This is a genomic window from Actinomadura nitritigenes, assembly GCF_017573545.1.
Classification (GTDB): domain Bacteria; phylum Actinomycetota; class Actinomycetes; order Streptosporangiales; family Streptosporangiaceae; genus Spirillospora; species Spirillospora nitritigenes.
In genome coordinates this window covers 1-112,885 of record NZ_JAGEOK010000026.1, presented here as the reverse complement: position 1 = coordinate 112,885, position 112,885 = coordinate 1, and the positions used below count along the sequence as shown (strand labels likewise).

Sequence of the window (112,885 nt, the reverse complement as noted above, 5' to 3'; positions counted from 1 at the left end):
GGCGCGAGCGCAGCGCCAGCGCGCTGAGCCCGGCGGAGCTGCGGCAGCCGGTGGCCGCGCCGAGCGCGGCGGCCCGCATCAGGGCGCCGCGGGACGGGCGGTCGGGCGCCGGCTGCCGGAGGGCCATGCGCTCCTCGTCGGCGCGGAACATCGCACGGAGCGCGGAGTGCGTCGTGATCCCGTACACGAGGTGCGGGATCGCGTCGGACGCCCAGTCCGTCCCGGTCCAGGCGCGCGGATCGGAGATCCCCAGCCGGGCGATCGGCAGGTCGGAGGCCGCCATCGCCGCCGCGCCCAGCAGCGGCCCGCCGATGACGGCGGGCAGCCGGATCCCGGCGGCGCGCAGCGCTCCGGCCACCGCGCCGACCGCCATCCCGGTGAAGGTGCCGCTGAGCGCGCCGAGGCCCTCCAGCCGGTTCGCTTGCTCCAGCTCGCCGCCGGGCAGGCGCACTCCGGCGCGGTCGGTCAGCGCGCCGGCGACGGCGGTCGGCGTCCCGCTCGCCGGGCGGCCCCGTATCGCCATGTCCGCTTCGGTCGTCGCGTTGAGCGCGGTCGTCCCCGCGGCGCCGGCCGCCATGCCGCGCAGGACGCCCTTCATTAGTGAGGTCACGCCCCGGCACTACCCGCGCTGTTGGCGATTACCCGCGCGCCCGTGCGCTCAGCCGAGATGCACCGGCAGCGAGTTGACGCCGTAGACGATCGACAGCTTGCGGTAGCTCAGCTTGTCCGGCTCCGCCGCGAGCCGCAGGTCCGGGAAGCGGCGGACGAGCGCGGGGTAGGCGGCGCGCAGCTCCATCTTGGCCAGCTCCGCGCCGATGCAGCGGTGCGCGCCCCAGCCGAACGCCAGGTGCGGCGGGGTCTTGCGGCCGGCGTCGAAGCGGTCCATGTCGGGGCCGAGCGCGGGGTCGCGGTTGGCCGCCGACAGCGAGATCAGCACCACGTCCCCTTCGGCGATGCGCACCCCGTCGACCTCGGTGTCCTTGCGCGCGAACCGCGGGAACGCCAGCTGCACCACCGTCAGGTACCGCAGCAGCTCGTCGACGAACGGGACGATCGCCTCGTCGTCGTCGTGCACCCGCTGGAACTGCTCCCGGTCGCGCAGCAGCACGATCGAGCCGAGCGCGAGCATGCTCGCCGTCGTCTCCAGGCCGCCGGTGAGCACGCCGTCGGAGAGCCCGGCGATCTCCAGGTCGTCGAGCTCGTCGCCGTGCTCGCGGATCAGCATGCCGATCAGGCCGGGGCCCGGCTCGACCCGCTGCCGGCGGACGACCTCGAGCAGGTAGTCCATCGACTCGGAGATCGCGCCCACCGACGCGCTCGCGCCGCCGAACAGGTCGAACCGGGCGCTGCTCAGCCGCTGGAAGTCGCTGCGGTCGTGGTGGGAGACGCCGAGCAGCTCGCAGATCGTCAGCAGCGGGACGGGCAGCGCGAACGACTCCATCAGGTCGACGGGGCCGGTCATGTCCGCCATCGCGTCGAGCCGCTCCTCCACGATCGTGTGGATCAGCGGGGTGAGCCGGCTCAGCCGGCGCATGGTGAACTCCGGCGTCAGCAGCTTGCGCCGCCGGGTGTGCACGGGCGGGTCGGAGAACCCCAGCCCGCCGGGCGTGAACCCGGCCGGGACGTCCACCTTGCCGACGAGGTTGGACAGGTCGTTGCTGAACGAGTCCGCGTCCGCGAGGACGGCCTTGGCCTCCTCGTAGCCGGTCACCAGCCAGACGCCGAAACCGAACGGGAGCGGCAGCTTGCTGACGCGCCGCGCCTCCCGGATCTCGGTGAGGTCGCTCACCGGGTCCAGGCCGTCGCGGCGCAACGGCGCCAGCGTGGAGTTGGGCAGGAACCGGATCGACTCGAGATTGAAGCCGGCACGCTGCTTCCTGGCGATGTATCCCCGTACAAGCCACTTGGCCGCGCGTGCCCCGACATTCGCCATGATCGCAGGTTATTGATCAGAAGCGCACATCGCACCTCCGTGCAGGATCTAAAACATCACATCTTTGAGTCGGCGGCTGCCAGATCCTGCCTTGTGTCCGGTTCATGCCGGTTTGCGACCCTTGGGGTGTTGCGGTCGAATGGCGCCGGGACGGGGCGGGTAGGACGGTGACCGCAAGCCGGAGACAGGGGGGAAGCCATGGCCGGCAAGAAGATGGAAGGGAACGTGGAGCAGCGCCGGAAGGCCGCCCGCGAGGCCAGGGAGCAGGGGAAGGCCCCGAGCGCCCGGAACGTCACCACCGGCGCGTCCAAGCAGCCGCATTCGGCGCCGAAGCACCAGCCGCACCACCACGCCGAGCGGCTCGACCGCATTCACCGGGGCAAGCAGCAGGACACCTCGCCCGCCCCGAAGCCGGGCTACGGCGAGCCGGCGTCCAAGAGGCGCCGCCAGGGCTGAGGCCGCACCGGAGCGCGCCCGGCCACGGCCGGCGGTCCCGGCCGGCCGTGGCGGCGCGGGTCAGAGGCCGGCGCCGCGGCCGATGATCCTCTTCATGATCTCGTTGGAGCCGGCCCGGATCCGGGTGACGCGGGCGTCCGTCCAGGCGCGGGCCACGGGTCTGCCGCTGGTACCGCCCTGAGGGGCCGCGCTCGCCAGAGGAGATCGGCGCGCTGACCGCCCACCCGCCGCTGCGGATGCTCGGCGCTAGTCCCACCAGAACGACCAGTGCGTCTTGCCCCGGATCTCCTCGGCGTAGCCGGCGAGGGTGCCGGGGCCCTGGAAGAGGATGTCGGGGCAGAACGCCCAGTGCTCCGCCGCGACGTGCACCGCGTGGCGGGTGGTCACGGGCGGGGCGGCGACGCTCAGCTCCAGCGTGTTGAACCCGAGCCCGACGACGCGCGCGCCGAACCGCTCCTCCCAGCCGCGCAGGACGGCGGCGAGCGGCGCGGTCCACTCGTTGTGGTTCAGCGCGCCCTGCCAGCCGACCGCGGCGATCGCGTCGGCGCCGCGCTCGACCGCGACCAGCCCGAGGGACGGCTCGCGCGCGCCGAGGGCGCGGGCGTACCGGTCGGCGACGGCGTCCGGGTCGTCCAGCAGGGTGCCGGCGGGGGCGGGGCCGGGGCAGTGCCGCCCGAACGGGGCGAGTTCGTCGTGGTCGTCGTCGGCGGCCTGCTCCGCCCAGTCGGCCCACACCTCGTACAGGAACGCGTCGGGCGAGTAGTTGCCGATCTCCGCCACCGGCTCCGGCGCGATCTGGCCGGACGCCCACGGCTGGTCGGTCTCGTCGAGGAGCAGCGGCCACAGGCCGGACCGGGAGTGCTCGGCGCGAAGCCGGCCCCACAGCTCGCCGTGCACGGGCTCGTCGCTCAGCCAGAAGGCGGGCCGCATCAGCAGCTGCCGCTGCGGGTAGCCGGGGTCCGGCCACACCACGTCCCCTTCGGGGAGCGGCACCGACAGCGTCCGCCCGGCGGCGCCGTCCGCGCCCGGGCCGGCGCCGTCCGCGCCGTCGGCGAACAGCTGCGGGAGGTTGCCCGGCAGGTGCCGCCGGATCTCGACATCATCCATTTCACGCCGTTCCGGTACAGAGCATGCCAACGGGATCTTGGCACTCCGAGATGGTAACGGCGGTGCGGGCCGCCCGGGGGACGAGCGGAGGGTTCGGCCGGCCGGGGGCGGCCCGCGCGCCGGGGGGTCAGCGTTCCCGGCGGCGGCCGCGCAGGAGGTGGTCGAGGACGACGGCGACGACGCCGAGACCGGTGAGGACGCTGACCGGGATCTCCAGCCAGGTGCCCTTCAGCGTGAGGTTGGAGACCACGTTCACGGCCAGGAGGAGGCCGAACAGGGTCCAGCGGGCGGTAGTGCCGGTGCCGTTCATGGTGTGCGCCTTTCAGTGGATTCTCGGGGAGGTGCGCCGGCGGAGCATCGCCCGGGCCGGCAGGAGGACGGCGGCGGCGCCGGAGCCCGCCACGGTCGCGAGGATCGCCGCGCAGGTCACCGGGGACACCGCGGGCAGCGGCAGTCCGGTGACCGCCGTCGCGAACGCCGGGACGACCACGGCGACGATGAGGGAGCCGGCGGCGGCGCCGGTGCCGAGCACGATGAGGGCCTCCAGCCGCAGCATCCGCAGCACCTGGCGGCGGGTCGCGCCGACGAGCCGCAGCAGCGCGAACTCGCGGCGCCGCGCCCCGGTCGCCAGCGCCAGCGTCGTGACGAGCCCGATGACGATGAACCCGGCGATCGCGCCGACGACGACGTAGTTGATGAAGCCCTGCAGCCTGGTCTCGTCCGACAGCCGCGCGCCGAAGGCGTCGCGGCCGACGGCCTGCGCGCCCAGGTACGCCGCCGTGACGGACCGGAGGTCGGCGTGCCCGCGGACGAGGACGTGGTCGTCGAGCGACGTGGACGAGTGCGCGGCGACCAGGTCGTAAGGGAGGAGGACGTCGCCGAAGCCGAGCCCCCGCTCGTACACCGCGACGACCCGCGCGTCGATCCGCGTGCCGTCGCCCAGCCACAGCGGCGCGGTGGAGCCGACGTGGAGGCCCGCCGCGACGTCGCGGCTGAGCGCCACCGCGTTGCCGCGCAGCGCGCCGAGCCTGCCCGAGGCGACCTTCGGGTCCATGGTGGCGGCGGCGTCCGCGCCGACGCCCTGGGCGGTCAGCGACCGCAGGTTCTTCTCGCCCAGTTCCTTGACGGCCATGACGACCGTGGTGCGCTTGACGGGCGTCGCGGCGGTGACGCCCGGGACGCGCCGCGCGGCTTCCGCCGCGCTCTGCGGCAGTCCCGGCCCGCTTGCCACGATGACCTGGTCGGCCCGGTTCCCGGCGGCGAACTGCGCGGTGGTCGCGTGGGCGATCGTCGACTGGGCGAAGAGCTGGACCCCGGCGAACGCGACGGCCAGCGTGACCGGCGTCATGATCGAGCCGGCGCGCAGCGCGGCGGCGCTCGCGGCGTGCCGGGCGAGCCGCCCCGCGACCGGGGACAGCGCGGCGGCGGCGCGTCCGAGGACCCGCTCGCCGGCCCGGGCCAGCAGCGGCCCGAGCAGCGCGACGGAGACGACCAGCGCCATGACCAGCCCGCCGAGCGAGGCGCTCGCGGTCGGCCCGGTCGTGACCGCCGCGACCCCGAGCGCGTTCGCGCCGGCGACGAGGAGGACGATGCCGGTGACGACGCGCCAGCGGGGCAGCCGGGGCGGCTCGGCGGCCGACTCGCCGAGGGCCTGCACCGGACGGATCCGGGAGACGCGCAGCGAGGCGAGCAGCGCGGACGCGGTCGCGGCGAGGACCGTGACGGCGAGGGCGGCCAGCGCCGGCAGCGGGGTGAGCGAGAGCCCGAACCCGTCCGGGAGCACGCCCTCGCGGACCATCGCGGCGTGCATGGCCGCGCCCGCGCCGAGCGACAGGACGCCGCCGATCAGCCCGGCCGGAACGGCGGCGCGCGCCGTCTCGCGGACGAGCCGCCCCCGCACCTGCCAGGGCGTGGCGCCGACCGCGCGCAGCAGCGCGAACTCCCGCCCCCGTTCCCGCACCGACAGCACGATCAGCCCGCCGACGACGACCAGCGCGGTCATGACGGCGACGCCGCCGAACGACCCCGCGATCTCCACGATGTCGGGCCTCGCGGCGGCGACGGCGCGGTCCTCGGCGTCGCCGCGCGCCGCGCCGGTCGCGACGGTCAGGCCGGGCGCCGCCTTGCGCAGCTCGCCCGCGTCCGGTTTCCCGCGGGTGAGCACCGCCAGGGCGTCCGCCTGCCCGGGGTGCCCGTTCAGCGCCGCTGCGGTCGCGGTGGTGAAGAACGCCGCCGCGGGTCCGGACGACACCAGTCCGGTGACCCGGTACGCGCGGGGCGCGCCGCCGGCCTGCAAGCGGACGGTCGAACCCGCCCGCACACCGGCCGAACGGCTCAGCACGACCTCGTCCGGCCCCTGCGGCGCCCGGCCCTCGCTCAGCTTGAAGGGGCGCAGCGCGGCGGACTCCCAACCGTGGCCCGTCACCGCGCGCCCGGTGGACGTCAGGACGGGGAACGACACGTCCGCGACCACCGCCCGGACGCCCGGCACCGACCGCAGTGCCCCGGCCGCCGCGACCGGGACCCGCGCGCGCTCGGCGAGGGGCCTGCTCTGCGTCTCCGGATCGTCGCCGACCCGCTTCATCCGCTGGGTGACGTTCTGCGGGCCCGTCACGACCGCGTCCGCCGCGGCGTACCGGTCCACCGGCGCGTGCGCCCGCAGTGCCGACTCCAGCAGCACCCCGCACGCCCCGACCAGGACCGCCGCGAACAGCAGTGCCGCGAAGACGCCCGCGAACGCGCCCTTCCCCTCCAGCCTCCTCACAGCGACTCCCACCGGTTCATCACGGCCGCGACGGACGGCGCGAACAGCTCGTCGACGATCCGGCCGCCGTTGAGGAACAGCACCGAGTCGGCGTTCGCCGCGGCCAGCGGATCGTGGGTGACCAGCACGACCGTCTGCCCGGTCAGGTCGGCGGCCTCGCGCAGCAGCCGCAGCACGTCGCGCGCCGACCGCGGGTCGAGCGCGCCGGTCGGCTCGTCGGCGAACACCACCTCGGGACGGGTGATCAGCGCCCGGGCGACCGCGGCGCGCTGCTGCTGCCCGCCCGACAGCTCCGCCGGGCGGTGCCGCAGCCGGTCCGCCAGCCCGACCCGGCGCACCACCTCGTCCAGCCACGCCGGGTCGGGCTCGGTGCCGCCGAGCCGCAGCGGGAGCGTGATGTTCTGCTCCACGTCCATGGACGGGATCAGGTTGAACGCCTGGAACACGAACCCGATCCGCTCGCGGCGCAGCCGGGTCAGCTTCGCCTCGCCGAGCCGGCCGAGGTCGGTTCCGGCGATCCGCACCGTCCCGGCGGTCGGCCTGTCCAGGCCGGACGCGCAGTGCAGGAACGTGCTCTTGCCCGAGCCCGACGGGCCCATCACCGCCGTGAACCCGCCGCGCGGGAACGTCCAGGTGACGTCGTCCAGCGCCCGCACCGCGCCGTAGGTCCTGGTGACCGACTCCAGGCGCACCGCCACCGCGGTCGCTTCGGCCGTCATCGTCGTCATGCTCGCCCTCCGTGGGAAACCCGCTCTCACCAGGACGAACCTAGGTTCCAGGGCGGTCCGGCCACATCGGTGCGCACTCCCCGATCGATGGTGTAGCGGGCTACACCATCGGCAGGGGACCTGGCCCGGGTGCGCCTCGCTGCGCGCTCGCATAGCGTGGGCCGAGAGGCGACATGACAAGGGCACAGATGAGCGTGACGGCGGCGCTGCGGCGCAGCGCGGAGGCGACGGGCCGCCTGGTGGGCGCGCTGCGCATCACCGTGCCCGCGCTGTTCGGCGTGGCGCCCCTGCTCGTGTTCCTCGCCCTGCTGGTCGTCACGCTGCCGTGGCTGCCGGACGCGGTGAAGCCGCTGCGCGCGCTCGCGAACGCCGAGCGCCGCCGGGCCGGCCGGGTGCTCGGCCGCGAGATCCCCGAGCCGTACCCGTCCCGCGAGGACGCGGGCTTGGGGGAGGCGCGCCGGATCGTGCGGTCGCCGGCGCTGTGGCGGGACATCGCGTGGATGGCGGCGCACGGCTACACCGGCCTCGTGATGGCGGTGATGGCGGTCGGCCTTTGGCCGGCGATCCCGTACGCGGCGTCCATACCGCTGTGGTGGTGGGCCGCGCCGCAGGGCTCGGTGTCGGCCTTCGTGGACCTGTACACCTGGCCGCAGGCGCTCACGCTGCCGTTCCTCCAAGCGGGCCTGGACCTGGCGGCGCTGCTGTGGCTGGTGCCGCGGTTCGTGCGCTGGCAGGCCCGGCTGGCCGAGGTGCTGCTGCGCCCCACCCGGCGCACCAGCCTCACCGAGCGGGTGGAGGAGCTCACCGAGACCCGCGCCGAGGCGCTCGAGGCGCACGGCGCCGAGCTGCGCCGCATCGAGCGCGACCTGCACGACGGGACGCAGGCGCAGCTGGTCGCGGCCGCGCTGCGGCTCGGCCTCGCCGACCGCCGCTTCGACGCCGACCCGGCCGCCGCCCGCACGCTGTTCCTGGAGGCCAGGGACGGCGTGGAGGAGGCGCTGGCGCAGCTGCGGACCGTCATCCGCGGGGTGTACCCGCCGATCCTGTCCGACCGGGGCCTCGCCGGCGCCGTGCGCGCGCTCGCCGCCGGGCAGCACATCCCGGTCGAGATGGACCTCGACGAGGCGGGCCGCGCGCCCGCCGCCGTCGAGGCCGCCGCCTACTTCGTCGTCGCCGAGGCGCTCACCAACATCGCCAAGCACAGCGGCGCCCGCACCGCGTCCGTCACCGTCCGCCGCGAAGGGGCCCGGCTGCTCATCAGAGTGCGCGATGATGGCAAGGGCGGGGCCGACGCGGGCCGCGGCAGCGGCCTGGCCGGCATCCGCCGCCGGGTGGCCGCGCTCGACGGGACCACCCGCATCGACAGCCCCGACGGGGGAGGGACGACGCTGGAAGCGGACCTGCCGTGCGGATCGTGATCGCCGAGGACAACGTGCTCCTGCGCGAGGGCCTGGTGCTGCTGCTGACCTCCGACGGGCACGAGGTCGCCGCCGTCGCTGGCAGCGGCCCCGAGGTGCTGCCCGCGCTGCTGGAGCACCGGCCCGACGCCGCCGTCCTGGACGTCCGGCTCCCGCCCGGGTTCCGGGACGAGGGGCTGCGCGCCGCCGTCGAGGCCCGCAAGCGGATCCCCGGGCTCCCGGTGCTGGTGCTGTCGCAGTACGTGGAGGAGACCTACGCCGCCGAGCTGCTGTCCGGGGGCGCGGAGGGCGTCGGCTACCTGCTCAAGGACCGGGTCAGCCGGGTGGACGAGTTCCTCGACGCGCTCGCCCGGGTCGCCGCCGGCGGCACCGCGCTGGACCCCGAGGTCGTCTCCCAGCTGATGACCGCCCGCAGCGACCCGCTGCGGGCCCTCACGCCCCGCGAGCGGGAGGTGCTCGGGCTGATGGCGCAGGGCCTCGACAACGCGACGATCGCGACCACCCTCGTCATCACCGAGCGGTCGGTCAGCAAGCACATCGGCGCGGTGTTCGCCAAGCTCGGCCTGCCGCCCACCGACAGCGGCCACCGCCGCGTCCTGGCCGTCCTCGCCTACCTCAACTCATGACCGCCGCACCCGGACCCGCGCCCGCGCCCCGCGTCCGGCGGGCCGTCCGCGCGCTCCTGCTCGACGGCGGCGACCTGGTCCTGCTGCGCCGCACCGTGCCCGGCCGCGCCGTCTACTGGACGACCCCGGGCGGGAAGATCGAGCCGACCGACGCCGGTCCGGAGGCGGCGCTGCGCCGGGAGCTGGACGAGGAGCTCGGCGCGACCGCCGGTCCCGTCCGGCAGGTGTTCGCGTGCGCCGAGCAGCTCCCGGAACTGCACCGCCTCAACGTCTTCTACGTCTGCCGGCTCGTCACGATGGACCTGTCGCGCCGCCACGGCCCCGAGTTCGACGACCCGTCCAACGGACGGTACGACGTCGACCGCTTCCCCTGCACGCCGGCGGGCCTGGCGTCGGTCGACCTCATCCCGGAGACCCTGGCCGCCTATCTCCAGATGCACGCCGAGGACCTGCCGGGCCTCGTCCCCGGCGCCGCTCCGGTCAGTGCGGACGCGCCGCCAGCGCCACGAGGTCGGCCAGCTCCGCGACGCTGAGCGGGGCGCCGGGGAGGCGGCCGGTCGCGATCCGGACGTGGGCGTCCGCCGGGACGACCTGGTAGCGGCTGCCGGGGACGGCCGCGACCCCGTGCGCCGCGAGCGTGACCAGGGCCGCGGACTCGTCGGCGACCGGAACCCACAGCATCAGCCCGTCCCGGTTGCCGGTCCGGACGCCGCGTTCGGCGAGCGCGGACGCGAGGCCCTCGCGGCGTTCGGCGTAGGCGGCGCGGGCCCGGCCGACGGCCGCGACGGCCGCCGGGTCGGTCAGCAGGTGCGCCAGCGCGTCCTGCAGGATGCGGCTCGTCCAGCCGGTGCCGAAGCTGCGCAGGACGCGGACGCGCTCCACCGGCTCCGCCGCGCCGCCGATCACGGCGAGGCGCAGGTCCGGCCCGTGGGACTTGGAGTAGGAGCGGACGAGCACGGTGCGCTCGGGCAGGTGCGCGCCGACGCTGACCGCCGGCGAGGACGACACCTCGCCGGTGCCGTCGTCCTCGATGGCGAGGGTGTTGGTCGGGGCGAGCAGCTCGGCGAGGGCCGCCGCGCGGGCCGGGGTCAGCGCGTGCCCGCGCGGGGTGTGGGCGCGTGGCTGGTAGACGAACGCGGCGGGCCCGGTGGCGAGCGCCTCGGCGAGCGCGCCCGGCTCGGGGCCCTCGTCGTCGCAGGCGACCGGCACGACCTCCGCGCCCTGCGCCTCCAGGATGTCGAGCAGGCGGGCGCCGGTCGGGTCCTCGACGGCGACGCGGTCGCCCGGCACGGCGACGGTCTGGCAGACGAGCTGGACGCCCTCGTAGCCGCCGCCGACGGCGAGCATCCCCGCCGGCGGGAACGGCCAGGCGGGTTCGACGGCCGCGCGCAGCGCCGGCGTGATCGTCTCCCGGGTGTAGTCGTTGAGCCGCGCGGTGCGGGCGCCCGCGGCGAGCGCGGCGTCCAGCGGCGGCAGCAGCGCCGGGTCGGGCGCGGCGATCGCGAGGTCGACGGCCAGCCGGTTGCCGAACTTGCCGATCCGCTCGTAGCGGGCGGGGTGCGGGATGTCCGGCGGGCCGATCACGATCGTGCCGCGGCGCCGCTGCGCGCTGACGGCGCGGTGCCGGCGCAGCGTCGACCAGGCGTCGGCGACCGTGCCCGGGCTGACCCCGAGCTCGGCGGCCAGCCCCCGGACGGTCGGCAGCCGCGTCCCGGCGGGGAGCTCCCCGCTGCGGATCAGGGTGGTCATCGAGGCGGCGATGCCCCGGGCCGTGCGGTCCCCGATGCGCTCGGCCAGCCATGCCGCGTCGATCACGTGCCCTCCGCGCGAAACTTTGTGTAGTAACAAAACACCCATTGTACGCGGTACAAACGCGCCCTAAAGTCGGGACCCATCGCGCCCCGAGCGCGACAAAACCCCTGTTACATGCGGAAATGGAGCGTTGTGCCGATTCCACGTATTCGCCTGGCGCTGCGGGACTGGGACCATCTCGTCCCGCTGCTCACCGGCCGGGTGCGCGCCCGCGGCGTGGCGCTGGAGATCGAGACCCGGGAGATCACCCCGGACGTCCTCGCCGAGCCCGGGCTCGACGGCGGCGAGACGTCCTTCAGCCGCTACGCCCTCGGGCGCGGCGACGGCGACGAGCGGCTCGCAGGGCTGCCGGTGTTCGTGATGCGCGGTTTCCGGCAGCGCTGCGTGCTCGTCCGGAACGACAGCGCCCTCGCCGCGCCGCGCGACCTGGCCGGGGCGACGATCGGGCTGACCGGCTGGCCCGACTCCGGCAACACCTGGACCCGGGCCCTGCTGCGCGCCGAGGGCGTCGACCTGTCGGCGATCCGGTGGCGCGTCGGACCGCTCGCCGCCGGCGAGACCGGCAAGGACCGGCTCGGCGCGCGCCCGCTGCCCGCCAACGTGCGGGTCGCGGACCGCTCGCTGATCGACGGGCTCGCCGACGGCACCTTCGACGCGGTGTTCACCCCGTTCATGCCGCCGGAGATGTTCACCGGGCACAGCCGGTTCCGGCACCTGTACGAGGACCACCGCCGGGCCGAGAAGGAGTACTTCGCCTGCACCGGCTTCGTCCCCGGCATCCACATCCTCGCGCTCAAGCGCGAGGTCGCCGACGAGCACCCGTGGCTCCCCGAGGCGCTGCAGGACGCCTTCGAGGAGTCCAAGCGGGTGTGGCTCCAGCGCCGCCGGCTGCTCACCGACACCACGCCCTGGCTGCTGGACGAGCTGGAGACCCAGGCGCGCCTCTTCGGCGACGACTGGATGCCGTACGGCGCCGGCGCCAACGCCGCGATGGTCGCGGCGTTCTGCGAGGAACTGCACGAGCAGGGCATCGCGCCCCGCCCCATCAAGGCCGAGGAGGTCTTCGCGTGAGGATCGCCGTGGGCCAGTTCGCCTCCACCGAGGACTGGCAGACCAATCTCAAGACCTGCATGACGCTCATCGACGGCGCGGTGGAGGGCGGCGCCGACCTGCTGGTGCTGCCCGAGGACTCCCTCGCCCTGTTCATCGACGAGCCGGACCGGATCGCCGAGGCCGCGCAGCCGCTCGACGGCCCGTTCGTCACGGGCCTGCTGGAGCACACCGTCGGCTCGCGCACCACCGTCGTCGTCGGCGTCCACGAGCCCGCCGGGGACGGCAAGGTGCACAACACCCTCGCCGCGATCCGCGACGGCGGGATCGTCGCCGTCTACCGGAAGGTCCACCTGTACGACGCGTTCGGCGCGCGGGAGTCCGACCGGGTCCGCCCCGGCGACGGCGAGCCGGTCGTGTTCGACTGCGCCGGCTGGCGGGTGGGGCTCATGACCTGCTACGACGTAAGATTCCCGGAAACGGCCAGGCTGCTGGTCGACGCGGGTGCCCAGGTGCTCGCCCTGCCGGCGGCCTGGGTTCGCGGCCCCGCCAAGGAGCGGCACTGGGAGGTCATGGTCACCGCCCGGGCGCTGGAGAACACCTGCTACGTGGCGGCCTCCGGCGAATGCGGCCGCCGCAACATCGGCGCGAGCATGGTCGTCGACCCGCTCGGCACCGTCCGCGACCGGCTCGCCGACCGGCCCGGGCTGCTGTGGGCGGTCGCCGACCGCGAGGAGCTCGACGAGGCCCGGCGCAGGCTCCCGGTGCTCGCGAACCGGCGCTTCCGCGTCGACCCGTCCATCCGGCCCAGGAAGGAGACGGCATGAGGCGCCGCACGGCGATCTCCACCGCTCTCGCGGGCGCGCTGCTCGCCGCGACGGCCGCGTGCGGCGCGAACCCGCCCGAGGCCGAGGGGATCCTCGGCGGCGGCAAGTCCGCGCGGGGCGTCAAGGAGGCCGACCTCCGGCAGACCGTCGACCACGGGCTGCACGACGCGCTGCCCGCCAAGAACAAGGCGTCCGGCAAGCTGATCTCGGTCAACAACGGCTCGTTCCCGCCGTACGAGATCGCCGGGTCGGACGGCCGGTCGCTGTCGGGGGCGTCCGCCGACCTCGCCACCGCGCTCAGCCAACTGCTCGGTGTGAAGATCGAGCACGTCACCGTGGACGGGCTGCCGAGCGAGCTGACCGGCATCAAGGCCGGCCGGTACGACTTCGCGCTCGGCCCGATCGGCGACTTCCCCGAGCGGGAGGGCGACAACGTCTTCGTCGACTGGGTGCGCGAGTTCGTCGTGTTCGCCGTCCCGAAGGGCAACCCGAAGCACATCGGGTCCATCGCCGACACCTGCGGGCTGAAGATCTCGGTGATGGCGGGCGGCTCGGCGGAGGACGTCGTCAAGAAGCAGTCGGGGACGTGCGTCCAGCAGGGCAGGCCGGCCGTGCAGGTCCAGTCGTACAAGGACCAGCCGACCGCGACCCTCGCCGTCCGCTCGCACCGCGCCGACGCCTTCTTCTCCTCGCAGGCGCCGCTCGGCTACTTCGTCAAGCAGTCCGGCGACGACCTGCAGCTCGCGGGCACCGGCAAGGCCAACGGCTTCGGCGACCTGTACCAGGGCGCCGTCGTGGCCAAGGACTCTCCGCTGAAGGACGTCCTGCTGCGGGCGCTGCGCAAGCTCGTGGAGAACGGCACCTACAAGAAGGTCATGACCGAATGGGGCCTGACCGCGAACATGCTCGACGCGCCGGGCGTGAACCTGGCGCCCAGGGAGGGGTGAACCGGCGGTGACCATGACCGAGAAGCGCTCCGGCGACACCGTCGCCGACGTCGACGTGGCGGGCGCCGCGCACGTCCGGCACCCGCTGCGGTGGGTGGCCTCGCTGGTCGTGCTGGTCCTCGCGGCCCAGTTCGCGCACCTGCTGTGGACCAACGACAACTTCCAGTGGGACGTGGTCGGCCGCTACGTCAACGCCTCCCTCATCGGGGACGGCATCGCGATCACCCTCGAACTCACGGTCATCGCGATGGCGGTCGGCATCGCCGGCGGGATCCTGCTCGCGGTCGGCCGGCTGTCGGACAACCCGCTGCTGCGCGTGGCGTGCGGCCTCTACGTGTGGTTCTTCCGCGGCATCCCCGTGCTGGTGCAGCTGGTGATCTGGTACAACCTGTCGGCGCTGCTGCCGCGCATCTCGGTCGGGATCCCGTTCGGGCCGGAGTTCGCGCACGGCAGCACCAACCAGCTCATCACGCCGCTGGTCGCGGCCATCCTCGGGCTCGGCCTGAACGAGGCCGCCTACATGGCCGAGATCATCCGCGGCGGGCTGCTCGCCGTCGACCCGGGCCAGGCCGAGGCCGCGCAGGCGCTCGGGATGGGCGGCGTGCGCACGTTCCGCCGGATCGTCCTGCCGCAGGCGATGCGGTTCATCGTGCCGCCCACCGGCAGCCAGGTGATCAACATGCTGAAGGCGACCTCGCTGGTCAGCGTGATCGCGCTCGCCGACCTGCTCTACACCGTCCAGTCCGTCTACAACCGGACGTTCCAGACCATCCCGCTGCTGCTCGTCGCCTGCCTCTGGTACCTGGTGATCACCTCGATCCTGTACGTCGGGCAGTCGTTCATCGAGCACCGCTACGCGCGCGGCGCCACCCGCGACGCCCGGCAGGGCTTCTGGGACTTCGTCCTGATGCGGCGCCGCCGTCCCGTCCCGCCCCCGGAGGTGATCGCTTGAGCACGCTGGAGAAGGACGCGCCGCGAAAGGAGGGCGCGCCGCGCACCGGCGTCCCGATGGTCCGCGCCCGCGGCGTCCGCAAGAGGTTCGGGCACCTGGAGGTGCTGAAGGGCGTCGACCTGGACGTGGACCCCGGCGAGGTCGTGGTGGTCCTCGGCCCCTCCGGGTCCGGCAAGTCGACGTTCCTGCGGTGCGTCAACCACCTGGAGACCATCGACGGCGGCTCGGTGCACGTGGACGGCGAGCTGATCGGGTTCAGCGCGTCCGGCGGGAAGGTGCGGCACCTGCGCAAGCGGGACGTCACCCGGCAGCGCCGCGAGATCGGCATGGTGTTCCAGCAGTTCAACCTGTTCCCGCACCTGACCGTCCTGCAGAACGTCATCGAGGCGCCCACCGGGGTTCGCGGGGAACCGCGCGCCGAGGCGCGCGAGCGGGCCCGCGAACTGCTCGCCAAGGTCGGCCTCGCCGACAAGGCGGACGGCTACCCGCGGCAGCTGTCCGGCGGCCAGCAGCAGCGCGTCGCGATCGCCCGCGCGCTGGCGATGCGGCCGAAGCTGATGCTGTTCGACGAGCCGACGAGCGCGCTGGACCCCGAGCTGGTCGGCGACGTGCTGGAGACGATGAAGACCCTCGCCGAGGAGGGCCTCACCATGATCGTCGTCACGCACGAGATCGGCTTCGCGCGCGAGGTGGCCGACCGGGTGGTGTTCATGGACGGCGGCGTCGTCGTCGAGTCCGGGCGGCCCGCCGACGTGCTCGACCACCCGTCCAACGAGCGCACGAAGGCGTTCCTCAGCAAGGTCCTCTGAGAACCCCCGCCCGCGCCCGGCCCCGCCTCTCCGGGGCCGGGCGCCACGCGTTCCCCGCAGACGCGGAACCGCCGGATCGAAGGCGGTGGGCGATCCCGTCCAGAAGGCGGTCGAGTCGGGCAGGCTTCCTCGGCCCTGTCCGGTCGATCGGTGTCAGATGACGAGGGCGGCTGCGGTGACGGTGCCGAGGAAGACGTAGCCGCGCTCGTCGTCACACAGTCCGCCACGGCTTGCGCTGCCTGGGCGGCGAACGGTGCCGGCAGTTCATCCGCCGTCCACGGTGACCAGCCGTCCCACTTCTGCTCGGCGATCTCTTCCACCCGGGCGGCGGCCTCGGACGGACTCACTCCGGGAAGTCGCAGCGCCGCCGTCGTCCAGCCGATCAGCTCGTTCGCCTCGAGGTACTGGTACCACTCGGCGTCGTCCCAGCCGCTCATGTCGCGCCGGGCCCACGACCACCGCAGGGCCTCGGCGGTGGCATCGGCAGCCCGCTGCCGGGGGGTTCCCGTCGTCGTCCGGGCGGCGTACTTCACCAACTCCAGCGTGGGCCAGAACGCGAATCTGGCGAAGAAGCAGGCCGGGGCCACGGCGAACGGCACGCCCACAAAGCCGACGTTCCTGTGCCTGCTCGCCGGAGCGGACGTGCCTCACCGCGGCGAGGCGCGGCTCGGCGCGCGGGTCGTCGCCGGTCACTTCGTCCAGACGCACGCGCGGCCGGACCTGCGCGGCCGGACGAGGCGCTGCAGGACGGGCTCGCGTCCTGCTCCGCGGCCGTCCTGGCCGTCACGCACGACCGCTGGTTCGCCGCCGACTTCGATCGGTACCTGGTGTTCGGCGCCGACGGTCGGGTCGCCGAGTCCGGCGAGCCGGTGTGGGCATAGCGCGTTGGTGATAGCGGCGGACGAGACCGGTATTTGATCGATCCGGTCCCGTGGGGGGAGGCTGAAGCGGACCGGGAGGGGTGGGTGGTCGTGGTCGACCTGGACGACTGGCCGGGCAGCGAGCTGAGCGACGAGGAACTGGACGTCGCCTACAACGTGCGTCGCAAGGCCGGGCCGGAGCTGTTCGAGCGGCACATGGCCCGGTACCGGGCCGAGTCGGAGGCGGCCGTGGACGGGCTGCCCGGCCACCCGGGGATCGTCTACGACGAGCCGAGCGGCGAGCGGCTGGACGTGTGGGGCATCGGCGACGACGGCCTGCGCCCGGCGTTCGTGTTCCTCCACGGCGGCTACTGGATGGCGCTGTCACGCGCCGAGTCCTCGTTCATGGCGCGCGCGCTCTACGAGCAGGGGATCGCCACCGTGGTCCCGGACTACACGCTCGCGCCGAAGGCGACGCTGGAGGAGATCGTCCGGCAGGTGCGGGCGTCCGTCGCCTGGGTCCACCGGCACGGCCGGGAGCACGGCCTCGACCCCGAGCGGATCGTGGTCGGCGGCAGCTCCGCCGGCGGGCACCTCACGGGCATGACGATGGTCGGCGGATGGCAGGAGGAGTTCGGGCTGCCCGCCGACGTGGTGAAGGCGGCCATGCCGTTCAGCGGGCTGTTCGACATCCGCCCGATCACCCGGATCTATGTCAACGAGTACGTGAAGCTGGACGTGGAGCGGGCCGCGGCGCTCAGCCCGGCGCTGCTGCCGCGCGAGCGGCGCTGCCCGGCGGTCGTCGCGGTCGCCGAGCACGACGGCACCGGGTTCGTGGAGCAGTCGCGGAGGTTCGCGCCGCTGTGGGGCACGGGCGAGGCGATGGTGGTGCCGGACCGCGACCACTTCGACGTCGTGCTCGACCTCGGCGACCCGGCGTCGGCGCCCTTCGAGGCGCTGCTCGGCCTGGTCCGCTCGCTGTGATCAGTCCTCCGCGATCTTCGTGGCCTCGCGGCGCAGGTGGTCGAGCATCAGCCGGGCCGACGGCGTCGGCGCGCGGTGCGCGGGCAGCGTGACCCCGACCTGCCGGCGGACGGTCTCCAGCGGCACCGGCAGCGGCGCGATGTCGTCGTCGGTCCGCGCGACCAGCTGCGGCAGCGCGGCGATCATGTCGGTGTCGCGGACCAGCGTCCGGACGGTCAGCACCGACGTGCACTCCACCAGGTCGCCGGGCGGCTCCAGGCCCTCGGCGCGGAACACCTGCTCCAGCTCGGCGCGCAGCGCGGTCTGCTCCAGCGGCAGCACCCACGGGTAGTCGAGCAGGTCGGCGAGCGTGAGGCCGGCGCGGGACCGGGCCGGATGGCCGTGCCGCGCCACCAGCCGTACCGGCTCGCCGTACAGGGTGATCTGGCGCAGCCCGCGCAGGTCGCCGATCGGGTTGAGGCGGCCGAGGATCAGGTCGATCTCGCCGTCCAGCAGCCGCGGCACCTGCGCGTCGAACGTGGCCTCCTGGACGATCACGGTGACGCCGGGGCGGTCCTTCTTCAGCGCCGCGATCGCGCGCGGCAGCAGCACGTTCGAGCCGGCCAGCAGGGTGCCGATGGTGACGGTGCCGACCTCGCCGTCGGCCAGCCCGCTGATCCGCTCGCCGGCGCGGCGCAGCTCGGCCAGCACGGTCCGGGCGTGCTCGACGAACGCGTCCCCGAACATCGTCGGGGTCACGCCCCGCGGGCCGCGGGTGAACAGCTCGACGCCGAGGATGTGCTCGACCTCGCGGAGGCTGCGCGTCACGGCGGGCTGCGCCAGCCGCAGGTGCTCGGCGGCGCGCAGCACGCTGCCCTGGTCGGCGATGGCGACGACGAGGACCAGGTGCCGCAGCTTCAGCCGCCCGTTGAGCAGGTCGATCGCGCGCATACCGCTTTGATATCACAGCATCGTGATACCTCTCCGAATCTTTGGTATTTGCACGGCATAGCTCCGCGGGCAGAGGATCAGACCGTCAGGGCAGATCGTGTCGTGGAGGAGCGGAATGAAGGCTGAGCACTACGTCGGCGGGGCGTTCCGTTCGGACGGACCGGCCTTCCCGCTGATCTCGCCCTCGGACGGCGCGGAGGTCGGCGCCGTCCCGGAGGCGACGCGCGAGGTCGTCGACGACGCGGTCGCGGCGGCGCGCGGGGCGCTGCGCGGCCCGTGGGGCGCGAGCGGCGCCGAGGAGCGGGCCGCGGCGATGCGGCGCGTCGCCGACGGGATCGAGGCGCGGTTCGCCGAGTTCGTGGACGCCGAGGTCGCCGACACCGGCCGCCCCCGCGCGTTCGCCGAGACGGTCGACGTGCCCCGCGCCATCGGCAACTTCCGCGCCTACGCCGACCTGCTGTACGGGCGCCCCGAGCGCGCCTACACCACGCGGGTCCCCGGCTGGAGCGCCGGCGCCGGGGAGGCCCTGAACTACACGGTGCGGCGCCCGCTCGGCGTCGTCGCGATCGTCTCGCCCTGGAACCTGCCCCTGCTGCTGATGACCTGGAAGGTCGCGCCGGCGCTCGCCGCAGGGAACGCGGTCGTCGTCAAGCCGTCGGAGGAGACGCCGTCCACCGCGACGCTGCTCGCCCGGGTCATCGACCAGGCGGGGCTGCCGTCCGGCGCGTTCAACCTGGTGCACGGGCACGGCCCCGGCGCGGCCGGGGAGTTCCTCACGGGGCACCCGGGCGTCGACGCCATCGCCTTCACCGGCGAGTCCGCGACCGGCTCGGCGATCATGCGCAGCGCCGCCGACCACGTCACGCCGGTCTCGTTCGAGCTGGGCGGCAAGAACCCGGCGCTGGTGTTCGCCGACGCCGACCTCGACGCGGCCGTCGACGGCACGGTCCGCTCGTCCTTCACCCACTCCGGGCAGATCTGCCTGTGCACCGAGCGCGTCTACGTCGAGCGCCCCGTCTTCGACGAGTTCGTCGAACGGCTCGGCGCGCGCGCGAGGGAACTGTCGGACTACGGGCCGATGATCTCCGCCGCGCACCGCGACAAGGTGCTGTCGTACTACCGGCTCGCCCGCGAGGAGGGCGCCACCGTCGTCGCGGGCGGCGGCGCGCCGTCGTTCGGCGACGAGCGCGACGGCGGCTTCCACGTCGAGCCCACCGTGCTCACCGGGCTTCCCGAGACGGCCCGGACCGTCCGCGAGGAGATCTTCGGGCCGGTCTGCCACGTCGCGCCGTTCGACACCGAGGACGAGGCGCTCCGGCTCGCCAACGACAGCCCCTACGGCCTCGCCTCCACCGTGTGGACCCGCGACCTGTCCAGGGCGCACCGCGTCGCGCCGAAGGTGGAGACCGGCATCGTGTGGGTGAACTGCTGGAACCTGCGCGACCTCCGCACCCCCTTCGGCGGCGTCAAGGCGTCGGGGATCGGCCGCGAAGGGGGAGAGTACTCACTGGACTTCTTCTCCGAGCCCGTCAACGTGTGCATCCAGATCTGAGAGCGAGCCAGTGACCGAACCGACCAGCGAGAACACGGCGGACGCCGCGGCGATCGGCGCGGCGGCCGAGAGGCTGCTCGGCGCCTACGCCTCCGGCGTCCCGTGCCCGCCCGTCCGCGACCTCATCACCACGGCCGACGACGCCTACGCCGTCCAGGACCGGATGACCGAGAGGTGGCTGGGGGAGGGGCGGCGGCTGTCCGGCCGCAAGATCGGCCTGACGTCCCGCGCCGTGCAGGAGCAGATGCGCGTCGACAGCCCCGACTTCGGGATGCTGTACGCCGACATGGCCGTCCCGGACGGCGACGAGATCCCCGCGGGCGCCGTCCTGCAGCCGCGCGTCGAGGCGGAGGTCGCGCTCGTCCTGGAGCACGACCTGACCCACGAGCGGCACACCGCCGCCGACCTCGTCCGCGCGACCGCGTTCGCGCTCCCGGCCATCGAGATCGTCGGCAGCCGCATCCGCGACTGGGACATCACGCTCGCCGACACCGTCGCCGACAACGCCTCGTCCGGCATGTACGCGCTCGGCAACCGGCCCGTGCGGCTGGAGGACGTCGACCTGCGGCTGTGCGGGATGGTGCTGGAGCGGCGCGGCGAGCAGCTGTCCAGCGGCACCGGCGCCGCGTGCCTCGGCCATCCGCTGAACGCCGCGCTGTGGCTCGCCGACACGCTGGTCCGCGTCGGGCGCCCGCTGCGCGCCGGCGACACGGTGCTGACCGGCGCGCTCGGCCCGGTCGTGCCCGCCGCGCCCGGCGACGTGTTCGAGGCCCGCATCGACGGCCTCGGCGACGTCCGCGTCGCCTTCGGCCGTGCCGACGAGGACGGGGAGGACTCCTGATGGTGGACGTGCACGCGCTCGCCGCGACGCTGGACGACGCCGCCCGCGGCGCCCGCGCTATCCCGAGGCTCACCGACGCCGCGCCGTTCGACGTCCCGACCGCGTACGCGGTGCAGCGGGAGCTGATCGGGCGCCGCACCGGCCGCGGGGAGCGGATCTCCGGCGTGAAGATGGGCTTCACCAGCCGCGCGAAGATGGTCCAGATGGGCGTCGACGACGTCATCTGGGGCCTGCTCACCGACCGGATGCAGGCCGGCGCGTCGGCGGACCTGTCGGGCCTCATCCACCCGCGGATCGAACCGGAGATCGTGTACCTGATCGGCCGCGAGGTCCGCTCCGTCGCCGAGGTCGAGTCGGCCGTCGCGGGCGTCGCCGTCGGGTTCGAGATCCTCGACTCCCGCTACGAGGACTTCAGGTTCACCCTCCCGGACGTGATCGCCGACAACGCCTCCGCCGCCCTCTACGGGGTCGGCGCCTGGCACGAGCCGCGCGACCTGTCCAACGTCGGGCTGCTCATGGAGATCGACGGGCGGCCGGTGCAGACGGGGTCGTCCGCCGCGATCCTCGGCGACCCGGCCCGGTCGCTGCGCGCCGCCGCGCGGCTCGCGCTCGGCGCCGGGATGGCCCTCGAACCCGGCTGGGTGGTGCTGGCGGGCGCCGCGACGGCCGCCGTCCCGCTGCCGAAGGACGCCCACGTCCGCGTCACCGGCGCCGGCCTCGGCAGCGCGGAGGTGACGACCCGGTGAGCGATGCGATCCTCGTCGAGGGCAAGGCGAAGCCGCGCGGGCGGTTCCCGCACGTGAAGCGGGCCGGGGACTTCGTGTTCGTGTCCGGCACCAGCTCGCGGCGGCCCGACGGCACCTTCGCCGGCGCGAGCGCCGACCCGATGGGCGTCACCGACCTCGACATCCGCGCGCAGACCCGCGCCGTCATCGAGAACATCGCCGACCTGCTGGCGGCCGCCGGGGCAGGGCTGTCCGACGTCGTCAGCGTCACCACCTACCTGGTGAGCATGAACGACTTCGGCGGCTACAACGAGGTCTACGGCGAGTACTTCGACGAGACCGGCCCGGCCCGCACCACCGTCGCGGTCCACCAGCTCCCCCACCCGCACCTGCTCATCGAGATCTCGTGCATCGCCCACATCCCGGGCGCGGCCGCCTCCGGCGCGTCCCCGACCGGCGAGGAGGCCGGAACATGACCCTGCCGCAGCTGTCCTTCGGGCGCCCGTTCAACTTCCAGGCGTGGATCGACGAGCACCGCGACCTGCTGAAGCCGCCTGTCGGGAACGTCCAGGTGTTCGACGACGCCGGGCTGATCGTCATGGTGGTCGGCGGCCCCAACCAGCGCACCGACTTCCACGACGACCCGACCGAGGAGTTCTTCTACCAGCTCAGGGGCAACATGGTCCTGCGCGTCATGGAGGAGGAGGGCAAGCCGCCCACCGACCTGCAGATCAACGAGGGCGACGTGTTCCTGCTGCCGCCGCACGTGCGGCACTCCCCGCAGCGGCCCGAGGAGGGCTCGATCGGCCTCGTGGTGGAGATCCCGCGGCCGGAGGGGCTCACGGAGGCGTTCGAGTGGTACTGCACCGAGTGCCACCACCTCGTGCACCGCGCCGAGCTCCAGGTCCGCTCGATCGTGGACGACCTTCCGCCCGCCTTCGAGGGCTTCTACGGCGGCGACCGCGAGTGCCCGAACTGCGGCGCCGTCCACCCGGGCCGGCAGTGGCCCGCGCACATGGTCCCCACGACGGCGCCCCGCGCCTGACCCCCTCGCGTCCGACGGAGCTCCAGTGACAGTCATCGACGTCCACGCCCATGCTTTCCCCCGGCTCGGCCGCGCCGAGGGCCGCACGCTCGCCGACCGGGACGAGCCGTGGCTGCGCGTCCACGGCGACGGCACCGGCATGATGATGAGCGGCGACCGGGAGTACCGCCCGGTCGAGGAGGGGCTGTGGGACCCCGGGCGGCGGGTGGCCGACATGGACGCCGCCGGCGTCGACGTCCAGGCCGTCTCGTCCACCCCGCTGATGTTCGGGTACGCGGCCGAGCCGTCCCGCGCCGCCGACTGGTGCGATCTGGTCAACGACCGCATCCTCGCCTTCTGCGCGGACGCGCCGGACCGGCTGCTGCCGCTGTGCCAGGTCCCGCTGCAGGACCCGGCGCTCGCCTGCGAGGTCGCGACGCGGGCGGCTGCGGCCGGGCACCGCGGCGTGCACGTCGGCAACCACGTCGGCGACCGGAACCTGGACGACCCCGGCATCACCGGTTTCCTCGCGCACTGCGCGCGGATCGGCCTGCCCGTGCTCGTCCACCCGTGGGACATGCTCGGCGCCGACCGGATGCGGGGCCACATGCTGCCGTGGCTGTCCGGAATGCCCGCCGAGACGCAGCTGAGCATCCTCGGGCTGATGCTGTCCGGCGCGTTCGAGCGGATCCCGGCGTCGCTGCGGCTGTGCTTCTGCCACGGCGGCGGCAGCCTCGCGTTCACGCTCGGCCGCGCCGACAACGCCTGGCACCGGCGCGACATCGTCCGCGCCGACTCGCCGCGCCCGCCCTCGGAGTACACGGACCGCTTCTTCGTCGACTCCGCGGTGTTCGACCCGCGCGCGCTCCGGCTGCTGGTCGAGGTGATGGGCGCCGACCGCGTCATGCTCGGCACCGACTATCCGTTCCCGCTGGGGGAGCAGGAGCCCGGCGCGACGATCCGGGCGTGCCCCGGCATCGACGACGCCGACCGCGCCAAGCTGCTCGGAGGCAACGCGCAGGCGTTCTTCGCGACCGCCGCCCCGCCCGAGGCCGCCGTTCCCGCCGCCTCCGTCGAGGCCACGGACGTCACCGGCACCGCCGTCGCCGGGAGCGCGTCGTGAGCGCCGCACGGGAGGCCGCGGAGCGCGAGGCGCTGCGGCTCGACGAGACCGACCCGGTGCCCTCGCTGCGCGAGGAGTTCCTCGTCCCGCCCGCGCCCGGCGGGGCGTACCCGGAGGCGGCCTACTTCGCCGGCAACTCGCTCGGCCTCCAGCCGAAGGCCGTCGCGGGCCGCCTGCGCGAGGAGCTCGACGACTGGGCCCGGCTCGCCGTCGAGGGCCACACCCAGGCGCGCCGCCCGTGGGTCGACTACCACGAGCTGCTCCGCGAGCCCGCCGCCCGCCTCGTCGGCGCCCTGCCGCACGAGGTCGTCGCGATGAACTCGCTGACGGTCAACCTCCACCTGATGATGGCGAGCTTCTACCGGCCGTCCGGGGACCGCACCCGCATCGTCATCGAGGACTCGGCGTTCCCGTCAGACTCGTACGCGGTCGCCAGCCAGGCGGTCCACCACGGCCTCGACCCGGCGGACACCGTCGTGCGGCTGACCCCCCGGCCCGGCGAGGCCACCCTGCGCACCGAGGACGTCCTGGCGTTCCTCGAACGCGAGGGCGGCACGGTCGCGCTGCTGATGCTCGGCGGCGTCAACTACCTGACCGGCCAGCTCATGGACATGGCCGCGATCACCAAGGCGGGTCGCGCCGCCGGCGCCGTCGTCGGCTGGGACCTGGCGCACGCCGCCGGGAACGTCCCGCTGCGGCTGCACGACTGGGACGTCGACTTCGCCGCCTGGTGCACCTACAAGTACCTCAACAGCGGGCCGGGCGCGGTCGCCGGCTGCTTCGTCCACGAGCGGCACGTCGCCGACCCGTCGGTGCCGAAGCTGTCGGGCTGGTGGGGGACCGAGCCGTCCGTCCGGTTCCGGATGGACCCCGCCATCGCGCCGCCCGCCTCCGCCGACGCCTGGCAGCTGTCCAACCCGCCGATCCTGGCGCTGGCGCCCGTGCTGGCCTCCCTGGAGATCTTCGACCGGGTCGGGATGGACGCGCTGCGCGCCCGCAGCGAGCGGCTCACCGGCTACCTCGCGGCGCGGCTCGCCCCGCTGCCCGGCGTCCAGGTGATCACCCCGGACGACCCGGCGGCGCGCGGCAGCCAGCTGTCGCTGCGGGTGGCCGACGCCGGGGGACTGGTCCGGCGGCTCGCGGAGGCCCACGGCGTGGTCGCCGACGCCCGCGAACCGGACATCGTGCGGTTCGCGCCCGTCCCGCTCTACTGCACGTTCCACGACTGCCATCGCGCGGCCGCGGCACTGGATGATCTGACTTAGGTGTGTCGGGGTTCGGGGCGGGCCCGCATGGGGTAGGTTCGATGCTGTCGCCGCGACCGGCCAGGCGCGGCGGCCAGTCAGGCAGTCTCGAACGTTTGCTCTACGAAACGCCCGTAGAAGTTCAAGACGACGGGCGTTCTCCGTTTCTCCGGGTGACCGGCGGACGTGAGATGAGTCCGCTTGCAGCCCGGTCCGCCGCCCGGCGGCCCGGTGGTCACACCCAGAGGAGAGAGACCATGGCCGAAGGCACCGTGAAGTGGTTCAACGCCGAAAAGGGCTTCGGGTTCATCGCCCCCGACGGCGGCGGCCCGGACGTGTTCGTCCACTACTCGGCGATCACGACCAACGGCTACCGCAGCCTCGACGAGAACCAGCGCGTCGGCTTCGAGATCACCCAGGGCCAGAAGGGCCCGCAGGCCGAGGGCGTCTACCCGCTCTAAGGCCCGCGCTCACCGCGTGAACAGGCCGGGGACGTTCGCCGTCCCCGGCCTTTCGCATGCCTATCCGCGGTAGGTCGCGGCGTTGATGCCGACCGTCCGCAGGAGCAGCCGGTCCCTCGTGTGGTCGGGCAGCCTGGCGAGGGTCGCCATCATCCGGGCGTCGCGGCCGACCAGGTAGCGCGCCTTCGGGCGGCGCGCCGTCAGCGCCTTGACGATCGCCTTCACGGCGGAGTCGACCGGTCCCGGTTTCGCGCGGGCGTTGAACTCGCCCATCTTCGCGTTGACCCCCGCGTAGAGCCGCTGGGCGTCCGCGTCGCCGCGCCAGCCGATCGCCCGCCGCGAGGCGCCGGACTTGTCGAAGATCTCGGTGTCCAGCAGGCCGGGCTCGATCACGGAGACCTTCACCCCCAGCGGGCGCATCTCCACCCGCAGCGCCTCGGTGACCGACGCCAGCGCCGCCTTCGAGGCGGCGATCGGCCCGAACGCGGGCCCGCTCATCCGGGAGCTCACGGCGCCGATGTTGACGACCCGGCCCTTCGCGGCGCGCAGCATCGGCAGCACCGCCTGGGCCATCGAGATCTGGCCGACCACGTTGACGTCGAACTGCCGCCTCCAGTCCTCCAGCGGCACCAGCTCGACCGGGCCCTCGACGATGACGCCGGCGTTGTTGACCAGCGCGTCCAGCCGCCCGCCGGTGCGGGCGGCGATCTCCTTGGCGGCCGCCTCGACGGTCTCCTCGTCGATCAGGTCGATGGTCAGGGCGTGGACCCCGGCGGGCAGCCGGTCGGCGTCGGACGGCCGGCGGATCCCGGCGTAGACGTCCCAGCCGAGCCCGGCGAGCCTGCGGACGGCCGCGCCGCCGACGCCGCCGGCCGCGCCGGTGATCAGTACGGTTCGAGTGCTCATGGGGCCGATGCTGGGCCACCCGGCGGGGCCGGACAAGACTACTGTTAACGCTATTAACGCGGCTAACAGCCCTACGCGAAGCGAGGTGACCGCCCGTGTCCGCACCGACCGCCGACGCGCGCCGCCGGGAACTCGGCGACTTCCTGCGGTCCCGGCGCGGCCGGGTGACGCCGCGGGAGGCGGGCATCGTGCCGGGGCCGCGGCGCCGGACGCCGGGGCTGCGGCGGGAGGAGGTCGCGGCGGCGGCCGGCGTCAGCCTCACCTGGTACACGTGGCTGGAGCAGGGCCGCGTCAACGGGGTGTCGCGGCAGGTCCTCGACAGCCTCGCCCGCGCGCTGCGGCTCGGCGACGCCGAGCACCGGCACCTGCTGGAGCTGGCCGGCGAGCCCGCCGCCGAGCCGCCGGCTCCGGCGACGGTGACGCGCGAGGTCCGCGACCTGCTGGCGATGGTGGAGCCGAACCTCGCCCACGTGGTGACGCGCCGCTTCGACCTCGTGGCCTGGAACGCTCCGGTGGACGCGCTGCTGCGCACCATGCCCGAGCGGCCGTCCGGCGAGGACCTCAACGTCGTCTGGCTGATGTTCCACAGCACCTGGATGCGCGAGCGGTTCGTCGACTGGGAGGCCGAGGCCCGCTGGCTGACCGCGCTGCTGCGCAACGAGGCCGGACGGCAGGTCGGCAACCCCGGCTTCGAGCGGCTCGTGGCGCGGCTGACCGCGACCAGCCCGCAGTTCCGGGCGTTCTGGGAGTCGCACGACATCACGCCCTTCACCCCGTCCGAGCGGCGGTTCCGGCACCCGGACCTCGGCGAGGTCACGCTCCGCTACATGAAGATCAACATTGAGAACGATCCGGACCAGAGCGTCCTCGTGCACTACGCGCCGCCCGGGTCGCCGGCCGCCGAGGCCCTCGCCCGGCTCTCACGCGCGTAGCTCCCGGACGGGCGGCTCGGCGGCCTCGGGCGGCCGGGCGGGACGCGGGCGCAGCGCGCCGGCCAGCAGGACCGTCGGCGCGCAGATGCAGGTGATGAGCGCGAACGCGGCCGGGTAGGACAGCGCGCCCGCCGTCCAGCCGGTCACCGCCGGCGCGGTCAGCCCGGACAGGTAGGTGATCGTCGCGACGCCCGCGACGCCCTCGCCGGGCGTGCTCCCGGTGTCCCCGGCCGCCGCGAACACCAGCGGCACGACGGTCGCGACGCCGGCGCCGATCAGCGCGAACCCGGCGATGCCCGGCACCGCGTCCCGCGCCGCCACGACCAGGACGCCGCCGAGCACCGCGACGGCGCCGCCGCAGCGGACGACCGCCGCGGGGCCGAACCGGCGGACGAGGCGGTCGCCCGCGAGCCGCGTTCCCGCCATGCACGACATGAACACCGTGTAGCTGGCGGCGGCGAGCCCGGGACCGGCGCCGGCGACCTTGGTGAGGTAGACGGCCGACCAGTCGGCGCTCGCCCCCTCGGCGAACGTCGCGCAGAACCCGACGACGCCGATCGCCGCGACCGCCCGGTTCGGCAGCGCGAACCGGCGCGGCGGCGGGGCGTCCGCGTCCGCCCGGTCGGGCAGGAGGCCGCGGCCCGCCGCGGCGCCCGCGGCGAGCAGGACGAGCGCGACCGCCCCGAGGTGCACCCGGGCGTCCACCCCGGCGTGCGCGGCGAGGATGCCGGCGCCGCCGGCGGCGAGGCTCCCGACGGCCCACAGCCCGTGCAGCCCCGACATGATCGGCTTCTTCAGGTGCCGTTCCACCGACACGGCGTGCCCGTTCATCACCACGTCCGACATCCCGGCGCCCATGCCGTACAGGAGCATCGCGGCGAAGAGCCAGCCCGGCGCGGGCGACAGGGCGGGCAGCGCGAGGACCCCCGCCCAGTACGCGATCAGCAGGCGGGTGGCGGTGCGCTCCCCGATGCGGTGGGCGATCCGGCTCGCGGTCGGCATCGTCGCGAACGCGCCGATGGACGGGCAGAGCAGGGCGAGCCCGAGGACGGTGGCGCCGAGGCCGAGGCGGTCCTGGATCCAGGGGATACGGGTCGCCAGGGTGCCCGCGACGGCGCCGTGCACGGCGAAGACGGCGCCGATGGCGCGATGGGGGCGGCTCATGCCGATAAACTAACAGGCAGCCTTCCTGATGAAAAGCGGCCATCGGCGGCCTCGCTCGCTCCCACGCTCACTACCATGGGCCTCGTGAAGACCGCCGACCCGACGATGGCCCGCGCGATCAACGACCGGCTCGCCCTGGACCTGCTGCTGGAACGCGGCCCGCTGACCGCCCCGCAGCTGCGCGCGCTGACCGGGCTGTCCCGGCCGACGGTGTCCGACCTGGTCGAGCGGCTCCGCGCGGACGGGCTGATCGAGGTGGCCGGGGAGACCGGCGCCGACCGGCGCGGGCCGAACGCCCGGCTCTACGGCCTGGTCGCCGGCCGCGCCCACGTCGCCGGGGTCGACCTGCGGCGCGACGCCGTGCACGTCACCGTCGCGGACCTCGCCGAGAACCCGGCCGGCTCGTCGTCGCGTCCAATGCCGGACGCCCCGGACCTGCCCGAGCTGATCGCGGAGGCGGTCGCCGAGGCCGCCGGCGGCACCGCCCTGCACGCCGTCGTCGTCGGCACGCCCGGCCTGATCCATCCGGGCACCGGGCTGGTGACCGACGGCGACATGCCGGGGTGGCGCCCCGACCTTCGCCGGGCCCTCCAGGACCGGACGGCCGCGCGCGTCGTCGTGGAGAACGAGGTCAACCTCGCGGCCGTCGCCGAGCACCGCGACGGCGCCGCCGCCGGCCACGACGATTTCGCGCTGCTGTGGCTGGACGACGGCGTCGGCGCCGCGATCGTGCTGGACGGGCGGCTGCGGCGCGGCGCGTCCGGCGGCGCGGGCGAGGTGGGGATGCTGCGCTTCGGCGGGAGCGACCTCTGCCACGCGGTCGAGGTCGCGTCCGCCGGGCGCCTGGACGCCGAGGCGCTCGCGGACGGCGTCACCGAGGGCGCGTTCGCCCTCGTCGCGGTCCTGGACCCCGGCCTGGTCGTGCTCGGCGGCGCGCTCGGGCGCGGCGGCGGCGACCGCCTCGCCGGCCTGGTCGCCGACCGGCTCGCCGAGCTGAGCCCGGCCGCCACGGTGGTGCGCCCGGCCGCCGTGCACGAGGGGGACGCGGTGCTGCGCGGCGCCGTCCTCACCGCGCTGGACCTCGCCCGCGACGACGTCTTCGGCCGCCCGGTCGCCGCGGGCTGAGCCGTCCCCGGCCGGCCCGCCGCGGGGGACCGGCCATCACTCCCGGGGCAGCCGCTCGCCGGTGCGCAGCCGGTCCAGGCCGAGCCAGATGAACTCGAGCGCCATCTGCTCGGCGCGTTCGCGCGGAGTGTCGGGATGCTCCAGCCACCACGACACCATCGACAGCATCGACCCGTACATCAGCGGGACGAGCAGCCGCGCCCGCCGCTCGTTCACCGCGAGGGCGGCGGGCGACAGCTTCGGGTCGGCGCGGCGGCGGCGCAGCAGCAGGTCGGCGAACGCGGTGCCGAGCCGGTCGCGCAGCTCCCGCAACTCCAGCCCGACCTCCGGCTTGTCCAGGTGCCGGACCACCAGCGACCACGCGTCCGGCTCCTCGGTGGCGTAGTCGAACAGCACCCGGATCATCGCCCGGATGCCGCCCGCCGTGCCGTGCGCGGCGGGCACCGCATCGTTGAGCCGCGCCGTCAGCTCGCCGACGATCGCCTCCGTGACCTCGGCGAACAGCTCCTCCTTGGACGCGAAGTGCTGGTACAGCAGCGCCTTGGACACCTGCGCCGCCGCGGCGACGTGCTCCATCTGCGTGAGGTGGTAGCCGCGCCGGCCGAACTCGGCCAGCGCCACCTGCAGCAGCTGCTCGCGCCGCCGGGCGTACGGCATCCGCCGCCGCACGACCGGTCTGGTGTCCGGCGGCTCCGCACTCGCCGTCCCGGTGTTCGCCGGGTCGGTGTTCGCCGGTCGCGTGCCGGCGGGAACCGACCCGCGCGTTCCCGCGTCCCCCGTGCCTCCGGTCATTTCCCGAGGTACTTGCCCAGTTCGGCGCGCGCGACCGAGCGCACGTGGACCTCGTCGGGCCCGTCGGCGAGGCGCAGCGTGCGCAGCCCCGCCCACATGGCGGCGAGCGGGGTGTCGTCGCTGACGCCGGCGCCGCCGTGCACCTGGATCGCCCTGTCGACGACCTCCAGCGCGACCCGCGGCGCGATCACCTTGATCGCCGCGACCTCGGACCGCGCGGACTGCACGCCGTGCTCGTCGATCAGCCACGCGGTCTTCAGCGTGAGCAGCCGGGCCTGCTCGATCGCCATCCGCGACTCGGCGATCTGCTGGCGCACCACGCCCTGCTTGGCGAGCGGCCCGCCGAACGCCACGCGGGACGCCGCGCGCTCGCACATCAGCTCCAGCGCCCGCTCGGCCATCCCGATCGCGCGCATGCAGTGGTGGATGCGGCCGGGGCCGAGGCGGGCCTGCGCGATCGCGAAGCCGCCGCCCTCCTCGCCGACGAGGTTCTCCACCGGGACGCGGACGTCGGTGAAGGTGATCTCGCAGTGGCCGTGCTGGTCCTGGTAGCCGAACACGGGCAGCGGCCGCACGACCTCGACGCCCGGGGCGTCGAGCGGCACCAGCACCATCGACTGCTGCCGGTACGGGTGGCCCTCGGGGTCGGTCTTGCCCATCACGATCATGATCTTGCAGCGCGGGTCGGCGGTGCCGCTGATCCACCACTTGCGGCCGTTGATCACGTAGTGGTCGCCGTCGCGCTCGATGCGGGTCGAGATGTTGGTGGCGTCCGAGCTCGCCACGTCGGGCTCCGTCATCGCGAACGCGCTGCGCATCTCGCCGTCCAGCAGCGGCTTCAGCCAGCGCTCCTTCTGCTCGGGCGTGCCGAACAGGTGCAGGACCTCCATGTTGCCGGTGTCGGGCGCCGCGCAGTTGGTCGCCTCGGGGGCGAGGCTGGGGGAGCGGCCCGTGACCTCGGCGAGCGAGGCGTAGTCGGTGACGCTCAGGCCGTGTGCGGGGTCCTCGCTGTCGGGTAGGAACAGGTTCCAGAGGCCGCGCTTGCGCGCCTCGACCTTGAGGTCCTCGACGATCTGCGGGACGTGGTGCTCGCGGCCCTGCTCGCGCAGCTCCGCCCGCTGGGCCGCGTACACCGGCTCCGCGGGGTAGACGTGGGAGTCCATGAATTCCTGCAGGCGGCCGAGGTGCTCCTGGGCCCGCTCGCTCAAACCGAAGTCCATTCCGCTAGAGTAACTGACGAGTCAGTTACTTGGGAGGGGAGTCCCCATGGCAGCCTTCGACGGCACGGGCAAGGTCGCGCTGATCACGGGCGGATCCAACGGCATCGGCGCGGCGGTCGCGCGCCGGCTGGCCCGCGAGGGCGCCCGGGTCGTGCTCGCCGACGTCGACGCCGAGGCCGGCGACGCGCTCGCCAAGGAGCTCGACGGCGCCTTCGTCCGCTGCGACGTCCGCGAGCCCGCCGACAGCGAGGCCGCCGTCGCCGCCGCCGTCGAGCGCTTCGGCGGCCTGGACGTCGCGTTCCTCAACGCGGGCATCGCCGGCGGCGGCGACCTCGGCGAGGACTTCGACCCCGCCGTGTACCGCCGCGCCATGGGCATCAACCTCGACGGCGTCGTCTACGGCGTGCACGCGGCGCTGCCCGCGATCCGCGCCCGCGGCGGCGGGAACATCATCGCGACCGCCAGCATGGCCGCGCTCACCGCGACGCCCTTCGACCCCGTCTACGGCGCGAACAAGGCGGCGGTCGTCGGCCTCGTCCGCGCGCTCGGCCCCACCTACCTGCCCGAGGGCATCCGGGTGAACGCGCTGTGCCCGTCGTTCGCCGACACCGCGATCCTCGGCGAGATGAAGGGGCGGCTCCAGGAGAGCGGGTTCCCGATCCTCGAGGTGAACGACGTCGTCGAGGCGTTCATGCGGATCCTGGAGGCCGACGGCGCCGGCGAGGCGTGGTACGTCGTCCCGGGCCGCCCGTCCGAGCCGTTCACGTTCCGCGGCGTCCCCGGCCCGCGCTGAGCCCGCGCCCCACGCACCGAACAGGAGAGTCATGCGCGCGATCCAGATCACCGAGTTCGGCGGCCCCGAGGTGCTGACCGTCACCGAGCTTCCCGACCCGGTCGCCGGGCCCGGGCACCTGCTCGTGGACGTCTCCCGGGCCGGCATCAACTACGCCGACACCCACCAGGCCGAGAACAGCTACCTGTCGGAGTCGACGCTGCCGATGGTGCCGGGCGGCGAGGTCGTCGGCACCGCCCCGGACGGCCGCCGCGTCGTCGCACTCGTCGGCACCGGCGGGTACGCCGAGAAGGCCGTCGCGCCGGAGGCACTGGCCTGGGACGTCCCGGACGCCGTCGACGACGTCACCGCGCTCGGCATGATCGTGCAGGGCGCGTCGGCGTGGGTGCTGCTGCGGCGCAGCGTGCACCTGGCGCCGGGGGAGTCGGTCGTCGTGCACGCCGCGGCCGGCGGCGTCGGCACCCTCGCCGTCCAGCTCGCCAAGGCCTGGGGCGCCGGGCGCGTCATCGCGACCGCCTCGTCCAAGGACAAGCGCGACCTCGCCCTGGAGCTCGGCGCGGACGTCGCGATCGACGCCAACGAGCCCGACCTGAAGGACGCGCTCATCGAGGCCAACGGCGGCCGCCGCGTCGACACCGTGCTGGAGATGACCGGCGGCACCGTCACCGACCAGAGCCTGAAGGCGCTCGCGCCGTTCGGCCGGCTCGCCTTCTACGGCATGGCCTCCCGCAAGGAGCCGTCGCCGGTGCGGCCCGCCTCGCTGATGTCGCACTCCACGACGATCGCCGGCATGTGGCTGGCGCACGTCTTCCAGCTGCCCGGCGACGTCATGCGCACCGCGCTGGACGAGCTGTTCGGCCTGGCCGCCGACGGCCGGCTGCGGGTGGTCGGCGGCGGCGAGTACGGCCTGTCGGAGGTCCGCCGCGCCCACGAGGACCTCCGCGCGCGCCGCACGACCGGCAAGCTCGTCCTGGACCCGTCCCGCTGAGCCTCGCCGGGACCGGGCCCGGCCGCGGGCTAGCCGACGAGGCCGTTCTCGTAGGCGAACACCACGGCCTGGGTCCGGTCCCGCAGCGCCAGCTTGGTCAGCACGTGCCCGACGTGCGTCTTGATCGTCTGCTCGGCGAGCACCAGCTCGGCGGCGATCTCGGCGTTGGACAGCCCCCGCGCGATGAGCCGCAGCACGTCCATCTCGCGCGGGGTGAGCCCCGCCGTCGCCGTCGGGCTCGGCCGCTGGTGGCGGCGCCGGCGCGCGAAGTCGCCGATCAGCCGCCGCGTGATCGACGGCGCGAGCAGCGCGTCGCCCGCCGCCACCACCCGCACCCCGGTCACCAGGTCGGCCGCCGAGGCGTCCTTCAGCAGGAACCCGCTGGCCCCCGCGCCGAGCGCCTCGTAGACGTACTCGTCCAGGTCGAACGTGGTGAGCATCAGGACCTTCGGCCGGACGTCGGCGGGGTCCGCGATGTCGGTCCCGGCGGGCGCGCCGATCAGCTCGGCGGTCGCGGCCAGGCCGTCCATCTCCGGCATCCGGATGTCCATCACGACCACGTCCGGATCCAGCGCGCGGGCCATGTCCACGGCCTCGCGCCCGTTCCCCGCCTGCCCGATCACCTCGATCTCCGGATCGGAGGACAGCAGCGCCGCGAGCCCGTCGCGGATCATCACCTGGTCGTCGGCGATCAGCACCCGAATCGTCACGACGCCACCCTACGGCGAACGATCAGTCCCCGTACGGCAGCTCGGCCGCGACCGACCAGCCGGCCGGCGCGCGCGGGCCGGCCGACAGCGTCCCGCCGAGCATGGTGACGCGCTCGCGCATCCCGACCAGGCCGTGCCCGCCGCCCTGCGACCCGTCCGGGACGCCGCGCGGGCCGTCGTCGTCGACGGTCACCGCGAGCGCCTCCGGGCCGTACTTGATCTCCACGTGGACGCGCGAGCCCGGCGCGTACCGGGCGGCGTTGCTGAGCGACTCCTGGACGATCCGGAAGGCCGACAGGTCCACCCCGGCGTCCAGCTGGCGCGGCATCCCGACGACCACGGTGGCGACCGACAGCCCGGAGTTGCGGGCCGCCGCGGCCAGCTCGTCGAGCCGGTCCAGGCCCGGGCTCGGGGCGCGCTCGGCGCCCTCGTCGTCCGAGCGCAGCAGCCCGACCACGCGCCGGGTCTCGGTGAGGGCCTCGCGGGCCGCGTCCCGCACGACCCCGAACGTCTCGCGGGCGGCGTCCGGCAGGTCGGGGATCTTGAACGGGGCGGCCTCGGCCTGCATGGCGATCACCGACATGTGGTGGGCGACGACGTCGTGCAGCTCGCGGGCGATGCGGGCGCGCTCCTCCAGCACCGCCTGCCGGGCCAGGTCCTGCCGGTGCTGCTCCTCGCGGCGGCGCAGTTCCTCCTCCGCGGACCTGCGGCCGCCGACCGCGTCGCCGAAGGTCAGCGCGAGCGCGGTGATCCCGGCGAGGATGATGCCGAACCAGCCCGGCATGCCGAGCAGCACGGCGGGCAGCAGCACCGCCACGATCGTGACGGCGCCGACGCCGACGGTCGTCTGCCGGTCGCAGCCGATCCCGGCGAAGAACAGGATGACGACCAGCGCGAGGATCGCGGTGACCGGCCACGGCATGAAGCCGGTGCCGTGCCGGACGAACACGGTGGCCAGCAGCCCGATGGCCGCGATGCGCCAGGCGGCGAGCGGCCAGCGGACCGCGAAGATCAGCGGGGTCGCCATCAGCACCCCGAGCGGCCAGGCCGCCCCCGCGTCCACGTGGTACACCGCGATGGAGATCGCGATGGACCCGGCCGTGAAGCCGATCGTCATGGCGAGCATGACGGCGAGGATCGGCAGGCGCAGCACGAGCCGGCCGGGGAGCAGGGGGACGGCGGGGTCGTCGTGGCCGGGCACGACGGCGGAGGCGACCCCGGCGAGGAGCCGGTGCCGCCCGCCGGCGTCGGGGCGGTGTGGTTCGTTCATCTCGCTGCGAGCCTAGAGCGCCCGGCGCCGCGGCCGCCTGCCTCCGGGGAGGGAGATCGGGTCGCCCCCGCTGGTATCACCCCTGCCCAGGGCCGGGTCGGGCGCTTTCAGGGTTTCCCGATTGACTTTATAGGGATTGTGTTCCATCCTCGTGGGGTGACGATCTCCGCCGCACTGCACGAACGCCTGCACGTCGATCTGCGCCTCCAGGCCAGCGCGCTGTGTCGCCGGACGCCCCGCTAGCGGACACCCGCCCGCGGACGCGTTCCAGCACGGTTCACAGCACAGCCGAGGAGAGCGACAGATGACCGTCACCGCCACCGAGTCCGGCGCGCCCGAGTCCGGCGCGCCCGCCCGGACCGCCCCGAGCGAGGCGGGCTCGCCGTTCGCGCCGGCGCTGCTCGCGGAGCGCGCCCGCGCGCTGGCCGACCACCCGGAGGAATGGGTCCACCGGGTGCGGCTCGACCCGCAGGGCCGCTGGTACGAGCGCGTCCACCAGGACGCCGACCACGAGATCTGGCTGATCAGCTGGCTGCCCGGCCAGTCCACCGGCTTCCACGACCACGGCGGCTCCGCCGGCGCCTTCGCCGTCGCCCTCGGCACGCTGGAGGAGCACCGCGTGCACGACCGGCGCGAGGTCGGCGCCGGGCAGGTGCGCTCGTTCGGGCCCGACCATGTCCACGACGTCCGCAACACCTCGGACGCGCCCGCGGTCAGCGTGCACGTGTACTCGCCGCCGCTGTCGACCATGCGCCGCTACGACCTCGACGCCGGCGGCGAACTCGTCCGCCTCGCCGCGGAGTCCGCCGACGACTGGTGACGCCTTGTCCATCACGGGGCCCACCACGGGACCCGCCGCGGAGCGCGCCGCGGAACCGATGCCCAACTCCGTCCCAGCGCACGGTCGTGGAAGCGCCATTCGCGGGTGGGGCATGGGCAAGGCAGCCGCATAAGGTCCTTCCTACGGGGAAGATCCGGCTCCATGAGCACACCGGGAAGCGGATCGAAGACCACGGCAGGCGAGGAGCACGACGGCCCTTCCCACTCGGCCGCCACCGCCGCGCTCCTGGCGGGGGCCGCGGCGCTCGGCGGTTTCCTGTTCGGTTACGACTCCTCGGTCATCAACGGCACCGTCGACGCGCTCAAGAACACCTTCCACCTGAGCGGCTTCGTCGTCGGCTTCGTGGTCTCCGCCGCGCTGCTCGGCTGCGCCGCGGGCGCCTGGTTCGCCGGCCCGCTCGGCGACCGGATCGGCCGGGTGAAGGTGATGCTGGCCGCGTCCGCGCTGTTCGTGATCAGCTCGCTCGGCTCGGCGTTCGCGTTCAGCGCCGCCGACCTGACCGCGTGGCGGCTGGTCGGCGGGCTGGCGATCGGCGCCGCGTCCGTCATCGCGCCCGCCTACATCGCCGAGATCGCGCCCGCCGAGCTGCGCGGCCGGCTCGGCTCGCTCCAGCAGATGGCGATCGTCCTCGGCATCTTCGCGGCGCTGGTCGTCGACTACGTCATCGCCCAGGTGTCCAAGGGCGGCGCGACCGGGACCTTCCCCTGGGGCGGCGGCGCCTGGCGCTGGATGTTCGCCAGCGCGGCCGTGCCCGCGGTGATCTGGGGCGTCATCGCCACGACGATCCCCGAGTCGCCCCGCTACCTGGTGAAGAAGCGCAGGATGACCGACGCGAAGCGGGTGCTCGCGCGGGTCATGGGCCGCGGCGACGTGGACGGCAAGATCAAGGACATCGTCCGGTCGATCGCCGAGGACCGGGCCGTGCACCTGCGCGACCTGCGCGGCTCCCGGCTCGGGCTGCTGCCGATCGTGTGGGTCGGCATCCTGCTGTCGGTCTTCCAGCAGTTCGTCGGCATCAACGTGATCTTCTACTACTCGTCCTCGCTGTGGCAGGCGGTCGGGTTCTCCGAGAGCAACGCGATGCTCACCTCCGTGATCAACTCGGTGGTCAACGTGGCGTTCACGCTGGTCGCGATCGCGCTCGTCGACCGGGTCGGGCGGCGCCCGCTGCTGCTCGGCGGCGCGGCGGGCATGGCGCTGTCGCTCGGCACGCTGGCGGCCTGCTTCTCGACCGCCCACGTGGTGGGCGGCAAGCCGGAGCTGAGCGGCGCCGCCGGGCCGATCGCGCTCGTCGCCGCCAACGTCTTCGTCGCCGCGTTCGCCGCGACCTGGGGCCCGGTCGTGTGGGTGATGCTCGGCGAGATGTTCAACAACTTCATCCGGGCGTCGGCGCTGGCCGTCGCCGCCGCCGCGCAGTGGCTCGCCAACTGGCTGGTCACGACGACGTTCCCCGGCATCTCGGGCTTCTCGCTCAGCCTGGCCTACGGCCTGTACACGGCGTTCTCCGTGCTGGCGTTCATCTTCGTGATCCGGGCCGTCCCGGAGACGCGGGGACGCGAGCTGGAGGACATGGACCGGCTCGAACGGCCGAGACGGGAGGCCCGCGCGTGACCGCGGAAACCGCCCTGCCGGAGGCGGCCCGCGTCGGTTACCATGGCCTCATGCAGGCCGTATCGATCGTGCTCGAGACGACGACGCCGGGTCGCCCCCGGCGCCACGGCCGCATGCACTGACATCGCACGCTGTGAAGGCCCCGGGAGCGATCCCGGGGCCTTCACCGCTTTCCGGGGTCGTTCCGGGGCCTCCCAGAGGAGGAACAGGAGCAGTCCGATGGAGCCGGATGCGTCCGGGGCACACCCCGAGTCGATAGCATCGGAACCCGTTGATCCCCACCCACCATCCCGAGGAGTACCCGTGTCCACCGTGTCTGAGCTGCGCATCACCCTCGACGGGAGCGAGCGGGCGGTGCCGGCGGGCACCACCGCGGGGCAGGCACTGGACGCCGACGGCCGCACCGTGATCGCCGCCCGGGTCAACGGCGAGCTGCGCGACCTGGCCGGGGAACTGCACGACGGCGACGCCGTCGAGCCGGTCGAGATCGGCTCCGACGACGGCCGTGCGATCATGCGGCACTCCGCCGCGCACGTCATGGCGCAGGCCGTGCAGGAGCTGTTCCCCGAGGCCAAGCTCGGCATCGGCCCGCCGGTCGAGAACGGCTTCTACTACGACTTCGACGTCGCCGAGCCGTTCGCCCCCGACGACCTCAAGCGCATCGAGAAGCGGATGCGCGAGATCGTCAAGCAGGGCCAGCGGTTCTCCCGCCGTCCCGTCTCCGACGACGACGCGCGCGCCGAGCTGGCCTCCGAGCCCTACAAGCTGGAGCTCATCGGCCTCAAGGGCTCGGGACCGGTCGAGGACGCGGCGGACGGCGCGAACGTGGAGGTCGGCGGCGCCGAGCTGACCATCTACGACAACCTCGACGCCAAGTCCGGCGAGCTGCGCTGGAAGGACCTGTGCCGCGGCCCGCACCTGCCGTCCACCCGCGTCATCCCCGCGTTCAAGCTGATGCGGTCCGGCGGCGCGTACTGGCGCGGCAGCGAGAAGAACCCGCAGCTGCAGCGCATCTACGGCACCGCGTGGGAGTCCCGGGAGAAGCAGGACGAGTACCTGGAGTTCCTGGCGGAGGCCGAGAAGCGCGACCACCGCAGGCTCGGCGCCGAGCTCGACCTGTTCTCCTTCCCGCCGGAGCTCGGCAGCGGACTGCCCGTCTTCCATCCCAAGGGCGGGATCATCCGCAAGGAGATGGAGGACTACATGCGGCGGCGGCAGCAGGAGGCGGGCTACGAGTTCGTCAACACCCCGCACATCACCAAGTCGTCGCTGTTCGAGATCTCCGGCCACCTGCCCTACTACGGCGACGACATGTTCCCGCCGTTCGAGGTGGACGAGGTCGAGTACCGCGTCAAGCCGATGAACTGCCCGATGCACAACCTGATCTTCCGGGCGCGCGGGCGGTCGTACCGCGAGCTGCCGCTGCGGATGTGCGAGTTCGGGTCGGTGTACCGGTACGAGAAGTCGGGCGTGGTCCACGGCCTCACCCGCGTGCGCGGCATGACCCAGGACGACTCGCACATCTACACCACCAAGGAGCAGATGGGCGACGAGATCAAGTCGCTGCTGTCCTTCGTGCTGAGCGTCCTGCGCGACTTCGGGCTCTCGGAGTTCTACCTGGAGCTGTCCACCCGGGACGACTCCGACAAGTTCATCGGCGACGAGGCCGACTGGGCGGAGGCGACCGAGGCGCTGCGCCAGGCCGCCGAGGAGTCCGGCCTCGACCTGGTGGACGACCCGGGCGGCGCCGCGTTCTACGGTCCGAAGATCTCCGTGCAGGCCAAGGACGCGATCGGGCGGACCTGGCAGCTGTCGACCATCCAGCTGGACTTCAACCAGCCCAAGCGGTTCGGGCTGGAGTACCAGGCGGCCGACGGGAGCCGGCAGACCCCGGCGATGATCCACCGGGCCCTGTTCGGGTCGGTCGAGCGGTTCATGGGCGTGCTGATCGAGCACTACGCGGGCGCGATGCCGCCGTGGCTGTCGCCGGTCCAGGCCGTCGGCATCCCGATCGGCGACGGGCACGTCCCGCACCTGGACAAGGTGGCCGCGCGGCTGCGCGAGCGCGGCGTCCGGGTGGAGGTCGACTCCTCCTCCGACCGGATGCAGAAGAAGATCCGCAACGCGCAGAAGCAGAAGATCCCCTACATGCTGCTCGCGGGCGACGACGACGTCGCGAAGGACGCGGTGTCGTTCCGGTACCGCAACGGTGAGCAGAAGAACGGCGTGCCGATCGACGAGGCCGTCGAGGAGATCGTGAAGGCCGTCGAGGCCCGCGTCCAGATCTGACGCCCGCCCGTCCCGGGCCGCGCCCGCCCCCGCGCGGGCGCGGCCCGGGACGGCCCGGTCAGCCCGTGGAGATCACGTAGGGCTTGCCGGCGAGGGCGCCGACCGCCCACAGCGTCCGGGTGCCCGGGACGCGCGTGAGGCCGCTGACGACCGCGGGCGTCTCGACCTCCGCCCGCCACGCGCCGTCGGTGTAGTGGAGCAGGACCGAGCCCTCCGGTGCGTTCCGCCGCGCACCGGTCGCCCAGACGCCGCCCGCGCCGTCGTCGGCGAGGGCGCCGGTGAACCGGACGCCGTCGGGCTCGGGCGCGCGCTCCCAGGCGGACCCGTCCCAGTGGTGGGCGCCGGCGTCGCCGACGACCCAGACGTCGTCGGCCGCGAGGGGAAGGACACCCGAGAGCGCCCCGTACGCACCCGCCGTCTGCGGGGGCGTCATGTCATGCCACACCGAGCCGTCGTAGCGGGTGGCGTAGACGCGCTCCTCCCCGTAGAGGTCGGCCTTCGCGCCGACGGCCCAGACGTCGTCCGGCGTCCGCTGCCTGATGGCGCGGACGTCCGTCGCGTCGGCGGCCTGCGGCGTCCATGCTCCACCGGACGTGCGGTAGACGGCCGAGCCGCCGTTCGCGCGGTCGGCGTACCCGGCGGCCCACGTGCCTGCTTCGTCCGCGTCGAGCGCGTAGACGCAGGTGAGGGGCGGCGGGGAGACCTCGCTCCAGGTGCCGCCGCTCAGGTGCGCCAGGTAGGGGGCGCCGCAGCCCCACCCGTCCAGCCGATCGTGCGGACCGCCGGCCCACACGTCGGTCGCGGAGACGGCGTCGAGCGCGGTGATCTGCCCGCTCCCCGTCATGCCGGGCGTGCCGATCCAGGACCAGGACGCGCCGTCGCCGCTCTGCAGGACGGGGTTCTGGTGCCGGTGCGGGGGGCACTGACTGCCGATCTCCCAGCAGAACGGGTCCTGGTAGGAGCTCTGCCACTGGTAGCCGCCGGTCCAGATCGCGCCCGGCGCGGCCGCGGTGACGGCGGTCAGCCCGCTGGTGCCGACCGTGAAGGGGGCCTTGCGGACCGCGGGGACTGGGGCGCGCTGCGCCTCGCCCGGGTCGCGCGGGCCGCCGGGGTCAGCCGGCAGACCGCCTACAACGAGTTCGGGTCCAAGGTGGGGCTCGGCCGCGCGCTCGTCGAACGGGAGGTCGACGCCTTCCTCGGCGGTGTGCAGGAGCGGAGGGAGTGGAACGCCGACGACGTCCCGGCTGCGGTCGAGGCGGCCGTGCTGTTCGCGCTCACCGAGGCGGAGCGGCGGTCCCTGCTGAAGAACATCTTCGGGGCCGGGCGGTCCCGCGACGACGAGCTGATCGCGCTGGCCACTCGCGGCCGCGACCCGGTGGTCGGGCACGTGGTCGCGGCCTTCCGCGGCTACGCCGACGCGACCTGGCCGGACGTCCCCGCCGACGTCAAGGACCTGCTGGTCGAGACGTTGATGCGGGTCACCGTCAGCCACGCGGTCGCGCCGCTGCACGCGCCCGCCGAGGTGGCGCGCAGCCTGGCGGAGCTGACCCGGCGGCTGCTGGCCTGACCGCGGCGTGCGGCCGCCCGCGAGCGGACGTGGGGGATCCGCGGAGTTGGTAGCCTCAACGGTCACGTTCACGGACCGGGGAGACGAGCGAGATGAAGTCCACGAGGCCGCCCCGGCGCGGGCCGCGGCGGGCGCGCTCGGTCTGGGGCCGGATCGCCGGCTACGGGGGCGCCGCGCTGCTCGTGGCCGCCGCCATCGTGGTGCTCCTGGTCCCGCTGCTCGACAAGCACGAGGACGGCACCGGTGCCGCTGGGACGACGAGTCCCGGCACGTCGCCCACGGCGGGCGTGGGCGTCGCCCCGGGCGCCTCCGGCGGGCCGGTGAACCCGACCAACCCCGTCCCGCAGAACAGCGGCGGCTCGCCCTACACGGGCGGCGGCCAGGGGGGCGGGCAGGGCGGCGGCATGCAGATCCCCGACCAGAACGGCGCCGGCGGCATCGGCTGGTGCCCGCAGGGGACGGCGTTCTACCGCGCCGCCGGCGGAGGCGTCGACGTCACCATCACCGTCTCCGCCAGCGGACTGGTCCGCGTCGAGATGTCGGTCAAGGGGCACGCCACGCAGACGCGGCAGGGCAGCGTCTCGGGCGGCAGTCCGCACACGTTCCGGTTCAAGGACGTGCCCGCGCAGCTGGTACGGCGGGTGAAGGTGACGACCGTCTCGGTCGGCGTGGCGATGCAGAACTGCTACGCGCGGCCCGCCTGACACCGAAACCGCTTGGTATGCGGGAGGGGTGCGCCTAGAGTGCGTGTCCTGCGCCCGGGCCCGTTCCCATGGGCGGGAGGGGAGCGGACCCGGCGGCGCCCCCCTCGCCGGAGCCCGGCCCCGGCGAGCGGCGGACGTCCTCGACCGTCACGTTGACCGCGGCGACCCGGGCGCCCAGCATCAGCCCGGCCATCCGCGCGACGCCGGCCTGCACCGCCGCCGCCACATCCATGATCACGTGGCCGTACTCGACGGCGATGCCGACGTCGACCGTCACCGCGTCGCCGGCGGACCGCACCCGCACCCCCGACCCGAGCGCGCAGACCCCGCCGACCTCCAGCGCGGCGAGCACGGCGACCTTCTCGGCCACCTCGTCCCCGACCGTGATCCGCCCCTCCACCCGGGGCGGCGCGGCGGGCTGCGCCGCATGCGCGCCCCCGGGCGGGCCCGCGGCGGGAGGAGCGGGCAGCGGGCCGCTCGGCGGCGGCACCGGGCCCGGCAGTCCGGGCGCTCCCGGGAAGAACGGCGTCGGACCCGCTCCCGGGCGCGGCTCGGCGCCGCCGTCTCCGGCGCGGCCCTTGTCGAGCTCGGTCATGATCGCTCCCACTGGTTCGGCTGGACGACCCATGGTGTCGGAGAGCCGGGCGGGACGTCACGCAGGCCCCCTCCCGCGGGCGCGCCCGGCGGTCCGCGGGGGCATCCCGGCTACGTGCCGGCGCGCGGGTCTCTCTATGCTGCTGGTCAGGCCGTGAACAAAAGGAGACCGCCGCCTTGACCACAGAGCCGGAGAAGCCCGTGGAGCAGCAGGGGCGCGACGAGGCGTCCGGCGCGGGCGCCGCGGAGCACCAGTCCCGCCTCGAGGAGGAGAGGGGCGGCGCGGGCGTGCCCGACAACTTCCAGCGGCTGTGGACTCCGCACCGGATGGCCTACATCAAGGGCGAGAACAAGCCCACCGGGCCGGGAGCCGGGGAGGGCTGCCCGTTCTGCGAGATCCCGGCGATGAGCGACGAGGACGGCCTCGTCGTCGCCCGCGGCCGGTCGGTGTACTCCGTGCTCAACCTCTACCCGTACAACTCCGGGCACCTCATGGTCGTCCCGTACCGGCACGTCGCCGACTACGGCGAGCTCGACGAGGCGGAGTACACCGAGCTGGCCGTGTTCACCCGCCGCTCGATCGCCGCGCTGCGCAAGGCCAGCGGCGCGCAGGGCTTCAACGTCGGCATGAACCTCGGCCTGGTCGCCGGCGCCGGCATCGCCGCCCACCTGCACCAGCATGTGGTGCCGCGCTGGGGCGGCGACACCAACTTCATGCCCGTCGTCGGGCACACGCGGGTGCTGCCGCAGCTGCTGCGCGACACCCGGCAGATCCTCGCCGACGCCTGGCCGCAGGACTGACGGTCCCTCGCGCGCGAGCGGTCGCGGGCCACGGCATGATGGACGCCATGACGCGACGCGAGCGGCCGGTGCTGGTCTACGACGGCGACTGCGGGTTCTGCACCACCTCGGTGCGGTTTCTGGAACGCCACGTCCCCGTGGACGCCGAGGTCGTCGCGTTCCAGTTCACCGATCTCGCCGCGCTCGGCACCACTCAGGAGCGCGCCGAGCACGAGGTGCTGTGGGTCGACCGGGCGGGACGGGTCAGCGGCGGCGCGGAGGCGATCGGTCAGCTGCTCACGGCCGCCGGCGGGATCTGGCGCGTCCCGGGCGTGGCCCTGCGGACGCCGCCGGTGAGCTGGCTCGCGCACGCCGTGTACCGGCTCGTCGCGAACAACCGGCAGCGGATGCCGGGCGGTACGGCCGCCTGCATGCTGCCGGCCGCGCAGCGCCCCGGCGCCCGGGGCTGACGCCCGCGCACGGCGCGGGCCTTCAGGCCGCCTCGGGCGCGGCCGCTCCCGACCGGCCGCCGAGCATCCGGCGGAGCCGCACCGGCAGGTGTCCGGTGAGCCGCTCCAGCGGCAGGAACGCCGCCAGCCAGATCGCGTGCGGCAGGAAGTGGATGCTCATCAGCGCGTAGGTGACGGCGTGGAACCCGGCGAAGAACAGCACGAACAGGTACAGCGGCCGCCCGCGCAGGAACAGCAGCGCCGGTGAGATCGCCTCCGCCGTGAACATGAACCACTGGCTCGCCTTCAGCAGCACCGGGTAGCCGATGAGGCTGCGCCCGAACGGCGTCCCGCGGCGGCTCAGCGCCCACTGGACCGTCGCCCCGTTCGGCCACTCGGGGAACCCGCCGATCTTCACCTTCGCGCACATGGACAGGAAGTAGGCGGCCACCACCGAGATCTGGATCCCGCGCACCGCCCACGCGGACGCCTCGCACCCGCGCTCGTCGTCGATCCGGGCCCGTCCCACGCTCGGCAGGACGAACAGCGCCACCACGAGCGCGAGGTGGTCGTGGTCGACCTTCCCGTACGACATGCTGATCGTGACCCACCACAGGTACCCGCAGGCGCAGACGTAGCCCGTCAGGCGCGGCAGGAACCGGCCCGTGGCCGCCACGAACCCGGCCGCGAGCGTCACGGCAAGCAGCGCGTACATCGCGGCGGGCGTCGGCGCGGGCAGATGCAGCAGCCGGCCGAGCAGCACCGGCTGGTACAGGTCGGCGGGCAGCCGGGCGTGCGCCAGCGAGCTGCTGGTCAGCAGCAGCATGTCGAACGGCAGGAACAGGTACCCGAGGATGCGCAGCCAGGCGATCCGGGCGCGGGGGACGGGCGTGAACCACCACCGGCCCCACGGCGAGCGGGCGGGACCGGGCTCCGGGGCGGGCGGCGAGACGGGGCGAGGCGCCTCCGGCGTCGCGGCGGCGGTCACCGCACGTCCCAGACGACGCGGTTGACGCGCCTGGTCGACGCGACCTTGCCGTGCTCCAACCTCTTGATCTCCTCCACGACGTAGATCCGGGTGAGCCGCGGGGCGCCGGGGTGCAGCCGGTGCTGCCCGTCGGCGATGCCCTGCAGCAGCGACGGGTCGCGGACGATCCGGCCCATCTGCCCCTCGATCTCGGCGCGCTTCATGCCCGTCCCGACGGCGTCCCGGGACAGCTCGACGTGCCGGCCCTCGGCGGTGTCGGCCTCCAGCCAGAACGAGCCGATCGTCCCGCCGTCGTTCTTCACCGAGAACGCGAACTGCGTCATCGGCCCGATGGGGAAGTCGTCGTTGCTTCCGAACGCGCTGGTGAACAGCAGCGCGGCGACGAACACCGCGGCCGCGAGCGAGCGCCAGAGGCGCGCGCGGGCGCCCAGGCGGAGTGGGGGGAGGCTCACCGGGCAAGCCTAGATCGCTGCCCGTCGCAGCTGCGACACGGTGACGAAGTCGAAACCGCGGCCGCGCAGCCCGCGGATCATCGCGGGCAGTTGCGCGATCGCGGTCCCGCGGCTGGCGGCGCCGACGTCGTGGCCGAGGACGATGGTGCCGGGCCGGGCGTTGTCGACGACCGCGGCGACCATCTCCGCCGGGTCGCGGCCGAGCCGCCGGTCCTGGACCAGCAGCGACCACAGCACCAGGTCGTAGCCGTGCTCCGCGGCGACGTGCAGGGTGGTGCCGCCGAGCCGGCCCCACGGCGGCCGCAGCAGTGTCGGGGCCCGCCCGGTGACCTCCTTGATCGTCTCGTGCGTGCGGTGGATGGAGCGGCGGGCGTGCGCGAGGCTCAGCCTGGACAGGTCGTCGTGCTTCCAGGTGTGGTTGCCGACCTCGTGCCGGTCGAGCCGGCCCTCGACGAGGCGTGCGTTGCGGGCGAGCCGGCTGCCGACCATGAAGAACGTCGCCGGCACCTTCGCCTCGTCGAGCGCGTCGAGGGCCTGCGGGGTCCACCGCTCCATCGGCCCGTCGTCGAAGGTCAGCGCGACCAGCCGGCGGCGGGTGTTCACCGCCCACACGACGTCGACCTGCCGGTCGGGCGGCTGCCAGGAGTCGACGGACGCCGCGGACGCGGGGGTCGGCGGGTCCTCCCGGCGCCACGCCTGCTCGGTGGCGAACCCGGCACCGCCGGCGAGCAGCCCGCCGGCCGCGAGGCCGAGGCCCCGGATGATGTTGCGGCGCCCGGGCCGGGCGGGCCGCCGGTCTTCCCCCGTGTCGTTCATGGCGCAGTCAGAGTTTCATGCCGCGAACCGCCCGCCATCGCCCCAGATGCCGAAATCGGAGTCACCCTCAGGGATGAGTCCGCGCCGCCATTTGGACGACTCCGGAAGGATCAACGGAGGTGTCCGAGGGGGACCAAGGGGCGGGAGCGGGAACCGGGCCCGCCCCCGCCCGCCGGCGCCCTAGTCGTGCACCGCCTCGGCCTTGGCGACCTTCTCCGCCAGATGCGAGGGGAGCGGCTCGTACCGCAGGAACGACCGGTCGAACGTGCCGGTGCCCTGCGACATCGACCGCAGGTCGATCGCGTACCGGACGATCTCCAGCTGCGGTACCTCGGCCTTGATCATCGTGCGGCCGCCCGGCACCGCCTGCGACCCGAGCACCCGGCCGCGCCGCGAGGTCAGGTCGGACATCACCGCGCCGACGTACTCGTCGGCGATCAGCACGCTCACCTCGTCCACCGGCTCCAGCAGCAGCACCGGCACCTGCCCGGCGGCGTCCTTCAGCGCGAGCGCGCCGGCGGCCTGGAAGGCCATGTCGGAGGAGTCCACCGAGTGCGCCTTGCCGTCGTGCAGCGTGACCTTGATGTCGACCAGCGGGTACCCGGCGGAGACGCCGCGCTCCATCTGCTGCCGCACGCCCTTCTCGACCGACGGGATGAACTGCCGCGGCACCACCCCGCCGACGATCCTGTCGACGAACTCGAAGCCCTCGCCCGACGGCAGCGGCTCCACCTCGATGTGGCAGATGCCGTACTGCCCGTGGCCGCCGCTCTGCTTGACGTGCCGGCCGAGGCCCTTCGCGGACCCGCCGAACGTCTCGCGCAGCGGCACCCGCAGCTCGATCCGCTCGACCTCGACGCCGTACCGCGCGCTGAGCCGGTCGATCAGCACGTCGGCGTGCGCCTCGCCCATGCACCACAGGACCAGCTGCCGCGTCTCGGGGTTGTTCTCCAGCCGCAGCGTCGGGTCCTCGGCGACGAGCCGGCCGAGCGCCTGGCTGAGCTTGTCCTCGTCGGCCTTGGACCGGGCGCGGATCGCGACGGGCAGCAGCGGGTCAGGCATCGTCCAGGGTGCCATCACCATCGGCGACGACGGGTCGGACAGGGTGTCGCCGGTCTCGGCGCGCGACAGCTTCGCCACGGCGCAGATGTCCCCGGCGCCGCACGAGGCGACCGTCCGCTGGGACTTGCCGAGCGGGGAGGTGAGGGCGCCCACCCGTTCGTCGACGTCGTGGTCCTCGTGCCCGCGCTCCTCCATGCCGTGCCCGGAGACGTGCACGGTGGTGTCGGGACGCAGCGTCCCGGAGAACACCCGGACCAGGGAGATCCGCCCGACGTACGGGTCGGACGTGGTCTTGACCACCTCGGCGACCAGCGGCCCGTCGGGATCGCAGCCGATCTCCTTCGGCGGCCCGCCCTTGACGGGCGTCACCGGGGGGATGCCGTGTTCGAGGGGCGAGGGGAACGCCTGGGTGATGACCTCCAGCAGCTCCAGCATCCCGACGACCGGACCGGGGTGGTCGCCGTGCGGCACCGACGTGGCGAGGACCGGGTAGAAGCTGCCGCGCGCCACCGCGGTCTCCAGGTCCTCGATGAGCGCCTTGACGTCGATCTCCTCGCCGGACAGGTACCGGTCCATGAGGGTCTCGTCCTCGCTCTCCTGGATGATCCCCTCGATCAGCGACGCGCGCTGCTCGGAGATCTGCTCCAGGTACCGCGGATCGGGCGCGCACTCGGTGCGCTTCCCGGTGGAGTAGTCCAGGCAGCGCTGCGTGAGCAGCCCGACCAGCCCCTTGAGCCCGTCGCCGTCCGCCGCCGGGAAGTACAGCGGGAGCACGCCCTCGCCGAAGGCGTCCTGGCAGCTCAGCACCACGTCGTCGAAATCGCCGCGCTGCTGGTCGATCTTGGTGATGACGACCGCGCGGGGCATCCCGACCCGCGCGCACTCGTCCCAGATCATCCGGGTGAGGCCGTCGATCCCGTCCACCGCCGAGATCACGAACAGCGCCGCGTCGGCGGCGCGCAGCCCCGCCCGCAGGTCGCCGACGAAGTCGGCGTAGCCGGGGGTGTCGATCAGGTTGACCTTGATGTCGCCGTGCATGAGCGGGGCGAGCGCGAGGTTGACCGAGCGCTGCTGGCGGACCTCGACGTCGTCGAAGTCGCTGACGGTGGTGCCCTCCTCGACACGGCCGGCCCGCTGCAGCGTGCCCGCCGCGGTCAGCAGCGCCTCCACGAGCGTGGTCTTTCCCGCCCCCGAATGGCCGACCAGCGCGACGTTGCGCACCCTGTCGCACCCGCCGGCCTCCGGTGCCCTGCCGGGGGCTCCCGGATGTCCTCCCTTGTCCGCCATGACTACCTCCTCGGACGGGCCTCCTCGCGGGGGCCCGCGTTCGGCTGGGGCCCGGCCCGGAGGGGCCCGGCCCTGACGTCCGAGTGCGGCGTCCTCGTCCAACGTGCGTGACCGACGTCACACCCGTGACAACACCCTTTCCCGTGAGCGGCGGGATCACAAGGGGTGAACGGCAAACAACCTGCTTCTGTCCGCCGCGCGGAACCGCAAACTCCGGCCTGACCGCGTCCGGTCGGCGGCGGCACTACGATTGGGCGCGCCAACGGCGGCCCCCTGGCCGATGCCGGCGGCCCCACTTCCGGCAGCAGGAGAACGGACGGCGATGCTCAACAGAATCAGGCCCGCGCTGGGGCGCGTCCTGACGCCCATCGGACGGACGGTCGCGCGGACCGGGGTGTCGCCCAACGCCATCACCGTCATCGGCACCGCCGGCGTCGCCGCGGGCGCGCTCGTGCTGTTCCCGCGCGGGGAGTTCTTCTGGGGCACCATGGTGATCACCGCGTTCGTGCTGTTCGACATGCTCGACGGCGCGGTCGCCCGGGTCACCGGCAAGATCTCCAAGTTCGGCGCGTTCCTGGACTCCACCATGGACCGGGTCGCGGACGCCGCGATCTTCTCCGGGCTGATGATCGGGCTGTACCGGGACGGGCAGCACGGCCTCGCCGGCGTCGCCCTGTACTGCCTCGTCGCCGGGGTCGTGGTGTCGTACGCCAAGGCCCGCGCCGAGGGCCTCGGGTACACCTGCAACGTGGGCATCGCCGAGCGCGCCGAGCGCCTGATCGTCGCCCTCGTGGCGGCCGGGTTCGACGGCCTCGGCGTGCCCTTCATCCTGGCGATCGCGCTGTGGGTGCTGGCGGTGCTCAGCACCGTCACGGTCGGGCAGCGGTTCGCGACGGTCTACGCCCAGGCGAAGGGCGACCCGGCGCCGAAGCCCGCCGCCTCCGGCCCCGCACCGGGGTCCGGCGCGTCCGCCGCCGGGAACGAAGAGGACGAGGAGAACGGCGAGAGGGCGCACGCGAAGGCGGGCCCGCAGCCGCGCCGGTGATCCCGCCGCGCCGAACGCCGTACCCGTGACCGGGCCGCGCCGCCGACCAGGCCGCGCCCAGGAGGGAGCCGTGCCCGTGACCGCGCCCGCCGGCGGCTCCGCGGCCGCGTCGCTCCGCGACGAGGTGATGGACGCCGCCTACGCGCTGGGTTGGACGGTCGTCCGCAAGATGCCCGAGGGCGCCGCCCGGCTCGTGTTCACCGCGGTCGCCGACCGCGCCTGGCAGGCGCACGGGGGCGGCGTCCGGCAGCTGGAGCGCAACCTGTGCCGCGTCCTCGGCAAGGACGCCGTGGACGACGAGGTCCGCGTCCTCAGCAAGCGCGTGCTGCGCTCCTACGCCCGCTACTGGCTGGAGGTGTTCCGGCTCCCCGAGTACGGGCGGGAGCGGATCGTCGGCCGGATGCGGGTCACCGGCGAGAAGAAGATCTTCGCGAACCTGGAGGCCGGCCGCGGCGTGATCCTCGCGCTGCCGCACATGGGCAACTACGAGCACGCCGGCGCCTGGCTCGCCGCCTGCGGGCACCCGTTCACCACGGTCGCCGAGCGGCTCCGGCCCGAGTCGCTGTTCGACCGGTTCGTGGAGTTCCGCGAGAGCCTCGGCATGGAGGTCCTCGCGCACACCGGCGCGTCCGCGTTCGGCCGGATGGCGCAGCGGCTGCGCGCCGGGCGGCCCGTCTGCCTGGTCGTCGACCGCGATCTCACCGCGACCGGCGTCGACGTGGAGTTCTTCGGCGCCACCGCGCGGATGCCCTCCGTTTCCGCCGCGCTGGCGCTCCAGACGGGCGCCGCCCTCATTCCCGTGACACTCTGGTACGAGGGGAAGTACTGGGCGGCGCGCGTCCACGAGGAGGTCCGGGTCCCGGACGAGGGCGCCAGGCGGGAGAAGATCCAGACCATGACGCAGGAGATCGCGCGGGTCTTCGAGGCGGGCATCGCCGCCCACCCGGAGGACTGGCACATGCTGCAGAAGGTCTGGGTGGACGACCTGGACCCGCCCGGGCCGGGAGGGGCGCCCCGGTGAACGTCGGCATCGTCTGCCCCTACACATGGAACGTCCCGGGCGGCGTCCAGCAGCACGTCCGCGACCTCGCCGAGGCGCTGATCGCGCTCGGGCACCGGGTGTCGGTGATGACGCCGGCCGACGACGACGCCGACCTGCCGCCCTACGCCGTGTCGGCGGGGCGCGCCGTCCCCGTCCCCTACAACGGGTCGGTGGCGCGGCTGTCGTTCGGGTTCCTGTCCTCCGCGCGGGTGCGCCGCTGGATCAACGAGGGCCGCTTCGACGTCCTGCACGTCCACGAGCCCGCCGCGCCGTCGCTCGGCCTGCTGGCCTGCTGGGCGGCGGACGGGCCGATCGTCGGCACCTTCCACGCCTCCTACGAGCGGTCCCGCGCGCTGTCGGTGACCGCGCCGATCCTGCGCAGCGCGCTGGAGAAGATCAACGGCCGGATCGCGGTGTCCGAGGCGGCCCGCACCAGCCTGGTCGAGCACCTCGGCGGCGACGCGGTGCTGATCCCGAACGGGGTCGCCACCGAGCGGTACGCGATGGCCGAGCCGCTGCCGGGCTGGCGGGGCCGGGAGGGCGACGGGCGCGGCCGGGACGGCGGCGAGGCGCTCGGCTTCCTCGGCCGGATGGACGAGCCCCGCAAGGGCCTGCCGGTGCTGCTGCGCGCCTTCGAGATCCTCGGGCGCCGCCGCCCGGGCCTCCGGCTGCTCCTCGCCGGGCCCGGCGACGCCGACGACGTGGCCGCCCGCGTCTCGCCGGAGCTGCGCGACCGGGTGGTCGTGCTCGGCATGGTCAGCGAGGAGGACAAGATCCGCGCCTACCACTCGGTGGACGCCTTCGTCGCGCCCAACCTCGGCGGCGAGAGCTTCGGCATCGTGCTCGCCGAGGCGATGTCGGCGGGCGCCCCGATCCTCGCCAGCGACATCGAGGCGTTCGACCGGGTGCTGCTCGGCGGCCGCGCCGGGGTGCTGTTCCCCGCCGGCGACCACGAGGCCCTCGCCGCCGCTGCCGCCGCCCTGCTGGCCGACCCGCCCCGGCGCAAGCAGCTGTCCGCGGAGGCCCGCGCCGCCGTCCGCGCCTACGACTGGTCGTCGGTGGCCCGGGACGTGCTGCGGGTCTACGAGACGGTCGCCTACGCGGGCGCGGGCGTCGTCGAGTCCGGCTCCGGCGCCTGAGGAACGGTCCGATGCTCTACCACTGGATCGTCGACGTGCTGTTCTGGATCGCCGTCGTGTTCCTCGTCGGGGTGTACGTGTCGTGGCGCGCCACCCGGCTGGACCGGCTGCACGTCCGCGTCGAGACGGCCCGCGCCGCGCTGGACGCCGCGCTGGTCCGGCGCGCCGCGGCCGCGCTGGAGCTCGCCGCGTCCCGGCTGCTGGACCCGGCCTCGAGCCTGGTGCTGGCCACCGCCGCGCACGAGGCCCGGACGGCGGACGCCGACAACCGCGAGTTCGCCGAGAGCGATCTGTCCCGGGCGCTCCGGGCGGTCGCGGACCAGCCCGACTTCGCGGGGACGGTCGCGGGGGAGGGCGGCGACGGCGGCGACGTCCTGGAGGAGCTGTCCTCGGCGGCGGTGAAGGTCGCCTACGCCCGCCGCTTCTACAACGACGCCGTCGCGCAGGCGCGGGCCGCGCGCCGCAAGCCGCTGATCCGCGTGCTGCCGCTGGCCGGCCGCGCGCCGCTGCCGGACTTCTTCGAGATCGACGACGACCCGCCGGGGATCTGACGCCCGGCGCCGAGTCCGGCGCGTAGTCCGGCGGCGAGTCCGGCGCGGAGCCGGCCGCGCCCTCGCCGCCGAGTTGATCGCCCGGAGGCCGCCCTCCCGTACAGCGGACCGGGCGAACGCATCATTTCCGTTCGCTACCCTCGGGCAGATCGCCGCAAAGGGAGGGTTATGCGACACGCGTGGCACAGGACGGCACGAGGCCGGGCGGCCGCGGGGCTCGGCGCCGCCGTGCTCGGCACCGCGCTCGCGGCCTGCTCCGACTCGCACGGACCGGGCACGGCGGCGCCGCCGAGCGCGCACGGCGGCACGGCGTCGGGGACCCCGGCGCCGACGACGCACCCGTTCAACGGCGGCACCGCGGGGCTGGACGACCCCGTCCTCGCCGTGAAGATCGAGAACACCAAGCCCGCGCTGCCGCAGTCCGGGGTGTCGGCCGCCGACATCGTCTACGTCGAGCAGGTGGAGGGCGGCGAGACCCGGCTGATGGCGGTCTACTCGTCCAGGCTGCCCAAGCGCGTCGGGCCGGTCCGCAGCGCCCGCATCTCCGACCTGCACATCCTTCCGCAGTTCGGGCATCCCGCGTTCGCGTTCTCCGGCGTGCAGAGCAAGATGAAGAAGTACATCCGCAAGGCGCCGGTGTACGACATCTCCCAGGAGAACGCGGGTTCCGCCTACTCCCGCTCCAGCGCACGGCGGATTCCGTACAACCTCTACGGCGACCCCAAGGCCCTGCTCAAGCGGGCGCCCAAGGCGTCCGCGCCGCACGACATCGGCTTCCGCTTCGGCCCGGCGCCCGACGGCGGCAAGCCGACGGCGTCGTTCACCGCGAAATGGCCGGCGGCGACCATGGGGTTCACGTGGTCGGCCAAGCAGAAGCGCTGGCTCGCGAGCTGGGGCGGCAGGCCCGACACCGCGGCCGAAGGCGGACGGCTCGGCGGTGCCACGGTCGTCGTCCAGTACGCCAGGACGACCCGTTCCCGGTTCCACGACTTCCTCGGGAGCTACACCCCCCTCATCCAGACGACCGGCACCGGCCGCGCCGTCGTGCTGCGCGACGGCAAGTCCTACGACGCCAAGTGGTCGCGCCCCTCGGAGACCGCCGGGACGACCTACACGACCGCCGACGGCAAGCCGATGACCTTCGCGCGCGGACAGGTCTGGGTCGTCCTGCTGAACGACGGCAAGCCCCACATTCCATAGCGCCGCGGGCGGCGGGTCAACGGCCAATTCCCGCCCATTGGCCTGGCCCCGAGGGGCGTCGAAAAGCCCCGCTAGCAGGCAATATCATGGAGAGCGACCTGTCGTCCGCGCACGTGAGGAATGCCCGTGTCCACTTTGAATTCCGCCCCGGAGAACGCGCCCGAGACCGGCACCGCCCGCGTCAAGCGCGGCATGGCGGAGATGCTCAAGGGCGGCGTGATCATGGACGTCGTCACCCCCGAGCAGGCGAAGATCGCCGAGGACGCCGGCGCCGTCGCGGTGATGGCGCTGGAGCGGGTGCCCGCCGACATCCGCGCCGAGGGCGGCATCTCCCGGATGAGCGACCCCGACATGATCGACGGCATCATCTCCGCCGTGTCCATCCCGGTGATGGCCAAGGCCCGCATCGGCCACTTCGTCGAGGCCCAGGTGCTGCAGGCCCTCGGCGTCGACTACGTCGACGAGTCCGAGGTGCTCACCCCGGCCGACTACGAGAACCACATCGACAAGTGGGCGTTCACCGTCCCGTTCGTCTGCGGCGCCACCAACCTCGGCGAGGCGCTGCGCCGCATCACCGAGGGCGCGGCGATGATCCGCTCCAAGGGTGAGGCCGGCACCGGCGACGTCTCCAACGCCACCACGCACATGCGGCAGATCCGGCAGGAGATCCGCCGGCTCCAGTCGCTGCCCGAGGACGAGCTGTACGTCGCCGCCAAGGAGCTCCAGGCCCCGTACGAGCTGGTCAAGGAGGTCGCGCAGGCCGGAAAGCTGCCCGTGGTGCTGTTCACCGCCGGCGGCATCGCCACGCCCGCCGACGCCGCGATGATGATGCAGCTCGGCGCCGAGGGCGTGTTCGTCGGCTCCGGGATCTTCAAGTCCGGCAACCCGGCGCAGCGCGCCGAGGCGATCGTCAAGGCCACCACCTTCCACGACGACCCCGGCGTGATCGCGAAGGTGTCCCGGGGCCTCGGCGACGCGATGGTCGGCATCAGCGTCGCCTCCCTCGGCGAGGACCAGAAGTTCGCCCACCGCGGCTGGTGAAACGCCCCGGCGGGCGCCGGCCTCGGGTCCGGCCGCCCGGTCTGATGACCGGGCGGTCAGCCGGGTGGCCCCCTCCCCGCCGCGGCGCCGGAGGGATTACGCTTGCGGCGCGGCCGGTGAGGGACCGGGTCTCCGGGGCGGGCCCCCCGGAGACCGGGCGCCCCTGCGCGGTGCCCGGCCGCGGGAGGGGAGAGCATGGCTTGGTCCGTCGCGCTGGCGTGCGCGAGCGCGGGTGAACCCACCGAGGTGTTCCGGCCGGGCCTCGTACCCGACCCCGACGAGGCCGCGCGGATCGCGCGCGGCCTCTACCCGGCGGACACCCTCACCGAGACCGGCGACACGGTCCTGGACTTCGCGCTCTGGCCGTACGAGGACGAGCTGTTCGTCGGCGCGTTCGAGCGGGCGCTGCTGCTGTGCGACCGGCGGCTGTTCTGCCTGGACGACGACGCCCGCCGGATCGCCGACACCGCCGCCGCGGCGCTGCCCGGCGCGTCCTGCGGCGTGCTGGTCCTGCACACGGTCATCCGCGGCTGCTGGTTCCGCTGGTACACCGCCGGCGAGCTGCGCCGCGACGTGTTCGTCACCGCCGAGGACGGCGTGGTCGTCGACCAGGGCGAGCGGCTCCCCGCGGAGCGCCCGTTCTGGCGGGCCATCGACGCGGGCGCCCCGGACGTCCCGCTCCCGTTCGACCACGAGGAGTTCGGGCTGGCCCTCGCCGCGGCCCACATGTTCGGCCGCGGCATCGCCGACCGCGGCAAGGACGGCTTCCTGCCGCTGGAGCTCCCGCTCCGCCGCTTCAAGCACGCGTAGTCGTCGCAAGGCCGGTCAGGGTCCGAGCCGCCAGGCGAGGACCCTGACCGGCCTTGGGCGAGCGCGGCATCGCTTCGCGATCTTCCCGGGGAGGCTCGCCTCCGGCTTCGCCTCCCCGGTCAGGTCACGCGCTCGCGCGACGGCTCAGGCGCTTGTGGCGGGTGCGGGTACACGCCGACCCCTGGGGAAGATCCCCCGCGTCCCGCCGCGTTGTAAGGAATGTCTACGGTTTCGCCCATAACTTCGTCCGCGCGACCCCTGAGAGGTTCACCCACGTGACTGCTGCCGTACCGACGATCGGCGTCCTCGCCCTCCAGGGCGACGTGCGCGAGCACGCCCGCGCCCTCGAGCAGGCCGGCGCCCGCACCCTGAACGTGCGGCGCGCCGAGGAGCTCGACCGGATCGACGGGCTCGTCCTGCCCGGCGGGGAGTCCACCACCATGTGGCGGCTGGCGCGCGCGTTCGAGCTGCTGGAGCCGCTGCGCAAGCGCGTCGAGGCGGGCCTGCCCGCCTACGGCTCCTGCGCCGGCATGATCATGCTGGCGGACCGGATCAGGGACGGCGTGGCGGGCCAGGAGACGGTCGGCGGCATCGACATGACCGTGCGGCGCAACGCCTTCGGACGGCAGGTCGACTCCTTCGAGTCCGACGTCCCGCTGACCGGTATGGGGGACACGCCGTACCACGCCGTTTTCATCCGCGCGCCCTGGGTGGAGTCCGTCGGCGACGCCGTCGAGGTCCTCGGACGCGCCGAGAGCGGGCCGAACGCCGGTAGGATCGTCGCCGTCCGCCAGGGTCGTCTCATGGCGACCTCCTTCCACCCGGAGCTGACGGGCGACTTCCGCGTGCACCACTACTTCGCCGATCTGGTGCGCCGGGCGATGCGCAAGGAGGATTGACTGAATGTCCGGCCATTCCAAATGGGCGACGACCAAGCACAAGAAGGCGGCCCTCGACGCCAAGCGGGGCAAGCTCTTCGCCAAGCTGATCAAGAACATCGAGGTGGCGGCCCGCACGGGCGGCGGCGATCCCGACGCCAACCCCACCCTCTATGACGCCATCTACAAGGCGAAGAAGAACTCCGTCCCCAACGACAACATCGAGCGCGCGCGCAAGCGCGGCGCCGGTGAGGAGGCCGGGGGCGCCGACTGGCAGAACATCACCTACGAGGGCTACGCCCCCGGCGGTGTCGCCGTGCTGATCGAGTGCCTGACCGACAACCGCAACCGCGCCGCCTCCGAGGTCCGGGTGGCCCTCACCCGCAACGGCGGCTCCCTCGCCGACCCCGGCTCGGTGTCCTACATGTTCAACCGCAAGGGCGTCGTGATCGTCCCGAAGGCGGGCACCAGCGAGGACGACCTGATGATGGCCGTCCTGGACGCGGGTGCCGAGGAGGTCGGCGAGCTCGACGACGAGAACTTCGAGGTCGTGAGCGAGGCCGGCGACCTCGTCGCGGTCCGCAAGGCCCTGCAGGACGCCGGCATCGACTACGAGTCGGCCGAGAGCAAGTTCCTGCCGAGCGTGACCGTCCCGCTGGACGAGGACAACGCCAGGAAGGTCTTCCGGCTGCTGGACGCCCTGGAGGACTCCGACGACGTCCAGGACGTCTACGCCAACTTCGACGTCACGGACGAAGTGATGGAGAAGATCGACGCCTGAGCCGCGCCGCATGCCGCGAACGCCGCCGCCGCCCGGAAGGGCGCGGCGGCGTTCGGCTTCCCGGGCGGTCCGCGCGATGGTCTACGGTCGGGGATCATGGAGATCCGCGTGCTCACCGCCGCCGAGGAGATGGCCGCCACCCGCGACATCCGCGCCCGCGCCTTCGGGCGGCTGTCGGACGCCGAATGGGAGGCCACGCTGCGCCGCACCGCGCCGGTGCTGGCGGCGGGGCGGCAGTTCGCGGGCTTCGACGGCGACCGGATCGTGGCGACGGGCCGCATCCATGACATGACCCAGTGGTGGCACGGCCGGGCCGTCTCCACGGGCGGCATCGGCGGGATCACGGTCGCGCCGGAGGAGCGCGGGCGCGGCCTCGGACGCCGCCTGATGACCGAGATCCTCGAACGCTGCGCGGGTTTCGGGCACGCCCTGGCGATGCTCTACCCGGCGACGACGCGGATCTACCGGTCGCTCGGCTGGGAGCACGCCGGCGCCCAGCACACGATCGAGCTCCCGGCGGAGGCGCTGCGCGGCATCGCCGCCGACCGGGTGCCGGTGCGCCGCGCCGGGCCCGGCGACGCGGCCGAGGTCGCGGCGGTGATCGGCCGCGTCCACGCGTCCGCCGGGGACTGCGGGCCGATCGGCTGGGACGAGTCCATGTGGCCGGCGTTCCTCGACACCCCCGACGAGTACTGCTACCTGGCCGAGGACGGGTTCCTCGCCTACCGCTGGGCCGAGGGGAACGCGGCGCTGGAGGTGGTCCGGGCCGTGGCCGCCTCAGAGCGGACGCTGCGCGCGCTCTGGGCCATCGTCGGCTCCGGCTCCTCGACGGCCCCCACGGTGAAGGCCTGCGTCTCGCCCATGGACCCGGTCCTCTGGCTGCCGGGCGAGCGCGAGAAGGAGACCGTCCGGCGCAGCCAGTGGATGCTGCGGGTGGTGGACGCGCCCGCCGCGATCGAGGCGCGCGGGTACCCGGAGGGCGTCGCCGCCGCGGTCCCGCTGGAGATCGACGACCCGCAGCGGCCGGGGAACTCCGGCCACTGGCGCCTGGAGATCAAGGACGGCGCGGGGCGTCTGGAGCGCTCCAGCGAGGACGCCGCCGCCGTCCGCCTGGACGTGCGGGGCCTGTCCGCCCTCTACGCCGGCGTGCCGGTGACGACCCTGCGCCGCGCCGGCCTGCTCGGCGGCGGGGACGCGGGAGCGCTCTCCGCCGCGTTCGCGGCCACGCCGTTCTCCCTCGACTACTTCTGACGGGACACGCCCGCCGCAGGTGAACGATGTCATCCCGACTTGGTAGCGTGTTCGGCCGAACAGATGATCGAAGGAGCGGCCGTGCGGGTGATGGGGGTGGACCCCGGGCTCACCCGGTGCGGGGTCGGGGTCGTCGAGGGCGCGCCCGGCAAGCGGCTGCACCTGGTGCACGTGACGGTGGTGCGGACCGGCGCCGACGAGGACCACGCGCTGCGCCTCCTCGGCGTCGAGCGGGGGATCGAGGCGCTGATGGACGAGCTGCGCCCCGACGCCGTCGCCGTCGAGCGGGTGTTCTCCCAGCACAACGTCCGCACCGTGATGGGCACCGCGCAGGCCGCCGGGATCGCGATGCTGGCCGCCGCCCGCCGCGGCCTGCCGGTCGCGCTGCACACCCCGAGCGAGGCCAAGGCCGCCGTCACCGGCAACGGCCGCGCCGACAAGGCGCAGGTGACCGCGATGGTGACCCGCCTGCTGCACCTCGACACGGCGCCGAAGCCCGCGGACGCGGCCGACGCGCTCGCCCTCGCGATCTGCCACGTGTGGCGCGGGAGCGCGCAGCGGCGGCTCGCGCACGAGCGCGTCTCGCGGATCGAGGAGCTGGCGCGGGCCGAGCGCGAGCGGCTGGCCGCCCGGAACGGCACCGCCCCTTCGGGCGGCCCCCCGGCCCCCCGGGGCTCCCGCCCGAAGGACCCGAGCAGAGGAGGAAGTGCCCAGTGATCGCCTTCGTCAGCGGCCAGGTGGCCGCCGCCGGGCCGGACGGCGCGGTGATCGACGTGCACGGCGTCGGCCTGGCCGTGCAGTGCACGCCCGCCACCCTCGCCGGGCTGCGGGTCGGCGACCAGGCGAAGGTGCCGACCTCGCTGGTCGTCCGGGAGGACTCGCTGACCCTGTTCGGGTTCGCCGACGACGACGAGCGGACGGTCTTCGAGCTGCTGCAGACCGCCAGCGGCGTCGGCCCCCGCCTCGCGCTGGCGATGCTCGCCGTGCACACCCCGAACGCGCTGCGGCGCGCCGTCGCCGCGGAGGACCTGACCGCGCTGACCAAGGTGCCCGGGATCGGAAAGAAGGGCGCCCAGCGGATCGTCCTGGAGCTGAAGGACCGCCTCGGCGGCCCGGTCGGCGACGGCGCCGCGGAGGTGCGGGCGCCCGCCGCGTCCGAGGCGTGGCGCACGCAGGTCCAGATGGGCCTGATCAACCTCGGCTGGTCCGCCAAGGACGCCGACGCGGCCGTCGACGCCGTCGCCGCCGACCTCGACGGCGCCGAGGCGCCCCCGGTCGCGGCGCTGCTGAAGTCCGCCCTCAAGAAGCTCGCCAAGTGATGCGCGCGAACGGCCGCGTCGTCGCTGGACTGAGGAGCGCAGGGAGCTTGCGACCGGAGCGACGAGGGAAGCGGCGGCGTGGAAGGGCCGTTCGCCGCCGAGCGGAGGCGAGGCAATGAGCGGCGAGGCGGACCGGCTGGTCTCGGCGGACGCGGACGGCGCCGAGGAGCAGGTCATCGAGGCGGCGCTGCGGCCGAAGAGGCTCGACGACTTCGTCGGGCAGGAGCGGGTCCGCGAGCAGCTGTCGCTGGTGCTGCACGGGGCGCTGCGGCGCGGCCGCACGCCCGACCACGTGCTGCTGTCCGGCGGCCCGGGGCTCGGCAAGACGACCCTCGCCATGATCATCGCGGCGGAGCTGGGGCAGCCGCTGCGGATCTCCTCGGGGCCCGCGATCGAGCGCGCCGGGGACCTGGCGGCGGTGCTGTCCACCCTCGCCGAGGGCGAGGTGCTGTTCCTGGACGAGATCCACCGGCTGGCGCGGCCCGCCGAGGAGATGCTCTACATGGCGATGGAGGACTTCCGGGTCGACGTCGTCGTGGGCAAGGGGCCGGGCGCGACCGCGATCCCGCTGGACATCGCACCGTTCACGCTGGTCGGCGCGACGACCCGGGCGGGGATGCTGCCGGGGCCCCTGCGCGACCGGTTCGGGTTCGTCGCGCACATGGACTTCTACGAGCCCGCCGAGCTGGAGGTGATCGTCCGGCGGTCGGCGCGGCTGCTGGACGTGGAGATCACCGACGACGGTGCCGCCGAGGTCGCCGGGAGGTCGCGCGGGACGCCCCGGATCGCCAACCGGCTGCTGCGCCGCGTCCGCGACTACGCCGAGGTCCGCGCGGACGGCGTGATCACGCGGGAGCTGGCCGAGGCCGCCCTCCGACTCTACGAGGTGGACGAGCGTGGTCTGGACAGGCTCGACCGCGCCGTCCTGGGGTCCCTGTTGCGCAAGTTCGGTGGGGGGCCGGTGGGGCTGTCGACGCTCGCGGTGTCGGTGGGGGAGGAGCCCGAGACGGTCGAGGTCGTCGCCGAGCCGTTCCTCGTCCGGCAGGGCCTGCTGGCCAGGACGCCCCGCGGGCGCATCGCGACGCCCGCCGCGTGGGCGCATCTCGGCGTCGCGCAGCCGCCCTCGTCGCCGATGGCCGGTACGCTGTTCGAGGTGGACGACGACGCCGATCGGCCCGAATAGTGATCATGTTGTAACGGGATGGGAACTTCCCGGCGTCGCGGATCGTCACGTCGTTGCCGGGGTCTCGCGTACTCTCTAGACTCCGGGACTTGGTTCCACCGTCTCCAGCCCTCGTTCCCCATGGGGTGGCCGATCCGGTCACAGGCTGGGCAAACCACATCGGAAGGATGCCCCAGTAATGGGCAGCGACATGATTTTGGCGGCTTCGTCCGGCGGCAGCGGGGGCTTCAACCTGCTGCTGCTCCTCGCCGTCCCCGTGGTCTTCTACTTCCTGCTCATCCGGCCGCAGAGCAAGCGGCGCAAGGAGCAGATGCAGATGCAGAGCGCCACGGAACCGGGAGCCCGGGTGCTGACGACCAGCGGCATCCGCGCCACCGTGGTCTCCGTCGACGACGACGGTCTCCTGCTGGAGATCGCGCCGGGCGTCGAGGTCCACTTCGTCAAGCAGGCCGTCATGCAGGTCCTCAAGGACGACGAGCCGGAGGAGCTGGACGACGAGGCCGACGACGACGAGCTCGAGGCGGACGAGGACGCCGAGCGCGTCGACCTGTCCAAGGACGAGCCGTCCGAGGTCGACCTGTCCAAGGACGCCGCCCGCGTCGAGGAGGCTGACCTCGACGACGAGGACGAGGCCGAGGAGTCCAAGCCCAAGGCGAAGGCTCAGGCCGGGGAGAAGCCCTCGGCCTGACACGCCTCCGGCAACGACTCAAGGACGGGAAGAAAACGACCAGTGGCCTCGCCTAGCAACGTTCCCAAGCCCGGGCGCACGCTCTTCGCGCTCTTCGCGGTCATCGCGATCCTGGCCGGCGTCGCGCTCCTGCAGGGGCAGACCAAGCCGAAACTCGGCCTGGACCTGGCGGGCGGGACGACCGTCACGCTCACCGCCAAGACGGAGAAGGGCAAGAACCCGCCGGCGGACCTGATGGACCAGGCCGTCAAGATCATGACGCAGCGGGTCAACGGTCTGGGCGTGTCCGACGCCGAGGTCGCCAAGCAGGGCAGCAACAACATCGTGGTGAACGTGCCCGGCGAGGGGCAGGGCCGCGTCGTGGGGCTGATCGGCACGACCGCGAAGCTCCAGTTCCGGCAGGTGTTCGCCTACGCGGACGGCAAGCCCACGGCGGGCGGGGCCGCGCCCTCCCCGTCCGCGAGCCCGTCCGGCACGGCGAACCCGTCCGGCAAGCCGACCGCGAAGCCGTCGGGGTCGGCGTCGCCGTCCGCGTCCGCCACGCCGCGCAAGCGCGCGGTGTCGGACGCGCTGGCGGCGCCGACGCCGAACCCGTCCGGCTCGGGCTCGCCGTCTCCCACGGCGTCCCCGTCGGCATCGGCGTCGCCGTCGTCGCCGCTGGTGTCGCCGGCGCCGTCCACCGGCGCCCAGACCTACCCGGGCGTCACCGACAAGGCGGTCATCCAGCAGTTCGAGTCGCTGGACTGCTACAACGGCGACCGCCACGCCCCGGGCGCGAACGACCCGAACCGCAAGTTCGTCGCGGCGTGCGCGCAGAAGGTCGAGAACGGCCAGGCCGGCAAGTACATCCTCGGCCCGGTCCGGGTGCTCGGCGAGAACGTCAAGAGCGCGACCGCGATGCCGCCGAACTCCCAGCAGGGCCAGGCGAGCTGGTCGGTGGCGCTGAAGTTCGACGGCAAGGGCGCCCGCCAGTTCGGCGACGTCACCACCGACGCGTCCAAGGCCTACCAGAGCGACTCGTCCTCGCCGCAGGCGCAGGTCGCGATCGTCCTGGACGGCCAGGTCGTGTCCGCGCCGCAGATCAACCAGGGCGCGATCACCGGCGGCAGCGCCAGCATCGACGGCCCCGCCGACAGCTTCACCCAGCAGTACGCGACCGACCTCGCCAACGTGCTGAAGTACGGGGCCCTGCCGCTGGAGTTCAAGCAGAGCTCCATCGACGAGGTGTCGTCCACGCTGGGCTCCGACCAGCTGACCGGCGGCCTGATCGCCGGCGCGATCGGCCTCGGCCTGGTCGTCCTCTACTGCCTGCTGTACTACCGGGGCCTCGGCCTCGTCGCGGTGTCCAGCCTGATCGTCGCGTCCGTGATCACCTATGAGGCGGTGGTGATCCTCGGCGAGGGGATGGGCTTCCGGCTCTCGCTGCCGCACATCATCGGCCTGATCGTGTCGATCGGCATCACCGCCGACTCGTTCATCGTCTACTTCGAGCGGCTGCGGGACGAGCTGAGAGCGGGCCGCAGGCTGCGCTCCTCGGTGGAGAACGCCTGGAAGCGAGCGCGGCGCACCATCCTCGTCGCCGACGCCGTGACGTTCCTGGCCGCCGTGGTGCTGTACTTCCTCGCGGTCGGCGGCGTCGCCGGGTTCGCGTTCGCGATGGGCCTGACCACGCTGATCGACATCGTGGTGGTGTTCTTCTTCACCAAGCCGATGGTGGCCCTGCTGTCGCGGACGAACTTCTTCGGCCGCGGGCATCCGATGTCCGGGCTGGACCCCAAGCGGCTGCGCCGCGACCCGCAGGACGCCGGCGGCGTCACCACCGCCCGCAAGACGAGCCAGGAGGCCTGAGCCATGGGGCTGCGCGCGGTCATCTCCCGGATCTACCGCGGTGAGATCAGCGCCGACATCGTCGGCAAGCCGAAGATCTGGTACTCGCTGTCCGGGGCGCTGCTGATCCTGTCGATCGCCGGGCTGCTGATCCAGGGCCTCAACTTCGGCGTGGAGTTCAAGGGCGGCTCGGTCTTCACCTTCCAGGCGCCGAGATCCTCGATCGAGCAGGTGCGCGGCGCCGCGACCGACGGCGGCGCGCACGACCCGATCGTGCAGAAGGCCGGCGAGGACTGGCGGATCACCACCCAGACCCTGTCCTCGGACCAGGTCACCCAGGTCAAGGCGACCATCACCAAGGAGCTGAACGTCCCCGCCAGCAAGGTCAGCACCCAGGTGGTCGGCGCCTCGTGGGGCGGGGAGATCCAGAAGAAGGCGTGGCAGGCGCTCGTCGTCTTCATGATCCTGATCATCGGCTACCTGTCGGTGGCGTTCGAGTGGCGGATGGCGGTCGCCGCCGTGGTCGCCCTCGTGCACGACCTGATCATCACGGCGGGCGTGTACGCCTGGTCCGGGTTCGAGGTCACGCCCGCGACGCTGCTGGGGTTCCTGACGATCCTCGGGTACTCGCTGTACGACGCGGTGGTCGTCTTCGACATGATCAAGGAGGTCACCAAGCCGCTGAGCCCGACCTCCAGGACGACCTACAGCGAGGCGGCGAACCAGGCGCTGAGCAGCACCCTGGTCCGGTCGCTGAACACCTCGCTGGTCGCGATCCTGCCGGTCGGCGCGATCCTGTTCATCGGCACCACGCTGTTCGGCGCGGGCACGCTGAAGGACCTGTCGCTCGCGCTGTTCGTCGGCATGATCATCGGTACGTACTCCTCGCTGTGCGTGGCGACGCCTCTGCTGGTGCAGCTCAAGGAGCGCGAGCCGAAGTACAAGCAGATCCGCGCCAACATCGCCCGCCGCGAGCAGAGCGCCAAGCGGCAGGCCAGGAGCGCGAAGGTCAAGGCCGCGACCGGGGCGTCCGGCGACGCGCCGCCGGACGACGGTCCGGACGGCGGCGACCCGGACGACGACGAACCGGCCTCCGAGGACCTGCCGTCCGGTGTGACGGTCCGGAAGGTCGTGCAGACGGGGCAGCGGCAGCAGCCGCGCCGCGGCAGCCGCCAGCAGCGCCGCGGCGGCAAGTAGAGCAGGACGCGCCGTGCCCGCGCCGGTCACCCATCGTGGTGACGGGCGCGGGCACGGCGCGGTCATGAGCGGCATCACGTGGGATTCGTCACAGGGAGTGAAACGGTGGACCTCGGCAAGCTGATCCAGGAGCGGATCCGCGACGTGGACGACTACCCGAAGCCGGGCGTGCTGTTCAAGGACATCACCCCGCTGCTGGCCGACCACGTCGCGTTCGCCGGGGTCGTCGACACGATCGTCAACCACCACGGCCGCGGCACCGTCGACAAGATCGTCGGGATCGAGGCGCGCGGGTTCATCCTCGCCGCGCCGGTCGCCTACCACTTCGGCGCCGGCTTCGTCCCGGTGCGCAAAAAGGGGAAGCTGCCGTCGCGGACGCACGAGGAGACCTATGATCTCGAGTACGGGACGGAGACGATCGAGATCCACGTCGACGCCTTCGAGCCCGGCGACCGGGTGCTGATCGTCGACGACGTGCTGGCCACCGGCGGGACGGCCCGGGCCGCCGCCGAGCTGGTCCGCCGCGGCGGCGGCGAGGTCGTCGGCCTGTCGGTGCTGCTGGAGCTGACGTTCCTGCACGGACGCGACAAGCTGGGGAATCTGGACGTCCACTCATTGGTTACGGTCTAGGACGAAATGCCCGGCGGATACACTGGCCACCAGGATCCGCCGGAGACGGGCGCGTGCCGCCGGCGCGGAGACGGCGCCCGCGAGGGCTGAGGAGGCTGGGTGCGCGGTGAGGTGGTATCGACCGGAGCGGTGACCGACGCCGCCGCGGACGCCGCGGACGAGGCCCGCCGGGAGCGGGACGCCGCGGAGCCCGCCGAGCGGACCGGTGCGCCCGCCGCCGGCCTGCGGCGCGCCCCCGACGAGCCCGCCGCCCGCCCGCCCGCCGACGGCCAGGAGCCCTCCACCGCCCAGGAGCCCTCCGCAGCCCAGGAGTCTTCCGCAGCCCAGGAGCCCTCTGACGCCGGCTCGCCGCCCGCCCAGACCTCCGCCGCCCAGACCTCCGCCGCCCAGACCTCCGCCGCCCAGACCTCCGCCGCCGGACCGGCGCCCGCCGCCGAGCCCGGCGCCGCGTCGCCGCCCGGACCGTCCGCGGCGAAACCGTCCGCACCGAAACAGGCGGCGACGAGACCGTCCGCCGCGAAACCGTCCTCGCCGCGAACGGCCGCGGGCAAGCCGCGGGCCACGGCGTCCCCCGCCGACGGAGCCGCCGACGCGGCGGCCGCGGCGGCCCGTCCCGTCCAAGGGCCGGCGACGCCGCCGGCGCCCGCCGCTCCGGGAGCCACGCCCTCCGATGTCCAGTCCAGGCCGACGCCGGCCGCGATCCCACCGTCCGCCGCCCGGGTCCGCCGCAGGCTCGCCAGGCTGGGCGCCCAGCGGGGTCCCGCTATGAACCCGGTACTCGAACCGCTCATCAAGACCGTCCGCAACACCCACCCCAAAGCGGACCTGCGGATGATCGAGCGCGCCTACGACGTCGCCGCGCACTACCACCGCGACCAGAAGCGCAAGAGCGGCGACCCCTACATCACCCACCCGCTCGCCGTCGCGACCATCCTCGCCGAGCTCGGCATGAACACCGAGACGCTGTGCGCCGCGCTGCTGCACGACACCGTCGAGGACACCGAGTACACCCTCGACGAGCTGCGCACCGACTTCGGCGACGAGATCGCCGCGCTCGTCGACGGCGTCACCAAGCTCGACAAGGTCAAGTACGGCGAGGCCGCCGAGGCCGAGACCGTCCGCAAGATGGTCGTCGCGATGTCCCGCGACATCCGCGTCCTGGTGATCAAGCTCGGCGACCGGCTGCACAACATGCGGACGCTGCGCTACATGCCGCGGCACAAGCAGGAGAAGAAGGCCCGCGAGACCCTCGAGGTGTTCGCGCCCCTCGCGCACCGCCTCGGGATGAACACGCTGAAGTGGGAGCTGGAGGACCTCGCGTTCGCCACGATGTACCCCAAGCGGTTCGACGAGATCGCCCGGCTGGTGTCCGAGCGCGCCCCGCGCCGCGACGTCTACCTGCAGGAAGTGATCGAGAACGTCTCCACCGACCTGCGCGAGGCCCGGATCAAGGCCACCGTGACCGGCCGGCCGAAGCACTACTACTCGATCTACCAGAAGATGATCGCCCGCGACGTCAGCTTCGACGACATCTACGACCTGGTCGGCATCCGGGTCCTCGTCGACAGCGTCCGCGACTGCTACGCCGCCCTCGGCTCGATCCACGCGCGATGGAACCCGGTCCCCGGCCGGTTCAAGGACTACATCGCGATGCCGAAGTTCAACATGTACCAGTCGCTGCACACCACGGTGATCGGCCCCGAGGGCAAGCCCGTGGAGCTGCAGATCCGCACCTGGGGCATGCACCGGCGCGCGGAGTACGGCGTCGCCGCGCACTGGAAGTACAAGGAGGAGACCGTCGGCGGCCGCAAGGCCGGCGACATGCAGTGGCTCCGCCAGCTCCTCGACTGGCAGAAGGAGACCGCCGACCCGGCCGAGTTCCTGGAGTCGCTCCGCTTCGACCTGTCGGTCTCCGAGGTGTTCGTGTTCACCCCGAAGGGCGACGTCATCGCGCTGCCGCAGGGCGCGACCCCCGTCGACTTCGCGTACGCGATCCACACCGAGGTCGGGCACCGATGTATCGGCGCCCGCGTCAACGGCCGCCTCGTCCCCCTCGAATCGACCCTCGACAACGGCGACACCGTCGAGGTCTTCACCTCCAAGTCGCCGGACGCGGGCCCGAGCCGCGACTGGCTCGGCTTCGTCAAGAGCGCCCGCGCCCGCAACAAGATCAAGCACTGGTTCTCCAAGGAGCGCCGCGACACCGCGATCGAGTCCGGCAAGGACTCCATCGCCCGCGCGATGCGCAAGCAGAACATGCCGCTGCAGCGGATGATGTCGGGGGAGGCCCTGCTCGCCCTCGCCCGCGACATGCGCTACACCGACGTGTCGTCGCTGTACGCGGCGGTCGGCGAGGGCCACGTGTCCGCGCAGACCGTCGTCCAGCGCCTCGTCGACGCCCTCGGCGGCGTCGAGAGCGCCGAGGAGGACCTCGCCGAGATCGCGCTGCCGACCCGCCGCAAGCGGGGACGTCCCGCGGGCGACCCCGGCGTCGTCGTCGCCGACGACCCCGACGTGTGGGTCCGGCTGTCGCGCTGCTGCACCCCCGTCCCCGGCGACGACATCGTCGGCTTCGTCACCCGCGGCCACGGCGTCTCCGTCCACCGGGCCGACTGCGCCAACGTCGCCAGCCTGAAGTCCCAGCCCGACCGGCTGATCGACGTCAAGTGGTCCCCGGGCGAGGACTCGGTCTTCCTCGTCGCGATCCAGGTCGAGGCCCTCGACCGTCCCCGCCTGCTGTCGGACGTGACGCGCGTCCTGTCCGACCAGCACGTCAACATCCTGTCGGCGTCGGTCACCACCACCCGCGACCGCGTCGCCGTCTCCCGGTTCACCTTCGAGATGGGCGACCCGAAGCACCTCGGCCACGTCCTCAAGGCCGTCCGCTCCATCGACGGCGTCTACGACGTCTACCGCGTCACGAGCGGCGCCACCCGCTAGAGAACGCCGGAGGGCGGCCACCGCGGGATCGCGGCGGCCGCCCTCCGGCGTTCGCGCGGTCAGCCTTCGGCGGGAGCGTCCTCCGGGATGACGTCGATGCCGGCCTCCTTGCGCTGCGCCGGCGTGATCGTCGTCGGCGCGGCGGTCAGCGGGTCGAGGCCGGACGCGGCCTTCGGGAAGCCGATCACGTCGCGGATGGTGGCCTGGCCGGCCAGCAGCATGACGGTGCGGTCCCAGCCGAACGCGATGCCGCCGTGCGGGGGCGGGCCGAACTTGAACGCCTCCAGCAGGAAGCCGAACTGCGACTCGGCCTCCTCCTTCGACAGCCCGAGCACGTCGAACACGCGCTGCTGCATCTCGGCGCGGTGGATACGGATGGAGCCGCCGCCGATCTCGTTGCCGTTCAGGACGAGGTCGTAGGCGTCGGCGAGCGCGGAGCCCGGGTCCTCGTGGAAGGTGTCGGCGAACTCCGGCTTCGGCGCGGTGAACGGGTGGTGCACCGACGTCCAGCCGATCTGCTCGCCCCTGTCGTTCTCGACCGGCTCGAAGATCGGCGCGTCGACGACCCAGACGAAGTTCCACGCCGACTCGTCGATCAGGCCGCGGCGGCGGCCGATCTCCAGGCGGGCCGCGCCGAGCAGTTCCTGCGTGGCGTGCCGCTTGCCCGCGCCGAAGAAGATCGCGTCCCCGGGGGCGGCGCCGGTCTTGGCGGCGAGCCCCTCCTTCTCGGTGTCGGACAGGTTCTTCGCGACGGGCCCGCCGAGCGTGCCGTCCTCCTGGACGAGGACGTACGCGAGGCCGCGGGCGCCGCGGGCCTTCGCCCAGTCCTGCCAGCCGTCCAGCTCCTTGCGGGTCTGGGACCCGCCGCCCGGCATCACGACCGCGCCGACGTACGGGGCCTGGAACACGCGGAACGACGTGTCGGCGAAGTACTCCGTCATGTCGGTCAGCTCGTTGCCGAACCGCAGGTCGGGCTTGTCGGAGCCGTAGCGGGCCATCGCGTCGGCGTAGGTGATGTGGGGGATCGGCCGGGGGACCTCGTACCCGGCGATGTCCTTCCACAGCCGCGCGATGAGGTCCTCGCCGACCCTCAGGACGTCGTCCTGCTCGACGAACGACATCTCGATGTCGATCTGGGTGAACTCCGGCTGCCGGTCGGCGCGGAAGTCCTCGTCCCGGTAGCAGCGGGCGATCTGGTAGTAGCGCTCCATGCCGCCGACCATGAGCAGCTGCTTGAACAGCTGAGGCGACTGCGGCAGCGCGTACCAGTGGCCGGGCTTGAGCCGGACGGGCACGAGGAAGTCGCGGGCGCCCTCGGGGGTGGAGCGGGTCAGCGTCGGCGTCTCGACGTTGACGAAGCCGTGCTCGCGCATGACCTCGTGGGTGAGGAAGGACGCCTCGGAGCGGATCCGCATCGCCTGCGCGACGGCGTCGCGGCGCAGGTCGAGGTACCGGTACTTGAGCCGGATCTCCTCGTTGACGTTGACGTCGCCCTCGATCGGGAACGGCAGCGGCGCCGACTCCGACAGCACCTCGATGTCGGTGGCGGCGACCTCGATGTCGCCGGTCGGCAGCTCGGGGTTCTCGTTGCCGGGGGGCCGGACCCGGACCTCGCCGACGACCTTCACGCAGAACTCCGAGCGCAGGTCGTGCGCGGCCTCGTCCTCGCGGAAGACGACCTGCGCGGTGCCGGAGGCGTCGCGCAGGTCGATGAACGTGACGCCGCCGTGGTCGCGGCGGCGGCCGACCCAGCCGGCCAGCGTGACCTGCTGCCCGGCGTGCTCCTTGCGGAGCGTGCCCGCCTCGTGGGTGCGGATCATTTCTGAAGCCTTTCCTTCAACGTCGTGGTGAGGTCGGTGAGCGGGACGGCGTTCTGCTCGCCCTCGGCCAGATCCTTGACCTGGGCGACGCCGCCGGTGATATCTCGCTCACCGAGGATCACGGCGTACCGGGCGCCCGACCGGTCGGCGTCCTTCATGGCGCCCTTCAGCTTCTTGCCGCCGAACGACATGTCGGCGGCGATCCCCGCCCGGCGCAGCTCGGCGACCAGGGCGAACAGCCGGCGCTCGGCGGTGTCGCCGAGCGCGACCCCGAACACCTCGCAGCGCGGCTTGGCCGCGAACGCGACGCCCTCCCCCTCCGCCGACTCGGCCTCCAGCGCGAGGATCGTGCGGTCCAGGCCGAGGCCGAACCCGATGCCGGGCAGCGGCGGGCCGCCGATGTCCTCCGACAGGCCGTCGTAGCGTCCGCCGCCGCCGATGCCGGACTGCGCGCCGAGCAGCGGGTGGTCGAACTCGTACGTGGTGCGGGTGTAGTAGTCCAGGCCGCGGACGAGGGTGGGGGTGTCCTCCCAGGCGATGCCGAGATCGGCCAACAGCTCCCGGACCCGGTCGTGGTAGGCCTTGCAGGCGGGACACAGGTGGTCGGCCATCAGCGGGGCGCCCGCGAGCTGCGCCGTCACCTGCGGGCGCTTGTCGTCCAGGACGCGCAGCGGGTTGATCTCGACGCGGGCGCGGGTGTCCTCGTCCAGGTCGAGCCCGCGCAGGAAGTCCTGCAGCAGGGCCCGGTAGGCGGGGCGGCACTCCTTGCAGCCGAGCGAGTTCAGCAGCAGCCGCACCTGCGTGAGGCCGAGCGAGCGGTACCAGTTCGCGGCGATCGCGATGGTCTCCGCGTCGATCTGCGGGTCCTCGCTGCCGATCGCCTCCAGGTCGAGCTGGTAGAACTGCCGGTACCGGCCCTGCTGCGGGCGCTCGGCGCGGAACGCGGGCCCGCTCGTCCACACCTTGACCGGCAGCGCGCCCCTGTGCAGGTTGTTCTCCAGGACGGCCCGCAGCACCGTCGCGGTGAACTCCGGCCGCAGCGTCAGCGACCGGCCGCCCCGGTCCTCGAAGGTGTACATCTCCTTGGACACCACGTCGGTGGACTCCCCGACGCCCCGCCGGAACAGGTTGGTGTCCTCGAAGACGGCCAGCTCCAGGTAGCCGTAACCGGCCAGCCGCGCCTGCTCGGCGAACGCCTCGCGGATGGCGTAGAAGAGGTCCGCGCGCGGCGGAACGTACTCACTGACCCCCTTGGGGGCCCGGAAACTCGAACTCATGGTCTTTTAGGCTCAGAATCCCTTGTTCGGCCCGTCGGCCGGAGTCAGCTCGGCCAGGAACGGGTTGGTCGCGCGTTCACGGCCGATTGTGGTCTGGGTGCCGTGCCCGGGCAGGACCGCCGTCTCGTCCGGCATGGACAGGCACACCCGGGACAGGCTCGCGAGGATGTCCTCGTAGGAGCCGCCGGGCAGGTCGGTGCGGCCGATCGACCCGGCGAACAGCAGGTCGCCCGTGAACATCACGTCCGGCAGCTCCTGCGTCCTCGGCGTCCGGAAGGTCACCGACCCGGGCGTGTGGCCGGGCGCGTGGTCGACGGTGAAGTTCAGCCCCGCCAGCTCCAGCACCGCGCCGTCCGCCAGCTCCTTCACGTCGTCCGGCTCGGTCAGCTCCAGGCCCCCGAACAGCTGCTGCCCGGGGCCGAGGGACACCCCCTTGGCCGGATCGGTGAGCAGGTCGCGGTCGTCCGGATGGATGTAGGCCGGGACGTCCTTGGCGCCGCACACCGGCGCCACCGACCACACGTGGTCGATATGGCCGTGCGTCAGCAGCACCGCGACCGGCTTCAGCCGGTGCTCGCGCAGGATCTCCTCGATCCCGGCCTCGGCGTCCTGGCCCGGATCGACGATGACGCACTCCTCGCCCGCGGCGGGCGCCACGACATAGCAGTTCGCGGCGAACGATCCAGCGGGGAACCCGGCGACGAGCACGGTCGTCCTTCCTTGGAACCATCTCGGGTGGGCTCGTCCGAGCGTACCGGCGCGGCCACGGCCATCGCGAACGAGATAGGCCGATCGCCGTGTCGCGGCGCTTTCCGCGACACGGTCCGCCGCGGGGAGCGGCGGGGCGGCACGGGCCGCCGCGGCTTCCTCCACGTTCGTTCAGGCTGGAGTCCGCCGGAGGCGCGGGTGCCGCTACTATGCGCTGCACGTTCACCTGATCACAGCGGAAGGGCAGGCACGTGGCGGGGAAGGACCGCAAGAAGCAGCTCGCTCGGCAGCGCTACGAGCGGCAGCAGCAGGCGCTGGCGCAAGCGGCCGCCAAGGCCCGCCGCGTCAAGATCATCAGCTCCGCGGTGGCGGTGGCGGTCGTCGTGGTGGGCGGCGCGGCGGTCGTCGTGTTCACCGGCAAGGACGACAAGTCCAAGGCCGACGGCCTCCACTGTTCCTACAACGCCGCGGGCCAGCCCGCCGGCAAGGTCAAGAATCTCGGCACGCCGCCGAAGAAGCCCGCCTACAAGGGCACCGTCCAGGCCACGGTGAAGACGAACCAGGGCGACATCGTGATGGCCCTGGACGCCAAGGCCGCGCCGTGCACGGTGGGGTCGTTCGTCCACCTCGCCCAGAAGGGCTTCTACGACGACACCCCGTGCCACCGGCTGACCAGTGGCGGCCTGAACGTCCTGCAGTGCGGCGACCCGTCCGGCCAGGGCACCGGCGGACCCGGCTACGAGTACGCCAACGAGAACACGGCGAACGCCAAGTACACGGCCGGGACGCTGGCCATGGCGAACTCGGGCCCGGACACCAACGGCAGCCAGTTCTTCCTGGTCTACAAGGACTCGCAGCTCCAGCCCGACTACTCGGTGTTCGGCAAGATCACCAAGGGGCTGGACGTCCTGCAGAAGATCGCCAAGGCGGGCTCCGACCCCGCGGGCGACGGCAAGCCCAAGAAGAAGGTCACGATCCAGGACGTCACGATCGCCCCGGTTTAGGCGATCGGGATACTAAGGTGTGAGGGTCCGGAGGCCATGAGCCCGATCGGACCTGCGATTCAGGAGGCAAGGGTGTCCAGCGCGACCGATCCCTGGGGCCGGGTGGACGAGGACGGCACCGTCTATGTCACGACGTCCGGCGGCGAACGCGTCGTCGGGTCCTGGCAGGCCGGCGCGCCCGAAGAGGCCCTGGCCTATTTCAAGCGCAAGTACGACGCGCTCGCCACCGAGATCGGCCTGCTCGAACAGCGCGTCCGCACCACCGACCTGCAGCCCGCGCAGGCGCAGCACAGCATCGCCCGGCTGCGCGAGGCCGTCGACGAGGCGCACGCCGTCGGCGACCTCGACGCGCTCGCCCGCCGGCTGGACGGCCTGACCGAGCAGGTCGGCCGGCGCCGCGAGGAGGTCAAGGCCCAGCGCGAGCAGCACCGGAACGAGGCCCGCGAGGTCAAGGAGCGCATCGTCGCCGAGGCCGAGCGGATCGCCGCCGAGGAGACGCACTGGAAGAACGGCGGCGAGCGGCTCCGCCAGCTCGTCGAGGAGTGGAAGTCCGCCGACCGCATCGACCGGCCCACCGAGACCGCGCTGTGGAAGCGGCTCTCCTCGGCCCGCAACGCCTTCACCAAGCGCCGCAAGGTCTACTTCGCGACCCTCGACGACCAGCGCGAGGAGGCCCGCCGGGAGAAGGAGCGCCTCGTCGCCGAGGCGGAGGCGATGCAGGAGTCGACCGACTGGGGCGAGACCGCCGCCGCCTACCGCGACCTCATGCGCCGCTGGAAGCTCGCGGGCCGCGCCTCCCGCGACGCCGAAGAGGACCTGTGGGCCCGTTTCAAGGGCGCCCAGGACACCTTCTTCCAGGCCCGCAGCGCCGCGTTCGCCGAACGCGACGCCGAGTTCCGCGGCAACGCCGAGGAGAAGGAGAAGATCCTCGCCGAGGCCGAGCGGCTGCTGCCCGTCCGGGACATCCGGCAGGCCCGGCAGGCGCTGCGCGCGATCCAGGAGCGCTGGGAGGCCGCCGGGATGGTGCCCCGCGACCAGCGCGACCGCCTCGAAGGCCGGCTCCGCAAGATCGAGGAGGCCGTCCGGACCGCCGAGGAATCGGAGTGGCGGCGCACCAACCCCGAGGCCCGCGCCCGCGCCGAGGCCACCGTCAACCAGCTGCGCAGCTCCATCGACCAGCTGGAGAAGCGCCTGGACAAGGCCCGCGCCGCCGGCCGCGACAAGGACGTCAAGGACGCCGAGGAGGCCCTCGGGGCCCGCCGCGCCTGGCTCGAGGAGGCCGAGCGCACGCTCGCCGAGTTCTCTTGATCTCCCAGGGGGGCGCCCCCCTGGAACCCCCGTTGCGGCTGACGGGCTGTTTCGCGCTCCACTAGAGCTCCGCGCGAAACAGCCTGTCAGCCGTCGGGCAGGCCCGCTGCGCTCGCTGCACTCGCTCCGCGTGCCTGCCCGTGGCCGTGGCTAGGGTCTGGGTCTTTCGTTGGGGGGCTCAGCCGGGTTTCCTCCGGGGGGCGGCCGTTTCAGGTGATCGGGCGGCCGAGGAAGGCCAGGAGGCGGGTCTGCTCGTCGGCGCCCTGGGGGGCGGGGAGCTGCGGCGCGAGGTGGCCGGCCGTGCGCAGGTCGGCGGCGATCATGTGCGCGGTCGCGAACGCGTGGTGCACCAGGTCGGGATCCAGCCGGGACGGCTGCCCCGTGGCGCGCGCCAGGTCCCAGGCGTGCACCAGCGGCTCCAGGATGTAGCCCTGCAGGTAGTCGCCCAGCGGCAGCCGGCCGAGCGCGCCGACGGGGACCGGGCGGCTCAGCCCCTCCGGCGTCAGGGCGGTGGCGGCCTCCTTGCGGGCCTCCCGCCACGCCGCCATCACGTCACCGGGCACGAAGCGCGCCGGGTCGGTGCTGACGTCCGGCGCGGGCTCCCCGGTCGCCAGCGACCGGATCAGGTACTGCCCGCCGGTGACGTGTCCGGCGACGTCCCGCGCCGTCCAGCCGTCGCAGGGCGAGGGGGCGTCCCAGCCGTCCCCGGGGACGCCGGCCAGCAGACCTTCGAACAGGTCCAGTGCCCGGTGGTAGCCGCTGAGGTTGTGAGCCATGGTGGTCAGTGACCCGCGATCGGACCCCGGTGTCAAGCGCTATCGCGAAGCTCGTCCGGACGCGGTGCGGGACGGCCCGGCGGGCGGCGCGGCCGCACCGCCCGCCGGGCCGTCAGGCGGGCGCCGCGCCGCGCTCCCGGAGCATCGCGTTCATCTGCGCGATCTCCGAGAGCTGCCCGGCGACCATCGTCCGGGCCAGCCGCCGCACCTGGTCGCGGCCGGTCCGGTCGAGCACGGCGCGGGCCATGTCCACGCCGCCGCGGTGGTGCGCGATCATCAGCCGGAGGAACAGCACCTCGGCGTCCTTCCCGGACGCCTTGCGCAGCTCGGCGAGCCGGGCGTCGGTCGCCATCCCCGGCATGCGGGCGGCGCCGGGCGCGGCGGCCCGCGGCATGGCCATCCCGGCGTGGCCGGACATCCAGCGCATCGGGCCCGCCGGATCGGCCTTGGGCAGCCCCCACTGGTCGAGCCAGGCCGTCATCATGCCGATCTGCGCCGACTGGGTGTTGATGATGTCGTACGCCAGCAGCCGGACGGCGGGGTCGGACGTCCGGTCCCGGACGATGAACGACATCTCCACGGCCTGCGCGTGGTGGGCGCTCATGTCGCGGGCGAATCCGGCCTCGGGCCCGTCGGCGGCCGGCTCGCCGGACTTCCAGGCCGTCGTCCCGGCCAGCGCCGCGGCGGCGAGCAGCGCCAGGGCGGCGATGGCGACGGTGACGCGGCGGCCGCGGGACCGGGGGGCGTCGTGTGCGGTGCCGGTCACGGGGTGTCCTTGGCGCCGTCGCAGGCCGCGCCGGGCTCCGGGGTCTGCGGGCCCTTGACGTAGGCGCTCAGGAACCGGTCGACGCGCGCGTCCCCGGCGTCCTGGACCTTCAGCTGGTGGCCCCACGCGGTGAGCGCGACCGGCGCGTCCAGCGACGGGTACGGGCTCAGGAACGTGTAGTCGGTGCGCTCGACCTTGGCCTTGAGCGCGTCCAGCTGGGCCGCCGCCAGACCGGGCCGGTAGGTGATCCAGACGGCGCCGTGCTCCAAGGAGTGGACGGCGTTCTCGTTGCGCAGCGGCTGGTCGTAGACGCGGCCGTCGCAGTTCTGCCACACGGGGTCGTGGTCGCCGCCCATGGGCGGGTTCGAGTCGTACTTCACGGGGTCGCTGGTGTGGTTGCGGGTCAGGCCGTCCTTGACGACCACGCCCTTGATGGACGACGCGTCGGCCGACGAGGGCCTCGCCTGCAGGAAGGCGTAGCCGATGGCGGCGACCGCGATCACGCCGATCAGGGTGAAGAAGGCGATGCCGCCCCACGGCACCTCGCGTTGCGTCAGGGCGTTCTTCTTGCGGGTGTTCTTGTTCCGGGCGCTCTTGGACACGGAGCGGTCCTCTCAGGGGTCTCTGCGGGCGTACGGACATGGCGGCATCGCGCCGGCGCGGGCGATGAGCGCCGGGGAGAGCGGTGCCGGTGGGCCTTACGGCCGGTCCGTCACAGCCGGAGAACCTGAAGGGACGCCAGGGAAACGGGGGAGAAGAAGCCGCCGGGCGGCGGCGCGGGCGCCCGGCCGCTGCGCGCGGGCAGGCGCAGCAGCGCCCGGCGGCCCGTGGTGAGCCCCAGCAGCATCAGGGCGAAGAGCACGGCCAGGCATAGGCACGCGTCCGCCGGAGCCAGCGGGGGCAGTCTCAGCGGCGCGCTGAGGGACGTCACGGAGGGTCCGGGATGTCCCGGCACCCCGTGAACGGGAGCGGTGTGGGCGTCGGGCGCCTGGCCGGTGGGGGCGCGGCCCGCCGCCTCAGGGCCGCCGCGCTCGGCGGAGGCGTGGTGCATCTCGGCGGCGACCTCGGCGGGCACGCTCATCCCGTTCTCGATGCACACGCGGTCGGGCAGGCCGTGCCCGAGTCCGTAGCTGAAGACGAGCCCGGCCACGACGAACAGCGCCACGAGCAGGCCCGCCTGCCCATGGCGCCGGCGGTGGGCCGTTCCGGACACCGTCACGCTCCTGATTCCGTCTTCCGGCCGGTAACAACGCGGCGGCGGGACGGAGGGTTCCCGATCCCGTCTCGGCCTCCGGGCGGAGACCGATACCCTCCTGACATATCAGAGCGAACCGCAGCGGGTGGCTGGATGAACCCTATGCGGCGACCAGGGGGTACGGAGGCCATTCTGCGACGTGATCTGACCGGTCGCCGCCTCGCGGCGGCGACCGCCCTGCAGGTCCTGGTGATGGGCGTGGTGATCGGGGCCTACGAGCTGGGCCGCCATTTCGCCGACGGCCGCCCGAGCGACGCGTTCGCGCACGCCCGGTGGCTGTGGGATCTGGAGCGCACGCTCCACCTGCCCGACGAGTCGGCGTTCCAGAAATGGGCGCTCGGCTGGGACGGCTGGGTGCGCGCGGCGAACGAGTACTACGTCCGCGTGCACTTCCCGGCGATCCTGCTGTTCATGGCGTGGATGTGGTTCCGGCACCGGGAGGGCTGGCCGCGCGTCCGGGCCGTGATCGCGATCACCGCGGCCGCGGCCCTGGCTCTGCACTTCGCCTTCCCGCTGGCGCCGCCCCGCATGCTGCCCGGGCACGGGTTCATCGACCTGATGAACGTTTACGGCCCCAGCTCCTACAGCTCCAAGCCGGGGGAGGGGATGGCCAACCAGTTCGCGGCCATGCCGTCGCTGCACGTCGGGTGGGCGCTGCTGGTCGCCTGGGGCGCCATCCGCTACGGCGGGGGCCGCTGGCGCTACATCCTGGCCCTCCACCCCGTCCTCACGTTCCTCATCGTGGTCGTCACCGCGAACCACTACTGGACGGACGGGATCGTCGGCTGCACGATCGTCGTCGTCACGCTGTGGGCGACGTCCAGGATCCCGGCGCTGGCGGACCGGCCGCCCGAGCGGACGGGAGCGTCGCTGCGGCGAGATAGTGTCGGAGCGTGACCAGCAGGGCGGAACCGGGGCAGCCGGAGGGGCTCTTCGACGATCCGGCGGCCGAGGCGGAGGGCCGCTCCACGGAGCCTGACCGCGGCGCGGCCGCGGCGCCCGCGACGGCGGCGGAGGCCGGGCGGCAGCCGCTCGCGGTGCGGATGCGCCCACGCGCGCTGGACGAGGTCGTCGGCCAGGCCCACCTGCTCGGCCCCGGCACGCCGATCCGGCAGCTCGTCGACCGCGACGTCCCGATGTCGCTGGTGCTGTGGGGCCCGCCCGGAACCGGCAAGACCACCCTCGCGACGGTCGTCAGCCACGTCACCTCCCGCAGGTTCGTGGAGATCTCCGCGGTCAGCGACGGCGTGAAGCGGGTCCGCGCGGAGATCGACCTCGCCCGCCGCGAGCTCGGCATGACCGGGCGGCAGACCGTCCTGTTCGTCGACGAGGTCCACCGCTTCAACAAGGCCCAGCAGGACGCGCTGCTCCCGGCCGTGGAGAACCGGTGGGTGTCGTTCATCGGCGCCACCACCGAGAATCCGTTCTTCTCCGTGATCAGCCCGCTGCTGTCGCGGTCGCTGCTGCTCACCCTCGAGCCGCTCGGCGAGGACGACCTGCGCGAGGTGATCCGCCGCGCCCTCGCCGACGAGCGCGGCCTGGCCGGGACGGTCGGCCTCGACCCCGCCGCCGAGGACCACCTGATCCGGCTGGCCGGCGGCGACGCCCGCCGCACCCTCACCTACCTGGAGGCCGCCGCCCTCGTCGTCGAGGACGGCGCGGTGATCGACGCGGACGTGCTGGAGAAGGCCGTCGACCGGGCCGCCGTCCGCTACGACCGCGAGGGCGACCAGCACTACGACGTGATCAGCGCGTTCATCAAGAGCATCCGCGGCAGCGACGTCGACGCGGCGCTGCACTACCTCGCCCGGATGATCGAGGCCGGGGAGGACCCGCGGTTCATCGCGCGCCGCCTCATCGTGCACGCCAGCGAGGACGTCGGCATGGCCGACCCGACCGCGCTGCAGACGGCGGTCGCGGCGGCGCAGGCGGTGGAGTTCGTCGGGCTGCCCGAGGCCCGCATCAACCTCGCGCAGGCGGTGATCCACCTCTCCCTCGCACCCAAGTCCAACGCGGTGGTCATGGCGGTGGACGGCGCGCTCGGCGACGTCCGCAAGGGCCTGGCGGGGCCCGTCCCGGGCCATCTGCGGGACGCGCACTACAAGGGCGCCGCGAAGATCGGGCACGGGAAGGGCTACAAGTACGCCCACGACCATCCCGGCGGGGTCGTCCGGCAGCAGTACGCGCCCGACTCGGTGGACGGCCGCGAGTACTACCGCCCGACCCGGCACGGCGCCGAGTCCCGCTTCACCGAGGTCCTCGCGCGGATCCGCTCGGTGCTGCGCGGCGACCCGGGCCGGTGAGCCGGGGCCCGCGGCCGCCGGGACCGACGAAGATCGATCTTTCCGGCGCCGTGCTCCCGGCATCGGCCGCGAAGGCCCGCTACTCTGCCGGGAACGGCCCCGGGCGCGGCCCCGGCGGGCCGGGCGGACGGCCGGCGTCCGCCGCCGCACGGCCGTGACCGGCGCCCATGGCCCACGCCCGGCCCGGTAAGGTCTGTCAGGCCGTGCCCGGCCCAGGCAGGAACGACAGCGAACGGAAGCCCTCATGCTCACTGGTGGACAGCTGGCAGGTCTCATCGTGGCCGTGTTCTGGGCTGTGCTCGTCGCGTTCGTCGCGCTGACGCTGCTGCGGCTCGCCCGGCTGCTCGGCGAGGCCAGCAAGCTCGTGCGCGACCTCGGCGACCAGGCGGCCCCGCTGCTGGACGACATGACGACGACGGTGAAGCGCGCCAACGAGCAGCTCGGCCGCACCGACGTCATCACCAAGCAGGTCGCGGGCGTCACGCAGAACGTCTCGGCCGTGACCACCGTGATGACCTCGGTGGTGGGCGGGCCGCTGGTGAAGGCGGCCGCCTTCTCCTACGGGGTGCGCAAGGCCCTGAGCAGCCGCGACGGGGAGGGCCGGTCCGGCGCTCCGGGCGCGTCCGGCCGCCCGCAGCTCCCGGCCCGCTCCTCGGGGAAGGGGCGCAGGTGAAGAGGCTCTTCTGGCTGTCGGTCGGCGCGGGCGCGGGCGTCTACGCGACGCACCGCGTCAAGCGCCGGGTCGAGCGGTTCGCGCGCAGCTGGTCCCCCGAGGGGGTCGCGGCGCGGGCGGTGTCGACCGGGCAGTCCGCCGGCGAGCGGCTGAGGCATTTCGCGGCGGACGTGCGTACCGAGATGCAGGCCCGCGAGGAGGAGCTGCGCGAGGCCGTCCGCATGGACCAGGCTCCGCCCGAGACCCCGGGGCCGCGGCCCCGCCGGGTGCTGCGGGCGCGTTACACGATCATCGACGACGAGAAGGATGGCCACTGATCATGGAGTCGGCAGAGGTGGCGCGCCGCTTCCTCAAGTTCTTCGAGGAGCGCGGGCACACGGTGGTGCCCTCCGCCAGCCTGGTCGCCGAGGACCCGACCCTGCTGCTGGTGAACGCCGGCATGGTCCCGTTCAAGCCGTACTTCCTCGGCCAGCGCACCCCGCCGTCGCAGCGGATGACCAGCGCGCAGAAGTGCGTCCGGACGCCCGACATCGACGAGGTCGGCAAGACCACCCGGCACGCCACGTTCTTCCAGATGCTGGGCAACTTCTCGATCGGGGACTACTTCAAGGAGCAGGCGATCCCGTTCGCCTGGGAGCTGCTGACCCGCTCCCGCGAGGACGGCGGCTTCGGCTTCCCCGAGGAGAAGCTCTGGGTCACCGTCTTCCACGACGACGACGAGGCCCGCGACCTGTGGCACAACAAGGTCGGCGTCCCCCTCGACCGCATCCAGAAGCGCGGCATGGAGGACAACTTCTGGTCGATGGGCGTCCCCGGCCCCTGCGGCCCCTGCTCGGAGATCTACTACGACCGCGGCCCCGAGTACGGGCGCGAGGGCGGCCCCGTCGCCGACGAGGACCGCTACCTCGAGGTGTGGAACCTCGTCTTCATGCAGTTCGAGCGGGGCCCCGGGGACAGCAAGACCGACTTCCCGATCCTCGGCGACCTGCCCGCCAAGAACATCGACACCGGCATGGGCCTGGAGCGCATGGCGGCGATCCTGCAGGGCGTCGACAACATCTACGAGACCGACACCCTGTGGCGGGTCCTGGACCGCGCCGCGAACCTGACCGACGCGACCTACGGGCGCGACCACCGCGCCGACGTGTCGCTGCGGGTCATCGCCGACCACGTCCGCAGCGGGACGATGATGGTCGCCGACGGCATCCGCCCCGGCAACGAGGGCCGCGGCTACGTGCTGCGCCGCATCCTGCGCCGCTCGATCCGCAACCTGCGGCTGCTCGGCGGCCAGGAGGCCGGGCTGATGCACGAGCTGACCTCCGTCGCGATCGGCGCCATGGGCGAGCAGTACCCCGAGCTGGTCCGCACCGCCGCCAACATCCACACGGTCATCGACGCGGAGGAGGAGTCCTTCCTCCAGACGCTGCGCACCGGCACCGCGATCTTCGACACCGCGGTGGAGGACACCCGGCGGTCGGGCGGCCGGACCCTGGCCGGCGACCAGGCGTTCAAGCTCCACGACACCTACGGCTTCCCGATCGACCTGACCCTCGAGATGGCCTCCGAGGCCGGTCTCCAGGTCGACGAGGAGGGCTTCCGCCGGCTGATGAAGGAGCAGCGGGACCGCGCCAAGCAGGACGCCCGCGACAAGAAGACCGGCAACCTCGACGTCTCGGTGCTCGACGAGCTGCTGACCGGCGCGGGCGGCAGGGTCGACTTCATCGGCTACCACGACGTCACCGGCGACGCCCGGCTCGTCGGGCTGCTGGTCAACGGCGCGAACGCGCCCGCGGCGGGCGAGGGCGCCGAGGTCGAGGTCGTCCTCGACCGCACGCCGTTCTACGCCGAGGGCGGCGGCCAGCTCGCCGACCAGGGCGTGATCCGGCTCGGCAACGGCGCGATCATCGACGTGCACGACGTGCAGTCGCCGCTGGCCGGGCTGATCGTGCACCGCGGCCGGGTCCGCAGCGGCGAGGCGCAGGCCGGCGACTCCGCGCACGCGGAGATCGACCTGACCCGGCGCGCCGCGATCTCCCGCTCGCACACCGCGACCCACCTCGTGCACGCCGGGTTCCGCCGGGCGCTCGGCGAGTCCGCCGCGCAGGCCGGCTCGGAGAACTCGCCCGGCCGGTTCCGGTTCGACTTCACCGCCTCCGGCGCCGTCCCGCCGAGCGTGCTGCGCGACGTCGAGGACGAGGTCAACGAGGTCCTGATCGGCGACCTGGACGTGCGGGCGTTCCACACCTCGATCGACGATGCCCGCGCCATGGGCGCGCTCGCGCTGTTCGGCGAGAAGTACGGCGACGAGGTCCGGGTCGTCGAGGTCGGCGACTACTCCCGCGAGCTGTGCGGCGGCACGCACGTCGCCCGGTCCGGGCAGCTGGGCCTGGTGAAGGTGCTGGGCGAGTCGTCCATCGGCGCGGGCGTCCGCCGCGTCGAGGCGCTCGTCGGCATCGACGCGTTCCGGTTCCTCGCCCGCGAGAGCGTGCTGGTCGCGCAGCTCGCCGAGCAGATGAAGGCGCGCAAGGAGGAACTGCCCGAGCGCATCTCCGGCGTCGTCGGCCGCCTCCGCGAGGCGGAGAAGGAGCTGGAGAGGCTGCGCTCGCAGCAGATCCTCGCGGCCGCCGGGTCCCTCGCCGACGGCGCGAAGGACGTGAACGGCACCGCGTTCGTGGGCCACCGCGCCCCCGACGGCACCGGCGCCGACGACCTGCGCAAGCTCGCCGTGGACGTCCGCGGCCGGCTGCAGGCCCGGCCCGCCGTCGTCATGGTCACGGGCGTCCCGAAGGACCGTCCCGTCGTGGTCGTCGCCGTCACCGAGGGCGCGCGCGAGCGCGGCCTGAAGGCGGGCGCGCTCGTCGGCCTCGCGGCCAAGGCGCTCGGCGGCGGCGGAGGCGGCAAGGACGACCTCGCGCAGGGCGGCGGTGCGAATCCCGCCGCGATCGACGACGCGCTCGCCGCGGTCGAACGAGCCGTAGGGGCCGCGTGAGCCCCGCGGGCGGATTAAGGGACGGCGCGTCATGAGGTCCGTGAGGGACGCGGCGCCCACCGTGGAGCGCTCCGCACCGCAGAGCGGAGCGGGGCGATGAGGCAGGGCGTGCGGCTCGGGGTGGACGTGGGCAGCGTCCGGGTCGGCGTGGCCCGGTGCGATCCCGGCGGGATCCTCGCCTCGCCCCTGGAGACCGTGAAGAGCGGCAGGGGCGACATCGACCGGCTCGTCGAGCTCGTCGCCGAGCACGAGGCGATCGAGGTGGTCGTCGGGCTGCCGACGTCGCTGTCGGGCCGCGAGGGCCCGGCGGCGCAGTCGGCGCGCAGGTTCGCCGCGCGGCTGGCCGACCGCCTTCCCCCGGAGGCGGTCCGGCTGTACGACGAGCGGCTCACCACCGTCACGGCCGAGAGCGGGCTGCGGGCGGGGGGAGTGCGCGGTCAGGCCCGCCGCAAGGTCGTCGATCAGGCCGCGGCCACGGTCCTGCTTCAAGCCGCCCTGGACGGGGAACGGTTGACCGGACGCCCCCCAGGCGAGATCGTCCGGGGGAGCTCATGAACGATCTGGACCTTTTCTCCGATCCGTACGGCGATCCGTACGAGGAGGGACCGCCGCAGGAGCCGCCGACCCGGCGGGACCAGCGGCGCGCCCGCAAGCGGCAGAAGCGGCGCCGCCGCAGCGGCCGCGCGGCGTTCCTGTTCGCGCTGGCCTTCATCGTCGCGGTGTTCGGCACCGCGGGCGTGTTCGGCGTCGCGATCCTGGACAACCGGCTGCATCCGCCGGACTACTCCGGTTCCGGTACCGGCAGTGTCACGGTCCAGGTGAAGGACGGCGCGAGCGGCGCGCTGATCGCCACGACGCTGCAGGAGCACCGCGTGGTGAAGAGCACCCGCGCGTTCGTGAAGGTCTACAACGCCGAGGCGCGCGCCTCCAGCATCCAGCCGGGCTTCTACCAGATGCGCCTCGAGATGTCGTCGAAGGCGGCGATGGCGCTGCTGCTGGACCCGAAGTCGCGGGCCGGGAACCAGATCTCCGTCCCGGAGGGCAAGCGCGCGATCGAGGTCTTCCAGCTGCTGTCGAAGAAGACCGGCATCCCCGTCCGGGACTTCCAGGCGGTCGCGAAGAACACGGCGGGCCTCGGGCTGCCGTCGTACGCCGGCGGGAACCTGGAGGGCTTCCTCTACCCGGGCCGCTACGACCTCGACCCGAACGGGTCGGCGCGGAAGATCGTCCAGCAGATGGTCGACGCGTTCAACAAGGAGGCGAGCAGCTCCGACCTGGAGGGCAAGGCGAAGGAGGCGGGGCTCAGCCCGCTGAAGCTGCTGACGCTGGCCAGCCTCGCGCAGGCGGAGGGCGGCAAGCCGAGCGACCTGCCGAAGATCTCCCGGGTGATCTACAACCGGGTGAAGACCGGCATGGCGCTCCAGTTCGACACCACCGTCCTGTACGCGCTGAACAAGCGGACGCTGGACGTGCGCAACCGGGACCTCCAGGTTGATTCGCCGTACAACACCTACAAGCACAAGGGCCTGCCGCCGGGACCGATCTGCAACCCCGGCCCGGACGCGATCGAGGCCGCGCTGGCGCCCGCGCCCGGCGACTGGCTGTACTTCGTGGCCACCGACCCCACCCACAAGGTCACGAAGTTCGCCAGCACCGACGCGCAGCGCCAGAAGCTGGAGCAGGAGTTCCGCGAGTGGCAGAAGACGCACCCGAACGGCTGACGCGTGACGGATCGGAGCGGGCAGGTGGGTGACGTTCGGCGCGCCGCCGTGCTGGGATCGCCGATCGCGCATTCGCTGTCGCCGGTGCTGCACCGGGCGGCGTACGCGGCGATGGGCCTGGACGGCTGGCGCTACGACGCCGTCGAGTGCGGCGAGGACGGCCTCGCCCCGCTCCTGGACGGCCTCGGACCGGAGTGGGCGGGCCTGTCGCTGACCATGCCGCTCAAGCGGGTCGCGCTGAAGCTCGCCGACTCGGTGTCGGAGCTGGCCGAGCGCGTCGGCGGCGCCAACACGCTCGTCCTCCGGGACGGGCGCCGGCACGCCGACAACACCGACGTGCACGGCATCGTCACCGCGCTCGGCGAGGCGGGCCTCGGCTCGCCCGGCGCCGCCCTGGTGCTGGGCGGCGGCGCGACCGCCGCGTCGGCGCTGGCCGCGCTCGCCGAGCTGGGCCTGGACGCGGCCGTCCTCGCGGTCCGCGACCCGGGCCGGGCCTCGGAGGCGGCCGAGGTCGGCGAGCGCTGCGGGCTGGCGGTGCGGGTCGTCACCCTCGACCGGGTCGCCGACCACCTGCCCGCCGGGCTGGTGGTGTCGACCCTGCCGGGGCGGGCCGCCGACGCTTTCGCCGGGCCGGTCGCCGCGTCCGGCGCCGCGCTGTTCGACGTGGTGTACGCGCCGTGGCCCACGGCGCTCGCCGCGGCCGTGGAGCGCGCGGGCGGCACGGTCGTCGGCGGCTTCGAGATGCTGCTGCACCAGGCCGTCCGGCAGGTCGAGCTGATGACCGGACGCGACGGCGTTCCGGTGGCGGCGATGCGTGCGGCCGGCGAGGCGGAACTGGTCCGCCGCGCCGCGGCCTCCACGGGCTGACGCCCGTCCGGTCGATCGAAGGCGCAGGTCAGGGCGCCCCGATGAGGGGACCGGTCAGGGGGCCGCCGGGGGCGGGCCGCGCGGCGTCCGCCGCCGCTTGAGCGACTCGTCCACGCTGGCCAGCACGATCGGCACGATCACGCTCAGCCAGAAGTCGCGCCACCCCCACGCGCCCAGAGTGACGCCGAACGCGCTGGACACGCAGACGAAGCCGAGCACCAGCGCCGACCAGTGCCGCCGCACCAGCGCCACCGGGTCGGCGAACCGGCGGTGCGGGAGCAGCGCCGCCACCGGGAGCTCGCGCGCGTGGGCGCGCTGCACGACCGTCGCGTCCGGGAACCAGTGCAGCACGTCCGCGCTTCCGGCGAGCGGGACGCGGGTGAGCGCGATCAGCGTCTCCAGCCGCCACCACAGCGTCCACAGCGAGGTGCGGCCGCCGCCCGGCGGCCCGTTGCGGCGGGGGTCGGTGACCTCGCCGCGCGCCAGCGTCCGGAACGCGCGGGCGACCGTCGGCCCGTGCGGGCCGCGCGGGTCCCGCAGCAGCGCCGTCAGCGCGATCGGCAGGCCGTAGTGCCACAGGGCCAGCCGCCACACCGGCCGCGATCCGAGGCCGTGCGGGGACACCTCGTAGGTCTCGATCCAGGTGTGGTCGTCGTCGGGGTCGAGGTGGGCGAGCAGCCAGTCGTAGGCGTCCAGCAGCCGCTCGGTCCGCAGGCCCGGCCGCGCCTCCGCCAGCGTCACCAGGACGAACGCGGTGTGCGTCACGGTCGGCGCGGCCGCCGGCACCGGTCCCCACGCGGGCCGGTGCGCGGTCCGGTCGGCGGTCAGCCACTCCACGCCCCGGTCCACCGCCGCGTCGTACGGGTTGAGCTGGCAGAGCGCGCGCAGCGCCAGGCACGTCTGCCACACCCGGGACGCGCAGCCGTAGAGCGAGCCCCAGCCGCCGTCGGGGTTCTGGTTGCGCAGCAGCCACCGGTAGGCGCGCCGCAGGTCCGGGGCGTCCTCGCGCAGGTCGCAGCGGGCGCGGGCGAGGAACCGGGCGATCCACCCGGTCGCCTCGACCACGGGCATGCCGAGGCTGGTCCCGGTCGCCCAGCCGCCGTCGCGCAGCGCGTCGGAGGAGGCGGTCTGCCGCTCGGCGAGGAACGCCAGGCCCTCGTCGAAGTGCTCGAACGGGCGGCCCGCCTCCACGAACGCCAGCAGGCCGAGCGCCGTCGCGGTCGTCCCGGGCTCCGGCCGGGCCAGCTCGTGGTACCAGCCCCCGCCGCTGCCGGGCGCGGGCGCGTAGGTGTCGCGCAGGACGTCCAGGGACTCGTCCAGGCGGGCTTCGAGCACCGCCATGTCGATCGCGGGAGCGGTGGGGGCGCCGGAGGGCGCGGTGGCGGGAGGGGCGCCGCGGGGCGCCGGTGCGGGGGGCTGTGGGGTCTGGTTCACGGTGCTGCCTTCTCCTTCATATGTGCCCGTTCGGCCATGTTCTGTACCCCTCGGGTTCCGGGTCTGTGGCCGCGTCCGCACAGATCGCCGGCGCGGCGCCGCGGGCACGCTGGAAGCGACCGCCCGTGCGTCCCGTGTTGCTGGAGGAGGCGTTGGCCGAGCCATCGGCGCAGCCCGGCCGCGAGTGCGTGCTGTGCCCGCCCCTCCGGTTCCGGATCAACGCCATGGCCCACCTGCCCGGCGAGGCGTCCGTCCTCGCCCGGGACCGCGACTTCCTGCTGATGCCGGACGTCGCGCCGCTCGCCGACGGGCACCTCCTCCTCGTCACGCGCGAGCACCGCCAGTGCGCGGGCGACTTCGACGAGCGGCTGTGGGACCGCGCCCTGCGCTGGCGCGACCGCGTCGCCCGCCTCTACCTGCACGCCTACGGGACCGGCGAACTCCTGCTCTTCGAGCACGGGCCCGCGCTGTCACAGGGCGGCGGCGCGTGCATCGACCACGCGCACTGGCACTTCCTGCCGGGGGCACCCGGGGTCCGCGCCGTGGTGGAGGAGCAGGGCCTGCCGGGCGCGCCCGCCGGGCACGCGGCGCTCCGGGCCCGCTTCCGCACCGGGCGCTCCTACCTGCTCATCGAGGAGCGCGGCACGGCGACCGTCCATCCGGGCGACGGAGTGCGCGGGCAGTTCCTGCGCTGGGCCGTCGCCGCGGCCTTGGACGGCGGGCCCGAGCGCGAGACGGCCCTGGCGGGCGGGACGTGGCGCTGGCAGCAGACGTTCGGGCTTCCCGACAGCCGGCGGCGCTTCCTGCGGACCCTGCGGGCGTTGCGGCGCGCGGTCTCCGCCCTCGACGGCCCGTCCCCGCGCGATCAGCGCGACGACAGCCACCAGTAGAGCTCGCACGCCGCCAGCCGGTCGCCGAACCCCGCGCGCACGTCCCCGTCGCGGTACCCGGTCCCGTACTCCAGCGACAGCCCTTCGCGCTGGTACGCCAGCACCCGCTCCAGCAGTGTCGGGCCGAAGCGCAGCAGCCACAGCGGACGCCCCGCGACCGCGCCGTCGAGCGCGCGCGCCAGCGCCCGCACCTCGTCCGCGCCGGCGGGCACCGCACGGCCGAGCAGCCGCGCCAGCGTCGGAGCCTCCGCGAACACCACGTCCGCCGCCGACAGGACCGGCAGCACGGCCGCCGCCGGAAGCCGCGCGTCGATGTCATGCGGGACCAGATCGAACGCCACCGCTGTGCCCGCCGCGCGCGCCGTCCCCGCCGCCGCGCGCAGCGCCGCCCGCGACACCGGCGACAGCAGCGAGTACCCGTCCAGGAACAGCGCGTCCGCCCGGCGGATCGAGCCCGCGGCCGAGCGGACCTCCGACTCGGTGAGCCGGCGGCCCGGCGCGTCCTGCTCGGCCACCAGCAGCCGCACCCCCGGCCCGCCGCCGGCCGGCCGGTCGCGCACCATCACCGTCACCCCGTTCGGCGCGCCCGGCTCGACCCGCAGCCGGTCCCGGGCGCCGATCCGCCGCAGCTCCCGCCGGATCACCGGCGTGAACTCGTCGTCGCCGACCTTCGCCAGCACGCTCACCCGGCGGAAGCGGGCCACCGCGCACCGGGCCAGGTTCACCGCCGTCCCCGCGACCAGAGCGCGCGCGGGCCCGTAGCAGAGCCGGTCGGCGGTCAGCTCCCCGAAGCGGACGTCCAGCGCCGCCCGCACCTCGATCCGCACGTCGCCGATGACGAACAGGGAGAAGCGGCGCCTGCCCGTCCCGTCCGGGCGGGGCGGGCGCACGGGGGAGCGGGCGGCGCCGCCCGTCCCCGCGTCCGCGTCCATCCGGCCGTCAGCGGGCGAGCGGCAGGAACGCCCGCACCACCGGGCGCAGGCTCGGGATCAGCGGGTAGGAGCGCACCTCGTCCAGCGGCACCCAGGCGCATCCGTCCAGGTGGTCGCTCTCGTCCTGGTTGCCGAACGCGACGTCGAGCGTCAGCGGGCGGCAGCGGCGGGCCGCCGCGACCACCCGGACCCTGCCGCCCGCCGCGTCCGGGGACCGGTCGTCCATGAACCACTGCCACAGGTGGAACGGCGGGCCCGGCTCGATCCTCAGGCCGACCTCCTCCCACACCTCCCGCCGGATGTGGTCGTCGAGGTCCAGGTCGGCCCCGACGTCCAGGCGCCCGCCCGGCACCTCCCACCGGCCGGGCTGGAACGGGTCGGATGCCGCCTTGCGCACCATCAGCAGCCGCCCTCCGGCCGTGATGAACGCCTTCTGCGCGAACTGCAGGCGGACCGGCGGCGAGGCGGTGAGGGGGCCTGGGGAACCGGTCTCGACTGAGGGCATCACGGGAATACCTCTCTGGCGCCGGCCCCACCGGGCCGTCCTGGCACCACGGTAACAACGGGGGCGCCCGGGGCGAGGCGCCCGCCGGGTCAGATGACCCTCACCTCCACGTGGGAAAAGGCGGCCGGCCGGGGATCGGCGACCGGTCCGCGTGCGGAGGGCGTTCCGGTTCCGGGAATGCGGCGGCGGCCCGCCAGGTTGTTGCAAATGGCGTACCCCGCGGTGGACGCGGATCCCGCGGGGCGCGCACGCGCCTCTGAGGTGGTAGTGTTGGTGGCCGACCGGCCCTGTGCACGCGACCGACGAGGTCGTGCGCGCCGGGCGCTCAAGCGGAGGCCACCTCCCACCTGACCGGCCGTGCGGCCGGTGGGTATCGGTCCGGCGAACGGGCGCGTCGCGCTCGTCCCGCCGTCGTCCCCGGACGGTTCCACCGTCCAGGGCGACCGAAGGTGGCCCCGCACGTGAGTCGTGCGGGGCTTTTCGCGTGAGAGCCTCGGGGTACGACCGGTCCCAGAACTTGAGAACGGCCCCAAGGAGGTCCCATCAGCGCCGAACCGCGTATCAACGACCGCATTCGCGTGCCCGAGGTCCGGCTCGTCGGCCCGAACGGCGAACAGGTGGGCATCGTGCCCATCGCCAAGGCCCTTGAACTCGCGCGTGAGTCGGACCTCGACCTGGTCGAGGTGGCGCCCACCGCGCGCCCGCCCGTCGCCAAGCTCATGGACTACGGCAAGTTCAAGTACGAGTCCGCGATGAAGGCGCGTGAGGCGCGGAAGAACCAGGCGCACACGATCATCAAGGAGATCAAGCTCCGCCCGAAGATCGACCCGCACGACTACGAGACCAAGAAGGGTCACGTGGTGCGGTTCCTGAAGGCCGGGGACAAGGTGAAGGTCACGATCATGTTCCGTGGTCGTGAGCAGTCCCGTCCGGAGCTCGGTTTCCGGCTGCTGCAGCGGCTGGCCGACGACGTCGAGGAGCTCGGCTTCGTCGAGTCGCGGCCCAAGCAGGACGGCCGAAACATGATCATGGTGCTCGGTCCGCACAAGAAGAAGGCGGAGGCCAAGGCGGAGCGCGCCGCGAGCCGCGAGCAGGACGCGGCGACCGGCCCGGCCTGACCGGCCGCCGACCGCGCGAGCGAGACGCCGGCCGCGCATGCGGTCACGGCGCCCGGTCGTGAACGCTCGACCGCGGCGCCCCGCTCGGTGCTGCCCGCTTCATGGCAGGGCGCACCGGGGGCGGTGCCCGAACGACCAAGGTGCCGGACCGGCCGGGACGCCGGTCCGGCCGCAACGCCCGCGGCCCGCAAGGGCCGTCGGGCCCCCGCCTCGGCGGCGGGCCCGTCCGCGGCCTCGTGGCTTCCGCGGGGTCGTTACGCACGTACATTGAAGCCTGACCTGGCGCGTCGCACGCGTCCGAACGCGACGCGCCGATCAGGTGCGCTCCCGTGCCGCCGCACGGGGGCCCGGGAACGAGGGAGACGACGGCGACCATGCCGAAGACCAAGACCCACAGCGGTGCCAAGAAGCGCTTCAAGCTGACCGGCTCCGGCAAGGTGATGCGCCGCCGCGCCAACAAGAACCACCTGCTCGAGCACAAGCCCACCAAGCGGACGCGCCGCCTGTCCGGCCCGGCCGTGGTGGCCGACGCCGACGCCAAGAACATCAAGAAGCTGCTGCGCAAGTAGCACCGACCGGCAACATCGACGACCGGCCGGCGCCAGGACGGCTCCGGCCCCCACGAAGGAGTTCAGCACGTGGCACGCGTGAAGCGGGCGGTCAACGCCGCCAAGAAGCGTCGGGTCGTTCTGGAGCGGTCGAGCGGCTACCGCGGCCAGCGTTCGCGGCTGTACCGCAAGGCCAAGGAGCAGCAGCTCCACTCGATGACCTACGCCTTCCGGGACCGCAAGGACCGCAAGGGCCAGTTCCGCCGCCTGTGGATCCAGCGGATCAACGCCGCGGCCCGCGCCAACGGCATCACCTACAACCGGTTCATCCAGGGCCTGAAGGCCGCCGAGGTCGAGGTCGACCGGCGCATGCTGGCCGAGCTCGCCGTGAACGACGCCCCCGCGTTCGCCGCCCTGGTCAAGGTGGCCAAGGACGCGCTCCCGGCGGAGGCCGCCTGAGCCGGGCGACCTGGCGACGGGCGAGTACGGCGACATGGCGGGCCGCGAGCTGACCTCTATCCGATCACCACGGGTGAAGGCCGCTCGCCGGCTCGCCAAACGCGCCTTCCGGCGCCGTGAGGGGCTGTTCCTCGCCGAGGGGCCGCAGGCGGTGCGGGAGGCGCTGGAGATCCCCGGCGGGCTGGCCGAGCTGTTCACCACGGCCGAGGCCGAGTCCCGCCATCCCGATCTGGTGGGCGCCGCCGAGCGCGCCGGGGTCCCGGTGCTGCGGGTCAGCGGCGAGATCATGGCCGAGCTGGCGCAGACCGTCACCCCGCAGGGGCTGCTGGCGGTCTGCGGGTTCGTGGACGTCCCGCTGGCCGGCGCGCTGGAGGCCGGGCCGCGGCTGGTGACCGTCCTCGCGCACGTCCGCGACCCCGGCAACGCCGGGACGGTGCTGCGCACCGCCGACGCGGCGGGGTCGGAGACGGTGGTCTTCACCGACGCGTCCGTCGACCCCTACAACGGCAAGTGCGTGCGCGCCTCGGCGGGCAGCCTGTTCCATCTGCCGGTCGTGGTCGGCCCGCGCTTCGACACCCTGATCCCCGAGCTGAAGCGGGCGGGGCTGACGGTGCTCGCCGCCGACGGCGCGGGCGACCGGACCCTGGACGAGGCCATCGACCAGGGGCTGCTGGCACGGCCCACCGCCTGGGTGTTCGGCAACGAGGCGTGGGGCCTGCCGGAGGAGATCCTCCGGCACGTGGACGAGGTCGTCCGGGTGCCGATCTACGGCCGGGCCGAGAGCCTCAACCTGGCGACGGCCGCGGCCGTCTGCCTGTACGCCTCGGCCCGGGCGCAGCGCCGGGCCTGAGACGGGCGCGCGCCCTGCGGCGCGGCACCCGGCCGGCCCGTGGAACTCCTGCAGGGCACGGGCGAGCCGACGGTCACGTACGAGGGGCCGCGAAGGTTCAATGCGTTCCGTGGCCGGCTGGCCGCAAGCGGTCGCCTTCGAGGCCGTTTCGCGGCATGTGAGCTGCGAAGATGGTCTTCCCGCGAACGGATGGGCAGGGGGCCCGCCGGCGCGCGGAACTCATTCCCAGGTAGGAGCGGGATACCGGCCCGGCGGTGGATTTCACCGCTCCGGCCCGCTGCCTACCGTGTTGACCAGGGCGTTGACCAGGGCGGCAAGGGAGCCGCATGAAGTGGGGGCGAACGTGATGACCGAGGAGACCAGGCCGGCGAGACGGCCGGGCCGGCGCGCGCCGGAGATCCGGTGCCGGACCGGCGCCGGCCAGGCCGCCGCCCGCGGCTCCGCGGCGCCCGGCACGGCGGCGCTCGACGGGACCGGCGCTTGGGCGCCCGGCCCGGTGGCCGGCCTGGCGATCGAGGTGGCCGAGCGGCGGCCGGGGACCGCCGTCGTCACGGTGACCGGCGAGATCGACCTGCACACCGCGGACGGCCTGCGGGCCCGGCTGGTCAAGGCGCACGCCGCGGGGGCGCGCCGGCTGGTGCTGGACTTCGCCGCCGTCCCGTTCTGCGACGCGGCGGGCCTCGGCGCGCTGGTCGGCGCGCACAACGAGATCTCCGCCACCGGCGGCGAGATCGTGCTGGCCGGGGTGCGGCCCGCCCAGCTGCGGCTGCTGCGGATCACCGGCCTGCACCGGCTGTTCACGGTGCACGCGGACGTGGCGGACGCGCTCGCGGGCCAGGGCTCGCCGACCGGCTCCCGCTGAGCACGATCGAGGACGCCCGGACACGTTCGAGCACGTTCGAGCAGGTCGGAGCAGGACCGGGCACGTCCGGGCGCCGGGCACGGTCGGCCGCGGCCGCGAACGGACTCGCGGTCCCGGTCGCGCAGGTCAGGGTCGGGTCCGTGCCGATCATGCTTCCCGAGGGCCCTGCCGCCCCGCTCGCAGCCCGTCCGGGGACGCCCGCCAGGACCTGCCCGGTGGCTACAAATGCCTTGCCGCTAGGCGTTCTCCGGGTCCCGTAAGGGGCCCGACTGCGGATAGAGTCTCTTCTCGACAGGCCGCGCTCTACCGGTGTTCTGGAGGCCGCTGTGGGCGGAGAGGAACCCCCCGGCGTGGCCGCGCGCGCTCTCTTCGAGCCCGGGCAGGCGGACGACCTGCCGGACGGGCTGCTGGTCGCCGACCGCGACGCCCGCGTCGTGGTGTTCAACGCCGCCGCCGAGCGGATGACCGGGATCGCCGCCGCGGCCGCGCTGGGCCGCGACTTCCGCGACGTCCTGCCGCTGCACGACGCCGAAGGCCGCGACTGGTGGAAATGCCTGTCGCCCTACGACGGCCTGGTGACCCGCACTCGGCACCCCGAGCGGGCGCTGTTCCTGGCCGGCGGCACCGAGCTGCTGGTGACCGCCGGGTACCGGCGCGGCGAGGGCGGCCGCGTCGAGCGGTTCACCGTCTGCCTGCGGGACGCGCAGCACCGCGCCCGCCAGGAGCGCGACCGCGCCGACCTGGTGTCGACCGTCGCGCACGAGCTGCGCTCCCCGCTGACCAGCGTCAAGGGCTTCACCGCGACGCTGCTCGCCAAGTGGCACCGCTTCAACGACGACCAGAAGCGGGTCATGCTGGAGACCGTCAACGCCGACGCCGACCGCGTCACCCGGCTGATCACCGAGCTGCTGGACGTGTCCCGGATCGAGGCGGGCCGGCTGGAGATGCGCCGCCAGGTCGTCGACCTGCCCGAGGAGGTCCGCAAGGTCATCGCGGGCCGGGTCGCCGCCGGCGACGCCGAGGACCGGTTCCGGTTCGAGGTCCGCGGCGAGCTGCCCGAGATGTGGCTGGATCCCGACAAGATGGACCAGATCCTGGGCAACCTGGTGGAAAACGCGGTGCGGCACGGCGCCGGGACTGTCACCATCGTGGTGGAGCCGGACGCGCACAAGGAGGGGGCGGCCGTGTCGGTGCGCGACGAGGGCGAGGGCATACCGCCCGAGGCCGTCCAGCGCGTCTTCCGGCAGTTCTGGCGCGGCCCGGGCGGCAACCGGCGCGGCGGCACCGGCCTCGGCCTGTACATCGTGAAGGGCCTGGTCGAGGCGCACGGCGGCGCGATCACCGTGCGGCGGGCGCCCGGCGGCGGCGCCGAGTTCCGATTTACCGTGCCCGCCGGGGCCCCCGACCACGCGAGCTGAGCCCGTCCCGGGCGCGGCCCGCGGCGGCGGAAGGGCTCCGGGCGGGCCGCGCGTCACGCGCACGCTTTCCGGATCCTCACCGTCCGCGCACTAGACTGCGGGCGTCCCACGCCGACCGGAGTCGATCACACCACCATGTCTGCACCCAACAAGTCCTATGACCCCGTCGAGGTGTCCGCGTTGCAGCCCGAGCAGCTCGACCAGGCCCGCGACGAGGCGCTCGCCGCGATCGCCGCGGCCGCCGACCTCGACGCACTCAAGCAGGTCCGCCTGGCGCACGCCGGCGACCGTTCCCCGCTGGCCCTCGCCAACCGGGAGATAGGCGCGCTGCCGCCGGCGGCGCGCGCCGACGCGGGCAAGCGCATCGGCGCCGCCCGCGGCGCGGTGTCCAAGGCGCTGAAGGAGCGCCAGGCCGTCCTGGAGGAGGAGCGCGACCAGCGGGTCCTCGTCGAGGAGACCGTCGACGTCACGCTGCCCTGGGACCGCGCGCCGCGCGGCGCCCGGCACCCGCTGACCACCATGCAGGAGCGGATGGCCGACGTCTTCGTCGCGATGGGCTTCGAGGTCTCCGAGGGCCCCGAGGTCGAGGCGGAGTGGTTCAACTTCGACGCGCTGAACTTCCTGCCCGACCACCCGGCCCGCACCATGCAGGACACCTTCTTCGTGGAGTCGGAGGAGTCCGGGCTGGTGATGCGCACGCACACCTCGCCGATGCAGATCAGGTCGCTGCTGTCGCGGCCGCTGCCGGTGTACGTGGTCGCGCCGGGGCGCACCTTCCGCACCGACGAGCTGGACGCCACGCACAGCCCGGTGTTCCACCAGCTGGAGGGCCTCGCCGTCGACGAGGGCCTGACGATGGCGGACCTGCGCGGCGGCATCGACGCGTTCGTCACCGGCATGTTCGGCGCGGGGCTGAAGACCCGGTTCCGGCCGTCGTACTTCCCGTTCACCGAGCCGTCGGCGGAGGTGGACATGCAGTGCTTCGTGTGCCGTGGGGCGTCCGCCGAGCCGGGCGGCGAGCCGTGCCGCACCTGCGGCTCGGAGGGCTGGATCGAGCTGGGCGGCTGCGGCATGGTCAACCCGCGGGTGCTGGTGGCCTGCGGCGTCGACCCGGACCGCTACAGCGGCTGGGCGTTCGGGCTGGGCGTCGAGCGGACGCTGATGTTCCGGCACGGCGTGGAGGACATGTACGACATGGTGGAGGGCGACGTCCGGTTCACCCTCCCGTTCGGGATGGAGATCTGATGCGGGCCCCGCTTTCCTGGGTGCGCGAGCACGTCGAGCTGCCGGCCGGCGTGACCGGCCGGGACCTGGCCGCCAGGCTGATCGCGGCGGGCCTGGAGGTCGAGACGGTCGAGCAGGCCGGCGCCGACCTCTCCGGCCCGCTCGTGGTCGGCGAGGTCCTCGCGATCGAGGAGCTGACCGGCTTCAAGAAGCCGATCCGGTACTGCCAGGTGAACGTCGGCGACGCCAACGGCACCGGCGAGCCGCAGAACATCGTCTGCGGCGCGACCAACTTCGCGGTCGGCGACCGCGTCGTGGTGATCCTGCCCGGCGGCGTGCTGCCCGGCGGGTTCCGGATCGGCGCCCGCAAGACCTACGGCAAGATGTCCGAGGGCATGATCTGCTCGGTCACCGAGCTCGGCATCGGCGACGACCACAGCGGCATCCTGGTGCTGCCGCCGGACGCGCCGGTCGGCGCCGACGCCGTCGAGCTGCTCGGCATCCGCGACGACGTCCTCGACATCGCCGTCACCCCGGACCGCAGCTACGCGCTGTCGATCCGCGGCATCGCCCGGGAGGCCGCGATCGCCTACGGCGTCCCGTTCAAGGACCCGGCGGACGTGGAGCTGCCCGCCAAGAACGGCGAGGCGTACCCGGCGAGCATCGGCGACCCGACCGCGTGCGACCGGTTCGTCCTGCGGGAGGTGCGCGGCTTCGACCCGGACGCGCCGACCCCGATGTGGATGCAGGTCCGCCTGCACCGCGCGGGGATGCGGCCGGTGTCGCTGGCGGTCGACGTCGTGAACTACCTGATGCTGGAGCTCGGGCAGCCGCTGCACACGTTCGACCACGCGAAGCTCACCGGCCCGATCGTGGTGCGGCGCGCCGAGAAGGGCGAGAGCCTGGAGACCCTCGACCACGTCGAGCGGAAGCTGGACGCCGAGGACATCCTCATCACCGACGAGTCGGGCCCCATCTCGATGGCCGGGACGATGGGCGGTCTCGCGACGGAGATCGACGACCGGTCGACCGACATCGTCATCGAGGCCGCGCACTTCGACGCGATCGGCACCGCCCGGATGAGCCGCCGGCACAGGCTGCACAGCGAGGCGTCGTACCGGTTCGAGCGCGGCGTCGACCGCGAGCTGCCGCTGTACGCGTCGTACCGCGCGGCGCGGATGCTGGCGGAGCTGGGCGGCGCGGAGATCGCGCCGGGCGTCACGCACGCCGAGGCCCCCGTCGCGCGGGTCGTGATCACGATGCCGGCCGGGCACCCGGACAAGGTCGCGGGCGTGACGTACGGCCGCGACACCGTCGTGCGGCGGCTGGAGGAGGTCGGCTGCGCGGTCGAGGGGGACGACGTCCTCACGGTGACGCCGCCGTCGTGGCGGCCGGACCTGACCGACCCGAACGACCTCGCCGAGGAGGTCATCCGCCTCGAGGGCTACGAGGACATCCCGGCGCGCGCGCCGCGCCCGTCCGCCGGGCGCGGCCTGACGATCCAGCAGCGGCTGCGCCGCCGCGTGGGCCGCACGCTCGCCGGCGCCGGGTACGTCGAGGTGCTCGCGTTCCCGTTCGTCTCCGCGAAGGACTGGGACGACCTGCAGCTGCCCGCCGACGACGCGCGCCGCCGCGCGCTGCGGCTGGCGAACCCGCTGTCGGAGGAGGAGCCGCTGCTGCGCACCACGCTGCTGCCGGGCCTGCTGCGGACGCTGGCGCACAACGTGGGGCGCGGGTTCCCCGACACGGCGCTGTTCGAGCTGGGCGTGGTGTTCCGGCCCCGCCCGGACGCGCCGCAGCGGGCGCCGCGGCTCGCGGTGGACCGCGGCCCGACGGCCGAGGAGGTCGCGTCCGTGGAGGCGGCGCTGCCCGACCAGCCGTACCGGGTGGCGGTCGTGCTGTCCGGCGACCGCGAGCCCTCGGGCTGGTGGGGCGGCGGGCGCCCGGCGCTGTGGGCGGACGCGGTGCAGGCCGCGCGCATGGTGGCGGCCGAGGTCGGCGTGGAGCTGACCGTGAAGGCCGACCAGCACGCGCCCTGGCACCCGGGCCGCTGCGCCGCGCTGTACGCGGGCGACACGCTCGTCGGCCACGCCGGTGAGCTGCACCCGCGCGTCACCAAGGCGTACGGCCTGCCGGCGCGCACCTGCGCGATGGAGCTGGAGTTGCGCCGCCTCGGCGAGCCGGTGGCGGTCCGCGCGCCGCACGTGTCGACCTACCCGGTCGCCACGCAGGACGTCGCGCTCGTGGTCGACTCCGGCGTGCCCGCCGCCGAGGTGGAGGCGGCGCTGCGCGACGGCGCGGGCGAGCTGCTGGAGGCGATCCGGCTGTTCGACGTCTACACCGGCGAGCAGGTGGGGGAGGGCCGCAAGTCCCTCGCCTACTCGCTGCGGTTCCGCGCCCCGGACCGCACCCTCACCGCCGAGGAGGCGTCGCAGGCCCGCGACGCCGCGGTCGCCGTCGCGGCCGACCGTACCGGCGCCGTTCTGCGCGGCGCCTGATACGCGGCGCTGATCTGCGGGGACGTGCCCCGGGCCTGCAACGGGCCCGGGGCACGTCCATGTTCGGCCGGCGCGGCCGAGGCTCCCGGCACTTAAAGCTACTTGTGTCGCGATAAGAGTCCGGGTAGTCTGGACGCGTCACATCGCCGCCCGGCAGGGGAGTCCGTTGGAGTTCTGAGGTCCGGCACCGCGCAGCGGCCGTCCACCGGCCCGCGCACGACCTCAGCGGATCCACGTCCCGCCGGGCTTCTTCATGCCCGCCCGCGCGTCGCGCGCCTTCGCGGTGCCTCCAGGTGTCAGCAGTCAGCCCGCCCGCCATGGAGGCCGCTCATGTCATTCGCCATCGTCTGCTCGGGCCTGTCGTTCGCGTGGCCGGACGGCACCGCCGTCCTCGACGGCCTGGACGCCGCGTTCGGCGCCGGCCGGACCGGCCTGATCGGGGTCAACGGGTCCGGCAAATCCACCCTGCTCAGGCTGATCGCCGGGGAGCTGCGTCCCGGATCCGGGACCGTCGCCGTCGACGGCGAGGTCGGCCGCCTGCCGCAGAACCTCGCCCTGGACGGCTCCGCGACCGTCGCGGACCTGCTCGGCATCGGCGCGGCCCGCACCGCGCTGCACGCCATCGAGCGCGGCGAGGCCACCGAGGAGAACTTCGCCGCCGTCGGCGACGGCTGGGACGTCGAGGAGCGCGCCCTGGCCGAGCTCGGCCGGCTCGGCCTCGCCCACCTCGGCCTGGACCGGCCCGTCGCGACCCTGTCGGGCGGCGAGGCGGTGATGACCGGGCTGGCCGCGCTGTTCCTCGCCCGCCCCGACGTGCTGCTCCTCGACGAGCCGACCAACAACCTCGACCTCGACGCGCGGCGCCGCCTGTACGACGCGGTCGAGTCCTGGACGGGCGTACTGGTCGTCGTCAGCCACGACCGGGAGCTGCTGGACCGGGTCGACGCCATCGCCGACCTGCGCGACGGCGCCGTCCGGTCGTTCGGCGGCAACCTGTCCGCCTACGAGGAGCTGCTCGCCGTCGAGAAGGAGGCCGCGGAACGGATGGTCCGGGCCGCCGGGACCGACCTGCGCCGGCAGAAGCGCGAACTGGAGGAGGCCCACGTCAAGCTCGCCCGCCGCAAGCGGTACGCGAACAAGATGTACGAGAGCAAGCGCGAACCGAGGGCGGTCATGAAGCTGCGGAAACGCGAGGCGCAGGTCTCGGCGGGCAAGCACCGCATCATGCACGAGGAACGCCTCGCCGGGGCGCGGGCGCGGCTCGCCGAGGCAGAGGACGCGGTGCGCGAGGACGCCGCGATCCGGATCGAGCTGCCCGCCACCCGCGTCCCGGCCGGGCGGACGGTCGCCGCGGTCACCGGGCTCCGCGCGCCCGAGCCGGCGCCGGGCACGCTGACCGAGCTGCTCGTGCGGGGCCCGGAGCGGATCGCGCTCACCGGGCCGAACGGCTCGGGGAAGACGACGCTCCTGCGCGCGCTCACCGGCGAGCGCGTCCCGGAAGGGGTGTCGGTGCGGATCGGCGTGGACGGCGTGCGGTACCTGCCGCAGCGGCTCGACGTCCTCGACGGGGGCCGCAGCGTCGTCGACAACGTGCGCGCGGCCGCGCCGTCGGCGACGCCGGCCGAGATCCGGCAGGGGCTGGCGCGGTTCCTGTTCCGCGGCGCGGGCGCGGACCGGCTCGCCGGGACCCTGTCGGGCGGCGAGCGGCTGCGCGCGGTGCTGGCGTCGCTGCTGCTCGCCGACCCGGCGCCGCGGCTCCTGCTGCTGGACGAGCCGACCAACGACCTCGACATGGACAGCGCCGCGCGGCTCGGCGAGGCCCTCGCCGCCTACGAGGGCGCGCTGATCGTGGTCAGCCACGACCTGCCGTTCCTGCGGACGCTGCGCCTCACCCGGTGGCTGCGCATGGACCGCCGCACCGGCCTTGCCGAGGCGGGGCCCGTGTGACGCGGCAGGCCCCGCGCGGAACGTCCGCGCGGGGCCTGCCGGGGCGCCGGTCAGGTCAGGACGCGGCGCGTGAACGTGCGGGTGGCGGCCCACGTCAGCAGGGCCGTCCCGCCGACGATCGCCAGCAGGAACGCCCACACCGGCATGTGCGGGACGGCGGGCGTCAGGGTGCTGCGCAGCCCCTCGCTGATGTACACGAGCGGGTTGAACAGGCTGAGGATCTGCAGCCACCGGATGTGGTCCAGCGCCGACCACGGGTAGTACACGCAGCCGAGCATCGTCATCGGCAGCAGCACCATCGCGAACAGCACCTGCACCTTCTGCGGGTTCAGCAGCGTGCCGAGCAGCAGCCCGCCGGACGCGGCCAGCAGCGACCCGGCCACCATCACCACGACCAGCACGGCCCAGTTCCCGACGTGCACGTGGGGGGACTGGCCCTCGGCGTGGATGAGCAGCACGGCCGGGAACACCAGCAGCCCGCCGATCAGCCCCTGCAGGGCCGCCGCGACGATCTTCTGGACCGCCAGCAGCGGGATCGGCACCGGCGCCAGCGCCCGGTCGGTGATGGACTTCTGCCAGTTCAGCTCCATCATCAGCGGGAAGATCACCGCCATCATCGCCTGCATGATGATGGACGAGCCGACCAGCCCGGGCACCAGGATCGTGGAGAACGTCGGCCCCCCGGGCCCGCCCGCCATCGCGCCGCCGCCGAGCTTGGGCAGCACGTACGAGAACACGAACACGAACATCACCGGCTGCACCAGCACCCGGACGAACGTCGACAGGAAGTTCTTGCGCATCACCCGCGCCTCGCGCGCCATCATCGCGGCGAACGTGCGGGGGATCGTCGCCCGCGCCGGCGGCGGGGGCGTCAGGACGGTCGCGGCCGGGGCGGTCATTCGCGGTATTCCCTTCCGGTGAGGGTGAGGAAGACGGTCTCCAGGCTGGGGCGCAGCTGCGTGGCGTCGGTGACCCCGACGCCGGCGGCCGACCCGATCGCGACCAGCTCGCCGAGGATCCCCTCGGGCTCGGTGGCGAACACCCGGACCTGCCCGTCGTTGACCTCGACCTTGCTGATGCCGTCGCGGTCGGACAGCTTGTGGATCTGGTCGGGCGCGGGCGCGTCGTAGGCGACGGTGATGACGGTGTCGGCGCCCGCCGCGTCCTTCAGCTCGTCCACGGTGCCCGCGGCGAGGATCTTCCCGTGGTCGACGACCGCGACGCGGTCGCAGAGCGCCTCGGCCTCCTCCATGTAGTGGGTCGTGAGCAGGATGGTCTGCCCGCCCGCCTGCAGGCCGCGCAGCACCTCCCACAGGTTGGTGCGGGTCTGCGGGTCGAGGCCGGCCGTCGGCTCGTCCAGGAACAGCACCTCGGGCCCGTGCATCAGGGCCCGGCAGATCATCACCCGCTTGGCCTGCCCGCCCGACATCTCGAACGGGTTGCCCTTGCGGTGCTCGGTGAGCCCGAACAGCTCCATGAGCTCGTCGGCGCGGCGCCGGGCGTCGCGCGCGCCGAGCCCGAAGAACCGGCCGCGGAACTCCAGGTTCTCGGCGGCGGTCAGGTCGCTGTCGAGGGTGTTGTTCTGCGACACCACGCCGATGCGGCGCTTGATCTCGACGGCGTCCCTCACCACGTCCAGCCCGGTCACCCGTGCGGTGCCGCCGGTCGGGACGACCAGGGTGGTGAGCATGCCGATGGTCGTGGACTTGCCCGCGCCGTTCGGGCCGAGCAGCCCGAAGAACTCGCCGCGGGGCACGTCCAGGTCGATGCCCCGGACGGCGGGCACCTCGGGCCGCGGTCCGGCGGCCGGGTAGGTCTTCTTCAGCTCCACCGTCTGGACGGCGGGCTCGGGGGGTGCGCTCACGCGCCTTCTCCCTTCCCTTGCGTGCCCTCGGAGTAGGTCTCGAACTGCTTGATCAGGTTGAGCAGGAACCGGCGGACGGCCGCCTCGTCGCCCTCGTCGACGACGTCGTAGAGCTCGTGCAGGTCCGCGCCGATCGGGCCGGACTTCTCGGCGACCAGCCGGCGGCCCGAGTCGGTGATCCGCAGCATCACCCCGCGCCGGTCGCGGTGCGAGCGCTCCCGGACGACGTGGCCGTTGCGCTCGAGCGTGTCGACCACGGAGGTCACGGTGGCGGGGGTGACCAGCAGCCGTTTGGCGCACTCGCCGGGCCGCAGGCCGTCCTCGATGACGAGCAGGCGGAGCAGGAAGAACCCCGCGGGGCTGATGCCGTGCCGCTCGACGATCCGCCAGACGACGGGACCCGACAGCCGCGTCGCCGCGGCGAAGAGCCGGCCGAGGGGCCACTCCTCCATGGGGCCGAGGACCTTGAGGTCGTAGCCGAGGTTCTCCATGGCGGCGATGTTAGAGCGCTGATGGTTCGAGGGCAAATCTTTAGATGCCTAATTACTCTCCCGGCCATGGATGTCAATGTAGGTTGACATCGAGGGCGTGTCAACCGATGTTGACGTTCTGGACGTCGGTCGCGTCCCCGCCGCCGCTGTGTCGCTCGTCTCAGAACCGGCCGGCCGCCGGTACGACGTTGAATAGGTTTCCAGTTGCATGCATACTCTTACCCGTTGCTTCGAAGGAGTGGACATGGGAATCCGGACGGCGGTGGCCGGCGCCAGCGGTTACGCGGGCGGCGAGCTGCTGCGCATCCTCGCGGGACATCCAGAGTTCGAGATCGGCGCCCTCACCGCCGGCTCCAACGCCGGCACGGAGCTCGGCGCGCACCAGCCGCACCTGCGCTCCCTGGCCGGGCGCGTCCTGGAGGAGACCACCCCGGACACCCTGGCCGGCCACGACGTGGTGTTCCTCGCCCTGCCGCACGGCCGGTCGGGGCCGCTCGCCGCGGAGCTCGGCGACGACGTGCTGGTCGTCGACTGCGGCGCGGACCACCGGCTCGCCGACCCCGCCGCCTGGGACGCCTTCTACGGCACCCCGCACGCCGGCACCTGGCCGTACGGGCTGCCGGAGCTGCCCGGGCAGCGCGACGCGCTCCGCTCCACCAAGCGGATCGCCGTCCCCGGCTGCTACCCGACCGCCGTCACCCTCGCGCTGTTCCCGGCGTTCGCCGCCGGGCTCGCCGAACCCGACGTCGTCGTGGTCGCCGCGTCCGGCACCTCCGGCGCCGGACGCGCCCTCAAGCCGCACCTGCTCGGCAGCGAGGTCATGGGCTCCGTCAGCGCCTACGCGGCCGGCGGCGTCCACCGACACACCCCCGAGATGGCGCAGAACCTCGGCGCCGTCGCCGGCGGGCCGGTCACCGTGTCGTTCACGCCGACGCTCGCCCCGATGAGCCGCGGCATCCTCGCGACCTGCACGGCCAAGGCCCTGCCCGGCGTCACCGCCGCGACCCTCCGCGCCGCCTACGGCGACGCCTACGCCGGGGAGCCGTTCCTCGGCCTGCTGCCCGAGGGGCAGTGGCCCGCCACCTCCATGACGCTCGGCGCGAACACCGCGCTCGTCCAGGTCGCCCTGGACGAGGCGGCCGGCCGGATCATCGCGGTCGCCGCCATCGACAACCTCGCCAAGGGCACCGCGGGCGGCGCCGTCCAGAGCGCCAACCTCGCCCTCGGCCTCCCGGAAGAACTCGGGCTGACCACGATCGGAGTGTCCCCTTGAGCGTCACCGCCCCCCGGGGTTTCCGCGCCGCCGGCGTCGTCGCCGGACTGAAGGACAGCGGCACCCGCGACCTGGCCATCGTCGTCAACGACGGGCCGTCCCGCGCAGCCGCCGCCGTCTTCACCCGCAACCGCGTCAAGGCCGCGCCCGTCCTGTGGTCGGAGCAGGTCCTCAAGGGCGGCCGCGTCCGCGCGGTCGTGCTGAACTCCGGCGGCGCCAACGCCTGCACCGGCGCCGCCGGCTTCCAGGACACGCACGCCACCGCGGAGAAGGCCGCCGAGCTGCTCGTCGACTCCGCCGGCGAGATCGCCGTCTGCTCCACCGGCCTGATCGGCCAGCGGCTGCCGATGGACGCGCTGCTGCCCGGTGTGGACAAGGCCGTCGCCGAGCTGTCGCGCGGCGACGGCGGCCTCGCCGCCGCCGACGCGATCCGCACCACCGACACCGTCGCCAAGATCTCCTTCCGGCAGGGCGAGGGCGGCTACATGATCGGCGCGATGGCGAAGGGCGCGGGCATGCTCGCCCCGTCCCTCGCCACCATGCTGTGCGTCATCACCACCGACGCCGACCTGCCCGCCGAGGCGCTGGACCGGTCGCTGCGCGCCGCGACCCGCGTCACCTTCGACCGGCTCGACTCCGACGGCTGCACGTCGACCAACGACACCGTCCTGCTGATGGCGTCCGGCGCGACCGGCGCCGTCCCCGGCGAGGACGAGTTCACCGCGCTGCTCACCGAGGTGTGCGCCGACCTGACCCGGCAGCTCCTCGTGGACGCCGAGGGCGCGTCCAAGGCCATCGCGATCGAGGTCGTCGGCGCCGCGTCCGAGGACGACGCCGTCGCGGTCGGCCGGTCCATCGCCCGCAACAACCTGCTCAAGTGCGCCATCCACGGCGAGGACCCGAACTGGGGCCGGGTGCTGTCGGCGATCGGCACCACCGACGCCGTGTTCGAGCCCGACCAGCTCAACGTCGCGATCAACGGCGTGTGGGTGTGCCGGAACGGCTCGTTCGGCGACGACCGCGACAAGGTCGACATGCGCCCCCGCGACGTGACGATCACCGCCGACCTGTCGGCCGGCCCGCACAGCGCGACCGTCTGGACGAGCGACCTCACCGCCGACTACGTCCACGAGAACTCGGCGTACTCCACATGAGCGCGATCACGAGCGGCGCGCAGATGCGCAAGAACCGCGCCGGGGTCATGGGCAAGGCGGAGACGCTGATCAAGGCGCTGCCGTGGCTGGAGCGCTTCCACGGCACGACCGTCGTGATCAAGTACGGCGGGCACGCGATGACCGACGAGGCGCTGCGGCACCAGTTCGCCGAGGACATCGTGTTCCTGCGCTACGCCGGGCTGAAGCCGGTCATCGTGCACGGCGGCGGCCCGCAGATCAACGCCGCGCTGGAGCGCAACGGCATCGACTCGACGTTCACCGCCGGGCTGCGCGTCACCACCCCGGAGGCCATGGAGGTCGTCCGGATGGTGCTGACCGGGCAGGTGCAGCGGGACGTCGTCGGGCTGATCAACCGCCACGGGCCGTTCGCCGTCGGCATGTCCGGCGAGGACGCCAACCTGTTCACCGCCGAGCGCAAGCACGCGCTCGTGGACGGCGAGCGGGTCGACATCGGCCAGGTCGGCGAGATCGTCGAGGTGCAGGTCGGCGCCGTCCGCGCGCTGTTGGACGACGGGCGCGTCCCGGTCGTGTCGAGCGTCGCGCGCGGCGACGACGGCGAGGTGTACAACGTCAACGCCGACACGGCCGCCGCGGCGCTCGCCGTCGCGCTGGACGCGGTGAAGCTCGTCGTGCTCACCGACGTCGAGGGCCTGTACTCCGACTGGCCCGACAGCGACGACGTGATCGACCGGCTGACCACCGACGAGCTGGCGGCGCTGCTGCCGGACCTGTCCGCCGGCATGGTGCCGAAGATGGAGGCGTGCCTGGCCGCCGTGCGCGGCGGCGTCCCGCGGGCGCACGTCCTGGACGGCCGGGTCCCGCACTCGCTGCTGCTGGAGATCTTCACCGACGAAGGGATCGGAACGATGGTGCTGCCGAGCCTCCCCGGCGGACCGGTGACGGGGGACGTGAAATGAGCGGAGCCACCTCGCAGGTGAGCCCGATGAGCGCCGCCGACCTGCGGAAGCGGTTCGAGGCCGCGTTCATGCCGAACTACGGCGTCCCCCCGGTCGCGCTGGCGCGCGGCGAGGGCTGCCGGGTGTGGGACGCCGACGGGCGCGCGTACCTCGACCTGATCGCCGGCATCGCGGTCAGCTCCCTCGGGCACGCCCACCCCGCCCTCGTCGAGGCGGTGTCCGCGCAGGTCGCGTCCATCGCCCACACGTCCAACCTGTTCCTGAACGAGCCCGAGGTGCGGCTCGCCGAGCGGCTGCGGGACCTGCTCGGCGGCGACGGGCGGGTGTTCCTCGCCAACAGCGGCACCGAGGCCAACGAGGCCGCGCTGAAGCTCGCGATCAAGTACGGGAAGGCGAACGGCCGGACGTACTTCGTCGCGACGGAGAACGGGTTCCACGGCCGCAGCATGGGCGCGCTGTCGCTCACCGGGAAGAAGGCGATCCGCGAGCCGTTCGGCCCGTTCGCCATCGACGTCCGGTTCGTCCCCTACGGCGACGCGGACGCGCTCAAGGCCGCCGTGGACGAGCGGTGCGCCGCGGTGTTCCTCGAACCCACGCAGGGCGAGGCCGGCGTCGTCCCCCCGCCCGACGGCTACTTCACCGCGGCCCGGGAGATCTGCGACGCGACAGGCGCGCTGTTCGTCGCCGACGAGATCCAGTCCGCGATCGGCCGGACCGGCGCCTGGTTCGCCTTCCAGCACGAGAACGCCCGCCCGGACGTCCTCACGCTCGCCAAGGGGCTCGGCGGCGGCCTGCCGATCGGCGCCTGCGTCGCCTTCGGTGAGCACGGCGCGACCTTCGCCAAGGGCGACCACGGCAGCACGTTCGGCGGCAACCCGGTCAGCGCCGCCGCCGCCCTCGCCGTCCTCGACACCATCGAGAAGGACGGCCTGCTCGCCAACGCCGCCGCCGTCGGGGAGGTCCTCGCGTCCGGGATCGCGGCGATCGACCACCCGCTGCTCAAGGGCGTCCGGGGCCGGGGCCTGTGGCGCGCCGCCGTCCTCACCGGCCCGTACGCGCCCGCCGTCGAGGCCGCCGCCCGCGACGCCGGCTTCCTCGTCAACGCGCTCCAGCCCGACGCCCTGCGGATGGCCCCGCCCCTCATCCTCACCGAGGAGCAGGCCCGCTCGTTCACCACCGCGTTCCCCTCGATCCTCGACGCCGCCGCGTCCGCCGTGAAGGAGAGCTGACCCCCATGACCGTCAGGCACTTCCTGCGCGACGACGACCTCGCGCCCGCCGAGCAGGCCGAGGTCCTCGACCTCGCCGCGAAGGCCAAGAAGGACCGCTTCGCCTACCGGCCGCTCGAAGGCCCGCAGTCCGTCGCGGTGCTCTTCGACAAGCCGTCCACCCGGACCCGGCTGTCGTTCGCGACCGGCATCGCCGAGCTCGGCGGCCACCCCCTCGTCATGGACGCCGGCAGCAGCCAGCTCGGCCGCGGCGAGACCATCGCCGACACCGCCCGCGTGCTCGAACGCCAGGTCGCGGCGATCGTCTGGCGGACGGCCGGGCAGGAGCGCGTCGAGGAGATGGCCGCAGGCACCGCCGTCCCCGTCGTCAACGCCCTCACCGACGAGTACCACCCCTGCCAGATCCTCGCCGACCTGCAGACCGTCCGGGAGGCCAAGGGCGGCCTCACCGGCGCCTCCCTCGCCTACTTCGGCGACGGCGCCAACAACATGGCCCACTCCTACCTGCTCGGCTGCGCCACCGCCGGGATGCACGTCCGCGTCGCCGCGCCGGCGTCCCTGCCGCCCGACCCCGCCGTCGTCGCGCGCGCCGCCGCGATCGCCGCCGCCACCGGCGGCTCGGTGACCGTCACCGACGACGCCGCCCGGGCCGCCGCCGGCGCCGACGTCCTCGCCACCGACACCTGGGTGTCGATGGGGGAGGAGGGCAAGGACACCTCGCTCTACGAGCCGTACCAGGTCAACGAGGAGCTCCTGGCCCTCGCCGACCCCGAGGCGATCGTCCTGCACTGCCTGCCCGCCTACCGCGGCAAGGAGATCACCGCCGCCGTCCTCGACGGCCCCCGCAGCCGCGTGTGGGACGAGGCCGAGAACCGGCTGCACGCCCAGAAGGCACTGCTGATCTGGCTGTTGGAGCGATCCCGTTGACCACCCCGATGACCAAGACCGCCCGCCAGTCCCGGGTGATCGACCTGCTGACCCGCCACCCCGTCCACTCGCAGGGCGAGCTCGCCAAGCTCCTGCAGGACGACGGTGTCGACGTCACCCAGGCCACCCTCTCCCGCGACCTCGTCGAGATCGGCGCCGTCAAGCTCCGCGCCGACGACGGCAGCCTCATCTACGCGGTCCCCGGCGAGGGCGGCGAGCGGATCCGCCGCGCCCGCACCGGCGCCGCCGAGACGTTCGCCGGACGGCTCTCCCGGATCGCCGCCGAACTGCTCGTGTCGGCGGAGGCGTCGGCGAACCTGGTCATCGTCCGCACCCCGCCGGGCGCGGCGCAGTACCTGGCCTCGGCGATCGACCACGCCGAATGGCCGTCGATCCTCGGCACGGTCGCGGGCGACGACTCCATCCTCGTCATCGCCCGCGACCCGAGCGGCGGCGACGAGGTCGCCGAGGCGCTCCTCAGGCTGACCGCCGGCCGGGAACGACGAGGTTAGAGCCGTCCCGGCCCCGGCGCCGCCGCGCGGGGCGCGCGGGGCGCCTGACGCGCGCCCCGGCACCGGGGCATGGTGGGATGGCGAGTACACGAACGCACAGCGCCGAGAAGAAGAGGAATTCCGTGACCAAGGCACCGACGCGACTGTGGGGCGGCCGGTTCGAGGGCGGCCCGTCGGACGCGCTCGCGCGGCTCTCGGTGAGCGTCCAGTTCGACTGGCGGCTCGCCCCGTACGACCTGATGGGCTCGCGCGCCCACGCCCGCGTCCTCAACCGGGCCGGGCTGCTCACCGACGACGAGCTCGAGCGCATGATCGGTGCCCTCGACGACCTCGAGGCCGCCTGCCGGTCCGGGGAGTTCCGGCCCGCCGTCGCCGACGAGGACGTGCACACCGCCCTCGAACGCGGCCTGCTGGAGCGGCTCGGCGCCCTCGGCGGCAAGCTGCGCGCCGGCCGCAGCCGCAACGACCAGGTCGCCACCGACCTGCGCCTGTACCTGCGCGACCACGCCCGGCAGATCGTCTCCCGGCTCGTCGAGCTGGAGACCGCGCTGATCGCGCAGGCCGAGCACAACCTCGGCGTCGCCGCGCCCGGCATGACCCACCTGCAGCACGCGCAGCCGGTCCTGTTCTCCCACCAGCTGCTCGCGCACGTCCAGCCGCTCACCCGCGACGTCGACCGGCTCCGCGACTGGGACCGGCGCGCCGCGGTCTCCCCGCTCGGCTCCGGCGCCCTCGCCGGCTCGTCGCTGCCCCTCGACCCGCAGGCCACCGCCGCCGAACTCGGCTTCGACGCCGCCGCGCCGAACTCCATGGACGCCGTCGCCGACCGCGACTTCGTCGCCGAGTTCCTCTTCACCGCCGCGCTGGTCGGCGTCCACCTGTCCCGCCTCGGCGAGGAGATCTGCCTCTGGGCGTCGCAGGAGTTCCGCTGGATCGAGATGGACGACACCTACGCCACGGGGTCGTCGATCATGCCGCAGAAGAAGAACCCCGACGTCGCCGAGCTGGCCCGCGGCAAGGCCGGCCGGCTCATCGGCCACCTCGTCGGCCTCCTCACCACGCTCAAGGGCCTGCCGCTCACCTACAACCGCGACCTGCAGGAGGACAAGGAGGGCGCGTTCGACGCCGTCGAGACCCTGCTGCTCGTCCTGCCCGCCATGTCCGGCCTGATCGCCACCATGCGGGTCAACACCGAGCGGCTGGAGACCTCCGCGCCCGACGGGTTCGCCCTCGCCACCGACCTCGCCGAGCTGCTGGTGCGGCGCGGCGTCGCCTTCCGCGACGCCCACGAGGTCGTCGGGCACCTCGTCGTCTGGTGCCAGGTCAACGACAAGGACTTCGACGACCTCACCGACGACGAGCTGGCCAAGGTCTCTCCGCACCTGACGCCGGACGTCCGCGAGGTCCTCAACGTCCAGGGCGCCCTGGCGTCCCGCAAGGCCTACGGCGGCACCGCCCCCGACCGCGTCCGCGAGCAGATCGCCGCGCTGCGCGCCCAGGTCAACGACCACGCCTCCTGGGCCACCGGCTCCGACACCTGACCGCCGCCCGGAGCGGAGCGGAAGGCGGCGGCCGGCTGCCCTTGCCGGGGGCGTCCCCCAGGGGCACTGACCGCCGCCCGGCCGGGGCGGTCCGCGCCGCCCCCTAGGCTGGTCGACCGGCGGACCACCCCCTAGACCACGGTGAGGCGATGGACGGAGCGTTGCTGCCACGGGACTTCTTCGACCGGCCGGTGGACGAGGTGGCGCCCTCGCTGCTCGGGCACGTGATCACGCATCGCACGCCCGAGGGCGAGGTCGCCGCGCGGCTCACCGAGGTCGAGGCGTACGCCGGTCCGCTGGATCCCGCGTCCCACGCCTACCGCGGCAGGACGGAGCGCAACGCCGTCATGTTCGGGCCGCCCGGGCACGTCTACGTGTACTTCACCTACGGCATGCACTTCTGCATGAACCTGGTCTGCGGGCCCGAGGGGACGTCGTCGGCGGTGCTGCTGCGCGCGGGCGAGATCGTCGCGGGGGAGGACCTCGCGCGGGCCCGCCGCCCGAAGTCCACCGTCCGCGACCTGGCCCGCGGCCCGGCCCGGCTGTGCCAGGCCCTCGGCGTCGTCCGGGACCAGAACGGCCTGGACGTGTGCACGCCCGGCGGCGAGATGACGATGCTGCGCGGCGAGCCCGCCGACCCCGCGCTGGTCCGCAGCGGACCGCGGACCGGCGTCAACAGCGCCAAGGAGGTGCCGTGGCGGTTCTACGTCGACGGCGACCCGACCGTGTCGCCGTACCGGGCGCACGTCCCGCGCGTCCGCGGGAAGGCCGCCGGGCGGGCCTGACCTCCGAATATCGTTGGCGTGGGCTCCGGCCCATCGGGCAGTCTGGTGAAAGAGCCGGACGGCAAGGCTGAGACGAGGGAGAACGTGACCGACATCCTGGATGACCTCGCGTGGCGCGGCCTGATCGCGCAGTCCACCGATCTGGACGAGATGCGGGCGCTGCTCGCCGCGGGGCCGGTCACGCTGTATTGCGGGTTCGACCCGACGGCGCCCTCACTGCACCTCGGCAACCTCATCCAGATCCTCGTCCTGCGGCGCTTCCAGAAGGCGGGCCACCGGCCGCTCGGTCTCGTCGGCGGCGCCACCGGCCTGATCGGCGACCCCAGCGGCAAGAGCGCCGAACGGGTCCTGAACTCCGAGGAGACCGTCGCCGGCTGGGTCGAGCGGATCCACGGCCAGGTGTCGCGGTTCCTGGACTTCGACGAGGGTCCCACCGGCGCCACCATGGTCAGCAACCTCGACTGGACCGGCCCCATGTCGGCCATCGAGTTCCTGCGCGACATCGGCAAGCACTTCCCGGTCAACCGGATGCTCGCCCGGGAGACCGTCAAGGCCCGCCTCGACACCACCGGGATGAGCTACACCGAGTTCAGCTACGTGCTCCTGCAGTCCATGGACTTCCTCGAGCTGTACCGGCGCCACGGGTGCGTCCTTCAGACGGGCGGCAGCGACCAGTGGGGCAACCTCACCGCCGGTGTCGACCTCATCCGCCGCGTCGAGGGCGGAAGCGCCCACGCGCTGACGACGCCGCTGCTCACCAAGGCGGACGGCACGAAGTTCGGCAAGACCGCCGGGGGCGAGACGTACTGGCTCGACCCCGACCTGACCTCGCCGTACGCGTTCTACCAGTTCTGGATCAACGCCGACGACCGCGACGTGGAGAAGTTCCTGAAGGTCTTCAGCTTCCGCTCCCGGGAGGAGATCGAGGACCTGGTCAAGCAGGGCGCCGAGCGGCCCGCCGCCCGCCTGCCGCAGCGCGCCCTCGCCGAGGAGATGACCACCCTCGTCCACGGCGCGGACGAGACGGCCGCGGTCATCGCCGCGTCCAAGGCCCTGTTCGGCCAGGGCGCGCTGGAGGAACTGGACGAGCGGACCCTCAGGTCCGCGCTCGCCGAGGTGCCCCGCACGGAGATCCCGCCGGGCGAGCTCCCGCCCGTCGTGGATCTCCTGACGGCCTCAGGGCTGTGCAAGAGCAAGTCGGAGGCCCGGCGGACGATCACCCAGGGCGGCGTCTACCTGAACAACGCCAAGGTCGAGTCGGAGGACGCCGCGCCGGCGTCCGGTGACCTGCTGCACGGCCGCTTCCTCGTCCTGCGGCGGGGCAAGCGCAACGTCGGCGGCGTCGAGGTGACCGCGTCCTGAACCGCGCGCGGCGAGCGCCCGTCCGGACCTCTCCGGGCGGGCGCTCGCCGTACCCGGGGAAAACTTCGGTAGATCCACGTCACAGTGAGGTCACGAGCGGCCTCAACGGGGCCGTTCTGAGGCCACAAAACCCCTACTGACCTGCTTAAACGTGGCTTGGACGATCGATTTGACGGTCCCCTCGCGGGGACCTAATGTTCTACACGCCCCACGGGGGAGCGGGACGCCGACAAGGCGGCCGGCCCCGGGGGAACCTCCAAAAGATCATCTGGGACGGACTTGTCCGCGCCCAAATGGGACGTTGGAGGCCGAACCGCCCAGACTTTGACAAAGCGGGCGGATCGGGTAGGCTTGAAGGGTTGCCCCGGAGCGGGGCTCGCGAGAGCGGGTCGTGCGCGGTGGGTGTCCGTTTCTTGAGAACTCAACAGCGTGTTAAAAGCCAGTGCCTTTATCGACCTGGCCGGTTAGGCCGGGTCGCCCCGTGCCATCTCCTTCGGGGGGTGGTGGGGATTTCTTTGAGGCAATGCAGTCCTTTCGGGGATTGTTTGCTGGGATTTTCTTCTGAGGTTTGGCTGCTTCGGGGTTCGCCCCCTGGGGTGGTCGTTTGGACCTTGATGGAGAGT

The 112,885-nt window shown here is 73.7% G+C and carries 111 protein-coding genes (1 of these 111 cut by a window edge); 77 read left to right on the top strand and 34 right to left on the bottom strand.

All coding sequences use genetic code 11. From position 1 onward, the window contains the following. Positions 1-610, bottom strand: partial view of a hypothetical protein gene (locus J4557_RS34130; RefSeq protein WP_208270893.1) — the 5' portion only. 359 nt of this gene lie to the left of the window's left edge; only the first 610 of its 969 coding nucleotides appear in the window; its start codon is at positions 608-610; its stop codon lies beyond the left edge, outside the window. A gap of 48 nt (positions 611-658) precedes the next feature. Then, positions 659-1,933, bottom strand: coding sequence for a cytochrome P450 (locus J4557_RS34125; RefSeq protein WP_243776769.1), 1,275 nt, complete (start codon positions 1,931-1,933; stop codon positions 659-661). Positions 1,934-2,131: 198 nt separating this feature from the next. On the opposite strand from J4557_RS34125, the gene J4557_RS34120 reads away from it, so the two are divergent. After that, positions 2,132-2,389 carry a hypothetical protein gene (locus J4557_RS34120; protein WP_208270892.1) on the top strand — a complete coding sequence of 86 codons (258 nt, stop codon included), beginning with the start codon at positions 2,132-2,134 and terminating at the stop codon, positions 2,387-2,389. Between the two features lie 60 nt (positions 2,390-2,449). Here J4557_RS34120 and J4557_RS34115 read toward each other — a convergent pair whose 3' ends face one another. From J4557_RS34115 to J4557_RS34095, 5 genes are all read right to left on the bottom strand, one after another. Beyond that, the gene (locus J4557_RS34115) at positions 2,450-2,587 is read right to left on the bottom strand and encodes an acyl-CoA dehydrogenase family protein (protein ID WP_243776802.1); all 138 of its coding nucleotides are present in this window, start codon (positions 2,585-2,587) and stop codon (positions 2,450-2,452) included. 48 nt (positions 2,588-2,635) lie between these two features. Beyond that, positions 2,636-3,496 carry a DUF4253 domain-containing protein gene (locus J4557_RS34110; protein WP_208270891.1) on the bottom strand — a complete coding sequence of 287 codons (861 nt, stop codon included), beginning with the start codon at positions 3,494-3,496 and terminating at the stop codon, positions 2,636-2,638. Positions 3,497-3,623: 127 nt separating this feature from the next. After that, a complete protein-coding gene (locus J4557_RS34105) occupies positions 3,624-3,806 on the bottom strand; it encodes a hypothetical protein (RefSeq protein ID WP_208270890.1) in 183 nt (60 codons plus the stop codon). A gap of 12 nt (positions 3,807-3,818) precedes the next feature. After that, positions 3,819-6,260, bottom strand: a complete 2,442-nt coding sequence (locus J4557_RS34100) for an ABC transporter permease (RefSeq protein WP_208270889.1) — start codon at positions 6,258-6,260, stop codon at positions 3,819-3,821. After that, on the bottom strand, positions 6,257-6,988 hold the full coding sequence (locus tag J4557_RS34095) for an ABC transporter ATP-binding protein (RefSeq protein ID WP_208270888.1): 732 nt from the start codon (positions 6,986-6,988) through the stop codon (positions 6,257-6,259). The genes J4557_RS34100 and J4557_RS34095 overlap by 4 nt, the downstream gene beginning before the upstream one ends. Before the next feature lie 188 nt (positions 6,989-7,176). Here J4557_RS34095 and J4557_RS34090 point away from each other — a divergent pair, with 188 nt between their 5' ends. The 3 genes from J4557_RS34090 to J4557_RS34080 are packed head-to-tail and all read left to right on the top strand — an operon-like array spanning position 7,177 to position 9,565. Next, complete coding sequence (locus tag J4557_RS34090) at positions 7,177-8,406, top strand: sensor histidine kinase (protein WP_208270887.1); 1,230 nt, start codon at positions 7,177-7,179, stop codon at positions 8,404-8,406. Next, positions 8,394-9,032, top strand: a complete 639-nt coding sequence (locus J4557_RS34085) for a LuxR C-terminal-related transcriptional regulator (protein ID WP_208270886.1) — start codon at positions 8,394-8,396, stop codon at positions 9,030-9,032. Before J4557_RS34090 ends, J4557_RS34085 begins: the two co-directional genes overlap by 13 nt. Then, positions 9,029-9,565, top strand: coding sequence for an NUDIX domain-containing protein (locus tag J4557_RS34080; protein ID WP_208270885.1), 537 nt, complete (start codon positions 9,029-9,031; stop codon positions 9,563-9,565). Before J4557_RS34085 ends, J4557_RS34080 begins: the two co-directional genes overlap by 4 nt. On the opposite strand, the gene J4557_RS34075 is transcribed toward J4557_RS34080, so the two are convergent. Beyond that, on the bottom strand, positions 9,513-10,847 hold the full coding sequence (locus J4557_RS34075; RefSeq protein WP_208270884.1) for an aminotransferase class I/II-fold pyridoxal phosphate-dependent enzyme: 1,335 nt from the start codon (positions 10,845-10,847) through the stop codon (positions 9,513-9,515). The two genes, J4557_RS34080 and J4557_RS34075, sit on opposite strands and share 53 nt — an antisense overlap. Positions 10,848-10,976: 129 nt before the next feature. Here J4557_RS34075 and J4557_RS51830 point away from each other — a divergent pair, with 129 nt between their 5' ends. The 6 genes from J4557_RS51830 to J4557_RS34050 all read left to right on the top strand — a co-directional run bounded on the left by J4557_RS51830 (position 10,977) and on the right by J4557_RS34050 (position 17,273). After that, positions 10,977-11,915, top strand: a complete 939-nt coding sequence (locus J4557_RS51830; protein ID WP_243776768.1) for a substrate-binding domain-containing protein — start codon at positions 10,977-10,979, stop codon at positions 11,913-11,915. Beyond that, the gene (locus J4557_RS51825; RefSeq protein WP_307800367.1) at positions 11,912-12,721 is read left to right on the top strand and encodes a nitrilase-related carbon-nitrogen hydrolase; all 810 of its coding nucleotides are present in this window, start codon (positions 11,912-11,914) and stop codon (positions 12,719-12,721) included. Before J4557_RS51830 ends, J4557_RS51825 begins: the two co-directional genes overlap by 4 nt. Beyond that, positions 12,718-13,668 carry an ABC transporter substrate-binding protein gene (locus J4557_RS34065; RefSeq protein WP_208270883.1) on the top strand — a complete coding sequence of 317 codons (951 nt, stop codon included), beginning with the start codon at positions 12,718-12,720 and terminating at the stop codon, positions 13,666-13,668. Before J4557_RS51825 ends, J4557_RS34065 begins: the two co-directional genes overlap by 4 nt. A gap of 13 nt (positions 13,669-13,681) precedes the next feature. Next, positions 13,682-14,620: an amino acid ABC transporter permease gene (locus J4557_RS34060; protein WP_208270947.1), complete on the top strand. Its 939-nt coding sequence runs from the start codon at positions 13,682-13,684 to the stop codon at positions 14,618-14,620. Between the two features lie 56 nt (positions 14,621-14,676). After that, entirely contained in the window at positions 14,677-15,429 is a 753-nt protein-coding gene (locus J4557_RS34055; protein WP_208270946.1) for an amino acid ABC transporter ATP-binding protein, read from the top strand. Between the two features lie 965 nt (positions 15,430-16,394). Next, on the top strand, positions 16,395-17,273 hold the full coding sequence (locus J4557_RS34050) for an alpha/beta hydrolase (RefSeq protein WP_307800366.1): 879 nt from the start codon (positions 16,395-16,397) through the stop codon (positions 17,271-17,273). Here the strand turns inward: J4557_RS34050 and J4557_RS34045 are convergent, their stop codons facing one another. Further along, positions 17,274-18,203, bottom strand: coding sequence for a LysR substrate-binding domain-containing protein (locus tag J4557_RS34045; RefSeq protein WP_208270882.1), 930 nt, complete (start codon positions 18,201-18,203; stop codon positions 17,274-17,276). A 115-nt stretch (positions 18,204-18,318) separates the two neighbouring features. Here J4557_RS34045 and J4557_RS34040 point away from each other — a divergent pair, with 115 nt between their 5' ends. The 8 genes from J4557_RS34040 (at position 18,319) to J4557_RS34005 (ending at position 25,173) form a co-directional block, all read left to right on the top strand. Beyond that, positions 18,319-19,755, top strand: a complete 1,437-nt coding sequence (locus J4557_RS34040; protein WP_208270881.1) for a 2-hydroxymuconic semialdehyde dehydrogenase — start codon at positions 18,319-18,321, stop codon at positions 19,753-19,755. Between the two features lie 10 nt (positions 19,756-19,765). Further along, positions 19,766-20,596: a 2-keto-4-pentenoate hydratase gene (locus J4557_RS34035; RefSeq protein ID WP_208270880.1), complete on the top strand. Its 831-nt coding sequence runs from the start codon at positions 19,766-19,768 to the stop codon at positions 20,594-20,596. Further along, the gene (locus J4557_RS34030) at positions 20,596-21,342 is read left to right on the top strand and encodes a 2-keto-4-pentenoate hydratase (RefSeq protein WP_243776767.1); all 747 of its coding nucleotides are present in this window, start codon (positions 20,596-20,598) and stop codon (positions 21,340-21,342) included. The genes J4557_RS34035 and J4557_RS34030 overlap by 1 nt, the downstream gene beginning before the upstream one ends. Next, on the top strand, positions 21,339-21,797 hold the full coding sequence (locus J4557_RS34025) for a RidA family protein (protein ID WP_208270879.1): 459 nt from the start codon (positions 21,339-21,341) through the stop codon (positions 21,795-21,797). The genes J4557_RS34030 and J4557_RS34025 overlap by 4 nt, the downstream gene beginning before the upstream one ends. Further along, complete coding sequence (locus tag J4557_RS34020; RefSeq protein ID WP_208270878.1) at positions 21,794-22,366, top strand: 3-hydroxyanthranilate 3,4-dioxygenase; 573 nt, start codon at positions 21,794-21,796, stop codon at positions 22,364-22,366. Before J4557_RS34025 ends, J4557_RS34020 begins: the two co-directional genes overlap by 4 nt. A gap of 25 nt (positions 22,367-22,391) precedes the next feature. After that, positions 22,392-23,468, top strand: coding sequence for an amidohydrolase family protein (locus J4557_RS34015; RefSeq protein ID WP_208270877.1), 1,077 nt, complete (start codon positions 22,392-22,394; stop codon positions 23,466-23,468). Further along, entirely contained in the window at positions 23,465-24,733 is a 1,269-nt protein-coding gene (gene kynU / locus J4557_RS34010) for a kynureninase (RefSeq protein ID WP_208270876.1), read from the top strand. The genes J4557_RS34015 and kynU overlap by 4 nt, the downstream gene beginning before the upstream one ends. A 236-nt stretch (positions 24,734-24,969) precedes the next feature. Continuing rightward, positions 24,970-25,173: a cold-shock protein gene (locus J4557_RS34005; RefSeq protein ID WP_067639228.1), complete on the top strand. Its 204-nt coding sequence runs from the start codon at positions 24,970-24,972 to the stop codon at positions 25,171-25,173. Between the two features lie 60 nt (positions 25,174-25,233). Here the strand turns inward: J4557_RS34005 and J4557_RS34000 are convergent, their stop codons facing one another. Further along, positions 25,234-26,079 carry an SDR family NAD(P)-dependent oxidoreductase gene (locus J4557_RS34000; protein WP_208270875.1) on the bottom strand — a complete coding sequence of 282 codons (846 nt, stop codon included), beginning with the start codon at positions 26,077-26,079 and terminating at the stop codon, positions 25,234-25,236. 95 nt (positions 26,080-26,174) lie between these two features. Between J4557_RS34000 and J4557_RS33995 the strand changes: the two genes are divergently transcribed. Then, positions 26,175-27,011 (top strand): helix-turn-helix transcriptional regulator, encoded by an 837-nt coding sequence (locus tag J4557_RS33995; protein WP_208270874.1) that lies wholly within the window; start codon positions 26,175-26,177, stop codon positions 27,009-27,011. Here J4557_RS33995 and J4557_RS33990 read toward each other — a convergent pair. After that, a complete protein-coding gene (locus tag J4557_RS33990; protein ID WP_208270873.1) occupies positions 27,000-28,175 on the bottom strand; it encodes an MFS transporter in 1,176 nt (391 codons plus the stop codon). The two genes, J4557_RS33995 and J4557_RS33990, sit on opposite strands and share 12 nt — an antisense overlap. Positions 28,176-28,250: 75 nt before the next feature. Between J4557_RS33990 and J4557_RS33985 the strand changes: the two genes are divergently transcribed. Beyond that, positions 28,251-29,300 carry an ROK family transcriptional regulator gene (locus J4557_RS33985; protein ID WP_208270872.1) on the top strand — a complete coding sequence of 350 codons (1,050 nt, stop codon included), beginning with the start codon at positions 28,251-28,253 and terminating at the stop codon, positions 29,298-29,300. Between the two features lie 36 nt (positions 29,301-29,336). Here J4557_RS33985 and J4557_RS33980 read toward each other — a convergent pair whose 3' ends face one another. Continuing rightward, positions 29,337-30,092 (bottom strand): TetR/AcrR family transcriptional regulator, encoded by a 756-nt coding sequence (locus J4557_RS33980; RefSeq protein WP_243776766.1) that lies wholly within the window; start codon positions 30,090-30,092, stop codon positions 29,337-29,339. After that, the gene (locus J4557_RS33975) at positions 30,089-31,312 is read right to left on the bottom strand and encodes an acyl-CoA dehydrogenase family protein (RefSeq protein WP_208270871.1); all 1,224 of its coding nucleotides are present in this window, start codon (positions 31,310-31,312) and stop codon (positions 30,089-30,091) included. Before J4557_RS33975 ends, J4557_RS33980 begins: the two co-directional genes overlap by 4 nt. A gap of 46 nt (positions 31,313-31,358) precedes the next feature. On the opposite strand from J4557_RS33975, the gene J4557_RS33970 reads away from it, so the two are divergent. After that, the gene (locus J4557_RS33970) at positions 31,359-32,105 is read left to right on the top strand and encodes an SDR family oxidoreductase (RefSeq protein WP_208270870.1); all 747 of its coding nucleotides are present in this window, start codon (positions 31,359-31,361) and stop codon (positions 32,103-32,105) included. 31 nt (positions 32,106-32,136) lie between these two features. Further along, positions 32,137-33,093 carry a quinone oxidoreductase family protein gene (locus J4557_RS33965; RefSeq protein ID WP_208270869.1) on the top strand — a complete coding sequence of 319 codons (957 nt, stop codon included), beginning with the start codon at positions 32,137-32,139 and terminating at the stop codon, positions 33,091-33,093. A 29-nt stretch (positions 33,094-33,122) separates the two neighbouring features. Here J4557_RS33965 and J4557_RS33960 read toward each other — a convergent pair whose 3' ends face one another. Then, on the bottom strand, positions 33,123-33,803 hold the full coding sequence (locus tag J4557_RS33960; RefSeq protein ID WP_208270868.1) for a response regulator: 681 nt from the start codon (positions 33,801-33,803) through the stop codon (positions 33,123-33,125). A 22-nt stretch (positions 33,804-33,825) separates the two neighbouring features. After that, entirely contained in the window at positions 33,826-35,073 is a 1,248-nt protein-coding gene (locus J4557_RS33955; protein ID WP_208270867.1) for a sensor histidine kinase, read from the bottom strand. A gap of 304 nt (positions 35,074-35,377) precedes the next feature. Here J4557_RS33955 and J4557_RS33950 point away from each other — a divergent pair, with 304 nt between their 5' ends. The 4 genes from J4557_RS33950 to thrS all read left to right on the top strand — a co-directional run bounded on the left by J4557_RS33950 (position 35,378) and on the right by thrS (position 39,814). Next, positions 35,378-35,893: a cysteine dioxygenase gene (locus J4557_RS33950; RefSeq protein ID WP_208270866.1), complete on the top strand. Its 516-nt coding sequence runs from the start codon at positions 35,378-35,380 to the stop codon at positions 35,891-35,893. Between the two features lie 162 nt (positions 35,894-36,055). Continuing rightward, the gene (locus tag J4557_RS33945) at positions 36,056-37,525 is read left to right on the top strand and encodes a sugar porter family MFS transporter (RefSeq protein WP_208270865.1); all 1,470 of its coding nucleotides are present in this window, start codon (positions 36,056-36,058) and stop codon (positions 37,523-37,525) included. Further along, positions 37,522-37,647, top strand: coding sequence for a hypothetical protein (locus J4557_RS51185; protein ID WP_279576270.1), 126 nt, complete (start codon positions 37,522-37,524; stop codon positions 37,645-37,647). The genes J4557_RS33945 and J4557_RS51185 overlap by 4 nt, the downstream gene beginning before the upstream one ends. 181 nt (positions 37,648-37,828) lie before the next feature. Then, positions 37,829-39,814: a threonine--tRNA ligase gene (gene thrS, locus J4557_RS33940; protein WP_208270864.1), complete on the top strand. Its 1,986-nt coding sequence runs from the start codon at positions 37,829-37,831 to the stop codon at positions 39,812-39,814. Between the two features lie 58 nt (positions 39,815-39,872). Here thrS and J4557_RS33935 read toward each other — a convergent pair whose 3' ends face one another. Then, positions 39,873-40,658, bottom strand: coding sequence for a beta propeller repeat protein (locus tag J4557_RS33935; RefSeq protein ID WP_208270863.1), 786 nt, complete (start codon positions 40,656-40,658; stop codon positions 39,873-39,875). 306 nt (positions 40,659-40,964) lie between these two features. On the opposite strand from J4557_RS33935, the gene J4557_RS51820 reads away from it, so the two are divergent. Both J4557_RS51820 and J4557_RS33925 read left to right on the top strand, forming a co-directional pair. Then, on the top strand, positions 40,965-41,381 hold the full coding sequence (locus J4557_RS51820; protein ID WP_307800365.1) for a hypothetical protein: 417 nt from the start codon (positions 40,965-40,967) through the stop codon (positions 41,379-41,381). Between the two features lie 92 nt (positions 41,382-41,473). Further along, on the top strand, positions 41,474-42,085 hold the full coding sequence (locus J4557_RS33925; RefSeq protein ID WP_208270861.1) for a hypothetical protein: 612 nt from the start codon (positions 41,474-41,476) through the stop codon (positions 42,083-42,085). A gap of 34 nt (positions 42,086-42,119) precedes the next feature. On the opposite strand, the gene J4557_RS33920 is transcribed toward J4557_RS33925, so the two are convergent. Beyond that, complete coding sequence (locus J4557_RS33920; protein WP_208270860.1) at positions 42,120-42,680, bottom strand: Asp23/Gls24 family envelope stress response protein; 561 nt, start codon at positions 42,678-42,680, stop codon at positions 42,120-42,122. Between the two features lie 176 nt (positions 42,681-42,856). On the opposite strand from J4557_RS33920, the gene J4557_RS33915 reads away from it, so the two are divergent. Then, a complete protein-coding gene (locus J4557_RS33915; protein WP_372442560.1) occupies positions 42,857-43,480 on the top strand; it encodes an HIT family protein in 624 nt (207 codons plus the stop codon). A 47-nt stretch (positions 43,481-43,527) separates the two neighbouring features. Continuing rightward, positions 43,528-43,929, top strand: a complete 402-nt coding sequence (locus tag J4557_RS33910; protein WP_208270859.1) for a thiol-disulfide oxidoreductase DCC family protein — start codon at positions 43,528-43,530, stop codon at positions 43,927-43,929. A gap of 22 nt (positions 43,930-43,951) precedes the next feature. On the opposite strand, the gene J4557_RS33905 is transcribed toward J4557_RS33910, so the two are convergent. The 4 genes from J4557_RS33905 to J4557_RS33890 all read right to left on the bottom strand — a co-directional run bounded on the left by J4557_RS33905 (position 43,952) and on the right by J4557_RS33890 (position 48,513). Next, positions 43,952-44,896, bottom strand: coding sequence for an HTTM domain-containing protein (locus tag J4557_RS33905; protein WP_208270858.1), 945 nt, complete (start codon positions 44,894-44,896; stop codon positions 43,952-43,954). After that, positions 44,893-45,348 carry a hypothetical protein gene (locus J4557_RS33900; protein ID WP_208270857.1) on the bottom strand — a complete coding sequence of 152 codons (456 nt, stop codon included), beginning with the start codon at positions 45,346-45,348 and terminating at the stop codon, positions 44,893-44,895. The genes J4557_RS33905 and J4557_RS33900 overlap by 4 nt, the downstream gene beginning before the upstream one ends. Positions 45,349-45,357: 9 nt before the next feature. Beyond that, positions 45,358-46,164 carry a polysaccharide deacetylase family protein gene (locus J4557_RS33895; protein ID WP_208270856.1) on the bottom strand — a complete coding sequence of 269 codons (807 nt, stop codon included), beginning with the start codon at positions 46,162-46,164 and terminating at the stop codon, positions 45,358-45,360. 180 nt (positions 46,165-46,344) lie between these two features. Next, positions 46,345-48,513: an elongation factor G-like protein EF-G2 gene (locus J4557_RS33890; protein ID WP_208270855.1), complete on the bottom strand. Its 2,169-nt coding sequence runs from the start codon at positions 48,511-48,513 to the stop codon at positions 46,345-46,347. 322 nt (positions 48,514-48,835) lie between these two features. On the opposite strand from J4557_RS33890, the gene pgsA reads away from it, so the two are divergent. The 18 genes from pgsA to J4557_RS33800 all read left to right on the top strand — a co-directional run bounded on the left by pgsA (position 48,836) and on the right by J4557_RS33800 (position 68,035). Beyond that, positions 48,836-49,558 carry a phosphatidylinositol phosphate synthase gene (gene pgsA, locus J4557_RS33885; protein ID WP_208270854.1) on the top strand — a complete coding sequence of 241 codons (723 nt, stop codon included), beginning with the start codon at positions 48,836-48,838 and terminating at the stop codon, positions 49,556-49,558. Positions 49,559-49,628: 70 nt separating this feature from the next. Further along, positions 49,629-50,579 (top strand): phosphatidylinositol mannoside acyltransferase, encoded by a 951-nt coding sequence (locus J4557_RS33880; RefSeq protein WP_307800364.1) that lies wholly within the window; start codon positions 49,629-49,631, stop codon positions 50,577-50,579. Beyond that, positions 50,576-51,739, top strand: coding sequence for a glycosyltransferase family 4 protein (locus tag J4557_RS33875; protein WP_208270853.1), 1,164 nt, complete (start codon positions 50,576-50,578; stop codon positions 51,737-51,739). The genes J4557_RS33880 and J4557_RS33875 overlap by 4 nt, the downstream gene beginning before the upstream one ends. A gap of 11 nt (positions 51,740-51,750) precedes the next feature. Next, entirely contained in the window at positions 51,751-52,290 is a 540-nt protein-coding gene (locus J4557_RS33870; protein WP_208270852.1) for a hypothetical protein, read from the top strand. A gap of 168 nt (positions 52,291-52,458) precedes the next feature. Continuing rightward, a complete protein-coding gene (locus J4557_RS33865; RefSeq protein ID WP_208270851.1) occupies positions 52,459-53,490 on the top strand; it encodes a DUF3048 domain-containing protein in 1,032 nt (343 codons plus the stop codon). Between the two features lie 120 nt (positions 53,491-53,610). Then, positions 53,611-54,531: a pyridoxal 5'-phosphate synthase lyase subunit PdxS gene (pdxS, locus tag J4557_RS33860; protein ID WP_208270850.1), complete on the top strand. Its 921-nt coding sequence runs from the start codon at positions 53,611-53,613 to the stop codon at positions 54,529-54,531. 195 nt (positions 54,532-54,726) lie between these two features. Then, positions 54,727-55,341 (top strand): DUF6928 family protein, encoded by a 615-nt coding sequence (locus tag J4557_RS33855; RefSeq protein WP_208270849.1) that lies wholly within the window; start codon positions 54,727-54,729, stop codon positions 55,339-55,341. A 275-nt stretch (positions 55,342-55,616) separates the two neighbouring features. Beyond that, positions 55,617-56,240: a pyridoxal 5'-phosphate synthase glutaminase subunit PdxT gene (gene pdxT, locus J4557_RS33850; RefSeq protein ID WP_208270848.1), complete on the top strand. Its 624-nt coding sequence runs from the start codon at positions 55,617-55,619 to the stop codon at positions 56,238-56,240. Between the two features lie 4 nt (positions 56,241-56,244). After that, the gene (locus tag J4557_RS33845; RefSeq protein WP_208270847.1) at positions 56,245-57,000 is read left to right on the top strand and encodes a YebC/PmpR family DNA-binding transcriptional regulator; all 756 of its coding nucleotides are present in this window, start codon (positions 56,245-56,247) and stop codon (positions 56,998-57,000) included. 96 nt (positions 57,001-57,096) lie between these two features. Beyond that, positions 57,097-58,251: a GNAT family N-acetyltransferase gene (locus J4557_RS33840; RefSeq protein WP_208270846.1), complete on the top strand. Its 1,155-nt coding sequence runs from the start codon at positions 57,097-57,099 to the stop codon at positions 58,249-58,251. 81 nt (positions 58,252-58,332) lie between these two features. Further along, entirely contained in the window at positions 58,333-58,968 is a 636-nt protein-coding gene (gene ruvC, locus J4557_RS33835; RefSeq protein ID WP_208270845.1) for a crossover junction endodeoxyribonuclease RuvC, read from the top strand. Beyond that, positions 58,965-59,570 carry a Holliday junction branch migration protein RuvA gene (gene ruvA / locus J4557_RS33830; RefSeq protein WP_208270844.1) on the top strand — a complete coding sequence of 202 codons (606 nt, stop codon included), beginning with the start codon at positions 58,965-58,967 and terminating at the stop codon, positions 59,568-59,570. The genes ruvC and ruvA overlap by 4 nt, the downstream gene beginning before the upstream one ends. 115 nt (positions 59,571-59,685) lie before the next feature. After that, on the top strand, positions 59,686-60,753 hold the full coding sequence (gene ruvB, locus J4557_RS33825; RefSeq protein ID WP_208270843.1) for a Holliday junction branch migration DNA helicase RuvB: 1,068 nt from the start codon (positions 59,686-59,688) through the stop codon (positions 60,751-60,753). Positions 60,754-60,931: 178 nt separating this feature from the next. After that, entirely contained in the window at positions 60,932-61,441 is a 510-nt protein-coding gene (gene yajC, locus J4557_RS33820) for a preprotein translocase subunit YajC (RefSeq protein ID WP_208270842.1), read from the top strand. A gap of 42 nt (positions 61,442-61,483) precedes the next feature. After that, positions 61,484-63,289, top strand: a complete 1,806-nt coding sequence (gene secD / locus J4557_RS33815; RefSeq protein WP_208270841.1) for a protein translocase subunit SecD — start codon at positions 61,484-61,486, stop codon at positions 63,287-63,289. Positions 63,290-63,292: 3 nt separating this feature from the next. After that, positions 63,293-64,465 (top strand): protein translocase subunit SecF, encoded by a 1,173-nt coding sequence (gene secF, locus J4557_RS33810; RefSeq protein ID WP_208270840.1) that lies wholly within the window; start codon positions 63,293-63,295, stop codon positions 64,463-64,465. A gap of 105 nt (positions 64,466-64,570) precedes the next feature. Further along, a complete protein-coding gene (locus J4557_RS33805; RefSeq protein ID WP_208270839.1) occupies positions 64,571-65,095 on the top strand; it encodes an adenine phosphoribosyltransferase in 525 nt (174 codons plus the stop codon). 765 nt (positions 65,096-65,860) lie between these two features. Continuing rightward, positions 65,861-68,035, top strand: a complete 2,175-nt coding sequence (locus J4557_RS33800; RefSeq protein ID WP_208270940.1) for a RelA/SpoT family protein — start codon at positions 65,861-65,863, stop codon at positions 68,033-68,035. Between the two features lie 59 nt (positions 68,036-68,094). On the opposite strand, the gene aspS is transcribed toward J4557_RS33800, so the two are convergent. From aspS to J4557_RS33785, 3 genes are read right to left on the bottom strand one after another with little or no spacing between them, the layout of a single operon-like run. Continuing rightward, a complete protein-coding gene (aspS, locus tag J4557_RS33795; RefSeq protein ID WP_208270838.1) occupies positions 68,095-69,855 on the bottom strand; it encodes an aspartate--tRNA ligase in 1,761 nt (586 codons plus the stop codon). Next, on the bottom strand, positions 69,852-71,132 hold the full coding sequence (gene hisS / locus J4557_RS33790; protein ID WP_208270837.1) for a histidine--tRNA ligase: 1,281 nt from the start codon (positions 71,130-71,132) through the stop codon (positions 69,852-69,854). Before hisS ends, aspS begins: the two co-directional genes overlap by 4 nt. Positions 71,133-71,144: 12 nt before the next feature. Further along, positions 71,145-71,840 (bottom strand): MBL fold metallo-hydrolase, encoded by a 696-nt coding sequence (locus tag J4557_RS33785; protein WP_208270836.1) that lies wholly within the window; start codon positions 71,838-71,840, stop codon positions 71,145-71,147. Positions 71,841-72,091: 251 nt separating this feature from the next. Between J4557_RS33785 and J4557_RS51180 the strand changes: the two genes are divergently transcribed. Together J4557_RS51180 and J4557_RS33775 are read left to right on the top strand one after the other, a co-directional pair. Beyond that, complete coding sequence (locus J4557_RS51180; RefSeq protein WP_208270835.1) at positions 72,092-72,844, top strand: peptidylprolyl isomerase; 753 nt, start codon at positions 72,092-72,094, stop codon at positions 72,842-72,844. 36 nt (positions 72,845-72,880) lie between these two features. Next, entirely contained in the window at positions 72,881-74,152 is a 1,272-nt protein-coding gene (locus tag J4557_RS33775) for a DUF349 domain-containing protein (protein ID WP_208270834.1), read from the top strand. Between the two features lie 209 nt (positions 74,153-74,361). Here the strand turns inward: J4557_RS33775 and J4557_RS33770 are convergent, their stop codons facing one another. The 4 genes from J4557_RS33770 to J4557_RS33760 form a co-directional block, all read right to left on the bottom strand. Beyond that, positions 74,362-74,928 carry a TIGR03086 family metal-binding protein gene (locus J4557_RS33770; protein WP_208270833.1) on the bottom strand — a complete coding sequence of 189 codons (567 nt, stop codon included), beginning with the start codon at positions 74,926-74,928 and terminating at the stop codon, positions 74,362-74,364. 112 nt (positions 74,929-75,040) lie between these two features. Continuing rightward, positions 75,041-75,694 (bottom strand): DUF305 domain-containing protein, encoded by a 654-nt coding sequence (locus J4557_RS50030; protein ID WP_307800361.1) that lies wholly within the window; start codon positions 75,692-75,694, stop codon positions 75,041-75,043. Beyond that, positions 75,691-76,296, bottom strand: a complete 606-nt coding sequence (locus J4557_RS50025; protein ID WP_307800360.1) for a thioredoxin-like domain-containing protein — start codon at positions 76,294-76,296, stop codon at positions 75,691-75,693. The genes J4557_RS50030 and J4557_RS50025 overlap by 4 nt, the downstream gene beginning before the upstream one ends. Positions 76,297-76,406: 110 nt before the next feature. After that, complete coding sequence (locus J4557_RS33760) at positions 76,407-76,907, bottom strand: hypothetical protein (RefSeq protein ID WP_208270832.1); 501 nt, start codon at positions 76,905-76,907, stop codon at positions 76,407-76,409. A 144-nt stretch (positions 76,908-77,051) separates the two neighbouring features. On the opposite strand from J4557_RS33760, the gene J4557_RS33755 reads away from it, so the two are divergent. From J4557_RS33755 to J4557_RS33720, 8 genes are all read left to right on the top strand, one after another. Then, positions 77,052-77,846, top strand: coding sequence for a phosphatase PAP2 family protein (locus J4557_RS33755; protein ID WP_208270831.1), 795 nt, complete (start codon positions 77,052-77,054; stop codon positions 77,844-77,846). 146 nt (positions 77,847-77,992) lie between these two features. Beyond that, entirely contained in the window at positions 77,993-79,252 is a 1,260-nt protein-coding gene (locus J4557_RS33750; RefSeq protein WP_243776779.1) for a replication-associated recombination protein A, read from the top strand. Positions 79,253-79,496: 244 nt separating this feature from the next. Continuing rightward, complete coding sequence (locus tag J4557_RS33745) at positions 79,497-79,925, top strand: DUF948 domain-containing protein (protein ID WP_208270829.1); 429 nt, start codon at positions 79,497-79,499, stop codon at positions 79,923-79,925. Further along, positions 79,922-80,242, top strand: coding sequence for a hypothetical protein (locus tag J4557_RS33740; protein ID WP_190856568.1), 321 nt, complete (start codon positions 79,922-79,924; stop codon positions 80,240-80,242). Before J4557_RS33745 ends, J4557_RS33740 begins: the two co-directional genes overlap by 4 nt. A gap of 2 nt (positions 80,243-80,244) precedes the next feature. After that, the gene (alaS, locus tag J4557_RS33735) at positions 80,245-82,914 is read left to right on the top strand and encodes an alanine--tRNA ligase (protein WP_208270828.1); all 2,670 of its coding nucleotides are present in this window, start codon (positions 80,245-80,247) and stop codon (positions 82,912-82,914) included. Positions 82,915-83,010: 96 nt separating this feature from the next. Then, positions 83,011-83,469 carry a Holliday junction resolvase RuvX gene (gene ruvX, locus J4557_RS33730; RefSeq protein ID WP_208270827.1) on the top strand — a complete coding sequence of 153 codons (459 nt, stop codon included), beginning with the start codon at positions 83,011-83,013 and terminating at the stop codon, positions 83,467-83,469. Beyond that, complete coding sequence (gene mltG / locus J4557_RS33725; RefSeq protein WP_208270826.1) at positions 83,466-84,635, top strand: endolytic transglycosylase MltG; 1,170 nt, start codon at positions 83,466-83,468, stop codon at positions 84,633-84,635. Before ruvX ends, mltG begins: the two co-directional genes overlap by 4 nt. A gap of 24 nt (positions 84,636-84,659) precedes the next feature. Beyond that, positions 84,660-85,502, top strand: coding sequence for a shikimate dehydrogenase (locus tag J4557_RS33720; RefSeq protein ID WP_208270825.1), 843 nt, complete (start codon positions 84,660-84,662; stop codon positions 85,500-85,502). Between the two features lie 54 nt (positions 85,503-85,556). Here the strand turns inward: J4557_RS33720 and J4557_RS33715 are convergent, their stop codons facing one another. Continuing rightward, complete coding sequence (locus tag J4557_RS33715) at positions 85,557-86,936, bottom strand: prenyltransferase/squalene oxidase repeat-containing protein (protein ID WP_208270824.1); 1,380 nt, start codon at positions 86,934-86,936, stop codon at positions 85,557-85,559. Positions 86,937-87,088: 152 nt separating this feature from the next. On the opposite strand from J4557_RS33715, the gene J4557_RS33710 reads away from it, so the two are divergent. After that, positions 87,089-87,826, top strand: coding sequence for an HIT family protein (locus J4557_RS33710; protein WP_208270823.1), 738 nt, complete (start codon positions 87,089-87,091; stop codon positions 87,824-87,826). On the opposite strand, the gene J4557_RS33705 is transcribed toward J4557_RS33710, so the two are convergent. Together J4557_RS33705 and J4557_RS33700 are read right to left on the bottom strand one after the other, a co-directional pair. Then, a complete protein-coding gene (locus J4557_RS33705; protein WP_208270822.1) occupies positions 87,802-88,758 on the bottom strand; it encodes a PfkB family carbohydrate kinase in 957 nt (318 codons plus the stop codon). The genes J4557_RS33710 and J4557_RS33705 overlap by 25 nt on opposite strands. 7 nt (positions 88,759-88,765) lie before the next feature. After that, positions 88,766-89,263, bottom strand: coding sequence for an NUDIX domain-containing protein (locus tag J4557_RS33700; protein WP_208270821.1), 498 nt, complete (start codon positions 89,261-89,263; stop codon positions 88,766-88,768). Positions 89,264-89,805: 542 nt separating this feature from the next. Here J4557_RS33700 and infC point away from each other — a divergent pair. The 9 genes from infC (at position 89,806) to J4557_RS33655 (ending at position 100,187) form a co-directional block, all read left to right on the top strand. Then, a complete protein-coding gene (infC, locus tag J4557_RS33695; protein ID WP_151539437.1) occupies positions 89,806-90,381 on the top strand; it encodes a translation initiation factor IF-3 in 576 nt (191 codons plus the stop codon). Positions 90,382-90,755: 374 nt separating this feature from the next. Then, positions 90,756-90,950, top strand: a complete 195-nt coding sequence (gene rpmI / locus J4557_RS33690) for a 50S ribosomal protein L35 (protein ID WP_067468638.1) — start codon at positions 90,756-90,758, stop codon at positions 90,948-90,950. A gap of 69 nt (positions 90,951-91,019) precedes the next feature. Next, entirely contained in the window at positions 91,020-91,388 is a 369-nt protein-coding gene (rplT, locus tag J4557_RS33685; RefSeq protein ID WP_151544049.1) for a 50S ribosomal protein L20, read from the top strand. Positions 91,389-91,422: 34 nt separating this feature from the next. Then, positions 91,423-92,238, top strand: a complete 816-nt coding sequence (locus J4557_RS33680; RefSeq protein ID WP_208270820.1) for a TrmH family RNA methyltransferase — start codon at positions 91,423-91,425, stop codon at positions 92,236-92,238. 331 nt (positions 92,239-92,569) lie between these two features. Beyond that, positions 92,570-93,100 (top strand): STAS domain-containing protein, encoded by a 531-nt coding sequence (locus J4557_RS33675; RefSeq protein WP_307800358.1) that lies wholly within the window; start codon positions 92,570-92,572, stop codon positions 93,098-93,100. 326 nt (positions 93,101-93,426) lie between these two features. Next, complete coding sequence (locus J4557_RS33670; RefSeq protein ID WP_208270819.1) at positions 93,427-94,518, top strand: sensor histidine kinase; 1,092 nt, start codon at positions 93,427-93,429, stop codon at positions 94,516-94,518. A gap of 135 nt (positions 94,519-94,653) precedes the next feature. Continuing rightward, positions 94,654-95,763, top strand: coding sequence for a phenylalanine--tRNA ligase subunit alpha (gene pheS / locus J4557_RS33665; RefSeq protein WP_208270818.1), 1,110 nt, complete (start codon positions 94,654-94,656; stop codon positions 95,761-95,763). Beyond that, positions 95,763-98,240 (top strand): phenylalanine--tRNA ligase subunit beta, encoded by a 2,478-nt coding sequence (gene pheT / locus J4557_RS33660; protein WP_208270817.1) that lies wholly within the window; start codon positions 95,763-95,765, stop codon positions 98,238-98,240. Before pheS ends, pheT begins: the two co-directional genes overlap by 1 nt. Positions 98,241-98,570: 330 nt before the next feature. After that, positions 98,571-100,187 carry an ABC-F family ATP-binding cassette domain-containing protein gene (locus J4557_RS33655; RefSeq protein ID WP_208270816.1) on the top strand — a complete coding sequence of 539 codons (1,617 nt, stop codon included), beginning with the start codon at positions 98,571-98,573 and terminating at the stop codon, positions 100,185-100,187. Between the two features lie 50 nt (positions 100,188-100,237). Here the strand turns inward: J4557_RS33655 and J4557_RS33650 are convergent, their stop codons facing one another. The 3 genes from J4557_RS33650 to J4557_RS33640 are packed head-to-tail and all read right to left on the bottom strand — an operon-like array spanning position 100,238 to position 102,542. Beyond that, a complete protein-coding gene (locus tag J4557_RS33650; RefSeq protein ID WP_208270815.1) occupies positions 100,238-101,086 on the bottom strand; it encodes an ABC transporter permease in 849 nt (282 codons plus the stop codon). Then, a complete protein-coding gene (locus J4557_RS33645; protein ID WP_208270814.1) occupies positions 101,083-102,051 on the bottom strand; it encodes an ATP-binding cassette domain-containing protein in 969 nt (322 codons plus the stop codon). The genes J4557_RS33650 and J4557_RS33645 overlap by 4 nt, the downstream gene beginning before the upstream one ends. Beyond that, complete coding sequence (locus J4557_RS33640; RefSeq protein ID WP_208270813.1) at positions 102,048-102,542, bottom strand: MarR family winged helix-turn-helix transcriptional regulator; 495 nt, start codon at positions 102,540-102,542, stop codon at positions 102,048-102,050. The genes J4557_RS33645 and J4557_RS33640 overlap by 4 nt, the downstream gene beginning before the upstream one ends. Positions 102,543-102,786: 244 nt before the next feature. On the opposite strand from J4557_RS33640, the gene argC reads away from it, so the two are divergent. The 9 genes from argC (at position 102,787) to tyrS (ending at position 112,262) form a co-directional block, all read left to right on the top strand. After that, entirely contained in the window at positions 102,787-103,815 is a 1,029-nt protein-coding gene (gene argC, locus J4557_RS33635; protein WP_208270812.1) for an N-acetyl-gamma-glutamyl-phosphate reductase, read from the top strand. Beyond that, positions 103,812-104,969 (top strand): bifunctional glutamate N-acetyltransferase/amino-acid acetyltransferase ArgJ, encoded by a 1,158-nt coding sequence (gene argJ, locus J4557_RS33630; protein WP_208270811.1) that lies wholly within the window; start codon positions 103,812-103,814, stop codon positions 104,967-104,969. The genes argC and argJ overlap by 4 nt, the downstream gene beginning before the upstream one ends. Continuing rightward, positions 104,966-105,907, top strand: a complete 942-nt coding sequence (gene argB, locus J4557_RS33625) for an acetylglutamate kinase (RefSeq protein WP_372442559.1) — start codon at positions 104,966-104,968, stop codon at positions 105,905-105,907. Before argJ ends, argB begins: the two co-directional genes overlap by 4 nt. A gap of 26 nt (positions 105,908-105,933) precedes the next feature. After that, complete coding sequence (locus J4557_RS33620; RefSeq protein ID WP_208270936.1) at positions 105,934-107,136, top strand: acetylornithine transaminase; 1,203 nt, start codon at positions 105,934-105,936, stop codon at positions 107,134-107,136. Between the two features lie 5 nt (positions 107,137-107,141). Then, positions 107,142-108,062 carry an ornithine carbamoyltransferase gene (argF, locus tag J4557_RS33615; protein WP_208270810.1) on the top strand — a complete coding sequence of 307 codons (921 nt, stop codon included), beginning with the start codon at positions 107,142-107,144 and terminating at the stop codon, positions 108,060-108,062. Positions 108,063-108,070: 8 nt separating this feature from the next. Beyond that, entirely contained in the window at positions 108,071-108,574 is a 504-nt protein-coding gene (locus tag J4557_RS33610) for an arginine repressor (protein ID WP_208270935.1), read from the top strand. 122 nt (positions 108,575-108,696) lie between these two features. Beyond that, positions 108,697-110,115, top strand: coding sequence for an argininosuccinate lyase (gene argH, locus J4557_RS33605; protein ID WP_208270809.1), 1,419 nt, complete (start codon positions 108,697-108,699; stop codon positions 110,113-110,115). 149 nt (positions 110,116-110,264) lie between these two features. After that, a complete protein-coding gene (locus J4557_RS33600; RefSeq protein ID WP_208270808.1) occupies positions 110,265-110,900 on the top strand; it encodes a DNA-3-methyladenine glycosylase in 636 nt (211 codons plus the stop codon). Between the two features lie 84 nt (positions 110,901-110,984). Beyond that, positions 110,985-112,262: a tyrosine--tRNA ligase gene (tyrS, locus tag J4557_RS33595; protein ID WP_208270807.1), complete on the top strand. Its 1,278-nt coding sequence runs from the start codon at positions 110,985-110,987 to the stop codon at positions 112,260-112,262. Positions 112,263-112,885 lie beyond the last annotated feature (623 nt).

What these genes read in the sequence shown, in the direction of transcription:
- J4557_RS33925 (WP_208270861.1), top strand. Translation starts at nt 41,474, where the DNA reads ATGAAGTCCACGAGGCCGCCCCGGCGCGGGCCGCGGCGGGCGCGCTCG.
- J4557_RS34090 (WP_208270887.1), top strand. Translation starts at nt 7,177, where the DNA reads ATGAGCGTGACGGCGGCGCTGCGGCGCAGCGCGGAGGCGACGGGCCGC.
- J4557_RS33840 (WP_208270846.1), top strand. Translation starts at nt 57,097, where the DNA reads ATGGAGATCCGCGTGCTCACCGCCGCCGAGGAGATGGCCGCCACCCGC.
- J4557_RS33750 (WP_243776779.1), top strand. Translation starts at nt 77,993, where the DNA reads ATGCGCCCACGCGCGCTGGACGAGGTCGTCGGCCAGGCCCACCTGCTC.
- J4557_RS34105 (WP_208270890.1), bottom strand. Translation starts at nt 3,806, where the DNA reads ATGAACGGCACCGGCACTACCGCCCGCTGGACCCTGTTCGGCCTCCTC.
- J4557_RS33985 (WP_208270872.1), top strand. Translation starts at nt 28,251, where the DNA reads ATGGGCCTCGTGAAGACCGCCGACCCGACGATGGCCCGCGCGATCAAC.
- J4557_RS34120 (WP_208270892.1), top strand. Translation starts at nt 2,132, where the DNA reads ATGGCCGGCAAGAAGATGGAAGGGAACGTGGAGCAGCGCCGGAAGGCC.
- J4557_RS33845 (WP_208270847.1), top strand. Translation starts at nt 56,245, where the DNA reads ATGTCCGGCCATTCCAAATGGGCGACGACCAAGCACAAGAAGGCGGCC.
- J4557_RS33975 (WP_208270871.1), bottom strand. Translation starts at nt 31,312, where the DNA reads ATGGACTTCGGTTTGAGCGAGCGGGCCCAGGAGCACCTCGGCCGCCTG.
- J4557_RS33980 (WP_243776766.1), bottom strand. Translation starts at nt 30,092, where the DNA reads ATGACCGGAGGCACGGGGGACGCGGGAACGCGCGGGTCGGTTCCCGCC.
- hisS (WP_208270837.1), bottom strand. Translation starts at nt 71,132, where the DNA reads ATGAGTTCGAGTTTCCGGGCCCCCAAGGGGGTCAGTGAGTACGTTCCG.
- J4557_RS33910 (WP_208270859.1), top strand. Translation starts at nt 43,528, where the DNA reads ATGACGCGACGCGAGCGGCCGGTGCTGGTCTACGACGGCGACTGCGGG.
- J4557_RS33610 (WP_208270935.1), top strand. Translation starts at nt 108,071, where the DNA reads ATGACCAAGACCGCCCGCCAGTCCCGGGTGATCGACCTGCTGACCCGC.
- J4557_RS33800 (WP_208270940.1), top strand. Translation starts at nt 65,861, where the DNA reads ATGAACCCGGTACTCGAACCGCTCATCAAGACCGTCCGCAACACCCAC.
- J4557_RS34055 (WP_208270946.1), top strand. Translation starts at nt 14,677, where the DNA reads ATGGTCCGCGCCCGCGGCGTCCGCAAGAGGTTCGGGCACCTGGAGGTG.
- argB (WP_372442559.1), top strand. Translation starts at nt 104,966, where the DNA reads ATGAGCGCGATCACGAGCGGCGCGCAGATGCGCAAGAACCGCGCCGGG.
- J4557_RS33965 (WP_208270869.1), top strand. Translation starts at nt 32,137, where the DNA reads ATGCGCGCGATCCAGATCACCGAGTTCGGCGGCCCCGAGGTGCTGACC.
- pgsA (WP_208270854.1), top strand. Translation starts at nt 48,836, where the DNA reads ATGCTCAACAGAATCAGGCCCGCGCTGGGGCGCGTCCTGACGCCCATC.
- J4557_RS33640 (WP_208270813.1), bottom strand. Translation starts at nt 102,542, where the DNA reads ATGGAGAACCTCGGCTACGACCTCAAGGTCCTCGGCCCCATGGAGGAG.
- J4557_RS33870 (WP_208270852.1), top strand. Translation starts at nt 51,751, where the DNA reads ATGCTCTACCACTGGATCGTCGACGTGCTGTTCTGGATCGCCGTCGTG.
- J4557_RS33775 (WP_208270834.1), top strand. Translation starts at nt 72,881, where the DNA reads ATGAGCCCGATCGGACCTGCGATTCAGGAGGCAAGGGTGTCCAGCGCG.
- yajC (WP_208270842.1), top strand. Translation starts at nt 60,932, where the DNA reads ATGGGCAGCGACATGATTTTGGCGGCTTCGTCCGGCGGCAGCGGGGGC.
- J4557_RS33620 (WP_208270936.1), top strand. Translation starts at nt 105,934, where the DNA reads ATGAGCGCCGCCGACCTGCGGAAGCGGTTCGAGGCCGCGTTCATGCCG.
- pheT (WP_208270817.1), top strand. Translation starts at nt 95,763, where the DNA reads ATGCGGGCCCCGCTTTCCTGGGTGCGCGAGCACGTCGAGCTGCCGGCC.
- J4557_RS34030 (WP_243776767.1), top strand. Translation starts at nt 20,596, where the DNA reads ATGGTGGACGTGCACGCGCTCGCCGCGACGCTGGACGACGCCGCCCGC.
- J4557_RS34110 (WP_208270891.1), bottom strand. Translation starts at nt 3,496, where the DNA reads ATGGATGATGTCGAGATCCGGCGGCACCTGCCGGGCAACCTCCCGCAG.
- alaS (WP_208270828.1), top strand. Translation starts at nt 80,245, where the DNA reads ATGGAGTCGGCAGAGGTGGCGCGCCGCTTCCTCAAGTTCTTCGAGGAG.
- J4557_RS33945 (WP_208270865.1), top strand. Translation starts at nt 36,056, where the DNA reads ATGAGCACACCGGGAAGCGGATCGAAGACCACGGCAGGCGAGGAGCAC.
- J4557_RS34080 (WP_208270885.1), top strand. Translation starts at nt 9,029, where the DNA reads ATGACCGCCGCACCCGGACCCGCGCCCGCGCCCCGCGTCCGGCGGGCC.
- J4557_RS33650 (WP_208270815.1), bottom strand. Translation starts at nt 101,086, where the DNA reads ATGACCGCCCCGGCCGCGACCGTCCTGACGCCCCCGCCGCCGGCGCGG.
- J4557_RS34065 (WP_208270883.1), top strand. Translation starts at nt 12,718, where the DNA reads ATGAGGCGCCGCACGGCGATCTCCACCGCTCTCGCGGGCGCGCTGCTC.
- J4557_RS33600 (WP_208270808.1), top strand. Translation starts at nt 110,265, where the DNA reads ATGGACGGAGCGTTGCTGCCACGGGACTTCTTCGACCGGCCGGTGGAC.
- J4557_RS34125 (WP_243776769.1), bottom strand. Translation starts at nt 1,933, where the DNA reads ATGGCGAATGTCGGGGCACGCGCGGCCAAGTGGCTTGTACGGGGATAC.
- J4557_RS33970 (WP_208270870.1), top strand. Translation starts at nt 31,359, where the DNA reads ATGGCAGCCTTCGACGGCACGGGCAAGGTCGCGCTGATCACGGGCGGA.
- J4557_RS34040 (WP_208270881.1), top strand. Translation starts at nt 18,319, where the DNA reads ATGAAGGCTGAGCACTACGTCGGCGGGGCGTTCCGTTCGGACGGACCG.
- J4557_RS33705 (WP_208270822.1), bottom strand. Translation starts at nt 88,758, where the DNA reads ATGGACGCGGACGCGGGGACGGGCGGCGCCGCCCGCTCCCCCGTGCGC.
- J4557_RS34060 (WP_208270947.1), top strand. Translation starts at nt 13,682, where the DNA reads ATGACCGAGAAGCGCTCCGGCGACACCGTCGCCGACGTCGACGTGGCG.
- J4557_RS33700 (WP_208270821.1), bottom strand. Translation starts at nt 89,263, where the DNA reads ATGCCCTCAGTCGAGACCGGTTCCCCAGGCCCCCTCACCGCCTCGCCG.
- aspS (WP_208270838.1), bottom strand. Translation starts at nt 69,855, where the DNA reads ATGATCCGCACCCACGAGGCGGGCACGCTCCGCAAGGAGCACGCCGGG.
- J4557_RS33895 (WP_208270856.1), bottom strand. Translation starts at nt 46,164, where the DNA reads ATGAACGACACGGGGGAAGACCGGCGGCCCGCCCGGCCCGGGCGCCGC.
- J4557_RS33920 (WP_208270860.1), bottom strand. Translation starts at nt 42,680, where the DNA reads ATGACCGAGCTCGACAAGGGCCGCGCCGGAGACGGCGGCGCCGAGCCG.
- secF (WP_208270840.1), top strand. Translation starts at nt 63,293, where the DNA reads ATGGGGCTGCGCGCGGTCATCTCCCGGATCTACCGCGGTGAGATCAGC.
- J4557_RS33950 (WP_208270866.1), top strand. Translation starts at nt 35,378, where the DNA reads ATGACCGTCACCGCCACCGAGTCCGGCGCGCCCGAGTCCGGCGCGCCC.
- J4557_RS34020 (WP_208270878.1), top strand. Translation starts at nt 21,794, where the DNA reads ATGACCCTGCCGCAGCTGTCCTTCGGGCGCCCGTTCAACTTCCAGGCG.
- argF (WP_208270810.1), top strand. Translation starts at nt 107,142, where the DNA reads ATGACCGTCAGGCACTTCCTGCGCGACGACGACCTCGCGCCCGCCGAG.
- rpmI (WP_067468638.1), top strand. Translation starts at nt 90,756, where the DNA reads ATGCCGAAGACCAAGACCCACAGCGGTGCCAAGAAGCGCTTCAAGCTG.
- J4557_RS33770 (WP_208270833.1), bottom strand. Translation starts at nt 74,928, where the DNA reads ATGGCTCACAACCTCAGCGGCTACCACCGGGCACTGGACCTGTTCGAA.
- J4557_RS34005 (WP_067639228.1), top strand. Translation starts at nt 24,970, where the DNA reads ATGGCCGAAGGCACCGTGAAGTGGTTCAACGCCGAAAAGGGCTTCGGG.
- J4557_RS34045 (WP_208270882.1), bottom strand. Translation starts at nt 18,203, where the DNA reads ATGCGCGCGATCGACCTGCTCAACGGGCGGCTGAAGCTGCGGCACCTG.
- J4557_RS33955 (WP_208270867.1), bottom strand. Translation starts at nt 35,073, where the DNA reads ATGAACGAACCACACCGCCCCGACGCCGGCGGGCGGCACCGGCTCCTC.
- argC (WP_208270812.1), top strand. Translation starts at nt 102,787, where the DNA reads ATGGGAATCCGGACGGCGGTGGCCGGCGCCAGCGGTTACGCGGGCGGC.
- J4557_RS33755 (WP_208270831.1), top strand. Translation starts at nt 77,052, where the DNA reads ATGCGGCGACCAGGGGGTACGGAGGCCATTCTGCGACGTGATCTGACC.
- J4557_RS33990 (WP_208270873.1), bottom strand. Translation starts at nt 28,175, where the DNA reads ATGAGCCGCCCCCATCGCGCCATCGGCGCCGTCTTCGCCGTGCACGGC.
- J4557_RS33890 (WP_208270855.1), bottom strand. Translation starts at nt 48,513, where the DNA reads ATGGCGGACAAGGGAGGACATCCGGGAGCCCCCGGCAGGGCACCGGAG.
- pdxS (WP_208270850.1), top strand. Translation starts at nt 53,611, where the DNA reads ATGCCCGTGTCCACTTTGAATTCCGCCCCGGAGAACGCGCCCGAGACC.
- ruvX (WP_208270827.1), top strand. Translation starts at nt 83,011, where the DNA reads ATGAGGCAGGGCGTGCGGCTCGGGGTGGACGTGGGCAGCGTCCGGGTC.
- J4557_RS33680 (WP_208270820.1), top strand. Translation starts at nt 91,423, where the DNA reads ATGGCGGGCCGCGAGCTGACCTCTATCCGATCACCACGGGTGAAGGCC.
- mltG (WP_208270826.1), top strand. Translation starts at nt 83,466, where the DNA reads ATGAACGATCTGGACCTTTTCTCCGATCCGTACGGCGATCCGTACGAG.
- J4557_RS34000 (WP_208270875.1), bottom strand. Translation starts at nt 26,079, where the DNA reads ATGAGCACTCGAACCGTACTGATCACCGGCGCGGCCGGCGGCGTCGGC.
- J4557_RS33865 (WP_208270851.1), top strand. Translation starts at nt 52,459, where the DNA reads ATGCGACACGCGTGGCACAGGACGGCACGAGGCCGGGCGGCCGCGGGG.
- J4557_RS33745 (WP_208270829.1), top strand. Translation starts at nt 79,497, where the DNA reads ATGCTCACTGGTGGACAGCTGGCAGGTCTCATCGTGGCCGTGTTCTGG.
- J4557_RS34095 (WP_208270888.1), bottom strand. Translation starts at nt 6,988, where the DNA reads ATGACGACGATGACGGCCGAAGCGACCGCGGTGGCGGTGCGCCTGGAG.
- J4557_RS33935 (WP_208270863.1), bottom strand. Translation starts at nt 40,658, where the DNA reads ATGACGGGGAGCGGGCAGATCACCGCGCTCGACGCCGTCTCCGCGACC.
- J4557_RS33655 (WP_208270816.1), top strand. Translation starts at nt 98,571, where the DNA reads ATGTCATTCGCCATCGTCTGCTCGGGCCTGTCGTTCGCGTGGCCGGAC.
- pheS (WP_208270818.1), top strand. Translation starts at nt 94,654, where the DNA reads ATGTCTGCACCCAACAAGTCCTATGACCCCGTCGAGGTGTCCGCGTTG.
- J4557_RS33855 (WP_208270849.1), top strand. Translation starts at nt 54,727, where the DNA reads ATGGCTTGGTCCGTCGCGCTGGCGTGCGCGAGCGCGGGTGAACCCACC.
- ruvB (WP_208270843.1), top strand. Translation starts at nt 59,686, where the DNA reads ATGAGCGGCGAGGCGGACCGGCTGGTCTCGGCGGACGCGGACGGCGCC.